Here is a 107,690-nt window from a genome sequence, read left to right on the forward strand (position 1 = left end):
CCACTCCAGTGGCGCGTCTTCTCTTCTTGAACGCGCCACTGGAGTGGCGCGCCCCCAGCAAACCACCCTCTTGTCCCCTCCCGCGCTGCCGCGCAGACTTGCGGCAACGAACGGGAGGAAACGATGCGCATCACCCGCCGCGGCGCGGCCTTGGGGCTCGCCGTCTTGCCGGCCTTCGGCGCGCTCGCCCAGACCCAGGCCCAGGCCGCGTTCCCGAGCAAGCCGCTCACCCTGATCATCCCCTTCCCCGCCGGCGGCCCGGCCGACACGTTCGGGCGACCGCTGGCCAGGGGCATGGGCGAGCGCCTCGGCCAGGCCGTCGTCGTCGACAACAAGAGCGGCGCGGCGGGCGTCACCGGCATCGACTTCGTGGCCAAGGCGGCGACCGACCCGCATGTTCTGGGCCTGCTGAGCGCCAGTGCCGGCGCCATCATGCAGAGCCTGATGCCCAGGATGCCCTACGATCCGGCCAAGGACATCGCGCCGATAACCCTGGTCGTGCGCGTGCAGGAGGTGCTGGTGGTCAGCACCAAACTGGGCATCGACGACTTCAAGGGCTTCGTGGCCTACGCCAAGGCCAATCCCGGCAAGCTGACCTACGGCTCGGCCGGCACCGGCGGCATCACCCATCTCGCCACCGAACTGCTGAAGCGCGAGGCCGGCATCGACCTTTTACACGTGCCCTATCGAGGGGCAGCGCCCGCGACCAACGACCTGATCGCCGGCACGGTGAACTGCGCGCTCTTGGACGTGCCGGTGCTGCTGCCGCACATAAGGTCCGGCGCGGTGAAGGCGCTGGCCGTCAGCTCCGACACACGCGCCAAGCTGCTGCCCGACGTGCCGACCATGGCCGAGCTCGGTCTGCCCAGGGTCAACTCCGACAACTGGTACGCGCTGGTGGCACCGGGCGAAGCGCCGCTCAGCGCGCGGCAGAAGATCCACGAAGCGGCGGTCGCGACCATCCGCTCGAAGGAAGTAGCCGATGCCTATGAAGCGGTCGGCGGCGTCGCGGTCGGCGACACGTCCGCCGAGCTGGCGGCCTACATGCGCGCCGAAGTGACCAAATGGGCCGAGGTCATCAAGGCCGCGAATGTGAAACTCGAATAGCCTATACCGACCGCCTTCTCTCTCCCGAGGACCACGACATGCTCGACGCCGAAGCCCGCACCCTGCTCGACCTGATGGAGGAGGCCACCAAGGCCGGCCGGCCCAAGCTCGAGACGCTGCCGCATGCGGTCGGCCGCGCGGCGGTCGACAAGCTGTCGGAGGACGGCGAGGCCGATCCGCCGCAGGTCGGCGACACGGTCGACGGCGTCTTCGCCGGGCCGGGCGGGCAGATCAAATACCGCCGCTATCTGCCGCTGGGCGTGACGCTCGCCACGACGAAGGGGGCCCTGCCCACGCTCATCTACTATCACGGCGGCGGCTTCGTGATCGGCACCATCGAGACGCACGATTCGACCTGCCGCCGCATCGCCAACAGGAGCCGCTGCCAGGTGATCTCGATCGACTATCGCCTGTCGCCCGAGCATCCCTTCCCCGCGCCGATCGACGACGGCATCGCGACCTTCCGTCATATCCGCGACCATGCCGATACGTTCGGCGCCGACCCGGCGCGCCTCGCGGTCGGCGGCGATTCGGCGGGCGGCGCGGTGGCCGCCGTCGTGTGCCAGGCGCTGCGCGACGCCAAGGAGCCGGGCCCCGCCTTCCAGATGCTGATCTATCCGGCGACCGATTCCAGCAAGGAGAGCGGCTCGCGCAAGTCGTTCGCCGAGGGATACTTCCTCACCAAGGGCCTGATGGACTGGTTCTGGAAGGCCTATGTGCCGGCCGGCACCGACCTCGCCGACCTGCGCCTGTCGCCGCTTCTCGCGAAGGACTTCACCGGACTGCCGCCCGCCTTCGTCCTCACCGCCGGCTACGACCCGCTGCGCGACGAGGGCCGCGCCTATGCCGACCGGCTGATCGACGCCGGCGTGAAGACGACCTACGTCAACTATCCCGGCACCATCCACGGCTTCTTCTCGCTGACGCGCTTCCTGAAGCAGGGCCTCAAGGCGAACGACGAGGCGGCCGCGGTGATGGGCGCGTTCTTCGGGACGTGAGCGCTCCATTGAAAGAGTCATCGCTGGGGGCGCGCGACTCCAGTCGCGCGTCTTCGTTTGTTGCGAGAGATGATCGCGCCACTGGAGTGGCGCGCCCCCAGCTACATGAGTCTGACGAAGCCCACGGGGCGATCGAAGCCTTTGAGGGCGACCTCTTCCTCGCGCTTCGTGACGTCGGCGATCACGCCCTGGACCGCGGGATCGTCGGCCACCGCACGAGACAGCACGATATCGCCGCCCGCGCTCTGGCCCTGCAGCCGCGCGGCCATGTTCACCGTGGAGCCGAAATAGTCGAGCCGGTCGTTCAAGGTCACCACCACGCTCGGGCCCATGTGCACGCCGAGCTTCAAGGTCAATTCCTGGTCGGCGATGCGCGCCTGCATGGCGAGCGCCGCGCGCACCGCGTCGGCGGGATCGCCGAACGAGGCCATCACCGCGTCGCCGATCGTCTTCACCACCGCGCCGTCATGGTCGCGCACGATGGCGGCCAGCAGCGCGAAATGCTCGCGCACGACGTTGTAGGCGGCGCCGTCGCCCATCCGTTCGTAGAGCGCGGTCGAGCCGCGCAGGTCGGAGAAGAGCAGCGCCACCTGGCTCACCCCCGCCTCGTCGCCCGGCCGCAGGGTGGCGGCGGCGAAGAGATCGCGGAAGGCCTGCAGCGAGATCACCTCCGGCGCGGTCAGCGCCTCGCGCGTCCAGGTGCGGTCCTCGATCAGCGCCGCCAGCTCGAAGCCCGCCTCGTTCACGAACTCGATCGTCCCGGCCTCGCCTGACGCAGGCATCGCCTCGACGCCGGTCGCGGTGATGCGCAGGCCGGGGAACGGCGCCCCCGGTCCGGCATGCTCGACATCGACGAACGAACCGGGATGGAGCGTGCGCAGGCGCCAGGCGCCGGCCGGCAGCTCGACCGCCACGCGCCGCCGCTCGCCGGACGCTAGCAGAAGCTGGACCGCGACATGCGGCGTCGCCATCGGGCCGCTCAAACAGAACCCGCCCTCCATCAGCGGCCGCACCGAGGGCGCCGGCGCAAAGGTGAGTTCGACGTTCTTCTCGAAGTCGCGGTCGTAATCGATGTTGCAGGAGGGGCAGTGCGCGCCGCGCGGCAGCTCCGACAAAGCCGAGGCCGAGAGCTTCGGCCCGCGGCAGTTGGTGCAGAGCAGGTCCCAGCTCATGGTCAGAAGGCCGGCGCGCACGCCCGCGAGGCAGGCTTCGATGGCGGCGCGCGGCGCCACGCGAAGCTGGCGCGCCAGCCGCTTGGGCTTCATGTGGGCGAGGTCGCCGGCCATGCCACCCGCCACCGTACCGGCCAGCGGCCGGCCGAGCCCGTTGCCGTAGGGGCTGCGGTCGATCTCGGCGGCGGCCGCCAGCGCCCGCTCGCGCCCGCCCGGCGGCAGCTCGGGCGGCGGCAGCTCGAACGGCGTCTCGCGCTCGCCGCGCAGATGCGCCACCGCCTCGACGATGCGCTTGCCCACCGCGGCGCCCGCCTGCTCGGCCAGGCGCCTGCCGAACAGCCGGCCGGTGAGCGTGAGCGGCTCCCATTCGAGCGCGTAGCTCACCACCGAGCCGCCCTTGCCGTCGGAGGCGAGATCGAACACCGGCCCGAAGCGGCGGAACGGCCCCTTGGAGAAGACCCGCGACACGTTGAAATGCCGGCCCAGCACCCACTCGTAGGGCTTCTCCTCCCATTCGAGCGTGAACCCCGCCGCCTTGCCCCGGCCGCGGCGCAGCACCGTGCCGTTGGGCTGCGGCGTCTCCTCCAGCGCATAGGCCGGCAACCCCATCGCCTCGTTGAACCGGGCCGTGTCGGCCAGCACCGGCCACAGCACGGCGGGCGGCAGGTCGAAGCTCCAGGTCCAGGTGCGGCGCGAGAGGGGCGGCATGGGGGTGGTACTGTAGCACGCGGGCGGATGGACAGGCGTGGGGGATCGCGGGTGGGTGAGGTCAAGGCTGCAACCAAATTGACGGATCCGAAAGCTATGTCCACTGTGTCTATTACGGTGCCGCCAAATGGCGCTTCAAGCATGTCTAGGGCTCCAATGACGGCATCCAGTCGCCCATTCTTAGCGCTCTATGTGGTATGGCATCCGAAATTTGCCGAAGGCAAGATCGCGGCAAAGAAGCTCTACGACCACTACAGACGAGAGCTATACGAAAATGTTGCCGGTGGAACTGGGCTTAGCGTTCAATATCGCTCAGCTCCAGGTCCGACATCAGCCGCCCCTCTGGAGATCGACTTTGGCGAAAGCGAAACCACAGCCGTGGTACTGCTTTTCGATGAGAACTTTGCCGCAGACGCCGACTATGTTTCCTGGGCCACTCGCCTCCTAGCAAGCGCCGACACTGCAGCCCTTGGCGCGCGAGTACTGCCAGTCGCCTTTGATGGGGCGCTTACTCGCGTAGGACTTATAGAGCAGGCGGTCCGATGGGATAAATGGACCGACATGTCATCAGAAAGTAGATATCAGCGACTAACGACCGATCTAACTTATCAATTCTGCCGAATGCTCCGGTTGTACTTAGAGAAGCTGAAGCGTCCACTCGAGGATGACGAGGCTCTTATGCAGTACCTTAAGAAGGTTCAGATATTTCTAAGTCATTCGAAGCGTGACGCTGATGGCGAGCGGATTGCCAAGCTAGTAAGAGGGGCACTTCTAGAAGAGAATGGACTAGCTACTTTCTTCGACGTTTATGACATCCCTACCGGCGTACGATTTGACACCGTTATTTTGAGTATGGTGCGAGTTAGCGCGGTTGTAGCGATACACACTGACAGCTTCTCTTCTCGCGAGTGGTGCCGGCGAGAAATTATCGAAGCCAAACGCGCGAATGTCCCACTAGTTGTTGCGAACTGTATTGCCGACACCGACGAGCGCGGATTTCCGTATATGGGAAACGTTCCCGTCGTGCGGATGGATCCCGGCTCGGTCAACCGCATAGATCGGGTAGTTGGCAGATTGCTAGATGAGGTCCTTAAGGATTTCCTCTGGCGCTGCAGAGTAGCGCTGATTGGCCTCGCCTCAAGTGGTGATACTATTTTTCTTCCGAGACCACCCGAGCTAATATCACTTTCGGCAATAAACCCAACCGCCGATGCTACGACTACTCTTGTCTATCCAGACCCGCCGCTGGGAGCTGAAGAGCAACGGCTCTTTGAAACCATCGCACCCAATGCAAGACTTAAAAGTCTAACTGAGTGGGTGGCAGAACAGACGGCCAAACCATGACTTACCAAGAACCACTGAGCAACAAGGCAGTCGCGATCTCCATATCTGAAAGTTCCGATATGGCCAGTCTTGGGCTCGCAGAAGAGCATCTGCGTGACGCAATGGCGGAGATAGCTCGCCATTTACTCGCGATGGGCGCTCAGTTGATCTATGGGGGCGACCTTCGTGCGCACGGGTTTACCGACTTATTGTTCGAACTCGTTACCCGACATCGGCGGGACGCTGACATCGGCGACCCACGAACTGGCGTCGTAAGCTATCTGGCTTGGCCCAACTACGCTGGACAATCTCTAAAAGAAGTAAAATCCCTGTCAGACGAACTCGCAGGTATTGCCGAGTTTCGCTTCCTAGACAAACAGGGCCGCGAGACATCACTTGAATCCATAAGCGAGCAGCGTCAATCAGGCATAACAAACGATGAATGGGCCACGGCACTCACCTCTATGAGAAGGAGGATAACCGATGCAAGCAACGCCCGGATAATCTTAGGTGGCCGTGTGAAGGGATATAAGGGCCGGATGCCGGGAGTAGCGGAAGAAGCGTTGCAAAGCCTCGTCGACAAGAGACCGCTTTTTCTAATGGCGGGATTTGGTGGCTGTGCTCGCGATATTGCGAATGACATCGGATTCGACACGAAGCCTAGCGCTGCTTACGTAGAGTGGTCCGATCGGAAAGCATTCAAGTCCTTTGGGACTGCTGCGCTAAACAACGGCCTGAATCACAGCGAAAATGCTTCACTTGTTCGGACTCCGCACATCGATGAGGCGATTGGACTAATACTTCGAGGATTGCTTCGGTTGACCGCTAGATAGCTGGTATTCTGCCTCCAAGAGCATGTAGCCCCTTCAAACATAAGTTGCATCAGGGTCGCAACCCGAAAATTGATCGCAAGTAGATAAACTTTAACATTTAGACACGCCACAATTGCACGCGCCCAGATGACATTGTAGCATTGCGGATGCAAATCCCGCGGGAGCCCGCAGTGCCGCGAAACAGGCTACGACTTGATCAGTACCAAGACTTGGCGATCACCGCCGATCAAACGCCTAATGAACCGCTAGCTTTCCATCTCTTGGGCCTTTTTGGCGAGGCAGGCAGTCTCCTAAGCGTTGCGAAAAAAAAGCAACGCGATAGCAGATCATATATTGGCTACACGCCTCACGTAGTTGAAGAATTGGGCGATGTCCTTTGGTATTTTGCAGTCGTCGCAAAACGAGGCAACATTCGACTATCTGAAATCGCCCGTAATCTTAACAGCGATCATTCCACTTGGTCTAACAGTGGCAGCGCCGCTCTCGGGTTCGAGGTATTGCAAGGCGACTCGTCAAGAACGTCACCCCGGCTAAAACCTACCCGTGCCTTCGAAAAAACACTGCTTCACTTAGCCGGCGACGTCGGAGCCGTCCTTGCAGAACACAAAAACGGGCACCTCTCAAACAATCGAGACGCACTGAAGGGCGCTCTCATCAGAGTAATGCGCAGCCTAGTTACGGCAGCGAATGAGTCTGGCGTAACATTAGAACAAGCTGCTCAATCCAACCTCATCAAGATATTTGACCGATGGCCTCTTAGAAGGGCCTATCCTGATTCTTTCGATACGCTGCGCAAAATCCCCTTGCATGAGCGACTACCTCAGAAGCTGACGATAGATATCATCGAACGCAACATTGACGGCCGCCGCTTTGTCTTTCAGCAGTACCGCGGAGTAAATATTGGAGATCGTCTTACAGATAACGCTGCCGAGAGAGACGACTACAGATTCCACGACGTTTTTCACTATGCCAACTGCGCGGTCTTAACTTGGTCTCCCGTCGTAAGATCGCTCCTGCATCTCAAAAGAAAAAGCAAATCGCAGATTGACGAGGTAGAGGATGGCGCCCGAGCAAATCTCACAGAGGAAGGGATCTCCGCTTGGATATTCAAACAAGCTCAGGAGTTGAGTTTCTTTGCCGGAGTTAAGCGCGGCCAATTGTCATTCGACATTCTCAAGACGATACGCCAATTCGTTAAGGGATATGAACCTTACAATTGCCCCTTGTGGCTATGGGAGGACGCGATACTCCAAGGCTACAGCGCGTTTCGCTTCCTAAAGCAGCATCGCCGAGGAAGAGTGCATATCGATATGACGAAGAGAAGGTTAATTGTGGAGAACTTGCCGAAGTGACGCCACGCACATTTGTTGCAGCATTGGCAAGCATGAGCCTGCCATCTGTCTTCAATCCATATGCAGACCTCTGCGCAACATATGATTTGTTAGAGGCTCCTAGAATTCGAAAAGAGAACTTGCAGGTATTGCTCGAAGCAGTACTTGCAAGCGAAGCTCGATCTATTTGGGTAGGGCGAGACTTGGGGCACCGCGGGGGAAGACGGACCGGCATCCCTCTGACGGATGAATTTCAGATGCCAACAGCTGCTCGCTTGTTTGGAAATGTGAAATTCGATCGAGCAACTCAGGGCCCCCCAATGAAGGAGCAAACGGCATCTGTGATTTGGGGGGCGTTAGCCAACGCTCGTTCACTTCCTATGCTCTGGAACGTATTTCCGTTCCACCCTCACGAGGAAGGAACATCCCTGTCAAATCGTGCCCATACTAGACAAGAAAGAGACACAACGTTCGCGATCCTGGAAAGCCTTGTACAAATGACTTGCCCCACTCGGTTGGTCGCAATAGGTCGCGACGCACAACTCGCGCTTGAGCACATTGGCGTTCCAGTAATCCCCCTCCGTCATCCAAGCTATGGCGGGAAAAGGGATTTCCTTAGGGGTGTTTATGAATTGGATGGAATTAACCGCGGCAATCCTGCGCCAGACCTATTTGACAAAAAATAGGTTCTCGAAGCTGGCAAACTCATGCTCCTAGTTTGCCCAAAGCAATTATGGTGTCCTACGCCAGTCAAGAGGCTCTGCCATAAACCCATTGCCCCCCAGGCTTCGCACCCATTCGAGAAATTTGTCGAGCATCTCCTCTGGAAAGTTCGATCGATGGGCTCTCTTGGCACAAATATCGTATCCACCCCAGTTGCGGAATTTCTCGGGGATTTTGGGCCCCGACCCTCCCCAGTAAACGAACTCTTGGGCAACCAACACTCTATTTGTCTGGGTATCATTTTGGATGTTTGACGGATTGGGGCGACCGTCGGGGAAACTATGGTGAGAGTCCAACTGCTTCCACGGCCTACCTTCTGTGGACCGCGAGTAGATGTTGTCTCCAAATGCCTGCTTTTTGCTGCCTCGCAAGTTTGGCTTCTTCGCCTCAAATCGCCGGTCGGCCCAATACTCTTCAAATGTTGGCGTTTCTTTGACAATCATTGAGAAGACAAGATAGCCAGCACGATTTCGAGCGGCTGTGCCCGTGCCTATCACCCAGTTGCCCGGCTCTGCCAGACGTCTGATCTGCGGCTTGCAGGTTGCTAGCGTGCAGTATCCAAAAAACGGGTTAGGTGCGAACCCGAAATCGCGAGCGACTACGTATGAATACAAGCGCATTTTCAAGCCGCGCAGCTATAGCGCTTAATCGGGCGGGAAACGCGCATCGTTCCGTTTGGATTGTTCCACTGGTTGTATTCACCATTGATTGCTTCAATGATTTTATCGCTGTTCCAGCCGACAACAGCATCCGCATATTTATCCAGCGCCGATGGAATATCACATTCATTCTCGCCATGCGCCCACACGCCGACAATCCGTTTGCCTAACTTAGCAGCGTACTCAATCTCCCAGTTCACCCAATGACTGTCTTTGGTCTTGGGTGTAACGTACACAACAAACGTCCCCGCCCAATTTATCTGCGGCGCCAAGATTTGGGATTTTATATAATCAGGTGACTTAGCTGCATTCTCTTTGCCAGCGTGTATCGATGCGTCGCGAATCCCGACGCCTTTCGAAGAAAGCAGAGACTTAAATTTCTGCAAGCCAGCATCGTCTTCATGTACATGACTTATGAAGACATTTTTCGTCTGTTCAGCCATTGGCTGTTCCCCGGTATTCCCACCCACAAACCACCTACAGGATATCCTATCAGGATAACTGCAACTAATCTAGGAGTTGTACCCGGGGATGCTACCTCTAGTACTATTGTCGCGAATACTAGAACGATCCGGTAGATAGCCGGCTTCCACGGCTCTCTAAGGCAACGTCACCTTCACCAGCTTCCCGCCCCGCACGTCCACCCGCTTCATCATCGAGCCGCCCTCGGCGCGGTCGCCTGGCCCGTCCCACTTCACCGCCGTCGTGACGTACCAGACGCCGTCGGGGACGCGCGGGAAGGAGAAGCTGCCGGAGGCGTCGCAGGTGGTGCGGCGCAGGGTCGAGACGTAGAGCGGGTCGTCGCGGTCGAACTTCACCGGGCCGAGGCTGGAGGCGCGCATGCCCTTCATCTCGTTGCCGAAGATCGCCCGCATGCGGGCGCGGGCATAGGCGCTGTCGGGCACGAGGTTGGCGCCCTGGCCGGCGCAGGTGTGGGTGGTGCCGCCCGCATTCATGCTGGCCGTGCCGCTCACCGTGTTGGCGCCGCTCTTCTTCGACCATTCGACCTCGGCGGCCGGGATCGGCGCCTGCAGCGCGCTGGGCGGCGGCGGCGCGAAGGCCTGGTCGAACTGGGCGCAGCCGGCGGCGGCCAAGGCAGCGGCAAGGGTGGCCGCCAGACCGAGTGTCGGGACGATGGGCTTTGTGATAGACTTCATGGGAGGGGCTGTCTCCGGATCGTTGGGCGGCCGTAACGCGAAAAGGGTAGACGACAACGCGACTTGGCGGCCTGTGTTCCTTTCGTGGTTCGGCTGGCGGGGCTCGCTCCGACCCGGCGCCCCGGCGGTCTCGTCGGGCGGCATAAACGAAATAATCGAAATAAACGAAATAACTGAAACGGAGGGACCCTCCCCTGCGCCGGACCCGATTTTAGGCGAGTCAAGGCTTGTCAAATGCGGAGTTGCGCTACTCCCCCTCATCCTGAGGAGACGCGCCGCTTCACGGCGCTCCTCAGGATGAGGTCGGTGCTTCACCGCTGAGGAGGTCGGCGTGGGCAGGACCACTTGATTCGATCCTGTCCGGAAAGACAGAGTGGTCCTCATGACCCAGGAACGCTTCCCCCTCCCCGCCGGCAGCGCCGACTGCCACGTCCATGTCTACGGTCCCTACGACCGCTTCCCCGCCGTCTCTGGCGGCAAGTTCTCGCCGCTGCAGGCGACGCCGGTCGAGGCGCTGCTGGCGCTGTGGGACCGGATGGGCATCGCGCGTGGCGTGATCGTCCATGCGCTGGCGGCCGGCGGCGACAACGAGGTGACGCTCGACGCGCTGAAGCGCCACCCCGACCGGCTGCGCGGCGTGGCGCTGCTGAAGCCCGAAGTGAGCGAGCGCCGGCTCGACGAGCTGAGCGAGGCGGGCTTCAAGGGCGTGCGCATCAACCTGCTGCGCCAGGACGGCAAGCCGGTCTCCTCGGGCGGCATGAGCCTCGAGGACCTGACGGCGCTGGCGCCGCGCCTGCACGCGCGCGGCTGGCACGTCCAGCTCTGGGTCGAGACCGGCGACCTCGCGGCGCTGGCGCCGACGCTGGAGAAGATGCCGTTCGACTTCGTGATCGACCATATGGGGCGCACCATGGCCGACAAGGGCGTCGACACTCCGGGCTTCCGCGATTTCTGCGAGAAGCTCAAGACCGGCCGCTACTGGTGCAAGCTCTCGGGCGCCGACCGCAACACGCGCCAGGGCGCCGGGCCGGGCGCCGCCTATGACGATACGGCGCCGTTCATGGAGGCGCTGGTCGCCGCCAATCCCGACCGGCTGGTCTGGGGCAGCGACTGGCCGCATGTCGGCCACGACGCAAAGGCGATCCCGCAGGAGCAGGATCTGTTGCGCACCTTCTTCAGGTGCGTGCCGGACGAGGCGGTGCGGAAGAAGATCCTCGTCGACAATCCGAAGACTCTCTACGGCTTCTGAACCTCGCCGGCGGCCAGCACAACGATCTCGCCCTCGTCGAGAGGCCGCCAGGAGCTGGCGGTGACGGGGATGCTGGCGAGCAGCGACATCTCCTGCCCCGCATCGACGGGCGGGAGCGCGACGCCGGCATGCGAGGAGTCCGCGTGCTCTCCCGTGCCGGACGTCGCGGCGCCCCCTTTTTGCGCGCCTTCGGCACGACGCCGATGGCGGAACCACAGGCCGGGGCCGACCGTGCCGTCGGCCTGGCGGCGGCGATGGCCGTGGCCGAACACGAACTCGCCGTCGCTGTAGAGGAAGTTGAAGGTGCCGAGCGGCCGCATCTCGGCGGCGAATTCGGTGATGGTTTCGAGCCGGAGCCCGAGCGGCGGGACGCCGCGATGCCACAGCGGCGCCAGGCGCTCCAGCAGGAGGCAGAAGGCGCTTTCCGAATCGGTCTGGCCGACGGGATGAAAGCGATGCGCCAGGTTCGCGGCGCGGTCGACGACTCCGTCGAGGTCGCCATTGTGCGCGAAGAGATGCGTGCGCCCGCCCAGCTCGCGCACGAAGGGCTGGGTGTTGGACAGGCTGTTGCCGCCCTGCGTGGCGCGGCGGATGTGCGAGACCAGCAGGCGCGTCGGCAGCGTGTGGCGCTCGATGAAGGCGAGCCACGGGCTGTCGTGCGCGGGCTCCGGCTCCTTGTAGAGCCGCACCTCGCGGCCTTCATGGAACGCGACGCCCCAGCCGTCGACATTGCCCGTCGTCGCCGCGCCGTGCGCCGCGAAGCGCCGCAACGAGAAGCTCGCACGCGTGGGCTTGCGGGCGGAGAGGCAGAAGAGTTCGCACATGAGGGTAAAGGTCCTTCGCTGCGCTCAGGATGACAAGGTTGTCGGGGTTGACGCAATGCGCCAATACAAACACCCCATTGTCATCCCGAGCGCAGCGAGGGACCTTTGCTCAGACTCGCAACTCGAAAGGCATCACACGTGACTCACCACGACAACTGGGGCTGGCGCGCCCGCATCGGGCTGTTCATCGTCGGCAGCGAGGCGGTGCCGGAAGCCGAGTGGTGGGCGATGGCGCCGCCGGGCGTGTCGGTGCATGCGGCACGGGTGACGGCGCCGACGCCATGGGCGAAGTGGCGCGAGGGCAAGAGCGGCGTCGATCTCGCCGACGATCTCGCGCGCGGCGCGAAGCAGTTCTCGACCATGAAGCTGCAGGCCGTCGTCTTCGCCCACACGTCGAGCAGCGTCGTGGGCGGCAAGGGCTGGGACGAGGCGACCGTCGACGCGCTCTCTTCCATCGTGCGAAGCGGCATCGCGGGCGACGAGGCGAAGGTCACGACCAACGGGCTCGACACCCTGGCGGCCCTTCGGCACTCGGGCGTGAAGCGGCCGTTCCTCGTCGTGCCGCCCTGGTTTCCCGACGACACGGTGGGCGCGGCGTTGCGGTACTACGGAGATCATGGAATCACGCCCGTGGGACATCTGCGCCTCGATCCCGGCCGCAAATGGCGGGACGTACCGCCGCAGGATCTCTATCCGCAAGGCATGGGCTTCGAGCAGGAGATCGAGCCGCTCTACGCGCAGATCCGCAAGGCCTGTCCGCCCGAGGCCGACGGCGTGCTGATCGGCGGCACCGGGTTCCGCTGCGTCGGCATCATCGAAACACTCGAAACGGACCTCGGCCGTCCGGTGATCAGCGCCAACCAGGCGAGCCTGTGGCACTGCCTGCGCATGACGGGCATCCGCACGCCGATCGAGGGGTATGGTGCGTTGCTTCGCTCCTGACGTCTTTGCTGGGGGCGCGCCACTCCAGTGGCGCGTTCATGACAACAAGACGCGCCACTTAAGCGCGGGGGTTACCCCGCGCGCAGTGGCGCGCCCCCAGCAACAGTTCAAGTCGCCAGCAGGTTCAGCTTCTTCAGCAGCTCCCGCTCCTGCTCCATCGTCCTGGCCATCTCGTCCTTATAGGCAGGACCGTCGAGCAGCAGCAGCGGCTGGTCCATGTTGTCCAGGAACTCGAGGTGCTTGGGCTCGCCGGCGGCCTCGCGGAAGGCGTCGGCGAGGATCTTCACGACGGCGGGGTCCATGCCCTTCGGACCAATGAGACCGCCGGGACTGTCGACCGCGATCTCGAGGCCGAGTTCGCGCACGGTCGGCACCTCGGGGAAGCGCTTGGCGCGGTTCGCCGTGAACACCGCGAGCAGGCGCAGCTTGCCGGACATCACCAAAGGCGCCCAGCCCGAGGATTCCGACGCAAAGTCGATCTCGCCGCCCATCAGCGCGCGCAGGGTGTCGGAGGTGCCGCGATAGGGCGCGTGCGTCCAGGTGAGGCCCTGCTTCAGGCCGAGGCTCTCCATCGCGAGATGCTGCGTCGAGCCGGCGCCCAGGGTGCCCCAGTTCAGCTTGCCGGGATTGGCCTTCGCATAGGCCAGCAGCTCGGGCAGCGTCTTCCACGGCGAGTCGGGGCGCACGACGATGCCCATGACGAAGCCGGTGATCTGCAGGATGTAGGTGAGGTCCTTGATCGGATCGTACTTGAGCGACGCATTCACCATCGGCTGGCGCAGCACGCTCATGTGCATCTGGCTGATCGTGTAGCCGTCGGGCCTGGCGTCCTGCAGCGCCAGCGCGCCCAGCACGCCGGCGGCGCCGCCCTTGTTGTCGACGATGATGGGCTGGCCCAGCTTCTTCGACGCCGACTCCGCGAGGATCCGGAAGCCGGCATCGGCCGGACCGCCCGCGGCCCAGGGGATGATCAGCCGGATGGGACGATCGGGGAACTTCGCTTGCGCGCGCGACGGCGCGGCGGCGGCGAGCGGCAACAGCGCGGCGCCCGCGAGGGCAGCCCTTCGTGTCAGGCGAGTCATCCGTGTTTCCTTCCCTTCCCCAATGACAGGCTACCTGAGCAAGGACCGGGCCGCACAAACGAAATCGGCCGGCATGAGGCCGGCCGATCCGTATTTTCTGAAAGAGAAGATCAGGTCTGCTGGATCGCCGAGAGGATCCAGTTGCCGCCGCGGCTGCGCAGGAAGGTCCAGACTTCCGTCGCCTCGGTGCGGACCTCGGCATTGCCCTCGACGATGCGGCCGTCGGCCGTGCTGCGCATGAGGTCGGTCATGCTGAAGCGCATGGCCACCGTCGCGTACTCCATCGAGCCTTCGCGCCAGGCCTCGGACAGGTCGCCCTGCTCCAGCTTGACCGCGTCGATCTTGTTCTCGACGCCGCGGCTCGCATTGGCCGACAGCTCTTCCGAGAAGTAGCCCAGCATCTCGGGCGTCACCAGGCTGCGCAGCTTGGCGAGGTCGCCGGCACTATAGGCCGCCTGCACGTTGGTCAGCAGCGCCTCGAAGGCGTTGTAGTCGGCTTCGACGATCTCGAGCGGCTGCGTGGCAGCACTCGACGCAGCACCGGCAGCGCCGCCGCCGAACATGCCACCCATCATCGACTGTGTGCCCGGGTTCGAGTTCGTGCGGGCCATCGAGTCGGGGAGAGCCTGCCGAGGCGAGAGCGGATTGTTGCCGCCGGGCGCATTGCCGGCGCCGGCGAAGGCCGCCGCAGGCGCACCGTTGCGCGACTTCCACCAGCGAACAGCGAAGTAGATGATGCCGCCGACCAGCGCGATCTGGAGCAGGAAGCCCAGCATGCCGGCCATGCTGCCGAGACCGGCGCCGAAGCCACCGCCGAAGAGCATGCCGAACAGGCCGGCGCCCAGCATGCCGCCCATCAGGCCCGTCAGGAACGGGTTGCGCTGCATGAAGCCGGGCTTGGCCGCGCCCGCCGCCGCGCCGGCCGGATTGGCCGACGGCGACTGCTGCTGCGGCGTGGTGCTGCGCTCGACCGGCTTGGAGGTCGGGGCGGTCTGGGTCGGGGCCGGCGCCTGGCCGGACTTGCTGCCGCGGCTGCCCGAGCCGCCACCACCGCCCGCCCGCGCGTCGGCGGGCGACGGAGCCAGCGACGGCACCGCGATGATCAGAGCCGCGAGGATCGCGAGCCAACGAAACTTGGTCATGTGGACATCCCTGTTGAACCGGGCCTGTTAAAGCTTATTTGGCCCGGCCCGTTTTGCACACACTATGTTAGTGCGCCGGGCCTGTAATTCAAGGGCGCAACCGGGCCGCCGGAGGCGCCGTTTGAAGGTTCATGCACATGCGGATTCTCGCTTTTGTCGTTGCGCTGTGGCCCGGAATTGCCGCGGCCGAGGGCTGCCTCGACCAAGTGCGGGAGCTGGCCAGGAGCCAGAACATCTCCACCGACCCGCCGACCGCCTCGCCCGACAAGGCGCCGGGCGCGCCGGGCCAGCGGACGGGACCGGGCGTGACCTCGCGCGATCTCGGCCGCTCCGGCGGCGTGATCGAGCCGCCGGCGACGTCGGACCGCTCGGTGATCACGCCGCTCAACACCAGCGACAACCGCATGCCGACCATGCCGGACGTCACGCCGAAGCCGTCGGCGCCAAATACACCGGGCGCCCAGGAACAGGCGAAGAAGGACGATGCGGCCGACCGGACCGCGCTACAGGCCGTATTGGTCGCGGCGCGCGCCGAAGCCGAGCGCGGGCAGGAAGCAAACTGCCTCGACGGGCTCAAAAAGGCCCGGGAGCTCCTCAAGCGCGCGGAAAAGTGAGGCGATCCAGCTCACGTCTTCCAAGTCGACCGGCCCGTATGTGAAGAACAAGCCGGCGCAGGCGATCAACACGGTCGCGGCGATGGCCGCCCGTCTTGCGGTCGGTGCGGGCCGCACCGTCGCGACACGATAGAGAGTCCTCCCGTCACGCAGTTCGACCCGTTGCGCCACACGCCGGCGACGGCGGCGTTCTGGCTCGCGCGGCAGCGGGACTTGGCGTACGGACACTGCATCGGGCGAAGCACGCTTCAGCCAGTCATCCGCCTCTTCCCTTGGCGCAGCAGCAAGCGCGATCAGCGGATCCGTTTCAGCGTCGCTCTTCAAGGCGAAGGCCAGGCGCACCATCGTGAAGAGCAGCCATGCCAGCGCGAGCGGCACCGCTATCCTGAAGACGATGTGTGTGTCCTCCGTCGTCCAGGCCCACACGCTCATCGCGCCGCCAGCGACCGCCATGACGATTCCCGCGCCGAAGACGGCGACGGCGGTGAGCTTGAACAGACGCTGCGACGACATGGGCATCCATAAACTGGCGGTGCTTCAGGGCGTCAATAAGGAAAGGATCGCGACATAGTGGATGGAAGCCGCCAGCAGCACCGACGCATGCCATAGCGCCTGCTGGTACGGCAGGCGGCTCGACAGATGGAAGATCGTGCCCAGCGAATAGACCACGCCGCCTGCGAGAAGCAGCATCAGGCTTTCCCGCTCCACCGATGCCATCAGCTCGTCGACCGCGAACACACCGATCCAGCCCATCAGGAGATAGAGCACCACCGACAGCGATTCGATGCGGCGCGGCTGCAGCAGCTTCGCGGCGATACCGACGCAAGCCGCCGTCCACATCACCAACGTGAGTCCGCTCGACCACGGCTCGCGCAGCTTCAGCAGCGTGAGCGGCGTGTAGGTCCCGGCGATCATGACGAAGATCGCGGCATGATCGAATCGCCGCAGCCAGTCGCGCCGCGGGCTGGCGAGACGGAGATTGTAGGCCGCCGAACAGCCCAGCATCGCCAGCAGCCCGAAGACGTACACGAGAATCGGCCCGAACTGTCCAGGCTTCGATGAGCCGGCGGCGACAATTAGAATCGCAACAGCGCCCACGACACCGAGCACGAGGCCGAGCGCGTGGACGGCCGCGTCGGCGCGCAGATAACGATCGAACTTGAGATACGGCATGCAGATACGATGCGGTCACACGCCGTCTCCCGCAACCCGTTCGGGCCTTCGACGTTACGGCCCGTGCATCCAGGGAGAACGTCCATGAAGCCCGCATCGCTCTTCGGCCTCGCGCTGGGTCTCGGACTTGCGGCAGGCTCCGGCGCCCTCGCCGTGCAGCCCTGGGACGGCACCTATGTCTACGAGCAGGCGCTGGGACCGGGCGCCGGCGGCACGCAGAATTTCGTGAAGCATACGCTGACGATCAGCGGCCCGGACGGCTGCCGCCTCGTGGCGCAGGGCTTCCAGACCGACGAGACGATCCGCTGCAAGGCGATGCCCGACGGCGACCGCCTGCTCGTTTCCTTCGTGAGCTACGGCGACGGCAAGATCGAGAACAAGTACGGCACGAAGCTCTACAGCGTCGACCAGCCGCTGTTCGCGATCGCGAAGGCACCGAACGGCCTCGTCACGACCTGGCAGGGCTATGCCAAGGCCGCCGGCGACGGCGCGACCGGCGCCGCCTTCAAGAAGCAGTAGCCGTCTTGCTCGCTTCGTCAGCGACGCGCGGGCTAGAATGACTCCAACGGAAATCCGGAGGAGACACGCGACATGTCCGACATCGCCTACACGCCGATCCTGCCCGAAGGCTGGCCGCGCCCGCGCGGCTTCTCGCATGCCGTCGTCGCCACGGGCACGAAGAGCGTTCGCATCGCCGGACAGATCGGGCGCGAGCCTGCCCAGGCGCACATTCCCGCCGACGCCGATGCCGGGACGCAATGGCGCATCGCGCTCTCCAACCTCGTGACTGTGCTGAAGGCGGCGGGCGGCGAGCCGCAGCATCTCGTGGCGCTGCGCGCCTACGTGACCGACATCGCGGAGTTCAATGCCGCCGGCGCGGCCGTTGGCGCCGCCTGGGGCGCCACGCTCGGCCGGCACTTCCCGGCGATGACCCTGGTGCAGGTCTCGGCCCTGATCGATCCCCATGCCAAGGTAGAGATCGAGGGTGAGGCGATCCTGCCCTAGGGTCCTTCGTCCGACACCGAACGAACGCCGGCTTGTGCGACGGCGGAAAAGCGGGCATCGGCTGTTCGATCCATGCCGATTTCCAGTCGCTTCGTCGTCACCTCCACGATCCTCCTGCTGGGCGTCGGCCTGCTGACGCTCGTCGGTATCGTCGGGTCGACCATCTGGCTGGGCGAGCGGGCGCGGGTCTATTTCGCCCTCGTCACCGAGGCACGCATCATGCGCACGGCCGCGGTCGAGCTACGCAGCGCGCTGCAGACCGCCGAGTCCAGCCAGCGCGGCTTCCTGGTGAGCGGCAACGAGATCTATCTCGCGCCCTATGACAGCGCCAAGGTCCAGGCCAAGCGTCACGTCGAAACGCTGAAGCAGGCGCTCGCCACCGACGCGGAGGCCGAGCCGATGATGCGACGGCTGGCGTCCGTCGTGGCCGAGAAGATCAAGGAGATGGACGATACGGTCGCGCTGAAGTCGAGCCTGCGCGATGCCGAGGCGCTGGCGCTGCTGCGCACCAATCGCGGCAAGGCGCTGATGGACGAGGCCAACGTCTTCCTCTCGGGCATCGTGCGGACCGCCGAGAGCCGGCTGGCGGAGGGCATCGCCGAGCAGCAGGAAAACGCCGCCCTGCTGCGCTGGGTCTCGATCACCGGCGGCCTCGTCATCATCCTGGTGGTCGCCGGAGTCACCTTCATGGTGCTGCGCTACGCACGCGAGATCGCGCAGGCCCGCGACGAGGTCCGCCGGCTCGCCTCCAGTCTCGAGGATCGCGTGGCGCGCCGCACGAAGGACCTGGCCCTCGCTCGCGACCGCGCCGAGGTCCTGCTGGCCGAGGTCAACCATCGCGTCGCCAACAGCCTGACGCTCGTCGCCTCGCTGGTGAAGCTGCAGGCCAACGCGCTGACCGACCAGGCGGCACGCGCCGCGCTCGACGAGACGCAGGCCCGCATCCTCGCCATCTCGCTGGTCCACAAGCGTCTCTACAGCTCGGGCGACGTTCGCTTCGTGGAGCTCAGCGAGTATTTGGCGAGCCTGGTCGAGCATCTGGAAACATCGATGCGGGCCGAGGGTCATGGCGGTATCTCGCTGCGCCACGAGCTGGAGCCGCTGCAGCTGCGCACCGATGCCAGCGTGAACCTGGGCGTGATCGTCGCGGAATGGGTCACCAACGCCTTCAAGTACGCCTATCCGGACGGTACCGGCGAGGTTCGTATCCGCCTCAGCCGGCTGCCTGACGGGCGAGGCGAACTGATCGTCGAGGATAGCGGCATCGGACGCCAGGAAGGCGGACCAGCCAAGGGAACCGGACTCGGCACGCGCGTGGTGAAGGGCATCGCCCAGAACATGCACGCGGAGGTGCGATACCTGACGCGACAGCCGGGAATGGCCGCTCAACTGATCTTTCCGCTTTCCCCGGACTGACCTACAGTTCCTGAGTCTGGGGGAACAATAGCGACAACATGATCTCGGGGCGAAACCTGCCTGCGATGCTTGTGGCGTGTCTGGCGGCTGGCCTGCTGGCCGGTAGCGTGCCCGCGTTTGCGCAAAGCCCGCCGCCGCCGGGACCGCAAGGCATCGTGGTGCCGACCGTGTTCCCACCGTTCAATGCCAACGCACCCGCCTGCACGCCGCCGCCGGGACTTCGCAAGGTGCTGGGCAGGACAATGAACGCGAGTTCATCCAGGGCGTCGCCCGCGGCCTGGCGCTGGCGGCCCGCGATCGCGGCCTCGACTATCGCATCGCCCTCGCGCGCAACGATGCCGCCCTGATGATCCAGCAGGTCCAGCAGTTCCGCGCCGACGGCATCGGCGCCGTGGTCACCGCGCCTGTCGATCCGGCGTCTCTTGCGCCCAGCCTGCAGCAGCTCATCTGGTCGGGCGCCTATGTCGGCGCCGTGGTGCCGCCGCCTGCGACCGAGATCCTGAACGCGCCGCAGTATCTCACCGGCAAGGTGCTGGGCGATGCGGCGGCCGCGTATATCCGCGATCGCCTGCGCGGCCGCGCCAACGTGGTCCTGCTGACGCACGACAGTCTTCAATTCCTGGCACCGCGCTTCGTGGCGATGCGCGACGCCCTGAAGAACATGCCGGGCGTGACCATCGTCGCCGATCTCTCGCCCCAGACGGTGAACAAGGCCGGCGGCAACGCCGCGATGCGCACCATCCTGCTCGCCCATCCCAATGTCGACGTCGTGCTGGGCGCCGATACGGTCGTGCTGGGCGCGCTCGAAGCGTTGCGGGCGGCCGGCAAGGCGCGGCCCGACCAGTTCCTGGGCGGCATCGACGGCGAGCCCGAGGCGGTCGCCGAGATCAAGAAGGGCGGCCCCTACAAGGCGAGCATCAGCCTCGCCTCCCCGATCTTCGCCTATGCGTTGGGCCAGCACGCCGCCGACTGGCTCGAAGGCAAGAGCATCCCGCAGGCGATGGATATTCTCCCGAGTGCGCTCACGCTGGCCAACATCGCTCAATACGAAGCCGACGTTGCCGATCCCGGCAGCGTCTATCGCGATCCGGCGCGGCGCACGGCCTATCTCAGGATGTACGGCAACATCTGCTACGACACGCGCGACCGTTACGTGAACTTCCCCTGGTCGTCGGAGCGCCGGTAGCGGCCGGCGCTATTTGACGCCGCCCGCCGACAGGCCCTGCACGATCTCCTTCTGGATGATGATCGTGAGCACGATGACCGGCAGCATCACGATGATCGCCGCGGCGGCGAGCGGGCCCCAGGCGAAGCTCTCGAAGGTCAGCATGTTGTAGACCGCGACCGGCATGGTGCGCGTGGTGCGGCCGGCGAAGACGGCGCCGAAGATGAAATTGTTCCACGAGGAGATGAACGCCAGGATCGCTCCGACGACGATGCCCGGCCGGGCGAGCGGCAGCGCGACATAGCGGAAGGCCTGCCACAGCGTGGCGCCATCGATGCGCGCCGCCTCCTCCAGCTCGTGCGGCTGCGTCTCGAAGAAGCCGATCATGATCCAGACCACAATGGGAAGCGTGATCACCATGTGGGTGAGCGCGATCGGCCAGACCGTGCCAATCATGCCCAGCACCTGGAACAGCGTGAAGAGCGGGATCAGGTAGGACAGGCCCGGCGTCATGCGGCTGAGCAGCAGCACCGCCGCCATCTTGTGGGCGCGCGCCTTGGCGATGCCGTAGCCCGCCGGCACGCCCAGCAGCAGCGCAACCAAGGTCGCCGAGCCGGTGACCTGCACCGAGTTCCAGAAGTAGAGGAACATCGGGCTTTCCTCGAACACCTTGGCGAAGTTCTCGAGGGTCGGTTCGGTCGGCCAGAAGACCGGCGGCCAGGCGGTGTTGTCGATGTCGTACTTGAGCGACAGCGACAGCATCCAGAAGAAGACGAACAGGCACGGCGCCAGCAGCACGGCGACCGAGACCGCCAGCGCCACCTTGTCGACGACCTTGCGGATCTTGCGCTTGGTTCGAAGCGTCAGGGCCATCGGGTCAGTTCCACTTGGCCTTCTGGCGCGCCCAGAGAAGGATCAGCGAGAGCGCCACGATGATGCCGAAGAACACCACGACGACGGCCGAGGCCGTGCCGACCTGGTTGTAGGCGAAGGCCTGGGCGTAGAGGTAGACGTTCAGCACCTCCGACGATGTGCCCGGTCCGCCGTTGCAGATCACCCATATGGTCTCGAAGACCTTCAGCGCGTCGATGGTGCGCATGATCAGCGCCACCACGAGGAACGGCAGCACCAGCGGATAGGTGATCTTCCAGAACATCTGCCACTGGCTGGCGCCGTCGATCAGCGCCGCCTCATAGGGCTCGGTCGGCAGCGAGGCGAGGCCGCCCAGGACGATGATCATGACGAAGGGCGTCCACAGCCAGATCTCGACCAGGATCAGGCTCGGGATCACCGTGTTGGGCGAATAGACCCATTCCGAGGGCGGCAGGCCGACCAGGCTCAGGAAGTAATTCAGCACGCCGAGCTGCGGATGGAACATCATGGTCCAGACCAGCGACACCGCCACCGGCGTCGCCATCATCGGCATGATGAACAGAGTGCGGAAGAAGCCGCGTCCGCGGAATTTCTTGTGGAACACCAGCGCGGAGATCGTGCCCAGCACCATCGGCAGCGCGACGGCCAGGATGGTGAAGTAGACCGTGTGGCCGATCGATTCGAGGAAGCGGCGGTTGCTGGCCAGCGCGATGTAGTTGTCGAGGCCGATGAAGACCTGCTTGCTGCCGATGTGCCAGTCGTTGAGGCTCATCCAGATCGTGAAGATCCACGGGAAGATGATCACCGCGGAACTGACGATCAGGGCCGGCCAGATGAAGAGCAGATAGGGACGCAGGCGGCGTTCGCCCGCCGTCCGCGTCCCTGCCGCTATTGTAGACTCTACGCCCGCCAAGGGTCCCTCGCTCCGCTCGGGATAAACGACTTCGTCGTTAACTCGCCTCGCTCTTGTCGAGGACCGGCTTGAACTCGGCCGTGGCGCGCTTCATCTCGGTCGCCGGATCGGCACCGCCCAGCAGGTTGGTCAGCGCCGTGCCGATGACGTCGCGGAACTCGGTCACCGGCACGATCACCGGCAGGCCGGGCATGCTGATCGGCGCGCAGCCCGCCGCGCAGTCGGCCCATTCGCGCGGGATGGTGAGCGTCGACAGGATCGCCGGATCCTTGAGCGGCGCGGTCCGGAACGGGATGCCGCCGCCGACCTGCAGCATGCGGCCGGCCATGGTGCGGCCGGTCATCCACAGCATCGTATAGTAGGCGGCTTCCTTGCGGGCGGCGGCCTTGGGGATCGCCATGCCGCTGCCGAAAGTCACGGAGCCGTGGCCCTTGGGACCCGACGGCGGCAGGCCGTAGCCCACCTTGCCGGCGACGCGACTCTTGGTCTTGTCCTCGACCGGCGCGGCGAAGCCCGTGGCGTCGATCCACATGGCGGCCTTGCCCTGCATGAACAGGCCCTGCGCCTCGTTCCAGTTGAAGCCCGCGATGCCCGCCGGCCCGTAGGACGACAGCAGCTTCTTGTAGTATTCGGCCGAGGCGATGGCGTCGGGCGAATCGGTGATGAGGCGCAGCGGCTTGCCGGTGACCGTCTCCTGGCCCCAGCCCGAGAGGAGCTGCGTCCACAGCACGACATTGGCGTTGCGCACGCCGCGGCCCACGAAGCCCGAGACGCCGGCCGACGGATCGTTGAGGGCCGCGGCGGCGACCATCATCTCGTCGAGCGTCTTGGGGAACTGGACGTTCTTTTTCGCGAACAGCTCCTTGTTGTAATAGACCATGAAGTAGTCGCAGAGGATCGGCAGCGCGTTGATCTTGCCGTCCGACGTGGTGGCGAAGCTCATGCCGAGCTTGGAGATGTCTCCCAGCTCGTACTCGGCCGGCATCATCTGCGGATCCTTGACCCAGTCGGTGAGATCGAGCAGCCAGCCGGCCTTCTCGAACTGGCGCTTCTGGACGTGGAAGGCGAAGTTGAAGAGGTCGAAACTCGGCTTGCCCGAGTTCAGCTCGATTGCCACCTTCTGGCGCGCCTGCTGCTCGGGAATGACCTCGATGCCGAGCTTGATGCCGGTCTGGTCCAGAAATTCCTTCTGGTGCTTCTTCATGAGATCGGCACGCGGGCCGGTCTCCATCAGCACCTCGACCGTCTGGCCCTTGAAGCGCTGCCAGTTGAAGGCGCCGCTCTGGGCATAGGCGGTGACGATATTGAGCATCGGCGCGGCAAGACCGCCCAGGGCAACGCTCTGCAACGCACGGCGACGCGTGATCGAACGAACCATTTGCTTCCTCCAGACGCTTTTCAGTCGCGGGTTTTCCCCTGCGTTGAGCGAAGCCTAGAGGAACACGCACGCGGCGTCATCGGGAGAAAAGCGCTAGGGTGCCGTGCATCGATGCATTGCAGGAGTGGTGAGATGCCGGACCAGAGCGGCTACTGGGATCGCGGCGCCGGCAAGACTTTTACGCATCCGCTGAGCGACGATTTCCTGGCGGCGCTCCGTCCGGGCGATCGGATCCTCGATTATGGCTGCGGCTACGGACGCAGCCTGGCGCAACTCGCGAGCCTTGGTTTCACCAATACGGTCGGCATCGACTTCTCCCGCGAGATGGTGGCGCGCGGCCGGCGCGAACAGCCGGGCCTCGACCTGCGCCACATCGAGCGCCCTTTGCTCGACGAACCGGACGGCAGCTTCGACGCCGTAATGATCCTGGCGGTCCTGACCTGCATCGCTGGCGACGACGAGCAGGCGGCCGTATTGCGGGAGATTCACCGGCTGCTGCGACCCGGCGGCGTCCTGTTCATCAGCGACATGCCGTTGCAGGACGATGATCGCAATCGCGCGCGCTATGCCGAAGGCGCCAGCCTCGGACCTTACGGCACGTTCGATACCGGCGACGGCGGCGTGGTGCGCCATCACGCCGCCGATCACATGCTGGGCTGGCTGTCAGGCTTCGAGCCGATAAGCCAAAAGCGAATCGACCTCACGACGATGCACGGCAATCCGGCAACGGGCGTGCAGCTCGTCGCCCGCAAGGTCTGATCAGAAGCCGCCGCTCAGAAGCCAAACGTGCTGAGCCCGGGATGGTCGTCGGGCCGGCGGCCCAGCGGCCAGTGAAACTTGCGGTCCGTCTCGGCGATCGGATGTTCGTTGATGCTGGCGAGGCGCCGCCTCATCAGCCCGTCGGCGTCGAATTCCCAGTTCTCGTTTCCGTAGGCGCGGAACCAGGTGCCGCTATCGTCGTGGAATTCGTAGGCGAAGCGGACGGCGATGCGATTGCCGGCGAAGGTCCAGAGCTCCTTGATCAGGCGGTAGTCGAGTTCCCGTGCCCACTTGCGCTTGAGGAAGGCCTCGATGGCCTCCCGGCCATTGATGAATTCCGCGCGATTGCGCCACCGACTGTCCGGCGTGTAGGCGAGCGCGACCTTCGCCGGATCGCGGCTGTTCCAGCCATCCTCGGCGAGGCGGACCTTCTCGATGGCTGTCTGCTCGGTGAAGGGCGGCAAAGGCGGACGGGACATCGGAGCCTCCTCTGTGGATCAGATGATCTTGCGCGCGCGCAGGTCCGCGAGCTTGGCCGCATCGTAGCCCAGCTCGCCCAGGATCGCGTCGTTATGCTCGCCCAGCTCCGGCGCGATGCCGGGCTTGGCCGGCGTCTCGGAAAACTGCCACGGCGTGCCGTGCACCTTCAGCTTCTTGCCGAGCTTGGGATACTCGACCTCGGTGACATAGCCGTTGGCCACGACGTCCGGATCGTTCGAGGCTTCGAGCAAGGTGTTGATCGGCGCCGAGACGATGTCGGCGCCGCGCAGCCGGGCGACCCAGTCCTCGCGCGTGCCGGTCGCGAACAGGCCGTCGAGCGTGGCCAGAAGCTTGGTGCGCTTGGCGTCGTTGTCGATGATGATGCCGAGATCGGCGAAGCCCGCTTTCACCAGGTGCTCGTAGAAGCCCAGCGACGACATCGCGTCCTTCCAGTTCTCCGGGCCGACGAGCTGGAAGACCAGCGGCTTGCCGTCGCGGTCGTCGAAGCTCGCGCTGATGCCCGGCCGCTCCCGAGTGCCGGTGATGCGCGCCTGGCCGGTGACCGGATTGCGGTCGCGCCACATTGCCGTCTGAAGCGTCCAGCCCATCAGCCGGATCTGGCCGCCGAGCAGCGACAGGTCGATCTTCTGGCCCACACCCGTTGTGCGCGCATGCGTCAGCGCCGCCAGCGCGCCGCCAAACGTCAGGATCGCGCAGGTCTCGTCGGCCACCGACACGACACCGGTCTTCATCTTCTGGCCCGCAGACGAATATGCCTCGGCGATGCCGCCCAGTGCCTGCGCCATGGAATCGGTACCGGGCAGGTGGGCATGCGGGCCGTTGGGGCCGTAACCCGAGATCGAGACATAGACGAGCTTCGGGTTGACCTTGCGCAGCTCCTCCCAGCCGAAGCCGTTCTTTTCGGCCGCCCCCGGGCGGAAATTCTGGCCGAAGATGTCGGCCTTCGCGACCAGCTTGCGCAGGATCTCCCGCCCTTCCTCGCTCTTGAGGTTGAGGGTGACGCTCTTCACGCCGCGATTGTTGGCCTCGAAGAAGGTGCTGCCCATGCCCGGCAGCACGGTCATGCGGCGCGACGGGTCGCCGCCCTGCGGCGATTCGATCTTGATCACGTCGGCACCGAGATCGGCCATCAGCATCCAGGGCACGGTGCCCGCCTGCGCGGTGGAGCAGGAGACGACCTTGACGCCCTGAAGCGGGCCGTGAGGGACAGACATATGAACCGGGGCTCCTCTGTGAGGGCCCCAAGCTAAAGCAAGATCAGGCTTGCGTCTCCCGCCGCGCCACGTCGCAGAAGCGAACGAGGCGGCTCGACGCTTCGTCCCACAGGGTCAACCGCGGCGCGCCGAGACCCGCGCGCAGGCCGAGGGGCGGAACGGCGCGCACGCTCTGGGCTGCTTCGTGAGCCGCCGGAAGCCGGTAGTTGGGAATGCGCTGATTGAGATGATGGACATGATGGAAGCCGATATTGCCGGTGAACCAGCGCAGGACGAGCGGCAGATCGAACCACGACGATCCGTCCATCGCGGCATCGACATAGCGCCACGCGCCGCGGCCGCTCCACTGCGCGCCGGGGAAGCGATGCTGCAAGGTGAACAGCCACACGCCGAGGATCGACGCGACGACCATGATCGACAAGTGCACCAGCAATACATCGCGCCAGTCCAGCAGCAGGACGAGCATCGCGAACAAGGCAACGAGGCTCGCATTGGTGAGCAGGACCGAGCGGCGCTCGCGCACCCACGCGCGCGGCGTGTCGAACGGCAGGCGGTAGAGCAGCACGAACACCAGGGGCGGCAGAAGGAAGTTGGCGATCAGCGGATGGCGGACAAGCCGGTGAAAGAACCTCTGGCGGCGCGACAGTGCCATATAGGCGCGCACCGTGAGACAAGAGGAATAGATGTCGCTGCCGCGATCACCGCGATCGAGATTGTTCCACTCGGCATGATGCTGAGCGTGCTGGCGACTCCAGCTCGCGAAGGGCGTGAAGGTGCACAGGCTGCACAGACGGCCGACGATCACATTCGCGCGGCGCGAGACGAAGTACGAGCCATGGCCGCAATCATGCTGGACGATGAAGACCCGCACCATGAACGCCCCCGTGGGTATGGCGAGCGCGAGGGCCAGCCACGGGGAAATGCCACAAGCGGCGTACATCGCTGCGCAGCCTGCCAGGAAGGGCCCGAATGACGTTGCGAGCTGCCAGAGGCTCTGCCGCACGCAAGGGCGCGCGTGCAAAGCGGCGGCAGCGCGCAGCTCGGCATCGACGGAATTGGCGGTAGAGTGAGGTTGCATGAATACCTCCGTCGTCCGCCCACGGGGCGGCGACCAAGTTATATTTGGTCCTTGATAGTGTCCGAACAAAGGACCATATGAGCCTCGTCGATACACGGACATCTGATTTGGTCCGCGCCCGCAGGCAATGTTCCAGCGGCCCGCTCCACGACACTTGATCCCGAAAGCCAGTGCAATTTCGACAGGCTCCAGCGTGTTTCCGCATGTTCAAATGCGGAGACGGCGTACGGTCCTGCATATCCAGATATCAGCAAAGGGGTCTCCCATGACAACGACGGGAACCGTGAAGTGGTTTAACATTCAAAAGGGCTTCGGCTTCATTCAGCCGGACAATGGCGGCGCCGACGCCTTCGTGCACATCAGCGCGGTCGAGCGCGCCGGCATGAGCATGCTGAGCGAGGGCCAGAAGCTCGAGTTCGAACTCGTTGCCGATCGCAAGAGCGGCAAGCTTGCGGCGGAAAACCTCAAGGTCGCAGCGTAACCCGCGCCGCCGGCAACGGCGGTAGCCCTCCTTTCCTGCGTGCCACCACGGATGTACTGGGGCGTGCGGACGGGAGCGGCAAGGCGAACAGGGCCCCGTACCCGGAAAGGTGCGGGGCCTTTCGTTTGGGCGCTCGTGGTCTCTCCGGCTAATTTGCCTTGAAGACCTTCGTCATCGCCGACATCAGGTCCTTCGGCCCCTTGTCCATCAACATCGCCTTCGGCAGTTCGTCGAAGCGCTGGCGTCCGCTGTCCGTAAGGCACGGACCGTCCTTGCTGTCCTTGATCAGGCGCAGATTGCGCAGCCGGGTCAGGTCCTGGGCACGCATTGCCCGCACATCCGACTGGCCGAAAGCGACCCGCCGCAAGGTGACCTCCTCTTCCGGAGTCAGCACGGCGATAGGGGTACGCGGCGGTTCGGCTTTACGTTGAACGGTCATGTCGCATCCTCGTCTGGCGCTTCGATGCATCGTCGGATGCTTTCGGAATTTGGAGGCGCCGACGCAGACGTCGCCGAATACCCTTCATAGATGGGCGCTTGAGGGGTCGGCGGCAAGCATTCATTCCCCGCGGGGCGGAGGACAGCTAGGGCGCGGAAAGCATTTCCTGGGTAAGACCCGCGCAGGGCACGTCCTTGGCGTTGCCGAAGACGGGCGTCGGAATGGGAATGACCCGGCCGAGCGAAATCTGCGGCGTGCGTAACTTGCCCTCGATCATCACCGCCCCGTGCAGGTCGAGCAGATCGAAGCTCTTGGGATCGGCATCGATCTCGGCCTTCAGGGCCTGGCTCTTGAGCGAGAGCTGTCCCTTCACGTGCAGGACCGATTTCTGGGTGTCGAGCAGGGTGCGGTCGAACACGACGTTACCCTGCTGGAAGTTGAGACGGCCCACCGCGCACTTGATGGGGATACGGTTGTCGCCGGTCACATAGATCACCAGCGCATCGAAGATCTGCAGGCCGGCGAGGCTCACCATCAGGCTGCTGACCGACCCGCCGCCCAGCGCGAAAGCCATGTAGCCGTTTGCCGAACCCATGACGTGGGCAAGCGAGCGGCCATTGCCCGCGAGAGACACGCGTCCCTGGATCTTGCCCTGCGTGGCGTCGAAGTAGCGCGATTCGCGGAAGAAGTTCTTCAACTCGATATCGGTCGCCCTGAGGTTGGCCTTCACCTTGGGATCGTCGGTGCGCGCGTCGATGCCGAGTTCGCCGGCAATTGCGCCGCCTCCAACGACCGACAAAGTGAGCGGCTTGACCGTCGCATTGCCATCCTGAATCAGGACACGGAACGCGAGCGCCTGCACCGGCAGCCAAGGCGGCGCGATCACCCGCTTGGCGTCGAGCGTCACGTCCATGTTCATGGCGCGCATCTTCTCGACGTGCAGCGGCACGTTGGGGAAGAGATCGCCGGTCGCCTCGAGCTGCGCCTGCGTCTGGGCCTGCTTGGCCGAGACGTTGGTCTTGCGGGCCGGCGTCGCGCCGACCAGCGGCGCCAGATCCTCGAAGACGAGCTTCTGCGACACGAGCTTGGCGGTCAGGAACTGCGGCTTCTTGCGCTCGTCGATGATGACTTCGCCGGTCAAGTCGCTCTCGCCGACCCGCCACTTGGATTGCACGAACTTCCAAAGGCCCGGGTCGCGGTCGAGCTTGCCGGTGATCGTGTAGGGCGGCGTCGGCGGGCCCGGGATGCCGAGCAGCGGATAGATCTCCGACAGGTTGGGACCGGAGAGGGTGAGATCGACATTGGCGCCGGTCCACTGGAAGGGATCCTGCACGGTTCCCTTCGCCTTCAACTTGGTGCCGCCGAAGCTCACGTTGAGGTCGAGCGGATAAGGCTGCTCGGTGTCGCGCAGCATCAGCACCGAACCGCCGATGAACTTCACTTCGAGTGGTTGGCCTTCGAGCTTGCCCTTGAGCAGCAGTTGGGCCTCGTCCTCCGCCTTGCCGGTCGCGGTCGAGACCGTGCCGTCCAGTTCCAGTTTGCGCTTTGGGATCGCGGTAGCCCAGCTTGCCTTCCGTGATCTCCAGCTTGCCGATCACCGGCGCGTCGAACCGGTTGTCAGGCTCCAGCGCCTTGGCCGTGCCGGTCACGACCGGCGTTTCGTCCATGCTCCAGTTGAGCTGTTCCTTGTCGCCCGTCTCGACCTGGACCTCGGGCTTGCGCAGCACAAGCCGTGGCAGGACGAGGTTGCCGCCCAGCAGCGGCCACAGGCGGATGTCGAAATCGACCTGCTCGACCTTGAGCATGTAAGGCGCCTTGCCCCACTTGGCATTGGCGACCTCAATGCCCTCCAGCTTGACGTTGGCGGTCCAGCCCCAGTCGACGGCGACCTTGGCAATCTGCGTCTTGCGCCCTGTGAAATCGCTGGCCCGGCTTTCGAGCTGGCCGCGGAGATAGTCCGAGGTCGCAACGAAATAGACCGCCCCGGCGGCGATCACCACGAGGCCGAACAGGATGCCGGCCATCCAGGCCAGGATTTTGGCCGCACGTCTCATGAAACCGAAACGAGCCGCCCCTGCCCCGGTTGCAGAACGATTCAACAGTGGAAACGGGTAGACGCCCTGACTAGGGTCTGCCCATCAGGGGAGTTGCATAGGGAGTGGTTTCAATGCGGTATGGACTTTGGAGCGCGGCAGCGGCCGTCGTGGCGCTCGGGTTGAGCGCGACGTCGGCGCAGGCCCAGTATGGCGACGGCGCCATCAAGATCGGTGTGCTGAACGACCGGTCCGGCACCTATGCCGACCTGTCGGGCCAGGGCTCGGTCTGGGCGGCCCGCAAGGCCGTCGAGGATTTCTGCAAGGCCAACAAGTGCCACGACAAGATCGAGATCCTGGCCGCCGACCATCAGAACAAGCCCGACGTCGGCGCCAACGTGGCGCGCCAGTGGTTCGACGTAGACAAAGTCGACGCGATCGTCGACGTGCCGACCTCGTCGGTCGCGCTGGCCGTCCACAAGATCGCGCAGGAGAAGAACAAGGTCCTGCTGGTTTCGGGCGGCGCCTCGTCCGACCTCACCGGCAAGGACTGCACGCCCAACACGATCCACTGGACCTACGACACCTGGTCGCTGGCCAACGGAACCGGCCAGGCCATCGTGAAGACGGGCGGCGACAGCTGGTTCTTCCTGACGGCCGACTACGCCTTCGGTCATGCGCTCGAGCGCGACACCGAGGCGGTCGTCGTCAAGAACGGCGGCAAGGTGGTGGGCAAGGTGCGCCATCCCTTCCCGACCTCGGACTTCTCCTCGTTCCTGCTGCAGGCGCAGGCCTCGAAGGCCAAGATCATCGGCCTGGCCAATGCCGGCGCCGACACGACCAACGCCATCAAGCAGGCGGCCGAGTTCGGCATCGTTTCGGCCGGCCAGAACCTCGCGGGCCTGCTGGTCTTCATCACCGACGTGCACGCGCTCGGCCTGAAGGCGGCGCAGGGCCTGATCTTCACCGAGGCCTGGTACTGGGACGGCAACGACGCCAACCGCGCCTTCGCCAAGGAGTTCGCCGCGGCCAACAAGGGCAACATGCCGACCATGGTCCAGGCGGGCGTCTATTCCGCGGTCATGCACTACCTCAAGGCCGTGCATGAGCTGAAGGCCGAGACCGACGGCGCCGCCGTGGTCGCGAAGATGAAGGAACTGCCGACCGACGACGTGCTGTTCGGCAAGGGCAGCGTCCGCGCCGACGGCCGCAAGATCCACGACATGTATCTCTTCGAGGTGAAGAAGCCGGCGGAGAGCAAGGGCCCGTGGGACTACTACAAGCAGCGCGCCGTCATCCCGGCGGCCGAGGCCTTCCGTCCGACCGCGGACGGTGGCTGCCCGCTGGTGAAGAAGTAAGCTCAGATTGGAAACGACGGGAGGCGGTTCATCCGCCTCCCGTTTTTCTTTGCCCGCGCGGCACCAGCCGCGACTGCCAGAAGCACAGCAAGGGCGTGACGCAGAGCTCCATCGCGAGCGCTCCGGCCACGGACGGCGACAACGGATCGCCCATCATCACCCCCAGCAGGCGACAGAAGCCGCCAATGACAACCACCGCCGTCAGCACGCGGATGCACGTCGTCCGCCGCTCGATGTCGGGGATCGCAGCCCAGAAGGCGAGCCCGATGGCGAGTAGCAAGCCCGACAGATAGCGGCCATGGTTCAGCAGCGACCCCACGGAACCTGCGAACGGGTGAAACACGCCCCACAGGCCGGCGGCGACCGGCACGATCCCGGCCACGGCAAAGCTCGCCTGTGCGGCGCGCTTCCCGGCGACCGAAGCGGCATTCATTCCAGCCCATCCCTTCCCGGCATCAGGCCGGTTCCTTCTCCATACGAAGGAGCCGGCCCGTCCGATCAGTGGGCTTTAGTCGCCCGCGGCGATGTTCTTTTCCTTGGCGATGCCGGCAAACGTGTCGACCGTGGTGTCGAAGAGCTTGCCGAATTCCTTGCCGTCGAGGCCGACGGGATCGAAGCCGAGTTCGGCCAGGCGATCGGAGACCGCCTTGTCCTTCAGCACGGTCGCGAGCGCGGCGTGAATGCGCGCCTGCGCGGTAGCCGGCGTTCCCTTGGGCGCCAGCAATCCCTGCCAGGTCTCCTGCGCGAAGCCCGGCGCAATGGTTTCGCCGGCGGTGGGGACGTTCGGGAAGGACGGGAACCGTTTCGCGCTGGTCACGGCGAGCGCCACGAGCTGGCCCGCGCGCGCCTGCTGGGCACCGGCGGCGAAAGTGACGACGACGGCGTCGATGTTGCCCGCGATCAGGTCCTGCAGGGCCGGCCCGCCGCCGCGATAGGGCACATGAGTCACGCGCAGATTGTCCGCGGCCCGCATCAGCAATTCGCTGGTGAGATGCTGGCTGCTGCCGAGGCCGGGCACGCCGACATTCAGCTTGCCCGGATTGGCCTTGGCCGCCGCGGCGAAGTCCTGCGCCGTGGCCAAGCCGGAGCGCGGATGGGTGAACAGGCCCTGCGGGCCCGAGATCGCCAGCGAGACCGGCGCGAAGGACGGATAGAGCGGCGGCGAGCCCGGAAGCGGCAACGCCTCGGTCGCCGCGAACGTGTCGTTGACCAGCGCGAAGGTGTAGCCGTCCGGCTGGGCGCGCGAGGCGGCGAGCGTGCCGACGCGGCCTGAGCTGCCGCCGATATTCTCGACGATGACGGTCTGGCCGAGCTGGGCGCCGAGCGGCGCCTGGATCACGCGCGCGAAGAGGTCGACGCCGCCGCCCGGCGGCCAGGGCACGACGATCTTCACGGATTTATTGGGATAGGCGTCCTGGGCGCGCACGACAAAAGGCGCCGCAACGGTGGCACCGGCGAGGCCGGCGATCAGGGTACGTCGTTTAAGCATGACTTCTCCGTTCGCCGCTGCGGGAAGCAGGGCGCTGGGTTCGACGAATTGTTGGAATTCAGTGGGCGTCGCGCGTCAGTGCCAACACCGGCAGATCAATGGAGAGAGGATCATGCCCCGAGGGTGACGGTGACGCGTTGCAGGGTCAATGAAACGGGTTCATCGATTGGTGTGCGCCTGCGAACAAATCGTTCTGCGCACCCGCCGATCTGCAGAAATTGTTGCGGCTGCGAACGCCTGCTCTCGCTATCGAACGTCCGGCGCTTTCAGGAAGCCTTCGAAGGCTTCCTTGTAGTCGGGATGCCAGCGCGACAGGGCCGGCCGGTTCTCGACGATGTCGCGCGCGGCCCACAGGATGCGGCGATTGTCGGTGTCGCGCGTGACCTCATTGTCCGGGCAGAGGATGTAGAAGTCGCCCTTCGCCATGCCCTCGACGAGCATGTCGATCACCTGATCGGGCGTCCATGCACCGGCCGGCTTCTCGGTGCGGCCGCGGCTGGTCATGCCGGTGAAGGTCGAACCCGGGATCAGGAGATGCGCGGAGATCAGCGCGCCGGACTCGTTGCGCAGACTGTGGGCCAGCGCTTCGGTCACCACCTTCACGCCGGCCTTGCTGACATTGTAGGCGGTGTCGCCGGGCGGACAGGTGATGCCCTGCTTCGAGCCGGTGTTGACGATGGCGCCGGAAGTCTTCTGCGCCAGCATCGCCGGCGCGAAGGTCTGCACGCCGTTGATGACACCCCAGAGATTGACCTCGAGCACCTTCCGCCAGCGATCGATGTTGTCCCACGGACCGCCGCCCGGCGCGGTTCCCGCATTGTTCATCAATACGGCTACTTCGCCGAACGCGGCGTAGGCGCGATCCTTGAGCGCCTGCACCTGCGCGAGATCGCTGACATCGGTCGGCACCGCGAGGACGGAGTCCCGTCCCTGCGGCGCAACGGCGGCAACCTCAGCGACCGCCGTCTCCAGTCTTTCAGCCGAGAGATCGGCCAGACAAACCTTCATGCCCATCGCCGCGAAGCGGCGGGCGGCCGCGAGGCCGATGCCGCTCGATCCTCCGGTGATGACGGCGACGCGACCGGCGGCGAGTGCGGGATGGGTCGTCATGTTGCCTAGTCCGCCAGTTCGGTGCGGCCCAGCACCACGTCTTCGTAGACGTGCAGCGACGGCAGACCGCCGGTGTGGATGAACAGCACCTTGGCGCCCGGCTTGAAATGGCCCTGGCGCGCGAGGCCGATCAGGCCGGCCATGATCTTTCCGGTATAGACCGGGTCGAGCAGGATGCCCTCGGTGCGCGCCAGCATCTGCACCGCCTCGACCATCTTCTTATTGGGCACCGAGTATTTCGGCTGCCAGTAGCCGCCGAAGCTCTTTACCGCCGAGGCCGGCACCTTGATGCCGAGGCCCAGCAGGTCGATGACCGCCTGCGCTTCCTTGAGCACCAGCGGCTCCTGGTCGGCCGGATCGCGGCTGACGCCGACGCCGATCAGCGGCACCTTGATGTTGTTGCCGAGGAAGCCCGCGACCATGCCGCCATGCGTGCCCGAGCTGCCCGAACCGACCACCACCGCGTCGGGCGAAAAGCCCATGTCCATCCACTGAACCTGCATCTCCTGCACGCAGGCCACATAACCCAGGCCGCCAACGGCGTTGGAGCCGCCGCCGGGAATCACATAGGCTTTGCGGCCGAGCGAGGCCACTTCCTGGGCGACCCTGGACATGGCCTCGCCCATATTAGTGCCGCCGGGAACGACCGTGATCGCCTCGACGCCCATCAGCTCGAACATGAAGTTGTTGCCGCCGGCCTCCTTCTTGTAGGAGCCGGGAACGCGCTCCTCGATCACGAAGCGGCACTTCAGACCTTCCTTGACCGCCGCCGAGAGCGTGATGCGGCAATGGTTGGACTGCGGCGCGCCGCAGGTGACGAGCGTGTCGCAGCCCTGGGCGATCGCATCGCCCGCCAGGAACTCGAGCTTGCGCGTCTTGTTGCCGCCGGGAAACAGACCCAGCATGTCGTCGCGCTTGATCCAGACCTCGGGACCGACGCCGCCGGGGCAGCTGGCGGCGAGCGCCTTGGTGAAGTGCGGCAGGTGTTCGATGGGCGTGGGCGCGTTGGTGTAGATGCGACGCGGAAAACGAGACAGGTCCATTCAATCAGCTCCAGGTAGAAATACGCGCCCTCGCCCGCCGGTGCGGACGAAGTCCTCAGGTCACTCCGTGATGACGCCGCAGGCGATGCGGTCGCCGGCGTTGCCGGTCGGATCGGTTTTGTAGTCGTCGACGCCGGCATGGATGATCAGCGCCGAACCGTCCGCATCGAACAACGAATTGGGCTGGCCCTTGGCCAGCGAGACCATGTGATTGGCGATCTCGATCGTCAGCTCGCCGTTGGCCGGGATGTGCAGGTTGGGCATGTCGCCGGCATGCGAGCCTTCGGCGGCTTCCATGCCGTGCTTCTTCGAGGCCGGGTTGAAATGCCCGCCGGCGCTGGTGAACGGCGCCTCGCACTTGCCGACCGCATGGATGTGGAACGCATGCTCACCCGGAACGGCGCCCTTCAGTGCCATCTTGAGCAGCACGCCGTGCGGCGTCTGGATGAGCTGGACGGTGCCGACATCCTTGCCGGTGGCATCCTTCAGCGACGCCTTCGCGGTTGGACTCTGGGCCTGGGCGGAAAAGGAGAAGGCGGCGATTCCGGCTGCAGCCATCAGGCCGCACATCACTCGGGCGATACGCATCGGTTCCTCCGTTGTTGGGTTAGGGGGCGCTACCCTACTCCAGGACCTTCGGCGGCCGGTAGAGCGGAAAGCCATTGAAGGGTTTCGATTTCTTGTGATCGGGCACCTGGTAGAAGGTCGATTTGCCATAGTTGTGCAATCCGCCGTCGACCCGCAGCGTGGCGCCGCTGATGTAGGCGGCGGCATCGCTCAGCAGATAGACGATGGCCGCCGCGATCTCGGACTCGGTGCCGTGACGCTTGGCGGGAATACGGTCCTTCACCGAACGCAGCACCTCGTGCGCACGCTCGGGATAGCGGTCTAAGCCCGACGAGGCGATGAAGCCCGGAATGACGGAGTTCACGCGGACGCCGGAATGCGCCCATTCGACCGAGGCGCTGTAGGTGAAGTTGGTCTGGCCGGCACGCGCGGCACCGTTATGGGCCATGCCGGGATTCCCCAGTTCGAAATCGGAGCCGACATTCACGATGACACCGCCCTGCGCCTCCATCGACGCCAGATAGACCGTCTTGGAGACGAGGAACGTCGCGGTCATGTTGTTGGCGACGACGGCGTTCCAGCCATTCAGCGAGATGTCCTTGAGCGGCGCGGGAAACTGGCCGCCGGCATTGTTCACCAGCCCGTCGATACGGCCGCCGCTCCAGCCCATCACACCGGCGATGGCTTCCTTCACCTCGTCCTCGCGGCGCAGGTCGGCCGGGAAGATGAAGGTGTCGGGATCGCCCAGCTCCTCCTTCACCCTCTCGAGCTTTTCCATCGTGCGCCCGACAAGGGCCACGCGCGCGCCCAGCGACTTCAGCTCGTGGGCAGTGCAGCGGCCGAGGCCGGAACCGCCGCCGGTGACGATGACGGTCTTGCCGTCGAACAGGCCGGGCTTGAATACCGAATCGTAACGCACGCTGCCGGTCATTCGACTACTCGACCTTGATGTTGGCGGCCTTCACGACTTCGGCCCATTTGGTCATCTCAGCGCGCAGAAAGGCGGCGAGTTCATCGGGCGTCGAGCCGATCGCATCGGCACCGAGATCGGCGAACTTCGCCTTCATCTCCTCGGTCCGCATGATCTTCGCGATCTCCGTATGCAGGCGCGCGATCACCGCCGGTGGCGTGCCGGCCGGCGCGATCAGGGCGTTCCATTCCGAGATCTCGCAGTTGGGCACGCCGGCTTCCGTGAGAGTCGGCACCTCGGGCGCGGCCGGCGAGCGCGCCGCGCTGGTGACGGCGAGCGGCCGCACGCGACCGCCGCGCGCCTGCGGCAGCGCCGCGCTCATGTTGCCGAAATAGAAGGGCACATGGCCCGCCGCCACGTCGGCCACCGCCAACGCACCGCCCTTGTAGGGCACATGCTGGATGTCGGTGCCGGTGCGCATCTTGAACAGCTCGGCCGCGAGATGCTGGGCGCTGCCATTACCCGACGAGGCATAGGAGAGCTTGCCGGGCTCGGCCTTGGCCAGCGCCAGCAGGTCCGCCACGGTCTTCGCCGGGTGCGAGGGCGTGATGACCATCAGCTCCGGCACCGTCACCAGGAGCGAGATCGGTGCGAAATCCTCGGGCGTGCGGAACGGCATCTTCGGGAACAGCGCCGGGTTCACCGCATGGGCAAAAGCCCCGATCAGCAAGGTGTGACCGTCGGGCGTCGCCTTGGCCACGATCTCGTCGCCGATCATGCCGCCGGCGCCGGGCTTGTTCTCGATGACGATCGTCTGGCCCAGCGCCTCCTGCAGCTTGGGCGCGATCAGCCGCGCCGTCGTGTCGGCGCCGCCGCCGGCCGAATAGGGCACGATCAGCCGCACCGGCTTGGAGGGATAGGCCTGCGCCCGCGCCAGTCTTGGAGCAAGCCCGGGCGCCAGGGTCAGGGCTGCCGCCGCGCCCAGCGTGCGCCGCCGTGAAATCTTCATGTCTTCCTCCCGCATTTCTTGTCGGGGAGACTACCCCTCGCGGGCACGCAGCGCGAGGCGGCCGAGATGGCGCTGCAGCACCCGCATCAACGCGAATCCCGCCTGCAGGGTGACGCCGAAGCAGAGGATGCCGATAGCGAACAGGACCATCTTGTCGCCCAGGGTCGGCATCAGCTCGGCCTCGCGCAGGATGACCGCGATGCCCTCGGGAACGCCGATCGCGGCGCCGGCGCTCGACGACATGACCAGCACGAAGAAGGCGCGGGTCACGTTGGGCAGGAAGAGCAGCGCGCCGAGCGGCGAGCCGTCGCGCAGCTGGCGCAGCGCCTCGCGGCCATTGTCGGCGACATAGGCCGCGGCATAGGGCACCAGCGACAGCGCCACCGTCATGATCCCCGACGGTGCGACATGGACACCGTACAGGGTCGCGTCGGACGGGATGATGTTCAGCAGGAAGAACATGACGACGAAGGTCGGTGCCGCGCGCATCAGGCCGATCAGTGTCGTGGCGACCGCGCCGCGCACGCCGCCTGCCAGCTTCGCCAGGGTGAGCAGCCCGCCGACGGCGAGGCCGATCAGCAGCGCGATGGCCGCGATCTCGAAGTTGACCGCCATGCCCGCGAGGAGCTGCGGCACGAAGTCCGGCGATATCCTGGTCATGCCGTCACCATCTGCCGGCGTTCGAGCCAGACCCGCAGCCTGTCGCAGAGCCAGACCACGACGATCACCACGCAGACATAGAAGACCAGCAGCAGCGAATAGGTCGTGGCCCGGCCGCTGGCGAAGGAGGTGATGTCGGTGAGCGCACTCAGAAGCTCCGGCGCGCCGATGAAGCTGGCGATCGGCGTGCCCTTGGCGGCGTTAACGAGGAAGGAGACGATCTGTGTCGCCGAGCGACTGACCGCACGGCCGTACAGTTCGACGGTGGGTGCAGGCGGCCCTCCCCTTTCGGTCCGCAAGGTGTGCATCGCCTCGGCGATGGCCTGACCGGCGTTGGCGCCGTTCATCAGGCCCAGCGCCACGATGGCCGCACCGATCGCAACCGCCGAAGAGTAAGGAAAGAGCGCCAGCGCCACGGCGGCGGAGATGACGAGCGTCAGCACGACCGGCGAGGATTGCAGGACGATGGTGAAGGCGCGGGCGGGCCAGCGCAGCAGGAACGAGTGCGAGCTTTGCAGCGCGCCCAGTATCAGGGCGAACAGCAGGGTCGCCACGAGCGCGCCTGCAACCAGAACCAGCGAGTTGATGATGCCGGCCCTGAACAATTGCCAGGCCGGCATGGTCTTGAACATCGGCAATTGAATGGCAATGCCGGTATTCTTCTCGAGCCAGGTCTCGAAGGCCGTCACCTCGCCGGCAAAGGGCGTCGGCGCCAGCACCGCGCTCAACGCCGGCAGGACGCAGGCGGGATTGGCGGTGCCGGTGTCGGTGTTGCAGTCGGGCCGGTTCCAGACCGCGTGCTGGCGTTCGAGGAACCCCAGGCCGATGCGATTCTGTTTCGCGATGTCGAGAAAGATCCCGTCGCGATGGAAGATCTGGCTGGTCAGGTCGAGCGCCCGGGCGAGCTTGTCGCTGCCGCTCAGCGCCACCGCCATGCCCCAGGGAAGCTGCGCGAAGCCGAACTTCTTGTCGTAGGCTCGCGCGAAAGCGGGTTCGGTGAAGTAGAAATCGAAGAAGCTGTCGTCCTGCGCCGCCAGCACGCAGGTCTCCTCGCGCAATTTGTCCGGCAGCACGCCGGCCTCGTCGAACAGCATCAGGCGGGCATTGTGCGAGACGATCTGGGCGTTGGAGCCATTGCCGATGGTGACGCAGATCGTGCGGCTGGCGACATCGGGCCAGTCCCGGATCGCGAGCCCCTTTGGCCCGACGATGATCGTTTCCGACTGATAATAGTGCGGCCGGATGAAGCGAACCTGGGTGTCGCGCTGGGTATTGTGGCCCATGGTCGCGATGGTGAGGTCGATCTTGTCGTCGGCGAGCAGCGGGATACGGCTGGCGGCGTTGACCCGCGTGAACACCGGCTCGACGCCGAAATGCTTTGCCAGCTCGCGCGCCACGTCGACATCGTAGCCGGACCGGACATTGCCCTCGCGGGTGCCGAACAGCGGATAATATTCGCGCACGCCGATGCGGAACTTGCCGTCGCAGAAGAGGCGCACCAGCCGGTCGAGACCGGGCTGCGCACAGGCGCCCGGCACAGAAGCGGCCGCCTTCGCCTCGTCGATCAGCTTTGCCAGCGCCGCATCGGGCGTCTCGGCGCGCGCCGGCAGGCTCGCCAAGGCGATAAGCCAAGCCAGGACGACAAAAAGAACGCGCCGCATCGCCATGTCAGCCGTGTGTCCCGGCGGCGGCAATCTCGACGATGTGCATGTCGGCGAAGACATGCGGGCCGTAGCGATGGATCGACCGGCCCTCTTCCGCCTTCAGGATGGAGGGTGTCATGAGGTCGACCTTCTCGTTGGCGACATGGACCAGCACCGTCCTCACGATATGCATCGCGAGCCCATGCCGGCGAAGAATCTGGCGCGACCGCTCGACGTCGATGAAAGCGTTGTGCGTGATGAGGGCGCGACCGTTGGCCGTGAAATGGTCCGGCAGTCCCTCGAGGAAGGGATCGAGCAGCTCGCGACCGTCGATGCCGCCCGAACTCCAGGTCGACAGCCGCCCGGCAACCTCGAAATGGTCCATCGGGAAGTTCGGCAGGTTGGCGACGACGAGGTCGAAGCGCCGTCCCGCCACCGGCTGCCACATGTCGCCCTGATGGATTTCAGCGTTGTGGCCAAGCTCGCCCAACAGCGACTGGCCGGTGACGACGGCATCCTCCTCGATGTCGATCCCGCAAAGCGAGGCCGCGCCAAGGCCGCCCAGCACGGCGAGGATCACGCCGCTGCCGCAGCCGATCTCCAGCACCTGTGCGCCGCACACACGGGAGGGTTCGGCGCGGAGCGCATGGACCAGCGCCGCCGTATATTCGCTCGGACGCAACGTCGCGATCGCCGGCGAGGACTTGCGGGCATCGAACATCGGTCAGCGCGACATCTGCAACGGCATGAGACGCGACGGATCGATCGTTCCCAGCCGCTTGGCCATGGTGCGCGCGACGGGATCGTCGGGATACTCCGCCGCGATCTCCTGATAGCGCGACAGCGCCAGGGCATAATCCTCGGCGACCAGCGCATTGTAGGCCGCACGGGTGAGCTTGCAGAGGCGAACCGTCGCCTCGTCCGGTTCGAAGTCGGGCCCGATCCCATAGGCACCAACCAGCTCGTAGATCGGCACCTTTGACCGGCGGCCCTTCACGGTGACGTCGTCGACCGGCCGCACGCACAGCCGCTCGCCCGCCTCCTTGAAGACGGCGTGGCTGATGCAGATGCCCGTGCCGTATTCCTTGTTGATGCCTTCGAGGCGTGCCGCGATGTTCACACCGTCGCCCATGACGGTGTAGCTCATGCGCTCCTTCGAGCCGATATTGCCCACCAGCACGGCGTCGCTGTGGATGCCCATGCGGACGTTCAATGGCTTCTTGCCGGCCGCCTCCCAACCCGCGTTCAGTTCCTTCATGCCCTCGCGGATGCGCAGCGCCGCAAAGCAGGACCTCTGCGCATGGTCTTCGAGCAGCGCCGGCGCGCCCCAGAAGGCCATGACGCCGTCGCCGATGAACTTGTCGATCGTGCCGTGCTCCATGTTGACCGCATGGGTCACGACGCCGAGATAGGCCGACACGTGCGCCAGCAACTCCTGCGTGGGCACTTCCTCCGACATGGTGGAGAAGGCTTCGAGGTCGGAGAAGAAGATCGTGAGGAATCGGCTGTGGCCGCCGAGCACCAGCTTCTGGTCCGAATCGAGGAGCTGGCGCACGAGACCCACGGGCACGAAAGCGGCGAACGACTTCACCGCGGCGTCCAGGGTGTCGATGGCGCGGGACAGAACGGCGACTTCGCGGATCGGCGACTGCAACGGCGGCAGGTTGTCGCCCTCGAGATCCTGGATCTTCGTCACCTTGAGCGCGAGCTTCTCCAGCGGCGCGGAGACGACGCTGGAGAGGAAATAGATGATGCAGATCTGCAGCAGGATGGCGATCGCGCCGAACAGCGCCAGCCGCTTGTTCTGTTCGTCGAAGGCGCTGGTGAAATCGGCCAGCGGGGTGATGACGAAGAGCTGCCACTTCTTGCCGAAATGGGGCGGCAGGGTCGTCAGGCTGGCAATGTAGTGCTTGCCGTGATGTTCGAAGGAGAAGGTCCTCTCATTGTCGCGCGGCCGGAAGCTGAAGGCGATCGCCGGCAGGTCGTTGCCGAGCGACGTGATGTGCTGCAGCTCGACCCTTCCATTGTAGCTGCTGTAGGTCTTGGCACGCTCCGAATTGGCGATGACCCGACCCTGATGGTCGAGAAGATAGGACAGCGTGCCGGTGCTGATCTTCCGTTCGGCGAGATAGTTGGAAAGCCCGTCGAGCGTGATGTCGGCAGCGGCGACCCCACGCAGCATTCCATCGGCGTAAAAAGGCGCGCCGACGGTGAAGCCGACGAGTCCCAGTGTCGCGAAGACGTCGACGTCGCTGACCGAGAGCTCGCCGGTCTCCTGCGCGGTGCGATACCATAGGCGCGCGCGCGGGTCGTAGGACGTGGTCTGCTCGGAGATACCGAGCTCGTTGCGATCCTTGTCCAGGAACAGGTAGTGGTCGACAGGCGCCGAGTCGCGATGCCGCGTGATCCACCGGTCGGCCCAGCGCGTCCCAACCGGCGGCAGCTTGCCCTGGATCTCGACGGCAGGATCGATCTGCCGGGCCTGGCGGAACGAACCGTCGCTCAGGCCGACATACATGCTGATGATGCGATCGCTATGCTGGAGGATGCTGAAGAGATAGGTCAGCGAACGGCTTTCCCCGAAGAAATCCGGTTGCTCCGAGCCGATCGCGGCGGTGCTGCGCACCAGCGATTTTATGGGATCGAAAAGGTGCTGGATGTTTTCGATGGCCTCGACGCCGAACCGGCCGACCAGTTCTTCGGCGTTGCTGCGTGCGATCTTCTCGTTCGAGACATAGTTCACCGCGACGATGGCAAAGAAGACCGGCACCGTCAGCAGGACGAACAGTGTCAGGATGCTGGGACGCAGCCGCAGGTTTTTTGCGGAGAGGCTTGGCATTGCGTGGAAAGGAACGTCCCGAGGGCGGTAGAGTATTATAAATGAAGGGAGATTCAGCGTCCACGCTCTCCCCGGCCGCCCTCGGAAGCGGTTTTTAGAGCGGCGGTCGCTTCAGATGCCAGTCGGTCTGCTGTTGATAGGCATGCCCGGCTGCCAGGATCGGTCCCTCATCGAACGCTTTTGCCACGATCTGGAAACCCACCGGCACACCGTCGGCCGACAGGCCGCCCGGCAGGGTGAGCGTCGGATGGCCGCTGAGATCGAACGGCGCGGTGTAGCGCAGTCGTGCTGCGACGGTTTCGGGATCGCGTCCCGCCGCCAGCAGCGCCTCGGTCGCCCACACGGCCTTGCCCATCACCGGCATCAGGAGAAGGTCGACCGATGCCAGCAGGCGATTGAGCTCGCCGGTGAGCGCGGCGCGGCGGAGCTGCATCTTCGCAAGCTCCATCGCGGAAAGGCGCCTTCCGTGATCGAGCAGGCCGGAGAGCACGGGACCATACTCCGACGCTCGCGACGGATAGGTGTCTTCGTGCGCCACGGCCGCCTCGATCCCGCAGAGGGGCACCCAATCGCGGGCGCCCTGGTCGAAACCGTCGGGCAATTTCACATCGACGATGGCGGCGCCCGCCTTCTGCAGCGCCTCGACCGCGCCGGCCAGGGCACGCTGCGCGTCTTCGTCGAGACCATGCATGTTGGTGGCGAGGCCGATGCGCTTGCCGCGTACGCCCTGGTCGATTGCGCCGGTATAGTCGGGCACCGGAAGGCCGACCGAGGTCGGATCCTCCGGATCGGCGCCCGCGATCACGCCGAGCACGATCGCGGCATCGAGGGCGCTGCGGGCCATCGGGCCGATATGGTCGAGCGACTCGGCGAGCGGAAAGACGCCGGCGCGGCTCACCCGTCCCCAGGTCGGCTTCAGGCCCGACAGACCGTTCATGGTCGAGGGAAAGCGGATCGAGCCGCCGGTGTCGGAACCCAGCGAGGCAAAGCAGAGCCCGGCCGCCGTGGCGGCTCCCGAACCTGAGGACGAGGAGCCCGTCCAGTAGGCGGCGTTCCATGGATTGAGTGGCGCGGGAATCTTCGGATGATGGGCGCCGTACGCGCCCTCGGTCATCTGCAGCTTGCCGAGGATCACCGCCCCGGCCGCTTTCAGGCGGGTGACGACGGTCGCGTCCCGCGACGGGACGTTGCCGCGATGGATGTCCATGCCGGCCGCCGTCGCGATGCCCTCGGTATTGCAGAGATCCTTCACCGCGATCGGCACGCCATGGAGCGGCCCGCGGGACGTACCTGCCGCCGTCTCGGCATCGAGGTGCGCCGCATCGGCCAGGGCGCGGTCGGCGGTCAGGGTCGCGTAACTCTTGAGTTGGGGATCGACCTTGCCGATGCGGTCGAGCATCGCTCCGGTCAGTTCGACGGACGACAGCTTGCGCGCCTTCAGGCGCCGCGCGACCTCGTCGAGCGACAGATAGTGCAGGTCGGATGGCATGCGGACTCCCTCACAGCGATTTGTCCATGACCTGGATATGTTCGCCGCGATAGTCGCGCTGCTCAAGCGCTCTCCAGCCCAGACCCGCATAGAGCGAGGCGGCGGAGTGCGTGAAAAGATAGAGGCGGTCGTAACCGATACGCCGCGCGGCATCCTCGACGGTGCGGACCAGCGCCGACGCGACGCCCTTCTTGCGGTGTTCCTGGGGAACGTAGACGCTCGCGAGCCAGGGATTGCGCGGATCGCCTTCGAGATCGTCGAAGATCAGCGAGGCCGTGCCGACGATGCCATCGTCGTCACCGATTGCGACAAAGACGATGGGCGCGCGATCGACATTCATCGAGCCCTGGATCTCGGCCCGACGGAGATCGAGCGTCTGGCCGGGATTGAAGTGTCCCCACTCGTCGAAGCCCCAGACGGAGACCTTCTCGGCCAGGTCGGGACGTTCGACGAGGGGAACGATTCTCATGTCTTTTAGTCAGCCGCCTTGAGGTTGACCGCAGCCGAGCGGCCGCGCTCGGTGGCGATCTCGTAGCCGATCTTCTGGCCCTCGTTGAGGCCGTTCATGCCCGAGCGCTCGACGGCGCTGATATGGACGAACACGTCCTTGCCGCCGTCATCCGGCTGGATGAACCCGAATCCCTTGGTTCCATTGAACCACTTGACGGTGCCTGTAGCCATGTCTCTCTCCTGGGCAGTTTAACGAGCAAGCAAATGCGCGCTGGCGGAGCGCTCGATGCTACCGCCTTCGACAACCGGGAATTTGGGTGAAAGCTCGGGGGAAAGTCCGTGACCGCTGTGGGCTGGGCTGCCAAAGCATGGCCAAGTTCGTGAGTCGTAGGCTCGCATATGAGAGACGTAACGCAGCACCATCAAAATGGCTGCGTCCGCTCCTTCACATTGTTGCGCCGATTTTCCATGGCTCGAACTCGTCGTCCCCGATGCCCAGTAGTTCAGATTTAGTTTTGTGACCCGACGCCGTGGCAAGAATAAGGTCGAAGATCCGCCGGCCGTTCTCCTGAATCGTTTCCTCTCCATCGACGATCGTTCCGCAATTGATGTCCATGTCGTCAGTCATGCGTTTATAAAGAGAGGTATTCGTCGCAAGCTTGAGTGACGGCGTCGGCTTGCAGCCGAAAACACTGCCGCGGCCCGTCGTGAAGCACAGGACATTGGCACCGCCCGCGACCTGGCCTGTCGCCGATACCGGGTCGTAGCCCGGCGAATCCATATAGACGAAGCCCTTGGCGGTGATCGGCTCGGCATATTTGTAGACGTCGACGAGATTCGTCGTACCGCCCTTTGCGACCGCGCCCAGGGACTTTTCGAGAATGGTCGTGAGGCCGCCCGCCTTGTTGCCGGGCGACGGGTTGTTGTTCATCTCGCCGCCGGTACGGGCGCAATGGTCTTCCCACCAGCGGATGCGCTCGACGATCTTCTCGCCGACTTCCCGGCTGGCGGCGCGGCGCGTCAGGAGATGTTCCGCACCGTAGATTTCCGGCGTCTCCGACAGGACCGCCGTGCCGCCGTTGCGCACCAGCAGGTCGACCGCCGCACCGAGCGCGGGATTGGCCGAGATGCCGGAATAGCCGTCCGAGCCGCCGCATTGCAGGGCGAGAATGAGTTCGCTGGCGGGAATCGCCTCGCGCTGCACGTCGTTCGCGTCGGGCAGGATCTCCTTCAGGAAATCGACGGCGCGCAGCACGGTCTTCGAGACACCGCCCTCGTCCTGGATGGCCATCGGAATGAGCTTCGGCCCTTCCTTGAGTCCCTCCGCATTCATCAGCCCGGAGATCTGGTTGGTTTCGCAGCCAAGACCGAGCACCACCACCGCGGCCATGTTGGGATGCCTGGTGTAGCCCGCCAGCGTGCGGCGCAGCACGTCCATCTCGAGGCCCGACGCGGCCATGCCGCAGCCGCCGCCATGCGTCAGCGGCACGACGCCGTCGATGTTGGGGAACTGCGCCAGCAACGGCTCGAGCCGCGAAGCGATCATGCGGCTGGTCGCGGCCGAGCAGTTCACGGTCGTGACGATGCCGACATAATTGCGCGTCGCGGCGCGGCCATCGGCGCGGCGATAGCCCTGGAAGGCGGCGGCCGGTGCGATGAAATCCGTCGGATGGGCGTCTGCGCAGAAGGCATAGTCACGCTCGAAGTCGCCCATGACGCAGTTATGCGTATGGACATGGGTGCCCGGACCGAGATCCTCGGTCGCGAAGCCGATGATCTGGTTGTACTTGCGCAGCGGCTCTCCCGTCTTCACCGCCCTTGTGAGAATCTTGTGACCGGGCGGCACGCGCGTCGCTGTGGCGACCTCTCCTTCGACCTTCGTGCCGGGCAGGATGTCCATGCGCGCCACGACGACGTTGTCGGCGGGGTGCAGGCGAATGGTGAGCGGGGCCGTCATTGTTGTTTCCTCCTGGGTCGTCGTCCCCGGGCGATACTCTCCGGGGCGACATTCCTCAGCAGACCTTAGTACGCCGCCAGCCCGCGGCAACTGCTTCCTGCTCGCTGCAGAACCAGCGCTCGCCGCGTTTGGGATCGATGTTGGTCGCGTTGTAGTAGCGGCAGCCCGGCGGATGATAGATGCGCTCGCCCTTGCTGCTGACGTTTCCCTTGATCAGGCACTGCTGCTGGCTGGGCGCCTGCGCGCCGGCAGATGCCGCGTCGAGACCGAGCGCCAGCAAAACGATGGCACTACGCAGGGCGCTGCGAACAGAAAGTATCGATCATTGCGAGGGGCACGGCGCTTCCTCTCGGGGTTGCCTTGCACGATAGCAAAAGAAAACGGGGCGCCGAAGCGCCCCGAATTCCGTTGCTTCCGACCGACCTACTGGTGGCGGCGGTTGTTGTTGATCGGGTCGACGGCATTGGGGACACCGTCGTGGTCCTTGTCGCCCCAGGCCTGATTGGGGCGGTTGTCGTAGCGGTCGACGCGATTGGGGATACCGTCGCCGTCCTTGTCCCAGCGACTGGCCTGGTAACGCCACTGCTCGCGGCCATTGTCCACATAGCGCTCCCAGCGATCGGGAACATAGCGATAGCCCGCGCGCTCCGCCTGCCAGGTGCCCGCCGTCCACTGGTACTGGTTGTTCACCAGCCTGTACTGGCCCGGCGCCCAGACATAGCCCGGACGCGGCGCCGGCACGACCTCATAGGGCGGTGGCGGCGGCGCCGAGCCGAAGGTGACCGTCACCTGCGCGTCGGCAGGCTGGAACGGCGCGGTGGCGAGTGTCGCGGTAGCGAGAGTGGCAGCCGCGGCAAGAGTCGTAAGAGCGATTCGCTTCAACATGACCTTCTCCGTTTCTGCGCGGCATCGCCCGCGCCATGAGGGGTATTACGCGGCTGGCGATCGGGCCGTTGCCTTTACACTCGGGGAATTCCGGCGCGCATTCGGCCGCTTTTCGGACACGCAAAGAAAACGGGGCGCCGAAGCGCCCCGCTCTTATCTCTATCGAAGATTGGCCGAGCTTAGCCCCAGCCCGGGTTCCAGCCCGGGCTCCAACCCTGCCCCCAACCCGGGGCCGGGCGCTGGTTCATCCAGCGACCGTCGACCCAGACCTGACGCCCGTGATGCCAAGTCCAATAACCCGGCGCCCAGACTCGCTGCACCGGCGGCGCGTAGTAACGCGGTGGCGGCGGCGCGTAATAACGCGGCTGCGGCGGCGGGCCGATATAGACGCCGAACGACTGGGCGGCTGCCGGTGTGACGGCCGCGGTTGCCAGCGCCGCCGTCGTGAAAGTGGCGGCGGCGGCGAGTGCGGTGAGAGCGATACGCTTCATCATGTCTTGCCTCCGTTCTGCGCGGCAGCAACGCCGCGTCATACAGAGATACGCGTCGGCGCCCCTGAACGTGGCTGTCTCACCTATGGAATTAGCGCACCGATTCGGCCGCTTTTCCGCCGCCGTCAGGTTCCGCCCAGAAGCAAAAGAATGACGCCGGCGACGCTGACGACGATGCCGAACAAACCGATCGCGTGAAGCTGTTCGCCGCGCAGGAAGATCCAGCTCATGACGACGCCCATCAGCGGGAAGAGCGCGACCAAAGGCGCAACGACGGTGATGGAGCCCAGCCCCAGCGCCGCATAAAGAAGGAACGTGGCGCTGCCATTGGCGAAACCGACACCCAGGAACCACAGCACGCCGCTGCGGATCGCCGGTCCTTCGCGCAACGCGCGACGCCCGACCAGCGACAGGATCACCACGGTCGAGAGCGCATAACCGATGGCGGCGGCCGCCAGCGGCTCGGGCCACAAAGCGAGTCCCGTCTTGATCGCCGGCTGGATGGCGCCGCGCACCAGGGCCGCCGCGAGCGGCAGGCCCAGCACCCAGACCGACCAGTGCCGGCCGCCGGTGCCGCCGCGCAGCGCCAGCAGGGCCACGCCGCCCACCACCATCGCCAGGCCGGCCAGTTGCAGCAGGCCGAGATGCTCGCCGAGGAACAGCACCGCGCCCAGCACGGCGAAGATCGGCGTCACGTTGCCGACCGCGCCGGCCACCGCCGGTCCCAGCCGCTCGTTCGAGCGGACCGAGAGGATCGACACCACCACCGGGAAGATGCAGCCGACGCCGGCGAAGATCAGCGCCGCGTCGAGATTGAAGGTGCTCCAGTCGACGAACACGATGGCCGCCAGCCAGGCCACGATCAGTGCGCCGCCGATGGAATAGAGCGGGGAGCGCCAAGACGGCATCGTCCGCAGCCCGAACTGGGTCAGGATCAGCGCCAGGGCGAAGCAGAATGCCGCACCCAAAGCCAGCAGGGTGGGGGCAAGGTTGGCCGCGCCGCTCATCGTCTGCTATGTCCGCGCGCTTCGAGGGACGACGAGGATAGAATGGACACGCTCACCTACTGGAACGGCACCTGGCACGAAGGCAACCCGGCGATCCTGGGCCCGCGCGACCACGCCTTCTGGCTGGGCTCCATGGTATTCGACGGCGGGCGGGCGTTCGAGGGCTGCGGCCCCGACCTCGACCTCCATGCGGAACGCGTCGTGCGTTCCGCGCGCGCCATCGGCCTGAATCCGAGCAAGACGCCGGAAGAGATCCTGAAGCTGATGCACGAGAGCGTGCGCCGCTTCGGCCCCAAGGCCGAGCTCTACGTCCGGCCGATGTTCTGGGCGGGCAAGGGCGGCGCCGGCCCCATCTCGGTCGACCCCGATTCCGCGCAGTTCCTGCTCTGCACCTATATCTCGCCGATGCGCGCCGGCTCGCCCCTGACCCTGGGTCTCTGCCGGTCCATCCGCCGGCCCGCGCCCGAGACCGCACCGACCGACGCCAAGGCGAGCTGCCTCTATCCCAACTCCTCGCGCGGCGTGGCGGAAATGCTGAAGCGCGGCTTCAACAACGGCGTCGTGCTCGACCCGCTCGGCAATGTTGCAGAGACCTGCAGCTCCAACATCTTCCTCGCCCGCAACGGCGTGGTCGCAACGCCGGTGCCGAACGGCAGCTTCCTGGCCGGCATCACGCGGCTGCGCACGGTGAGGCTGCTGCGCTCGGCCGGCATCACGGTCGAGGAGCGCACGATCGCCCCGGCCGAGCTCGAAGACGCCGACGAGATCTTCACCACCGGCAATGCCGGCAAGGTGCAGCCGGTCAGCCGCTACGAGAGCCGCGACCTGCAGCCCGGCCCGATCGCCGCGCGCGCCCACGACCTCTACATGGCCTACGCGCGCACCCAGCGGATCATCTGACGCCCGAAAGCCCGCGGCTGCGCTTGCGGGACAAGCGCGAATCGATACTGTCCCGTCATGACTTCAACCGAGCGTGACACGACCTTTCTTGCCGGCGGCGGTGAGATGGGCGCGCTCATGCGGGCCCATGATTGGCAGGCCACGGCGCTCGGAGATCCCGCCGACTGGCCGCAATCCTTGCGGACCGCCGTCCGGCTGCTGCTGAACTGCGGCCACCCGATGTACATCTGGTGGGGACCCGATCTTCTCTGCTTCTACAACGATGCCTACCGGCTCTCGATCGGCCCGGAGCGCCATCCCGCGTCGCTCGGCCAACCGGGCCGGCAGGTCTGGGACGAGATCTGGCCCATCATCGGGCCGCAGATCGACCAGGTGATGGGAGGCCGCGGCGCCACCTGGAACGAGAATCACCTCGTGCCGATCACGCGCAACGGCCGCCGCGAGGACGTCTACTGGACTTACAGCTACAGCCCGATCGACGATGCGGATGCCCCGCATGGCGTCGGCGGCGTGCTGGTCGTGTGCAGCGAGACCACACAGAAGGTGCTGACCGAAAAACGCCTGATGGCCGAGGTCGAGCGCCAGCGCCGCATGTTCCAGAAGGCACCGGGCTTCATTGCCGTCCTGACCGGCCCCGAGCATGTCTATGAATATGTGAACGAAGCCTATGTCACGCTCGCCGGCCAGCGCGACTTCATCGGTCGCAGCGTGCGCGAGGTGCTGCCGGAGATCGACGGCCAGGGCTACTATGAACTTCTCGACCATGTTTACCGCACGGGCGAGCGCTACATCGCCCGCGCCCTGCCCGTCAGCCTCGGGCACGAACATCGGACACACTATGTCGACTTCGTCTACGAACCGATGCTCGACGAAGCCGGCGCCGTCCACGGCGTTTTCGTCGGCGGCCATGACATCACCGCCCACAAGGACGCCGAGTCGCAGTCCCTCCTCAACGAGGAGTCGCTCAGGCTGACCACCGAGGCGGCGGAGATCGGCACCTGGGATGTCGATCTGGTCGCCAACAGATTGACCTGGTCGCCGCGCACCAAGGCGATGTTCGGCTTCTCACCGGACGCGATCTGCAGCCTCGACGATTTCTACGCGGGCCTCCATCCCGAGGATCGCGACGCGACGACCCGGGCTTTCGCAGCGGCCCTCGATCCCGCCGTCCGCGCGACCTACGACGTCCAGTACCGCACCGTCGGTCATGACGACGGCGTCGTCCGCTGGGTGGCGGCCAAGGGCAAGGGCCTGTTCGACGACAATGGCCGGTGTTATCGCGCGGTCGGCACCGCCATCGACATCAGCGCACGCAAGCTTGCAGACGCGCGGCACGCCTTCATGCTCGAGCTCAGCGACGTGCTGCGCGGCAACGATACCGACAAGGCCTTGAACGAGGACTGCGCCCTGATGGGGCGTTTCTTCGGCGTGAGCCGCGTGGGCTACGGTCATCTCGATCCGGTCGAGGATGTGTTCGACTACTCCGTGTGCTGGACCGACGGTCGCGCCCAGCCGCTGCTCGGCCGCGTCCCCGCCCATGCCTTCGGCATCAAGATCGTGAACAAGCTCGGCGCCGGCGAGACCGTCGTGGTGGGTGACCTCCAGACCGATCCGCTGAGCGACGAGGAGGAAACACGCGCCACCGCGCGTGCCGTCGACACGCGCGCCATCCTGGTCGTGCCCTTCGTGCGCGCCGGCCGCCTGCGCACCATCGTCTATCTCAACGACCGGCCGGTGCGGCACTGGCAGCCCGGCGAGGTCGCCTTCATGGAGGAGGTCGCCGAGCGCACGCGCCAGGTGATCGAGCGTGGCGAGGCCGAGGCGGCCCTGCGTGCACTGAACGCCACGCTCGAAGCGAGGGTCGAGGCGCGCACCGCCGAACTGCGCGCCACCGAGGACGCGCTGCGCCAGGCGCAGAAGATGGAGGCGATCGGCCAGCTCACCGGCGGCATCGCGCACGATTTCAACAACCTGCTGCAAGGCATCACCGGCAGCCTCGACCTGGTGCAACGGCGCATCGGCCAGGGCCGGCTGGGCGACCTCGACCGGTTCATCACCGGAGCGATGACCTCGGCCAACCGCGCCGCCGCCCTCACCCACCGGCTGCTGGCCTTCTCGCGCCGACAGCCGCTCGACCCGCGCCCCGTGCGCGTCAATCCCCTGGTCGGTTCGATGGAGGAGCTGCTGCGGCGGACCCTGGGCGAAAGGATCGACCTCGAGTTGAAGCTGGCGGAAGGACTCTGGCTGACGCGCTGCGACGCCAACCAGCTCGAATCCGCAATCCTGAACCTTGCCATCAATGCGCGCGACGCCATGCCCGAAGGCGGTCAGCTCGTGATCGAGACCCATAACAGGAAAGTCGACGAGGCCGCCGCCTCCCTGCATGCCGACAGATCGGCGGGCGACTATGTCTGCGTCTCGGTCACCGACAGCGGCACCGGCATGGATGCCGGGACGATCGCGCGCGCCTTCGAACCCTTCTTCACGACCAAGCCGATGGGCCAGGGCACCGGCCTCGGCCTGTCCATGATCTATGGATTCGCGCGCCAGTCCGACGGCTATGCCGAGATCGGCAGCAGCCCCGGCCATGGCACGACGGTGCATCTCTGCCTGCCACGCTTCGAAGGAGAAGCCGACGTGGACGCCGACGCCGATGTGGCCGAAGCCGCTTCCGCCGAAACCGGCGAGACCGTGCTGGTGATCGAGGACGAGCCGGTGGTGCGCGGTCTTGTCGTCGAGGTACTGGGCGACCTCGGATACCGCACCATCGAGGCGGTCGACGGGCCGCAGGGACTGGAGATCGTGCAATCGGCGCGGCGGATCGACCTGCTGATCACCGACGTCGGCCTGCCCGGGCTGAACGGCCGCCAGGTCGCGGACGCCGCCCGTATGCTGCGCCCCGACCTCAAGGTGCTGTTCATGACGGGCTACGCGGAGAACGCAGCCCTTGCCGCCGGCTCGCTCGACGCACGAATGGCGATCATCACCAAGCCTTTCGTCATGGAAGCGCTGGCCACGCGGGTGCGCGAGATCATCGAGGCAAAGTAGAAAGCGCCTTGCCGCGATCGCGGGGGATGAAGCTTGCCTCCCAAGGCGCCAGGAAGCACATAGTTCGCTTCCGGCAAATAGAATGGATCAGCCCCAGATGTCTTCCTTCGAGCTCCCTCTCGCCCGGTTCCTGGCGCGCTGCCATGCGGAGTACTCGAAGGACGATGCCGGCGAGGTCGCGTCCTACATTCCGGAACTCTCGCTCGCCGATCCCGCTCATTTCGGCATCGCTGCCACGACCGTCGACGGGTTCGTCTACGAGATCGGCGACAGCACCGTCGAATTCACCATCCAGTCGATCTCGAAGGCCTTCGTCTTCGCCCTCGCCCTGGAAACGGTCGGCGCCGAGCGCGTCGAGGCGGTGGTGGGTGTCGAGCCGAGTGGCGATTCGTTCAACTCCATCCGGCTGGGGGCGGACAACCGGCCGTTCAATCCGATGGTCAATTCGGGCGCGATCGCCTGCATCGGCCTGCTTTGCGAGAGCGAGGCCGACGGGGCGTTCGAGCGACTGCAGGACGCGCTCAGCCGCTTCGCCGGACGCCGCCTCGAAGTCGACGAGCCCACCTTCCGCTCGGAGCGCGAGAGCGGCGACCGCAACCGCGCCATCGCCTATCTGCTGCGCAACCACGGTGTCCTGCAGGGCGACGTCGACAAGGTGCTCAACGTCTATTTCCGCCAGTGCGCGCTCCGCGTCTCGGCGCGCGACCTGTCCGTCATGGCGGCGACGCTCGCCCACAAGGGCCGCAATCCGCTGACCGGCGAGCAGGTCGTCTCGTCCTACGCCGTGGCCCGCACGCTCTCGGTCATGACCAGCGCGGGCATGTACGATTCGGCGGGCCGCTGGGTCTACCGCGTCGGCATCCCGGCCAAGAGCGGCGTCGGCGGCGGCATCCTGGCCTCGCTGCCCTCCCAACTCGGTCTCGGCACCTACTCGCCGCGCATCGACGACCAGGGAAACAGCGTCCGCGGCCTGCGCACCTGTGAGGCGCTGTCGGCCCATTTCGGCCTGCACATGCTCAACAGGGTCGGCGATGTCCGTACGTGTATTGCAGCCAGCTACGATGTCGGCAGCGTCTCGTCGCGCCGCAGCCGGCAGCCCCGCGAACAGGCCATCCTCGAGGCGCATCACGCCGAAGGCGCCATCCTCGAACTCACCGGCGCGCTGAGCTTCGCCAACGTCGAATATGTGTCGCGGCGCATCCACGGCCTTCGCCCGGCCGTCAAGCATCTCATCCTCGACTTCCGCCGCGTGCCGTCGGTCAGCGAGTCGGCCCTGCGCCTGCTGGCCGACATCCTCGACGATCTCGTGCGCGCCGGCGCCGACGTGGTCTTCAGCGGCATTCCCCGGGGAACGCCGGTCGAGCAGTCGCTTTCGGCCTGGCTGCCCGAGCGGCCCGGCATGCGCAGCATCGCGCTGCTGGACGAAGCCATCGAATGGGCCGAGGACCGCATCATCCAGAACCAGACCGGCTGCCTCGACCTTGGACAACCGGTCGATCTTGCCGAGCAGGCGCTGGTGGCCGGCCTGGAAACGGACGAATTGTCGGCCCTCGCCGGTCTGATGGAGCGGCGCGAGTACCGGACGGGTGATCGCCTGATCTCGGCCGGCGAGCCGGCATCGTCCCTGATGTTCGTCGTGAGCGGCGTCGTCAGTGTCCGGCTGCAGAGCGGCGTCCGGCTGGCCACCCTGTCGGCGGGCATGGCCGTCGGCGAGATGGCCTTGCTGGAGACCAGCCGGTCGGCCGATGTCTGGGCCGACACGCATGTCGCCTGCCTCGAATTGTCCCTCGATGCCTTCAATGGTTTCCGCAACAGCCATCCGCGCGCCGGCGAGAAGATCATGGCCAACCTCGCCCGCCTGCTCGCCAAGCGCCTGATCGTCGCCAACCACAAGATCGAGGTCCTGGCGTCCTATTAGAGCAGTGTGACGAACTGGGTGATGGCGCCCTGGCTGCGCGTTGGGGCTTTGCGCGGTCGATGCGGGGCGATTCCGGGGACCGCTCCCCCCGTTTCATTTGTTTCGTTTATTTCGTTTATTTCGTTTGGAGTCGGCCACGCAACGGAATCATGAGGATCTCAGCGCCGCCGTTTCCGCCTTGATGCGAACCCACATCATCGCGGCGTTGAGGGCCGTGAAGATCAGTCCATAGGACAGCAGGCCGAAGACCAGCGGCAGGACGAGGAATTCGCCCGCGACCACCCAGTAGTTGGGATGGGACACGAAGCGATAGGGACCGCGGCGCACCAGCGGCGCGCCCGGCAGCACGATGATGCGTGTCGTCCAGCGCCCGCCCAGGGAGGCGATCACCCAGACCCGCGCCAGCTGCAGGACGACGAAGAGGGCGAGCCAGAAGAGATTGATGTCCTGTCCCTGCGGCGCGCGATGGACCGCGACGTACCAGAGGCCGAGCAGCCAGGCCGCGTGCATCGCCACGATCAGCGGGTAATGGGCGGCACCGATCTCGTACGCGCCCTGCGCCAGCAGGCGGCCGGTATTGCGTCGGGCCAGCACGAGTTCGCCGAGACGCTGCGCCGTGACGAGCGTCAGGATGAGGATGGCCCAGTTCATGGCCGCAGGCTCAAGCGGCGCGGGCCAGCGACAGGCAGCTGCAGGTGAAGCCCGGCCCCAGCGCCGTCAGCACCGTGCGCTTGGGCAAGCCGGCTGCCATCAGCCGTTCGAGCACGAACAGCACCGTCGGCGCCGACATGTTGCCGTACTGGCGCAGCACGTCGCGTTCATGATCGAGCGTGCCCTGGTCGAGACGCAACGTCGTTTCCAGCGCCGTGATCACCTTGGCGCCGCCGGGATGGCAGGCGAAGCGATCGACCGACGCGCGCGCCACGCCGAGGCGCGACAGGATGCTCTCGACCGCGGGCCCGACCTCCTGCTCGGCGAAGGGCGGGATCGAGCGATCGAAGATGACGCCGAGGCCGGTCGGATCGACCTTCCAGCCCATGATGTCGAGCGTGTCGGGCCACCGATGCTCGCCCGCGCCTTCGACAAGCGCGAGCCCTTGGTCATCCCTGCCAGCGCGCACCACGCAGGCCGCCGCGCCGTCGCCGAACAGGGCGGTCGCCACCATGTTGGCCGGCGTCAGCTGGTCCATGCGGAAGGCGGCCGTGCAGATCTCGATGGCGACCAGCAGTACGGTCGAACCGGGCCGCGCCGCAGCGAGACGGCTGGCGATCGCCAGGCCCGAGACGCCGCCCGCGCATCCCAGGCCGAACACCGGCACGCGTTCGACATCGGCACGAAAGCCCATGCGCCCGGCAACACGCGCTTCGAGGCTCGGCGTCGCAACGCCTGTCGAGGAAATGGTGACGATCGTGTCGACATCGGACGCGGCGCAGCCCGCCGCTGCGAGTGCACGCGTCGCGGCGTCGACGAACAGCTCCTGCGCCCCTTCGAGATAGGCGGCGTTCCGCTCGGGCCAGCCCAGGACGGAAAGATACCAGTCGAGCGGCTTCACCGTGTGGCGCGATTCGATGCCGGAGGTCGTGAAGACCGGCGCCATGCGCTCGAAGGCGGCATAGCGATGGGCGAACACCCGGCGCGCCGCTTCGGCCGCATCGGCCTGCAGGAGCCGATAGGGCGGCAAGGCGTGAGCAACGGACAGAAGGGCGATCGGCTGGGGCAAATGGTGATCCTTTGACCGCCATAACCGCCTTTGGCCCCGACACGTTCAAGTCACGTTTTTCTGACGGGGTTCCTGCACGAGCAGCGAAAGATCATTCGCATCGAGATACGCGCAGAAGTGCTGCAAATGAAGTTGCCGAGAAAAACTTTCCTCGGCATAAGGCGGCGGTCTGTTCGGGGGCGAACCAGTCCTTGCGTACCGGAGCCGAACATCCCGTGCGATGAGATGGGGGAGAATTTGATGCACGCCGATCGTCGTTCGACACTGAAGCTGCTCGGAGGCGCCGCGCTGACGGCGGCCGCCCTGCCCGTCCTGCCGTTCTCGGCGATGGCGCAGGAAGACCTTTTCGTCTCGTCGACCTACCAGAACTTCAAGCGCGGCACGATCCACAGCCTCGATGCGAAGACACGCGGTTTCGTCATCATCTGGGAAGATCTCGGCCGGGTGAAGATGAAGGCGGCCGACCTGGTCACCAACTACGATTCGCTCCGGGTCGGCCAGATCGTCGACGTGCAGTGGTACGACTATGTCGACTTCCTGATCGCCCCGACCACGCCCGCCGTGACGGCGCGCGCCAAGGCGATGATGGAGCAGGGCGCCCGCATCGAGGGCATCCCCGGCGCGCGCGAGCGCATCCGCCTGTGGTCGATGAGCGGCATGTGCACGAAGGTCGATCTCCCGACCAGCACCGTGTTCCTGATCAACGCCTCGGGCGGCGAGCCCGACAAGCCCTCGCCCGACAGCGGCGAGGTCATCCAGATGCCGCAGATCGTCTCGGCGGCCGGCAAGGCCGCTCTTCAGACGATCAAGCCGGGCACGCAGATCACGACCGTGTACAGCGTGCAGACCGCGCTGAAGGTCACGATCATCCGCTAAGCGTTTCCGCATATCTCGACGACGACGCCGGGGCCGAGAGGTCCCGGCGTTTTCGTGTCGGCGCCTCTCTTCATTTCACGACGACAGCTTGAACCCCTCATAGCCGTTCGCGGCGATCTCCTCGCATTTCTGGCGGTACTTCGGGGCGCCGCCGGCATAGGCCATGAAGGTGCGCTTGAGGCGGCCGGGGACGTTCTTGTTCACGCCGGTCATCCAGGAATCGACCTTGGTGAGCAGCAGGCGCGATCCGGTGTCGTAGACATGGGCGGTCCACGCCGTCTCGGCCTCTTGCGTCGCTTCGATGCGGGTGAGGCCCTTGTCGCGCATGTAGCCCAAAAGGTCGGACACGAACTCGACATTCTGCTCGATACAGCGCGGCAGGTTGCAGAAGGTCGCCGCATTGTGCGGTCCCACCAGGGTCAGCATGTTGGGGAAGCCGGTGACGTTCAGGCCGAGATAGGTATGCGGTCCGTCGGCCCACTTGTCGCGCAGCTTCTCGCCATTGCGGCCCTGGAAGTCGATGCGGTCGAAGGCGCCGGTGATGGCGTCGAAGCCGGTCGCGTAGATGATCATGTCGAACGCGTAGTCGACGCCGCCGACCCGGAGGCCGGTCTCTGTGATGCGCTCGATCGGCGTCTCGCGGATGTCGACCAGCTTCACGTTGGGCTGGTTGTAGACCTCGAAGTAGCCGCTCTCGAGCGGGACGCGGCGGGTGCCGTATCCGTGGTTGGTCGGGATCAGTCTGTCGGCGATCTTCGGGTCGTTCACGCGCGCGCGGATCTTCCTGATCACGAATTCGGTCAGCGCATCGTTGGCCGCCTGGTCCATCAGCACGTCGCGGAAATTGCCCTGCCAGAAGGCGAAGCCCGGCATGGCATAGAGCTTCTCGAAAAAGGCCTCGCGCTCCTCCGGCGTCACGTCGGTCGAATGGCGCGGGTCGGCTGTGTGGACGAAGCAGCCCCAGTTCTCGCGGCACTGCGCGAAGATCCTGTCGTAGCGCGAGCGGATGTCGGCCATCGTCTCGGGCTCGATCTTCGAGTTGCGCAGCGGCGTGCACCAGTTGGGCGTGCGCTGGAACACGGTGAGCTCGCCCACCGTCTTGGCGATCTCGGTGATGGCTTGCACGCCCGACGCGCCGGTGCCGATCACCGCGACCTTCTTGCCCTCGAAGCTCACCGGATGGTGTGGCCACAGGCCGGTGTGCCAGGACTCGCCCTTGAAATCCTCGATGCCGGGGATGGTCGGCATGGTGGGGGACGACAGCGGCCCGATCGCGGTGATGAGGAAGCGCGCGCTGGCGCGGCCGCCGCTCTCGAAGGTGACTTCCCATTCGTTGGCGGCGTCGTCCCAGTGCGCAGCCTTCACGCGGGTGTTGAAGGTGATGTCGCGGCGCAGGTCGAACTTGTCGGCCAGGAACTCGCAGTAGCGCAGGTTCTCGGGCTGGCCGGAGAAATGCTCCTTCCAGTCCCATTCCTTCAGCACCTCGGGCGAGAAGGAGAAGCCGTAGGTCCAGCTCTCCGAATCGAAGCGTGCGCCGGGATAGCGGTTCCAGTACCAGGTGCCGCCGACCCCGCCGCCCGCCTCGTAGACGTGCGACTTGAAGCCCATCTGGCGCAACTTCAGGAGCTGGTACATGCCCGACAGGCCGGCGCCGATCACGATGGCGTCCCACCTCTCAACCGTGTCCGGGGTCTCGCGCGTCCGTGCCGCTCCAACCGCGATGCTCATGACGTCCCTCACCTGACTTTGAGCAGCAGTATAGCGCGGCCGGCGGCAATTCGACGATGCGCAGTGCGAGATCGAAGGTCGCTAGCGCAGGTGCTTCGGGGAGCCGTACAGGTTGGCGAGCCGGGCGATCAGGAAGGCGACGTACATCACGCCCAGCACCTGCTCGAGCACGATCAGCGCCCGCGCCATCGGCGTCGCTGGCGTGATCTCGCCGAAGCCGGTCGAGGTCAGGACGGTGAAAGAGAAGTACATCAGGTCGGACCAGTTCAATTTCCCGTCCGGGCCGTGTGCGATGGCGGCCGTGAAGGCGTTGGGTTCAAAGACCTGCAGGAAGCCGAAGAGACTCGCAAAGGACAGTGCGATCAGGATGTAGGCGGCCACGGCGCCGAACACCTTGTCGGTGGTGATCGGGCGACGGTCGAGCACGTATCGCAGCAGGGCGATGGTGACGGCGCCGACGAAGATCGCCGTCGCTCCCAGTGCGATGGGGCGCAGGCCGCGATATCCCATCCGATCGGCAATCAGGGCATCGATGGTGATGAACGCGAACACCGCCAATCCCCAGAGATGCGGCCGTTGGAGGCGAAGAGCCCAGACCGCCAGGATCAGGACCGTGAACAGGGCAATGCCCAGCATCGAGCCGCCGATCGCCGAGCCGGCCAGCAGCGGATTGAGCAGGATGAAGAAGCAGAGAACGCCTACCAGGGCGCTGCAGCGATTGCGGCGCACATAGGCGATGCGGCGCAGCATGCGGTGTCGGGTCATTGTTCAGCGATGGGCCCCCGCCCCCGTTTTCCCCAGCCTCAGGCAGACAGACTGCAAAACGCAGCAACCAAAGGCAAATGGCCGGCGTTCCTCTGGCAGATGGAGGGTTTTAGTCATGTTCCGCCGGGTTTTAGCGTCCCTCGGGCTTCTCGTCCTGGTCCTGACGGCCTGCGACCAGCAGGTCCTGATCGCTGGTCCCTCGTCGGATCCAGGCCACTATGAGGTCGTGGGGCTGGTGGCCGAATGATGGTGGGGACCTAGCCCCGCCATAGCGCCCACAGGACGCCGACCACCAGTCCCAGTACCAACAGGCCGACACAGGCCATCACTGCGATTTGCGCCCGTTTGAAATGATGGCGGCCTTCCGCCGTCATTTCGTGCGGGTGCAGTTTTGTGCCCATCGCGTATTTCGGGACATGGCCCGCCGCATGCGCCTTGCCGTGCACGATCAGGAAGTGGACGAAATGCCAGAGCGCGCCCAGCGCCGCGAAGATGCCCAGCAGCCAGAACGGCGCGAAGAGCATCCAGATTTCCACGTCGGTATCCAAGAGATCTCCCTGATGTTGCCCCTCTCTTAGGCCGGATCGGCTAGCGGGCAAACCACGGATTGAACGGTGACCGACGCCACCGCCGGTCGTCGAACAGGGTCAGGAAAAGCTGCGCGAACATCGGGCCGAGCCGCGGATCGTCGGGACCGGTGGCCTGCGTCCAAGCGGTCGTCTGCGATAAAGCGAGATCGTTGCGGCAGTAGATGCCGAACACGTAGACGCGCCCCGGCGTCGGCGGCTTCAGGAAATACTGGCCGGTGCACACGCGCGCCGCCGTCAGGTCGTTGGCCGGATCGAACACCAGCACGAGGCGATAGTCGGGACGCAGCTCCTCCGGCGGCGACTGATAGGTGAAGGTGAGCGCCGGTCGGGGCTTGTTGGCCTGCATCACCGGCAGCAGCCGTTGCTTCACCTCTTCGATGGGCCATTGCGGAAACGGATTGCCCGCCACGATCGCCCGGAAGTAACGACCGTCGGTCGCCGCCCAGAATTCGGAGAAGTCGTATTCCGGCGCGTAGTCGAAGCCGCCCACGGTCTGCGCCCGAGCCGCTGAAAGGGCCGGCACGACCGTGGCCAAGATCACCAGGAGGACACACCGCAGAAGGGCCATTTATGGGAACTTTGCAGGAATAAGAGGCGTTTACTGGCGCCAAATTGGAGAACACATGAAGAAAGTCGTGGCCGTTTCCCTCCTGGCCCTCAGCCTTGCCGCCTGCGGCGATACATGGGGCCAGCGGGCCGTGACGGGCGGCGGTATCGGTGCCGGCACCGGGGCGCTGATCGGCGCCCTTACCCCGATCGGCCTGCTGCCCGGCGCTTTGGTCGGCGGCGCCGTGGGCGCCGGCGTAGGTGCAGCGACGACGCCCCGTCGCTAACGCCTCCTTATTTACAGCCGCGTCAGCGCATGCGGACGCGGCGATGCTCGGCCAGGTTGGCCGGTTCCTCGCCCGTAAGCGCCGCCTTGGCGAGCTTGAAGATCTGTACGGCCTTGTTGGCTTTCACGTCCCAGTATTCGGCCTCGGCAACGAGGACGGCGACCAGCGCCAGGTCGGGATCGTCGACGCCGCCCGGGAACCAAGCCTTCGCGGCCGTGCTCCACAATTCCTGCTTCTTCACCGGATCCTCGACGATGCGCGCAGTGCCGCTCACCGACACGTATTTGTCGGAGTCGGGATCGGCGTAGGCCACGTTCACGTCGGGCGCCGCCGTCAAATCGGCCACCGGCTGGCCCGAACGCGACATGAAGAACCAGATGACGCCGCCATGGTCGGCCTCGCCGTTCTGCGTCGTCATCGGTCTCGCATAGAGACGGCCGTCGGCGCCCCGCACGGTCAGCATGCCGAACCTTATGTCCTTGATCATGTCCCAGAGTTTGCTGGTGTCGACGGTCTGCGCGGTCATGACGGGTCCTCCTCTCTCTTAAGGGGTTCGCGACACAACGACCGCAAGGGACGCCAGTTCCGCACAGACCGTGAAGGCTCTAGGCTGGTCCCATGAAAATCTGCCTCTACGGCGCCGGCTCGATCGGCGGAATCATCGGCGCCCACCTCGCGCGCGTGAAAGGCGTCGAGGTGAGCCTGATCGCGCGCGGCGCTCATCTCGACGCGCTCCGCAAGAAAGGCCTGCGGCTGATCTCGCCACACGAGGATTTCACGGTGAAGGTGAACGCGACCGACGATCCGGCACAGCTCGGGCCGCAGGATGTCGTGTTCATCACCCTGAAGACGCACCAGTATCTCACCGTGCTCGACAAGGTCGCGCCGTTGCTGGGGCCGAAGACGGCGCTGATCCCGCCGACCACCGGCGCGCCCTACTGGTTCTTCCACAAACTGGACGGCCCGTTCGAGGGCAGCCGGTTGAAGCGCATGGACCCAGGCGGCAGGCAATGGTCGATGTTCGGGCCCGAGCGCGCGCTGGGCTGCGCCTATTGGGCGGGCGGCGTCGTGCCCGAACCCGGCGTGGCGCATCTCGAGAACGAGGTCTGCTACCTGCCGCTGGGCGAGCCCGACGGTTCGAACTCACCGCGCGTGACGGCGCTCAGTGCCGCGATGAACGAAGCGGGCCTCAAGGCGCCGGTGAAGTCCGACATCCGCGCCGAGATCTGGACCAAGATGATCAACAGCCTCACCTGGAACCCGATCGCCGTGCTGACGCTGGCCGACAATGGCGGGATCGGGAAAAGCGCCGGCGCCGTCGAGATCGCGCGGCGCATGATGACCGAGGCCGAGGCCGTCGCCGCGAAGTTCGGCGCGACCATGGCGACGCCGATGGAAAAGCGCATCGAGTTCACCGTCGGGCTGGGTGACCACAAGATGTCGATGCTGACCGACCTCCAGTCCGGCAAGCCGCTCGAGATCGACGCGCTCGCCGATTCGATCGCCGACCTCAGCGAGCTGGCGGGCGTCGCGACACCGACCATCGACATGATGCTGGCACTGCTGAAGTTGCGGGCGGCGTCCTCATAGGAGCGCGCAACTCCAGTTGCGCTCATGATCATGAAGCGCCACTTCAGCGCGGAGGTTACTCCGCGCGCAGTGGCGCGCTCCGTTGCTACCAGCTTTCCTTCCACGGCCTCAGATCCATCTCGAAGGTCCAGGCGCTGCGCTTCTGGCGATGGAGCTGCCAGTAAGTCTCGGCGATGTCGTCGGGATTGAGGATGGCGTCCGGACCGGCATTGTAGCGGTCGGGGAAGTTGGCCTTGATCCATTCGGTGTCGATGGCACCGTCGACGATGACATGCGCCACATGGATGTTCTGCGGCCCGAGCTCGCGCGCCATCGATTGCGCCAAGGCCCGCACCGCATGCTTGCCGCCGGCGAAGGCCGAGAAGCCGCGGCCGCCGCGCACCGATGCCGTGGCGCCGGTGAAGATCATGGTGCCCTGCCCGCGCGGCACCATCGCCTTGGCCGCCTCGCGCGCCGTCAGAAAGCCGGCGAAGGCCGTCATCTCCCAGACCTTGCGATAGACACGCGGAGTCGTGTCGCGGATGTCGAAGCGCACGTTGCCGCCGATGTTGAAGACGAAGACCTCGATCTCGCCGATCTCGGTCTCGATCTCGCGGAACAGCCGCTCGACCTCGGCCTCGTCGCGGGCGTCGGAGCCGAAGGGATGGACCCGGCCACCCTCCTCGACGATGCGCGCCACGAGGGATTGAAGCTTGTCGGCGCTGCGGCGCGTGACGACGGCGGTGTAGCCCTCGCGCGCGAAGCGGCGGGCGATCGCGCCGCCCGTCGCATCGCCGGCCCCGATCACGACGCAGACCTTGTCCTTGGCCATGGCGTTTCTCCTTTGCCGGCCAATCTGTCGACCGGGATCGGGCGGCTCAAGGGAGATTAAGTCATGGCTGGCTGAGCTTGGGCCTCCTGAGCTTGCAGCGCACGCGCCTTGCGTAGCTCAGCCGCCGTGAGGCCTGTCCCGTCGGGGCGCCAGCCCGGTGCGCCGAACAGGTACATCCAGACCTCGCGGGCCGACCGCGCCGAGGCGAGGTCCTTCACAAGGCCGATCCATGGGCCGACGTTGAGCACCAGCGGATTGCGCGACGAGATTGTGGGCGAGACCAGGCCGAAGTCGCACTTCACCTCGTCGCGCTCGGCGACATAGGTGCCGAACAGCCGGTCGAACACGATCAGCACGCCGCCATAGTTGGCGTCGAGATACTCCGGGTTCCGCGCGTGGTGGACGCGATGGGCGGACGGCGTGTTGAGGACATATTCCAGCCAGCCCAGCTTGGGGATCCAGTCGGCATGGATCCAGAACTGGTAGAGCAGGTTCAGGAACAGGGCCGTCAGCACGGTCTGCGGCGTGAAGCCCAGCAGCACCAGCGGCGCGAAGAAGAGCGACGTGCCGGTGAAGCGGCCGATCCAGCCCAGCCGGTAGGCCATGGCGAAGTTGAACTGGTTGGGCGAGTGATGGACCGAGTGCGAGGACCAGAACCAGCGCACCGTGTGGCTGGCGCGATGGAACCAGTAATAGAAGAATTCCAGCCCGACGAAGAGCAGCAGCATCGACCAGACGCTGTCGAGCGACTGGGTGAAGAGGCGGTACTCGTAGATCCAGTCGAGCCAGGGCGCGGCCAGCGTATAGGGAATGAAGGCCAGCAGGCGGCGGCCCGCGAAGTCGCCCAGCGAGCAGGCCCACGACTTCCAGTCATAGGCCTCGGCGCGCGTGCGCGATTGCCAGAGGCCTTCGATCAGCGCCGCCGCCATCACCAGCGGCAGGATGACGAGATAGAGGGTGGCGAGTGACTGCACGACGGTCTCCTTTGCCTTTGCCGCCATCGAATATATGAGCGATGCTCATATTTACTTACTCGCCTTCCTCCGACCGGTGCTGCCATGCCCGCCCGCCGCCAACCCGTTGAATTGAAACGCAGAAAGCCTCGCCAGGCGCGCGCCACCGAGACCGTCGGCTCGATCGTCGAGGCGGCGGCTCAGATTCTGGAAAAGGGCGGGCTGGCCGGCTTCACCACCAACGCCGTGGCGGAGCGGGCGGGCGTCAGCATCGGCACGCTCTACCAGTACTTCGCCGACAAGAACGCGCTCTTGATGGCGCTGGCCCGCAAGGAGATGGAAGCCGCCCTCGGCGAGGTCGCGCGCGCCTTGCACGGCGGGGGCGATCCCTCGATCCCGGGACGCGTGCGCGCCATGGTGCGGGCGATCATCCACGCCTTTCGCGGCCGCCAGCGCGCGCGCAAGGCCGTGATCCAGGCGATCCTCTCCCAGGAAGGCGGGATCGCGCTGATGGCGCCGGTTGCGGATTTCATTGCGCGGGCCGGCGAGACGGTCGGGCGCGGGCCGAACTCGCTGCTGGGGCCGCTCACTGCTGAGCAGGTCTTCGTGGTGTCGCGCAGCCTGATGGGCGTCGTCCGCGCCGCGGTGCTGGAGGAGCAGCCCTTCCTCGCCAGCCGCAGCTTCGAGGACGAGATCGTGCGGATGATCGTCGCCTATCTCGGCGCGATCAGCCCTGCGGCAGCGGCACGTTGAGCAGCACGCCGAACTCGCGCGCGAGATCGCAGCTCACGCGGGCATGCACCTTGCCCTGCTTGTCGAAGAAGCGGCCGGACTCGTTCACCGGGAACACACCCTCGTGCCAGATGCCGGGATGGATGTAGATGCCGACGCTGCCGTCCGACCAGAAGGCCTTGAAGCTCTCCGGCTCGAGATCGTCGCCCGGCAGCGCCACCGGCACGACGAACGGCTTGCCGTCGAGCGGCCAGAAGAGCTGGCCGCCGTCGGGGTGATAGTTGCAATGCCACAGCAGCACGCGGCCCTTGCTGAGCTTCACGCCGGGCCGCACCGTCTCCGGCAGGTCGCGGAAGCCGATGACATAGTGGCCGCCGACCGCCTCGTTGCGCCCGATCAGCTCGTTGTCGCGCCATTCGCAGGCGAAGATTCCCTCGGTCGTGCCGCCCTCGATACCGGTGCCGGCGTCGAGCTTGCGCGAGCCGTTGAGCGGCCACGGCACGATCTCGATCTTCTGCTTCTTCGGGTCGCGGACGACTTCGCCATAGCCCTTGATCGTCTCGCGGTTGGCGCGGATCAGCGGTACGTCGAGCAGCCTCAGCCCTGCGGGAATGTCCGGATTGAGATAGTCGAAAACGACACCATCGCTCATATCGCCAACCCTACGCAGCCTTGCCCAGATCCTCGCCAGCCAGCGCGCGTTCGATCAGCTTCACGACATTGTCGCGGCCGTAGAGCTTGATGAAGGCGCCCATGCGCGGCCCCTGCTCGCTGCCGAGCAGCACCTCGTAGAGCGTCTTGAACCACTGCCGCAGCTCTTCCTTGGCGAAGTGGCGCTTGCCGGCCTCGTAGACCTCGTCCTGGATGACCTCGGCCGTCGCGTCCTCGGGCGTCCGGCGCAGCGTCTCGAGCAGGTCCTGCAGCGCCGGGCGTTCGCGGTCGCTGGGCAGGCGGAACTTCTTCGAGGACTTCACGAAGTCCTGGTAATAGGCGACCGCACCGGCCAGCAGCCGGTCGAGATAGGGCGCGTTCTCCGGCGTGGCGCCCGGCACATAGCGGCGCAGATACTGCCAGAGGACGTCCTTGTCCTCGGTGTTGGCGACGCCCGCGAGGTTCAGCAGCATGCCGAAGGTGACGCCGGCCGCGGAGTTGGCGGGCGCCGTGCCGTCATGGATGTGCCAGGCGGGATTCTCCAGCGCGCGCGCCGGCTCTTCCTTGGGCAGCTTCTCGACCAGCGAGAGATAATCGTCGATGGCGCGCGGGATCACGTCGAAGTGGAGCCGCTTCGCGCGCCGCGGCTGCTGGTGCATGTAGAGGGACAGCGATTCGGGCGAGGCGTAGCGCAGCCATTCCTCGACCGAGAGGCCGTTGCCCTTCGACTTGGAGATCTTCTTGCCCTCCTCGTCGAGGAAGAGCTCGTAGTTGAAGCCCTCCGGCGGCTTGCCGCCCAGGATGCGCACGATCTTGGCGGAGAGTTCGGCCGACGGGATCAGGTCCTTGCCGTACATCTCGTAGTCGACGTCGAGCGCGAACCAGCGGCCGGCCCAGTCGGCCTTCCACTGCAGCTTGACGTTGCCGCCGGTGACCGGCGTCTCGACCATCGAGCCGTCCTCGTCACGATAGACGATGGTGCCGGCATCGGCGTCGGTCCTGATCACCGGCACCTGCAGCACGCGGCCGGTCTTGGGCGAGATCGGCAGGAAGATCGAGTAGGTCGCGCGGCGCTCCTCGCCCAGCGTCGGAAGCATCACCGACTGCACCTCGTCGTAGTGGCGCAGCATGGCGAGCAGCATCGTGTCGAAGCGGCCGGACTTGTACCAATCGGTCGCCGACTGGAACTCGTACTCGAAGCCGAAGGAATCGAGGAAGGCGCGCAGGCGAGCGTTGTTCGCGGCACCAAAACTCGGATGCTCGTTGCTGAACGGATCAGGCACCGAGGTCAGCGGCTTGCCGAGATGGGCGGCCAGCATCTCCTTGTTCGGCACGTTGTCCGGCACCTTGCGCAGGCCGTCCATGTCGTCGGAGAAGCAGAACAGTCGCGCCGGCACGTCGGACAGGCGGCGGAAGGCCTGGCGCACCATCGTCGTGCGCACCACTTCGCCGAACGTGCCGATATGCGGCAGGCCCGACGGTCCATAGCCGGTCTCGAACAGCACATAGCCTTTCGCCGGCGCTTTGCCGCCGGTGCGGGCGACGAGCTTGCGGGCTTCTTCAAACGGCCACGCGCGTGCGGCCTCGGCAAGGGTGCGATCGATCTGGGACATGGATCATTCAAACTAGGTGCGAGGGGCATTTGCGTCAATTGCAGCAACAGCCCAAAGTGCCGCGCCTCAATGAACAAACGCGCCCTCCTGCTCAGTCTCGGCGGCCTGCTGGCGATGGCCGCGGCCATGGGAGTCGGACGTTTCGTCTATACGCCGATCCTGCCGCCGATGGTCGAGGCGCTTCCTCTCACCAAGGCGCAGGCCGGCCTGATCGCCTCTGCAAATTTCCTGGGCTACCTCGCCGGCGCGATCCTGGCCGCGGTGCGCCTGCCGGGCTCGCGCCGCTTCTGGCTGCTGGTTTCGCTCGCGGTCACTGCGATTTGCCTTCTGGGCATGGGCCTCACGAACGCGATGCCGGCCTTTCTCGGCCTGCGGTTCGTCGCGGGCGCGGCCAGCGCCTTCGCGCTGATCTTCAGCTCGGCGCTCGTGATCGACCGGCTGACCGCAACCGGCAACGGCGCCCTCTCGGCTGTGCATTTCGCAGGCGTCGGTACCGGCATCGCCGTTTCCGCGGCGATCGTGGCGGTGCTGCTTCACGCCGGCGCTGCCTGGACGACGCTGTGGTTCGCAAGTGCCGTCATCGCAGGTGCCGCGAGTCTCGTTGTCGTGTCGCTGGTACCGCCTGACGAGAGGATTGCTCAGTCCGCACAAACTGCCGGCGGCACGGGCCTGTCGGCGGACTTCGTCGCCCTGCTCCTCGCCTACGGCCTGTTCGGCTTCGGCTACGTCATCACCGCGACCTTCATCGTCGACATGGTGCGCGGCACGCCGACGCTCGCCCATCTCGAACCCTATGTCTGGGTCCTGTTCGGCCTGAGCGCGGTGCCGTCGGTCGCCTTGTGGACGGGCCTCGGCCGGCGTTGGGGTGTTCTGCGCCTCTACGCGGTGGCCTGCGTGGTGGAGGCGGCCGGAGTCGCGACCAGCGCGCTGTGGCTCCATCCGGCCAGCATCGTGATCTCGGCGGTGTTCGTCGGCGGCACCTTCATGGGGCTGACCGCGCTCGGCCTCGTGGCGACCCGATCGGGTGGCGGCGATCCGCGCGGGCGCATCGCCCTGATGACGGCGTCCTTCGGCTTCGGGCAGATCCTGGGCCCGGCCTTCGCCGGCTATGTCTACGACGCGACCGGGAGTCTCGCGATGCCGTTGCTGGTCGCCGTGGCCACCCTCGTGCTGGCGGCCATCCTGTCGCTGGTGGCCGACGCCAAGCGCCGCGCGCTCAGCCCTTCCACGTGAAGGGGAAGAGCTGCTGGCGCACGAAACCGGTCGGCATGTAATCGCCCAGCACGCCGTACTTGCCGGGGAAGCGCCGGTCGGACTTCACTGCCGTGCCGAAGATGTAATCGATGAAGGCGAAGTGGGCGGCGTAGTTGCGGTCGATCGCCTCGCGCTCGGAGCTGTGATGCCAGTGATGGAAGTCCGGCGTCACGATCAGCCACTTCAGCGGCGCCTTGCCGAAGATCGCCGGTAGCCGGACATTGGCGTGGTTGAACACCGCTTGGAAACCGACGATCACGATATAGACGTCGGTGACCGCCTGGCTGAAGCCCAGCACGTAGAGCACGCCCAGGATCGACACGCGCGTCGTCAACAGCTCGAAGAGATGCAGCCGCGAGCCCGCCATCCAGTCCATGTATTCGGCGCTGTGATGCACGGCATGGAAGCGCCACAGGAACGGGATCTCGTGATAGGCGCGATGCGTCCAGTACTGGACCAGGTCGGCGACCAGCAGCACGAGGAAGAGCGCCGCGAAGAACGGCAGGCCGCCGACCCACTTTTGCAGCGGCGCCCAGACCAGCCAGCCGAACAGGCTATGGATGGCGAAGTTCACGATCAGCAGCGCCAGCCCGACCAGCAGGTGATTGACGATGAAATGCGTGAAGTCGGTCTGCCATCCCGGCCGGAACACCGGCTGGTCGCGGTGCAACGGCACGAGTTTCTCGATCAGGATGAAGATCAGGCTCGAGCCCAGCAGGTCGAGGATGAACCAGTCGAGGCCGATATAGGGCGTGTTGTCGGGAAAGTCGGACACCGGCACGCGATGGCCGCCCATCGCCGCGGCCAACAGGATCAGGGCCAGCGCCGTGCCGTTCAGCCAGCGATTGCGGCGCTGGACCAGGTTGGCGATCGCCATGCCGCCCGCGATCACCATGCCGACCAGCAGCACCTGCCGCAGCAGGCCGACATCGTACTTCTTGCGCAGGTCCGGCGTGGTCAAATACTCGGGGAAGTGAAAGGCCAGCACCGCCAGCACGGCGAGGCCACCCAGGGTGAGCGCGATGATGCCGGTGATCTTGCCCTTGCCCACGGGGAGGGCGCCGGACTGGTGAAACACGGCGGTGGTCTTCTTGACGACGGGCGGTGGTTTCATGGTGGCTGATTTTAAAGGCAACCGACGGTCGCTGCATCGGCCATTTGGGGTGTGCTATTCAGCGTCCCGTGACGATTCCCGCGACCTCCTCCTGGCCGGCCCTGGTCGCGACCGCCCGCGGCGCGCTGTGGCGCGCGCCTGACGGAACGCTGGAGCGTCTGACGGGCGCCAACGCGGGCCGCCGTGCGGTGGGCAACCTGCCATTGGTCTGCCATGCGCCCGCGGTGGCGGCGCGGCTGGGACTGGAAGACCTTCCGGCGCTCGACCTGCTGCAATTGTTCGCTTTCGTGCGGCCGGCGCACTTCTGCCTGCCGACGGTGCGCGGCCTCTGCGAGACACTCGACCTGCCGGTACCGGCCACGCCGGAGGAAGAGGTCACGGCCCTGCCCCAGATCGCCCGAGCCCTGCTCGACGAACTCGACGACATGGCAGCCCTCGCCTCGCCCGAGATGAAGGAGACGGCGCTCGTCATGGCGCGCGGGCAATGGACCTGGGGCGATCCGGTGTTGGCCGCGCTCGGCCTCGACCAGGGGGCCAAGAAGGCGCGCCCGGGCGCCGGTCTCGATGTCTGGAAGAGCCTGCCCGTCTGGGAGGAGCCGCCGCCCGCCCCGCCGCCCGGCAGCCAGCCGGTCGAGCCGCGCGAGGCGCGGCTGCGGCTGGCTCAGCTCGTCTCCGCCGGTGCCAATATCGCCGAGGCGCGGCCGACCCAGAGCGACTATGCCTCCGCCGCCAGCGAGGCCTTCGCGCCGCGCGAGGAAGAGGACAAGCCGCATGTCGTGCTGGTCGAGGCCGGTACCGGCGTCGGCAAGACCCTGGGGTATGTCGCACCGGCCAGCCTGTGGGCCGAGAAGAACGGCGCGCCTGTCTGGATCTCGACCTACACGCGCAACCTGCAGCGCCAGATCGACAACGAGCTCGACCGGCTGCATCGCGACTCCGCCGAGAAGCGCCGCCGCGTCGTCATCCGCAAGGGCCGCGAGAACTATCTCTGCCTGCTGAACTTCCAGGAGGCGGTGATGCGCACCGGCCTGGTGCCCGAGAACGCGGTGGGCCTCGGCCTGCTGGCGCGCTGGGCGCTCGCCAGCCGCGACGGCGACATGATCGGCGGCGACTTGCCCGCCTGGCTGCTCGACCTGGTGGGCCGCAGCCGCGTGCAACGTCTCGCCGACCGGCGCGGCGAGTGCATCTACTCGGCCTGCGAGCACTATCGGAAGTGCTTCGTCGAACGCACGATCCGCCGCGCGCGCCAGGCCGACATCGTCATCGCCAACCATGCGCTGGTGATGATCCAGGCGGCGATGGGCGGGCTCGACGACGGCACGCGGCCGCTGCGCTACGTGTTCGACGAAGGCCATCACCTGTTCGACGCCGCCGACGGCGCGTTCGGCGCGCATCTGAGCGGCGTCGAGGCGTCGGACCTGCGTCGCTGGCTGCTCGGTGCCGAGGGACGGCGCGGCAGCCGTGCGCGCGGACTCGAACGCCGCCTGAGCGATCTCATCGGCGAAGACGTCGAGGCGCAGAACGCCTTGCGCCGCCTGCTCGACCTCGCCCAGCAGCTCCCCTCGCCCAACTGGCAGACGCGGCTGGCCGACGGCACGGTACTGGGCCCCACCGAGGAATTCCTCGCGCTGGTGCGCCAGCAGGTGCGCGCGCGCTCGGCCAGCGACGACCAGGGCTTCGGCCTGGAATGCGACGTGCGACCGCTCAATCCCGGCCTGATCGAAGCCGCCGACCAGCTCGCCGAGGCGCTGGAGAAGATGCTGCAGCCGGTGCGCCGGCTGCGCCAGGCGCTGCGCGCCAAGCTCGAAGGCGAAGCCGACAAGCTCGATTCCGGCCAGCGCTCGCGCATCGAAGGCGTGGCGCGGTCGCTCACCAACCGCTGCGAACTGACGCTCGAATCCTGGCGCGCCATGCTGCGCGGCCTGCACAACGATCCCGATCCCGCCTTCGTCGACTGGTTCGCGGTCGAGCGCGTTCAGCAGCGCGAATACGATGTCGGCATGTACCGCCACTATCTCGATCCGGCCGAGCCGTTCGTGAATTCGGTGATCCGGCCCGCGCACGGCGCGGTGATCACTTCGGCGACCCTGCGCGATTCGCTGGGCGTGCCGCAGGCCGCCAACGACGAGGACGTCGCCACCCAGGCCGACTGGACGGTGGCCGAGGCGCGCACCGGCACGCGCCATCTGGCGGCGCCGGCGATGCGCGCAGCGATGGCGTCGCCGTTCAACTATGCGAACGCGACCAAGGTGCTGATCGTCAAAGACGTGAAGCGCGACGATGCCGACCAGGTCGCGGCAGCCTATCGCGAGCTGTTCCTGGCGGCGGGCGGCGGCGCACTCGGTCTCTTCACCGCGATCGGCCGGCTGCGCGCCGTGCACCAGCGCATCGCGCCGGCGCTCGAAGAGGCCGGACTGCCGCTCTACGCCCAGCATGTCGGCGGCATGGATGCCGCGACCCTCGTCGATATCTTCCGCGCCGAGGAGCATTCCTGCCTGCTCGGCACCGATGCCGTGCGCGACGGCGTCGACGTGCCGGGACGCTCGCTGCGCCTGATCGTGTTCGATCGCGTACCCTGGCCGCGCCCCGACATTCTTCACCGCGCGCGCAAGGCGCACTGGAAGGCGGCCGGCGCGGGCGCCAACGGATACGACGACATGCTGGCGCGGCTGCGGTTGAAACAGGCCTATGGACGCCTGATCCGTCGCGCCGACGATCGCGGCGTCTTCGTGATGCTCGATTCGCGCCTGCCCAGTCGGTTGCTCAGCGCCTTTCCGCAAGGTGTGACGGTCGAGCGCACTGGCCTTGCCGATGCGGTGGCCGAAACGAGGCGATTTCTGGAAAGTTGAGATCGCGGCAACGATCGGTCCGAGAGGCAGTTTCTCCTTCACCAAACCATAAGGAGGAACTCATGAAGAAGCTCATTGCGATTTCGGCCGCGGCCCTGCTCATCGGCGGCACGGCGATGGCCCAGAGCGGCGGCTCGTCGGGCGGTAGCGCGGGTGGGAGTGCCGGAGCGAGCGGCGGCGCGTCGGCTGGCGGCGCCACGAGCGGCGGCGCCTCGATCGGCGGCGGCGCGACGACGACGGCGCCCAGCGGCACGACCGGTATGGGCGCCGGCACCAGCGGCACCGTGAATACCAACCCGGGCGGCGCCTCCGTGGGCGCTGGCGTGGGCGCGACCGGCAGCGGCACGGCGCCCGCTCCGGGCGGCAGCACCAGCTCGATGGGCGTCGGTGCGGGGACGACGGGTGGCGGTTCGGTGAACCAGGGCCTGGCCCCGGCTCCGTCGGGCTCGGGGACGACCCGCTAGTCCGTTTCGATTATTTCGTCTGCTTCGATTATTTCGTTTGCAAAGGCCCGCTCCAATCCCGGAGCGGGCCGTTTGTCTTGGCGGCGTTAGAAGCGCGAACCGAAGCGGACGGAGGCACGCATGGGCCGGTCGCCGACATTGGGCGTCGACACGACCTTCGCCAACTCCACCTCACCGCTCCATTGTTCCCAGATCCTGGCCCGGATGCCTGCACCCACCGACGTGCCCTGCGGAAAGTAGGGCGGATTGAGCGGGCTGACCGACGAGAGCCAGCCATGGTCTGCGAAGACATAGAGCTGGGGCTCCAGATATTTCTTCGGCACGGGAATCCAGTCCGGATTGTATCGCAGCTCCGCCAGGACGGCGGCGCCGCGATCGCCGACGGATTCGGCGACGGTGAACGCGCGTCCATAGTCGCGCCCGCCATAGGCGAACACTTCCGACGCGGGCACCGTCCCAGTGGTCATCTGCCCGCTGGCGCGGATCAACGCGGAGAAGTTCGTCCAGAACGGCTGCACGCGCTCGATCGAGAGGTTGAGCTTGGCAAAGGACGGCGAGCCGCCGAACCGGCCGTTGGCTTCCGCTCCCGCGACGGGAAGACCGACACTGCCGAGCACGGTGCCCGTCCAGAAGCCGCCCAGTTTATCGGTATACGCGCCGAACAGGCCGGTGCGCGCGACCCGTAGCGAATCGCCCGGAATGCCGATGCCAAGAAAAGTGTAATCGACGTCGATCACGTCGAGCATCGCCATGCCCATCATCGTCCACTTCAGGCCACGCACGAACGGATGGGAGTATTGGACGCGCCCCAGAAAAGAGCGGCCGAGGAAATCCACGGTCTGGCCGTTGATCATCGTGAGCGGTCGCTGCCAGACCGCCTGCCCCAGGAAGCTGAGGCGTCCGCCATTATCGCCGATCGGCACGCCGTAGCGCGCGTCGAACATCTGCAGGCGATTCCACGGCAGCGCCGACAGGTAGCGCAGTTCGAGCGCGTCGCCGCCGAACAGCAGCGAGCGACCGACCCCGCCGACGCGAAAGTTGACCGAGACGTCGGGGATCGTCTGGAAGCTGTCGAACTGTGCGATCGGCGAGAAGCGCTCGAAGGTGCCGTTGACGACCAGCACGACCTTGTCGCCCCCTGCCGCATCCGGCTTGGCGCTGGCCTGGATCGCCACGCCCGGCAGGTCGGCGGAGAGGAGCAGCCTTCGCTCGAGATCGGCCCGTCGCAGCGGCTTGCGGCCGATCAGGGGGCTGAGGAGTTCGCGAATATGCGCGCGAAGCTTTTCCGACTTGATGCCGTCGCCGAAATCGACGGCCGAGATCGAGCCTTCGACGACGATGATCCTGAGCTTGCCGCTGTCGAGATCCTGCTGGGGCAGTACGACGCTGTAGAACACGTAGCCGCCCTGCTCGTAGAGCGCGGTCACGCGATTGACGGCCGCGACCACCTCCGAAAAGGCGACGCGCCGATTCAAAACCGGCGCAAACAGCGGCTGCACGGCAATGGCATTGAAGGCCGTCATCCCTTCGATCTGGATGTCGCTGAAGAGGACGTCCTTGTTCGCCAGTTCGGGAGGAACGGCGAGGCCGGCGCCGCCGGGAACGGCGATGTCGGGCTTGGGACGTCGGGGGGCTGCCGGATCGGACTCCAGCACCTCACGTCCGATGACGGAAGGGGCCGGAGGCAGCGATGGCGGAGGGGCTGAGACCGTCTGCGCTTGGAGAGTTGCTGCATTGAGCAGCAACGCCCCCAGGACGCTGACGGCCACCCGCCAGGGAAGGCCGTCGGACACGTTCTACGGCGGTCAGCGCAGCAGGCCGCCTGTGTTACCGAGCGTATTGCCCAGCGTGTTGTTCACGCTGCCGGTCACGTTGCGCAGCACGCCGGTGTTCTGGGGCGAACCACTGCCGTCCAGGGAGGTCGTCGTGGACAGCAAGGGGCCGCCGGTCACGCCTTGAGGCAGGACCTGGGTGCTGCCAACGGCCGCTCCGACGGTCGTGCCGGTGCCGTTCACGAGGGTCGTCGTGCCATCCCCGTTGGTGGTGATGCCAGCGGCATTGGTCGCGTTCGTAGCGGGCGATAGCAGCCCGCTCACGCCGGCCGCGGCACCATCGGTGGTGACGACAGGGCCTCCGGCAAGCGGTGGAACACCAAGGCTGGTGGTGTTGCTCGCCGGAAGAACACTCAAACCGGCGACCGAGGTGCCGGCGGTTCCCCTGGCTCCCGCGGAGCCTGCAGCGCCTGCCCCTCCGGAAGCGCCCGTCGACCCGGTGCTCGTGTTGGAGCTGGAACTGAACGGCGTGCCCGGACCACCGGAATCGGAGCATCCGACCGTCAGGACTGCAGCGAGACAAACCAATGAGATATTGATGCGATTGCAAGTTTGCATGATGACCTCCTCTTGGCGGCAGTTCGGAAGAAGCAGTACGGCAGGTGGTGCAGTGATACCGCCAATGCACCGCAAGAGGCGGGGTTGCACCTGTCACAACATGTTCTCTTTGGAAGACTCACAACCGGGGAGATTCGGCATCGGACGGCCATCCACCCCAAGAGGTGCTGCATGGCTGAGTTCGTTCGCGCATGACTATTCGAGGTTGGGAAGGCCTACCTGCGCGCAAAGATGAGGCCGTGACAAAAGGCGAAACCAAAGCGCACACGTGCCGGACTGCTTCTGATACAAACGCCTGACATGAAACGACTTTTCCAGTCCGAGCCCCCAAGACATGCGACTTTCGGCTAAGCTCCTGATCACTGCCGCGGCTGTCATTGCCGGCGGCGCCGGCCTCTATGCCTTCGCCTACCACCTCTACCCGCCACCCTCGGTGCGCGATCGGCGGGCAGCGACTCCGGCGCCCGCCGCGGCCTCTCCCGCGCCGTCCGGCCCGTCGGTGGCCCAGCTCTATGACGAGTGCGTGCGCGGCGCCTGGCCGACGGTGAAGGACGCGGACGTACGCGCCGCCGCCTGCTCGAAAGCGCTTCAGACCCGCCAGCTCAAGCCGGCCGAGATCGCACTCGCCCGCCTGACGCGCGGCATCGCCCGCACCGCTTTGGGCGACAGGGTGCTGGCCGCCGAGGATTATTCGGAAGCGCTGAAGCACTATGACGGCGCCATCGATCCGAAGAATCCCGATGCGCTGAATCTCTACCGCCGCGCCACCTCGCTGCATGCGATGGGCGAGACCGATCGCGCCCTCTCCGACTACAACGACGCGATCCGCGTCGATCCGAACAACTCGCTCGCGTTCCTGGGCCGCGGCGTGCTGCTGGCGACCCGCAAGCGCTCCTACAATCGTGCCATCGAGGACTTCGACAAGGTGCTGGCGCTGCAGCCGGACAATGTCGATGCCCTGATCGCGCGCGGCAACGCCTACAGCCAGCTCGGCGACAATGGCCGCGCGCTGGCCGACCTCGACCGCGCCATTCAGCTCGCGCCCGACAATGCCCAGGCCTATGTGATCCGCGGCCTCGCCAACAACCGGCGCGGCCAGAAGCAGTTCGCCATGCAGGACTACGAGACGGCGCTGCAGCGCGCGCCGCGCTACCCGCAGGCGCTGGCCAATCGCGCCGCCCTTCTCTCGGAGGACGGCAAGTACGACCAGGCGATCGGCGACCTCGACGAGGCGATCAAGGCCGATCCCGACAATCCCGTCGCCTACTACAATCGCGGCTATGCCCACTTCGCCAAGCACGAGTACGACAAGGCGCTGGCCGACTACGACGCGGCCATCAGGCTCGAGCCCGGGATGGGGCTCGCCTACAACAACCGCTGCCTCCTCCGCGCCATCACCGGCAAGGATCTGGTCGCGGGCCTGCAGGATTGCGACACGGCGCAGAAGCTGATGCCGCTCAACATCGACGTTCGCATCACGCGCGGCTTCATCGACCTGAAGCTGGGCGACCCCCGTCTCGCGGTGAAGGAATACAACGACGCGCTCGACATCGATCCCAATCGACCGCTGGCGCTTTACGGCCGCGGCATCGCGCGCATCATGATCGGCGAGACCCGCGAGGGCGAAGGCGACAAGGCGGCCGCTCTCACCCTCGATCCCGAGGTCGCCGACCAGTTCGCGGTCTATGGATTGAAGTAGCCGAGCAGCAGGGCGCTTCATGGGAGCGCGCCACTGGAGTGGCGCGCTCCCATGAGCCCCTCAGTAGCCCGCGGTACGGTCGACCACTTCCTTGAGGGGCTCGCCGTCGAGGAAGCGCTTCAGGTTCTCGACGAACAGCCGCGACACGAAGCGGTCGCGCTGCGGATGCGGTCCGCCGATATGCGGCAGCACGATGATGCCCGGTGCCGTCCAGAACGGATTGTCGGCCGGCAACGGCTCCTGCCGGAAGACGTCGAGCAGTGCGCCGGCGATCTTCTTGTCCCTGGTCGCGGCCATGAGATCGGCATCGTTGACGATCTGGCCGCGGCCGAAGTTCAGCAGCCAGGCCGAGGGCTTCATCTTCGCCAGCCGCTTCGCGTCGATGAAGTTCTCGGTGTCCGGCGTTGCCGGCAACAGCAGCAGCACGAAGTCGGACTGCGCCAGCACCTCGTCGGTCTGTTCCGGCGCCAGCACCTCGGCCACGTTCGGGATGCGCGTCGGCCGGCGCTTGGTACCGATCACATGCATGCCGAGCGCGACGGCGATGCGCGCCACCTCCTGGCCGATCGCGCCCAGGCCCAGGATGCCGAGCGTCTTGCCCGTCAGCGGCTGGGCCACCGTATGGACCCACTTGCTCTGCTTCTGGTTTTCCGCGACCTGCGCGTAGGGCTTGGCGACATGGAACAGCGCACCGATGATGTTCTCCGGCATCGATTCGGTGTGCGTGCCGCGCGCGCAGGTGAGCGTGAGGCCTGACGGCAGGTCGGGCAGCGCCAGCCAGTTGTCGACGCCGGCGCTCATCGCCTGTGCCCAGCGCAGCCTGGGCATGGTGGGCAACAGGCCTGTCGGCACTGCGCCCGCCATCATCGCCTCGGTGCGCGCGAGTTGCTCGGCCGATGGCTTCTCCTTGCGCGGCAGCGTGTCGACGGCGACCCGGTCGGCGAGGCCCGCCGCCTGGATCGCATCGAGATAAGCCGCCGAAGAGTCCGTCCAGAGCAGGACGTGAGCGCGGTTGGTGGAGGTCATCGACGGAAGCTCCTCAAGGAATGCGGTGCGGGATCAGGGCGCAATTCTTGGGCCAGCACCCGCCTGAAAGCCAGAAAAACCGGGCCTATCCGCTTCACATGAAAGGAAAAGGCCGGCGCAATGGCCGGCCTTGCCCTCGGGCGTTGCCGCTCGACGTTGGCTCAGAGCCCCTGCCCGCCCGCGACCGCGATGGACTGGCCGGTCACCCAGGAGGCGAACGGCGAGGCAAGGAACAGCGCAACGTTCGCCACTTCCTCGGCATGGCCCATGCGGCCGAACGGGATCGAGGCCAGCGTGCCGTTGTAGAGCGCGGGATTGTCGGTCTTGCGCTTGTCCCAGACGCCGCCGGGAAACTCGATCGAGCCCGGCGCGATGCAATTCACGCGGATGCGGTCCTTGGCATACATCGCCGCCTGGGTGACCGTGTAATGGATCACCGCCGCCTTGATGGCGCCGTAGGGCGGCTGGCGCGCCGCCGGATGCAGGGCCGAGATCGAGGAGATGTTGATCACGTTGCCTTGCGACTTCTTCAGTTCCGGCAGGGCCTCCTGCGTCGCATGCACGATGGAGAGCATGTCGACCGCGAGATTGCTGGTCCAACCCTTGTCGTCGTCCGAGGAGCCGAAGGCCGAGGCATTGTTGATCAGGACGTCGACGCCGCCGAGAGCCTCGATCGCCTCGCGGACATAGCCGCGCACGGCATCGCCGCGCGCCAGGTCGGCGCTGGCGGTGTGAGTCTTGTGGCCGTGCCTGGCGAGTTCGGCGCGGGTTTCCTCGAGCGTCTTGGGATCGCGCGCGCAGATCGAGACGTCGCCGCCGCACGCCGCGAAGCCCATGGCGATGGCCTTGCCGATGCCCCGGCTGCCCCCGCAAACGATCGCCTTCTTCCCCGTGAAATCCAGTTTCATCGCATCACTCTCCTTTTGCGGCCGCCACCGTGGCGGCCGCTGTCCGTCAAATCAAGCACACGACAATCAATACGAAATCGTCGTGGAGAATACCCGCATCCGCAGCCATCATGCGATGCAGGCGCCGACAAAGGCGTGACACGGGAGATCGAGCAGGGTGCGGATGCTTGGGACGCTTCTGGCGTCGGTGGTACTACCCTCGTTGCCTGTTGCCAGTGCGCTGGCCGCCAATGATCCGGTCACCGGCGTCGACGTCATCATCCGCAGCAAGGCTGACGGCCGCGTCATCATCGAAACCGTCACCGATACTCGCGGCACTTTCCTGGTGAAGGAGATCCGTCCGGGTCTCTACAGCATCGAGGCGGGAGCCAAGCTTCCCCTGGCGCTGCTGAAGCGCAGCGGCGGCTGGAACATTGCGCTGATCCCCGTCGCCGCCAAGGCAGCCAAGCCGCAAAAGCATCGCGCAAAGCCGACGACCAAGGGCATGCAGGTCGACATCACCGTGCCCGAGGGCACGACGATCTCCTACACGGTGATCGTCACCGACTAGCCCATCGCCGTATTGAACAGCGGAACGACTCCGCTAGACTGCCTCCCAATCAAGAAAACATTGGAGGCTACGTTCAAGATGACCAAAGTCATGATTCCGCGCCGGCGTGCGCTTCTTCTGTCCGGCGGCGCACTCGCCGCCCCGATGATCGCGTCGGGCGTTGCCCGCGCCCAGAGCGACTGGCCCAACCGGCCGGTGAAATACATCGTGGTGTTTCCCGCCGGCGGCCCGACCGACACGCTGTCGCGCATCGTCTGCCAGGAACTCTCCGAACTCACGGGCCAGCAGTTCATCATCGAGAACCGCGCCGGCTCCGGCGGCAATATCGGCGCCGACGCCATCGCCAAGTCGGCGCCCGACGGCTACACGATCGGCCTCTACACGATCGCCGCGCACGCCATCGCGCCGACGCTCTACACCAAGCTGCCGTTCGATGCGGGCAAGGACTTCACCGGTGTCGCCATGCTGTGGGCCGTGCCCAACATGCTGATGACGCGGCTCGACTTCCCGGCCAACACGATCCCCGAACTGATCGCGCTGGCGAAGGCCAATCCGGGCAAATATTCCTTCGCCTCGTCGGGCGCCGGCACCAGCCCGCATCTCACCGGCGAGATGTTCAAGCAGATGGCCGGGGTCAACCTGCTGCATGTCCCCTACAAGGGCAGCGCGCCGGCGCATCAAGACATCCTCGCGGGCCAGGTCGACATGATGTTCGACAATATCCCCGGCCCGCTCGGCCTGATGAAGGGCGGCAAGGTGAAGGGCTTCGCGGTGACCTCGAAGGAGCGTCATCCCGCGGTGCCCGACAAGCCGACCTTCGCGGAATTCCTGCCGGGCTTCGAGATCACCTCGTGGGGCGGCGTCTGCGCGCCGGCCGGCGTGCCGCCGGCCATGGTCGAGAAGCTCTCGGCGCTCACCAAACAGGCGCTGCAGAAGCCCAGCGTGAAGGCCGCCTTCGACCAGCAGGGCGCCACCCAGATCTGGATGACGCCGACCGACACCGCCGCCTTCCGCGCCGCCGAGGAAAAGAAGCTCGCGCCCGTCATCAAGGCGTCGGGCGCCAAGGTCGAGTAGCGGCTCGCACCGTCACTGTAGCTCTCCCCCTCCGGCCTGCGGCCACCTCCCCCGTATGACGGGGGAGGCAAGTTCAATTTCAAACATCTCCCCCGTCAAACGGGGGAGGCCGGGAGGGGGAAAGCAACGGACGAGGTCCGAGCCAGCGCGTTTGCTCACTCGACCTCATGCGCTACGCTGACCACGCATGAAAAAGAAAGTCCTGGTCGCCGGGGCCACGGGTCTCGTCGGCTATGCCGCCATGAAACACTTCGCCACCGTCGAGGGCTGCGAGGTGATCGCCGTGTCGCGGCGCCGGCCGGACGAGACCTATGGCGCGCGCTGGCTGCCGCTCGATCTCACCGACACGTCGGCCTGCGAGACGCTGGCATCCGAACTGGCGGGCGTCACGCACCTTGCCTATGCCGCGCTCTACGAGCGGCCCGGGCTGGTCGCGGGATGGCAGGAAGACGAGCAGATCCGCACCAACGACCTGATGCTGCGCAACCTGATGGCGCCGCTCGAACGCGCGGCGCCCGGGTTGCGGCACGTGGCACTTCTGCAGGGCACCAAGGCCTATGGCGTGCATGTCCGCCCGCTCACCGTGCCGGCGCGCGAGAACCGCTCGGAGATGCACGAGCAGCCCAACTTCTACTGGAACCAGGAGCGTTTCCTGCGCCAAAGCCAGACCGGCAAGGGCTGGAGCTGGTCGATCCTGCGGCCCGTCCTGATCGTGGGCGATTCGGTCGGCAGCGCCATGAACGTGATCCCCGCGCTCGGCGTCTATGCCGCCTTCATGCGCCGGGCCGGCAAGACGGTGCTCGACTATCCGGGCGGCGTCGGTCGCGTGGCGCAGGCGGTCGATGCCGATCTGCTGGCCCGCGCCATCGCCTGGTCGGGCGAGGCGGCGACCGCGCGCAACGAGATCTTCAACGTCACCAACGGCGATGTCTTCGTGTGGCCTAATGTCTGGCCCGCCATCGCCGAGGCGCTGGGCTTCGCCCCGGGCGCCCACGTGCCCCTGTCGCTCGACCGCGAGATCCGGCCCCGCGAGGGCGAATGGGCCGAGATCCGCGCCGCCTACAGGCTGAAATCCGGCACGCTGCGGGAGTTCGTCGGCCTGTCGTTCGAATATGCCGACTACACGATGGGCTTCGGGCGCACGGAGCCGGGTCCGGCGGCGCTCGTGTCGACCATCAAGCTGATGCAGGCCGGCTTCACCGAGGTGATGGACACCGAGGCAATGTTCCGGAAATGCTTCGCGGCGATGCAGGAAAAGGGGCTGCTGCCGCGTCCCTGAAGGCTCACTTGATGAAGTAGCCTGCCTGTCGTGAAATTGTCATATGCGCCCCTCACTTTCCCGGCCACTTTGAAGCGCGATGGAGGGCTTGGGCATGCAAAGCGAACTGGACGACAAGGCGCTGGAAGATCGCGTCCGCCGGGAATTGGCCGACAGCATCGACGAGGATCTCGAGCTCGAACTGGGCGACGAAATGCTAGCCCGCCTGCCCGAGCATGGCGACGGCGACCTGCCGCAGAACGACGGCATCGACCGCAAATTCTATTTCACCGAGCTGCTGCGGCTGCAGCGCGAGCTGATCAAGCTGCAGGACTGGGTGATCAGCCAGAAGCTCAAGGTCGTCGTCCTGTTCGAGGGTCGCGATGCCGCCGGCAAGGGCGGCGTGATCAAGCGCGTGACACAGCGGCTGAACCCGCGCGTCTGCCGCACCGTCGCCCTGTCGGCGCCGTCCGAGCGCGAACGCACCCAGTGGTATTTCCAGCGCTATATCAGCCACCTGCCGGCGGCCGGTGAAATCGTGCTGTTCGACCGCAGCTGGTACAATCGCGCCGGCGTCGAGCGGGTCATGGGCTTCTGCAAGGAAAGCGACGTCAAGGACTTCTTCGACACGGTGCCCGAATTCGAGCGCATGCTCGTGCGGTCCGGTATCATCCTGGTCAAATACTGGTTCTCGATCACCGACCAGGAGCAGAACATGCGGTTCCTGATGCGCATCCACGATCCGATGAAGCAGTGGAAGCTCTCCCCCATGGACCTGGAGTCCCGGCGGCGCTGGGAGGAATACACCAAGGCCAAGGAAGAGATGCTGGCCCGCACGCACATCCCGGAGGCGCCGTGGTGGGTGGTCGAGGGCAACAACAAGCGCCGCGCGCGCCTCAATTGCATCCACCACCTCTTGCAGCAAGTGCCGTATAAAGACGTCGAACACCAGCCGATCGTCCTGCCGCAGCGCGAGCACAAGCCCGACTATGCGCGCACGCCGGTCGCTCCCGAACTCTACGTACCGGCGGTCTACTGATGGATTTCTTCAGGCGCTTCACTTTCCTCATCTGCGCTCCGGCCTTCGATGCCGACGATCTCGAAGGCCACAGGCTCGGCGAGATCACGGTCTCGATCGAGCGGATGGGCTTCCAGGTCGTGCGGGCCCGCCGGGTCGAAGATGCCGAGATGGTGGTGCAGACCGATGCCGCCATCGGCTGCATGGTCGTGGACTGGGGCAAGAAGGGCCTGGACGGCAAGGCCGCCGCGATGATCAACATGATGCGGCGGCGCGGGCTGGAGATGCCCATCGTCATCCTGGTGCGCCGCAAGCGGCTGGAGGACATCCCGGTCGAGGTGATGGACTATATCGACGGCTACATCTTCCTGTCGGAGGAGACGCCTGAGTTCATCGCCAAGAACCTGGTCAGCCGGCTGAAGCAGTATGCCGAGACGCTGAAGACGCCGTTCTTCGGCGAGCTGGTCGACTATGCCGAGGAAGGCAACCAGCTCTGGACCTGCCCCGGCCACAATGGCGGCATCTTTTATAACCGCAGCCCGATCGGCCGGATATTCGTCGAGCATCTGGGCGAGGCGGTGTTCCGCGACGACCTCGACAATTCGGTGCTCGACCTCGGCGACCTGCTGGTCCACGAGGGTCCGGCGCTGAAGGCGCAGAAGGAAGCGGCCGTCATCTTCGGGGCGGAGAAGACCTACTTCGTGCTGAACGGCACCTCGTCCTCCAACAAGATCGTGCTGCAGGCGCTGGTCGCGGAAGGCGACCTCGTCCTGTTCGACCGCAACAACCACAAGGCCGCGCATCACGGTGCGCTGTTCCTGGGCAACGGCATCCCGATCTATCTCGAGACCGACCGCAATCCGCACGGGATGATCGGGCCGATCTACCACGAGGCACTCGACGAGACCGCGATCCGCGAGAAGATCCGCACCAATCCGCTGGTCCAGGACAAGGAAGCGTGGAAGCGCAAGCGGCCGTTCCGCGTCGCCGTCATCGAGCAGTGCACCTACGACGGCACGATCAACGACGCGCGCCTGATCGTCGAGAAGATCGGCCATCTCTGCGACTACATCCTGTTCGACGAGGCCTGGGCGGGCTTCATGAAGTTCCATCCACTCTATGCCGGCCGCTTCGCCATGGGCCTCAGCGACCTCGGCCCCGAGAGCCCCGGCATCATCGCCACGCAGTCGGCGCACAAGCAGCTCGCGAGCTTCAGCCAGGCCTCGCAGATCCACGTCCGGGATCGCCACATCAAGGGCCAGCAGCGGCGCATCGAGCATCGCCGCTTCAACGAATTCTTCATGCTGCACGCCTCGACCTCGCCCTTCTATCCGATCTTCGCCTCGCTCGATGTCGGCGCGCAGATGATGAAGGGGCGTTCGGGCGAAGTGCTGTGGGACGACACGATCCGGCTCGGCATCGAGATCCGCAAGAAGATGCGCGCCATCCGCCGCGAGTTCGAGGACAAGGAACGCGACTTCGCGCGCCGCTGGTTCTTCGAGCCCTTCATCCCCAACCGCGTCACGGTCGGCGGCCGCGAGCAGGCCTGGGAGGATGTCCCGACCGACGACCTCGCCGTCGACGCGCGCTACTGGGAGCTGGCGCCCGGCACGCGCTGGCACGGCTTCCAGCACGTGGCACCTGGCTATGCGATCACCGACCCCAACAAGCTGATGGTGTTGACGCCGGGCTTCGACCGCGAGACCGGCCGCTATGCCGGCCACGGCATCCCCGCCCCCGTGGTGGCGCAGTATCTGCGCGAGAACCAGGTCGTGCCGGAGAAGAACGACCTCAATTCGCTGCTCTTTCTGATGACGCCGGGTGTCGAGTCGAGCAAGGCCGGCACCTTGCTCAGCGCGCTCGTCACCTTCAAGCGGCTGCACGACGAGAACGCGAAGCTCGAGGACGTGATCAGCGAGTTCGTGCGCCGGCGGCCGGCGCGCTATGCCGGCATGCGCCTGCGCGACCTCTGCGCCGAGATGCATGCCTTCTTCCGCGAAAGCAACGTCAGCCTGCTGCAGCGCGCGCAGTTCATGCCCGAGCACCTGCCGGAGCCCGCCATGGCGCCGCACGAGGCGGTCCGCCAGCTGGTGCGCAACAATGTCGACTATGTCCCCATCGCCGAGGCGGCGGGACGCATCGCCACCACCATGTTCGTGGTCTATCCGCCCGGCATCGCCAGCATCGTGCCCGGCGAGCGGCTCGACGAGCGGGCCAAGCCGATGCTCGACTACCTGCTGATGTTCGAGAAGTCGGCCAACCTGTTCCCCGGCTTCGACGTCGAGATCCAGGGCATCTATCGCGAGATCGACAAGGACGGGCGCGTGCGCTTCTACACCTACGTGGTGCGCGAGTAGACGATCTCGACCGGCGGCGTGCTGGAGCCCGCGCCGATGGCGCGCTGCATCAGGACGCTGTCGGCCCACTTGCCGTACTTGAAGCCGACGCCTTCCAGCAGGCCGGCGCGGCGAAAGCCATGTGTTTCGTGCAGGCTGAGTGACGCGACATTGTCGGCGTCGATATAGGCGAACATCTGGCGATAGCCCGCGCCGGCGCAGGCCTCGATCAGCGCCGGCAGGAGCAGGCGGCCGATCCCGGTGGAGACATGATCGGGATGGACGTAGATCGAATGCTTGACCGCATAGCGATAGGCGGGACGCTTGCGAAACGGCACCGCGTAGGCATAGCCCACGACCACACCGTCGCGCTCGGCCGCGAGATGCGGGAGGCGCCGCCGCAGCATGTTCTTGCGCCGCCGCTTGATGTCGTCGGCCTGGGTCGGCTCGATATCGATGTCGCCCAATCCATGCGTGATGTGGTGCGTGTAGATCGCAATCATGGCCGGCACGTCGTTTTCGGTCGACGGCCGCACCACGACCGCGCCCCGCGGCTTGTCGAGCACGGACTCGCTCGTCGCTGACATCACCCGATCCTCCTCCTGAGATGCCCGGATCAAACACGCCTCCATGACCGTTTCATGTCAGCAAAAAAATGAGGGCCCGGAGAGTTGTTACACTCTCCAGGCCCCCAGACGCCCCCTCTAAACTCGCTGGCCGCCGCGGCGATGGTCTCGAACCGCGTCATTCCATGCGCGCGAAGATACGGGCCGGCTCGGGTCCGGCACAGGGGGCGCTTGGTATCAATTGTTGGGTTGGGTCGGATCGACATTCCGCAGACAGGGCCGCCGCTCGGGCGAATTGACATATCGGTAAATATCGATATAATCGGGATATGGATTTGCTCGAGATATTCAAAGCCCTCTCAAACCGTACCCGGCTTGAAATCCTGAAGGGTTTGAAGGATCCCGCGAAGAACTTCCCGCCGCAGGATGAAGGTGACGTTCTGACGGTAGGAGTCTGCGTCAGCAGTATTCAGGAAGGAGTCGGACTGTCGCAGTCGACGGTGTCCGACTATCTCGCGACGCTGCAACGAGCAGGCCTGGTCGAAGTCAGGCGCATCGGTCAGTGGACCTACTACAAACGGAACGAAGCAACCATCAGTGCTCTCGCCAAGATCATCGGCAAGGAACTGTAAGTTTTTGCCTCGTAACATCGATAATTCTCGATATTCCTTTTTAACGAAGCGAGGAAGTGCCATGAAAGCGTTGAGGCTCAAATCGTTTGGCGGCCTGGAAGCGTTCGAACTTTGCGACGTGCCCAAGCCTGTGCCGGACACGGGACAAGTCCTGGTCCGGGTGCAGGCCACCTCGATCAATCCGCTGGATTACCAGGTCCGGCGTGGCGACTATTCCGAGCTGGTGCCACTACCGGCCATTACTGGACACGACGTATCCGGCGTTGTCGAAGCGGTCGGGCCGGGTGTGACGGCTTTCTCTCCGGGAGACGAAGTCTGGTACACGCCGCAGATATTCGGCGGGCCGGGAAGTTATGCCGAGTACCACGTCGCTGCCGAAGGAATTGTCGGGAAGAAGCCTCCCTCGCTGAGCCATCTCGAGGCCGCAAGCCTGACCCTGGTTGGCGGGACGGTGTGGGAAGCATTGGTCGTGCGGGCGGCGCTACGCGTGGGCGAAAGCATTCTGGTGCATGGCGGCGCGGGCGGGGTCGGCCATGTGGCGATCCAACTCGCAAGATCCATGGGAGCAAGAGTGTTCACGACCGTGCGTGAAGCAAACTTCGAGTTCGCCCGAAGTTTGGGTGCGGACATTGTGATCGACTACGCAAACGAGGATTATGTCGACGCGGTCATGCGGGAAACGGGTGGCCGTGGTGTCGATGTCGTGTTCGACACGATTGGCGGCAACACATTGTCGCGCAGCCCCGACGCGCTCGCACAGCTGGGCCGCGTCGTCACGATCGTGGACATTGCCCAGCCGCAAAACCTCGTTCAGGCCTGGGGCAAGAACGCGAGTTATCACTTCGTCTTCACGAGACAAAACCGTGGCAAGCTCGATGAGTTGAGCGCATTGGTGGAGCGCGGTCAGTTGCGGCCGCACGTGGGCGCTATCTACCCGCTTGCCGACATTCCGCTCGCCCATGCCCGGCTGGAGACCCCCAACAACGGTTTGCGAGGAAAAATCGCGATAGCCGTCGGGCCTTCGGCTCATCTCGCAAGGGCGGACTTTCCGGAGAAACTTGCCCGCACGTGATCGGCCAGATCGCGCGCGGCGGGACCGAGGCCCGGCGGCGCATAGAGGTTGATGCGGAATTCGGGCAGCGACGGCAGCTTGGCCTCGCGGCCCAGGATCACGAAGCGCTCGGGCACCGAGGAGCGCAGCAATGGCGCCACCGCGAGGCCCGCTTCCAGCACGGCATAGACCGGCTCCAGCCGGCTCACTTCGCAGACCGCGCGCCAGTCGCGCCGCGCCTTGCCCAGCGCCTCGACGGCGACGGGGCGGAACACGCAGGTCGGTGCCCCCAACGAGACCGGCAGCGGGTCCTTGAGATGGGCATCGCCGTCGGCCGCGCCGACCCAGACCAGTCGGTCGGTGCGCAGGGTCTCGCCGTGGCGACCGCACTCGGTCTCGGTCGTCATGGCGAGATCGACGCCGCCCGACTTCAGCTCCTCGCGGATCACCCGTGAATCCTCGCAGACCAGGCTGACCCGCACCCTCGGCTGCGCCTTGGCGAAGCGCCGCAGGATCGCCGGCACGAAGCTGCCGATGATGTCGTAGGGCACGCCGAAACGGACCTCGCCCTCGAATTGCGGCGCGCGCATCGACGACCAGACCTCGTCGTTCATCGCCACCAGGCGCCGCGCCTGTTCGAGCAGCCGCTCGCCCGCCGGCGCCAGCGCGAGCCCGCGGCCCTGGCGCATGAACAGGCGGCAGTCGAGCGCCTCCTCCAGCCGCTTGATCTGCTGGCTGGCGGCGGCCTGGCTCATACCGAGTGCCGCTGCCGCGCGCGTGACGCCGCCCGCTTCGACGACGGTGAGGAAGGCGCGCACCAGCGCCAGATCGAGATCCTTGCGCATGGACTATATATAATCATTTCCGAACGATCTTATCCAAAACATTCGTTTTTGTTATTTATCGGCCGGCCGTACCGTGGCGCCATGACCACGAAGATCACGACCACGAAGATTTCAGGCCTCTGGCTGCCGCTCATCACGCCGTTCAAGGACGGCGCCATCGACTTTGCGAGCTACGACCGGCTGGTGAATCACTACATCGCCAAGGGCGTCGACGGGCTGCTGCCGCTCGGCACGACCGGTGAATCGCCGGCGCTCGATGAGGACGAGATCGCCGCCGTGATCGAACGCACGCTGGCCGTTGCCGACGGCCGCGTGCCGGTGTTCGCGGGCGTCGGCGGCAACGCCACGGCCAAGGTCGAGAAGGAGTTGAAGCGGCTGCGCCACCTGCCGATCGCCGGCATCCTGTCGGTCTGCCCCTACTACAACCGGCCGAGCCAGGACGGGCTGATCGCGCACTTCCGGCGCATCGCCGCGGCCACCGACCGCGACGTCGTGATCTACAACATCCCCTATCGCACGGCCGTGAATCTCTCCAACGACTCGCTGCTCGAGCTGGCCGAGGCGCCGAACATCGTGGGCGTGAAGGACAGTTCCGGCAGCGTCGAGCAGTCGCTCGAACTGCTGCGCCGCAAGCCGTCCGACTTCGCCGTGCTGACCGGCGAGGATGCGCTGTTCTTCACCATGCGCGCCAACGGCGCCGAAGGCGGCATCCTGGCGGCAAGCCATCTGATGACCGAGGGCTTCGTCGAGGTCGAGCGCTGCTTCAGGGCCAACGACCTCGTGGGCGCGCGCAAGGCCTGGGCACCGCTCGCCGGCTTCGTGCCGATGCTGTTCGCCGAAGCCAACCCGATGCCGATCAAGCATCTCCTGTGGCGGCAGGGGCTGATCGCCTCACCGGAATGCCGGCTGCCGCTCACGAAAATCTCCGACGGGCTGGCCCGTCGCCTTGACGCCGTCTTCGCCGAGAAGAAGGCGGCCGAATAGACTCATTGGAGCGCGCAACTCCAGTTGCGCTCATGTCTTTCTGATCGATGAAGCTTGAGCGCAACTGGAGTTGCGCGCTCCAATGCCAGGCTTCGTAACCTAACGGCGGCTGCGCAGGAGATCGCGGATCTCGGTCAGCAGCTCCTGCTCCTTGGTCGGCGGCGCGGGCGGGGGCGGCGCGGCCTCCTCCTGCTTGATCACGCGGTTCATGCCCTTGATCACCAGGAACAGCACCCAGGCGATGATGAGGAAGTTCACCGTCACCGTGAGGAAGGTGCCGTAGCCCAGCGTGGCTCCGGCCTTCTTGGCGGCATCGTAGGTGGAGGCCTGGCTGGCGGCCGGCGTAAGGCCGATGAAGTAGTTGGTGAAGTCGAGGCCGCCGGCGATGCGGCCGATGATCGGCATGATGATGTCGCCGACCAGCGAGTCGATGATCTTGCTGAAGGCGGCGCCGATGATCACGCCGATGGCGAGATCCACGACGTTGCCACGCATCGCGAACTTCTTGAATTCCTGAAGCATGGGTCTTCTCCCCTTGTTGTCGTCAGGTTACGCGCAGCCACACAAGCAAAGCAGAAACGGTGACCACCGAGAAGGCCGTCGACAGCAGAACGGAGGCCGTGTTCTGCTCGACCGACACGTCGAACTGCTTGGCGAGCACGAAGGCATTGGCGGCGGTCGGCAGCGAGGCCATCAGCAGCGCCACCTTGCCCGCAATCGAATCGATCGGCACGAAGAAAGGCAGGATCAGCAGCGCCGCCAGCGGCTGCAGCAGGAGCTTGATCAGGGTGGCGAGCCCCGCCTCGGCAAGGCCGCTCTTGATCGACTTGTCCGACAGGAAGAGCCCGATGGCGAACAGCGCGCAGGGCGCCGCGGCGGCCCCCATGAGATCGAGCCATTTCTCGACCGGGACCGGAATCGGCACGCCGATCCACGAAGCCACGATGCCGAGCGCGATCGAGACCGGCAGCGGATTGCGTGCCACGTTGAAGGCGGCGCGCAGGAAGGTGCGCACCGGGCCGTGGCCCGCCGCGACCTCGAGTTCGATCAGCATGACGCCGAACACCATCGAGACCACGGCCGTCACGATCACCGTGAGCATGGCCGGCGGCAGGCCCTGCTCGCCGAAGGCCGCCAGGCAGAGCGGCACGCCCATGTAGCCGACATTGCCCCAGGAGGCGGCGATGCCCTGCAGGCTCATGGCCGCGAGCCCGCCTCGCGAAACCAGCCGCGTGGTGATCATGCCCACGACGAAGGTCGCGACCACGGCGATGCCGAAGCCCGCCATCAGGCTGGGATCGAGCACGGCGGCCACCGGCGTGCGCGCCAAGGTCCCGAAGAACAGGACCGGCAGGGCGAAGTAGCTCACGAAGGCGTTGAGCGCCGTGGTCGCCTCGGGCCCCAGGATGCGCCAGCGGCCGGCCAGGAAGCCCGCCAGGATGACACCGAAGATCGGGAAGGCGACGTTCAGAATAGCCTGCACGGGTCGTCCGATTGCAGTTGCACTAACCCATTAAGAATTTGACATAAACGGTACAAATCCCATAGCATTTTAGCATATATCGAGGCCGCACCCGTCCCCTCACCGCAAGCGGCCCGGGAGATAATCATGCGTCTATTGATCGCCAGCATGGCCGCCCTGGCTGCGGTCGCGTTCGCCGCCCCGTCCTTCGCGCAGGACGAGACGATGCCTGCCCCCACCCCGTCGACGACCGCCAAGCCGAAGGCCGCCTCCGCAGCCTCCTGCAACAAGATCAAGAGCAGCTCGCAGCGCAGCGCCTGCCTGAAGAAGGTCCAGGTCGCCAAGGCGCAGCCGTCGAAGAAGACGAAGAAGACCACCACCACCCCGGCCGCGCCGAAGTCGCCCGACGTCGGCCAGCTGAGCCCGCCGGCCAGCACGCCGGCGCCGACGACGGCCAACCCGTCTTCCGGCCCGGTCAGCGTTCCGCCGCTGCCGTCGAAGACGATCTAGTTTCGATTTGAGTTAGCGCGCCTCCCCCGGGAACCGCGCTAGTCTCCGCTCTCCCTGAAGCCGGGAGAGCGACATGGCCCATTCGGCCAATCTGATTTCGACCGACGACCTCGCCCGCCAGCTCGGCGCGCCGGCGCTTCGCGTCTTCGACTGCACCACCTACCTGAAGCCCGGACCCGACGGCCGCTACATCGCCGAAAGCGGCCGCGCCAACTACGACAAGGGCCACATCCCGGGCGCGGCCTATCTCGACCTGCAGGCCGATCTTTCCGACAAAAGCTCGACGCTGCGCTTCACCCTGCCGTCGCTCGAAGAGCTTACGAAGGCCTTCGCGGCCAAGGGCGTGGGCCACGGCACATTCGTCGTCCTCTACAGCCATGCCTCGCCGGTCTGGGCGAGCCGCATCTGGTGGATGCTGCGCGCCGTCGGCTTCGACGAGGTGGCGATCCTCGACGGCGGCCTCGACAAGTGGAAGGCCGAAGGCCGCCCGCTCTCGACCGAGCCCGCCACCCATCCGCCGGCGACGCTGTCGCTGCGCGGCCGGCCCGAGATCTTCGTCGACAAGGACGCGATCAAGGGCGCGATCGGCGATGCCTCGACCCTGACCCTCAATGCGCTCAGCCACGACCAGCACTCTGGCGCCGGCGGCGTGGTCTACGGACGGGCGGGACGCATTGCCGGCTCGTCCTGCGTGCCGGCGGCCAGCCTGTTCGGACCGGACAAGGCGCTGAAGCCGATCGCCGACCTGCGTGCCGCCTTCGAGGGCGTCGGCGCGGCGCCCGACAAGCGCGTGCTGGTCTATTGCGGCGGCGGCATAGCCGCCACGCTCGACGCTTTCGTGCTCACGGCGCTCTTGGGTCACAGGAACGTCTCGGTGTACGACAATTCCATGCAGGAATGGGCCAACGATCCGGCCCTGCCCATGGAAACAGGCTGACGAGGGAGGAAAACGTGACGGCCTACATAATCGTCGAGATCGACACCAAGGACGAAGAGCTGATGGCGGAGTACCGCAAGCACACGCCGGGCCTCGTCTCCAAGTTCGGCGGCAAGTTCATCGTGCGCGGCGGCCACTGCACCAGCCTCGAAGGCGGCTGGACACCGGCGCGCGTCGTGGTGCTGGAATTCCCCGACCGCGCCAAGGCCGAGCGCTTCTATCATTCGGAAGAGTACGCACCGGTTCTCGCGATGCGGCTGAAGGCCGGCCATTCGAAGGCAATCCTGATCGACGGCCATCATGGTTGAGGCACGGGGGGCTGAGGCGGCCGCTTACAGGGCGGTCGGCACGCTCTACAATGCGCTGATGACGGCGCTGGTCCTCGGCCTCGTCTCGCGGCGCGGCAGCGATACGGCGCGCGAGTACATCTTCCGCCACTTCCGCAAGCAGCATCTGGAGAAGTTCAAACCGGGCCTGCAGAAGCTCGGCCTCGCGGGCGAGAAGGACGCGCCGGCCTGCGCGCTCTATCATTATCATTCCAACGCGCTGGGCGGCGTGAAGACCGGCTATCTTCGCGAGAGCGACAGCAAGGCCTGGGTGCGCTATCCGCCGCCGCGCTGGATCTGGAAGGGCACCGCCATCGCCGCCGTGCCGCACGAAGTGTCGGCGGCCTTCCTGCACGGCTGGCACGGCCATAACGGCATCTCGCTGAACAATCCGGGCCTCGGCTTCGTCTGCACCGGCATGACGGTCGACGGCAAGCCCGGCCTCGAAGGCTACTATTACGATTACGGCCGTCCCCTGAAGGAGGAGGAGCGCGTGCGCTTCGCCTACGACGAGGAGATGCCGCGCATCGACTGGAAGACGCAGCCGAAGCTCGAGACCGCGAACTGGCCCGAGGAGCGCCGCCTGCGCACCTTCCGCTCCTACGCGATGGGCTATGTGCAGACCATGCTGCCGGTGCTGCAGGACCTGCTCGGGCCGAAGGACGCGCAGACCGAGATGGGCCGCGTGGCGCGCCTGGTCGGGCTGCAGTTCCACGAGGAGACGGCGCGCGACCTCGACCTGCCGACCGACGTCGAGACCGGCGACCTCGAGAGCGCCCGCCTGTTCGCCCGCTGGCTGGCCGCGATCCTCGCCGCCGAGGGCGAAGAGGTGGTCACCGAGGAAAAGGACGGCGCGGTCACCGTGCGCATGGACGGCTGGAAGCTCGCCCGCGAGCTTCAGCTCGCCGCTCCGCTGGCCGGCTTCGACGCCTGGAACGAACTGTGGCTCGGCGCCGCCGCGGCGCACGACCGATTCCTGAAGGTCGAGACGAGCCGCAGCTACGGCGACAAAGGCTGGCAGGCAGCCTGGCGGATCGCGCCGAGATAGCCCGCCGGCAACACGCGCCCGGCGACCCGCTCGCCGAGCACCGTGAGTTCGATCCAGCTCGCTTCGTGATGTTCATGGCTGAGGGCAATCGTGCCCTCCGCTTCGAGCGCGCAGGCATAGGCCACGATGCGCACGACGCGCTGCGGCAGCACTTCGAACAGATGCTCGTCGACAAGCGCACCGACCGCGACCGCCAGCCCCGTCTCCTCGCGCATCTCGCGGATCAGCGCCGCGCGATGATCCTCGCCCGGATCGGGCCGGCCACCCGGCAGATCCCACTCGTTCCGTTCGTTGAGCAACAACAGGACGCGGCCGTCGTGGATCAGCACGCCCTTCACGGACACGGGGTAGGAAGCGCTACCGGTCAATAAGGCTGCCCTCTGAGCCAACGACGATACGTCAGAGCGCGCGCCGCCGCTTGATCGCGTCCGCACCGCGCAGGCGCATCGATTCTGTCAGTGCCCATGCCCGGTTGAATCCGGGCGAACTCGCAGTCCTTGCCCTGCTCCCAGGCTTCGTGCGCCTGCTTCAAAGCAGGAACGACAGGCTCGTATTCGACGCCGGTCTGTACTTTGCTCTCCTCCGCATCATGCTTCGTGTAACGGGCAATCAGAGCCGCAAACGCATCCTGCGTGAGCTTGAACCAGATCTCGGCCTCCGCGGAGGCGCAGAACATTCGTTTATGGGGCTGATAGGTGTCTTCGGTACTGATCATGCAGTTTCGCGTTTCTATGCCGATGCACTGGTGAGTGATGTCCGTGCCGGTTTGAAGCAGAGACGCTTCGGCCGCCTCGATACAGCTCACGATCGACGTCTCGCTGGCCTTGTAGTCTTGAGCCTCGCGAGCGTTGGCGGGCAACGCGAGCAACACACCAGCAGCCACCCAGAGCCATCGCATGTCTTCAGCCCTCCCGCTGGCTGGAACTATACAACCTCCCAAAAGAAAAGGCCGGGGATCGCTCCCCGGCCTTTCCGCATTTCTTCGAGAAGAATGGACTTTAGAAGTCCATGCCGCCCATGCCGCCGTCGCCACCCGGCGGCATCATCGGGGCCTTCTTCTCCGGCTTCTCGGCGATCATGGCTTCCGTCGTGACCAGCAGGCCGGCCACCGAGGCGGCGTCCTGCAGGGCGGTACGGACGACCTTGACCGGATCGATGATGCCGGACTTGATCATGTCGACATAGTCGCCCTTCTGGGCGTCGAAGCCGAAGTTCGAGTCCTTCTGCTCGAGCATCTTGCCCGCAACGACGGCGCCGTCGTAGCCGGCGTTCTCGGCGATCTGGCGGACGGGCGCCTGCAGCGCACGACGCACGATCTCGATGCCGACCTTCTGGTCGTCGTTGCCGGTACGGATCTTGTCCAGCGCGCGGATCGCGTAGAGCAGGGCCGAACCGCCGCCGGCGACGACACCCTCTTCCACCGCAGCCTTGGTGGCGTGCATGGCGTCGTCAACGCGGTCCTTCTTCTCCTTCACTTCGACTTCGGTGGCGCCGCCGACCTTGATGATCGCAACACCGCCGGCGAGCTTGGCCAGGCGCTCCTGGAGCTTCTCGCGGTCGTAGTCCGAGGTGGTCTCCTCGATCTGCGCGCGGATCTGGCTGATGCGGGCCTGGAGGTCCGCCTTCTTGCCCGAGCCGTCGACGATCGTGGTGTTTTCCTTCTCGACCAGGACCTTCTTGGCCTTGCCGAGCATGTCGAGCGTGACGTTCTCGAGCTTGATGCCGAGGTCCTCGGAGATCAGCTGACCGCCGGTCAGGATCGCCATGTCCTCGAGCATCGCCTTGCGACGGTCACCGAAGCCCGGCGCCTTGACGGCGGCGATCTTCAGGCCACCACGCAGCTTGTTCACGACCAGGGTCGCCAGGGCCTCGCCCTCGACGTCCTCGGCGATGATCAGCAGCGGCTTGCCCGACTGAACGACGGCCTCGAGCACCGGCAGCATCGCCTGCAGGCCCGACAGCTTCTTCTCGAACAGCAGGATGTACGGCGAGTCGAGCTCGGCGATCATCTTGTCGGCGTTGGTGATGAAGTACGGCGAGAGATAGCCGCGGTCGAACTGCATGCCCTCGACGACGTCCAGCTCGGTGTCCAGGCTCTTGGCCTCTTCCACCGTGATGACGCCCTCGTTGCCGACCTTCTTCATGGCTTCGGCGATCATCTTGCCGATCGACTTGTCGCCGTTGGCCGAGATGGTGCCGACCTGAGCGACTTCGTCCGTGCCCGTGATCTTCTTGGCGCGCGCCTTGATGTCCTCGACGGCCGCCTCGACCGCGAGGTCGATGCCGCGCTTGAGGTCCATCGGGTTCATGCCGGCCGCGACCGACTTCACGCCTTCGCGCACGATCGCCTGGGCGAGAACGGTCGCCGTCGTCGTGCCGTCGCCGGCGATGTCGTTGGTCTTCGAGGCCACTTCGCGCACCATCTGGGCGCCCATGTTCTCGAACTTGTCGGCGAGCTCGATCTCCTTGGCGACGGTGACGCCGTCCTTGGTGATGCGCGGCGCGCCGAACGACTTGTCGATGACGACGTTACGGCCCTTGGGGCCGAGTGTGACCTTCACCGCGTCGGCGAGAATGTCGACGCCGCGCAGCATGCGCTGGCGGGCGTCGGCGCTAAAGCGGACTTCCTTGGCTGCCATTTTCTATTCCTCTCGAATGTTGTGATTGATTCGGATGATGGGAGGCGGCGCCTTAGGCGGCCTTCTTCATCGAGGCGGAGCCTTCGATGATGCCCATGATGTCGGATTCCTTCATGATCAGGAGATCCTGGCCGTCGATCTTGATCTCGGTGCCCGACCACTTGCCGAACAGGACGCGGTCGCCCTTCTTGACGTCGAGCTCGACCAGGTTGCCCTTCTCGTCGCGGGCGCCCGGACCGACGGCGACGATCTCGCCTTCCATCGGCTTTTCCTTGGCCGTGTCGGGAATGATGATCCCGCCCTTGGTCTTGCCTTCTTCCTCGACGCGCTTGACCACGACTCGGTCGTGAAGCGGACGGAACTTCATGGTTCTTCCTCCAGTGATCGATTGACCTGCACGACCGGACGGCCGCGGCGAATGGATTGCTGTCAGCACTCACACGGGGTGAGTGCCAATGGCGCACGGGATTTAGGGTTGTAGGCAGCCTGAGTCAAGGCAGCCTGCAAAAGGTTCCGAAAGTAGGTTCGCACTAGCAGCAATCGACCACGAGTGCTGCTAACTCTTTGATCTGGAACGATTTTTGCTGATTTCCCGGCAAGGGTGCGTGACTATTCCTACAGGCGCACCGTGTCAAGGAGAGCCTAAATGGATCGCAGTTTTGTTGCGCAGCTCAATAACTATCGCATCACGACCGCTGAAATCCTCTACTGGATGCCCGATCACAAGCACGTCCTGCAGAGCTTCCTCTGGCAGAATCTCGATCTGGCCCCTCGTTTCCCCGCCCTGACGAAGTTTCTCGATTTCTGGGACCGCAATCTCGACGGCAAGCTGCACAAGGTGACCGTCGCCAACACGCAGCTCATCAAGCCGGCCGAATTCACATTCGCATCAGGTCTTTATCAGCTTCATTGACGGGCAGCCGCTGGCGGTCTCCGCTGGCGGGATGAAACGGAGAAACGCTCTCGCCCTGCTGGGCACCCTGCCGCTTGCGTCGGCGGTCCCTTCCCTGGTCCGCGCGCAGGACACCAACTGGCCGACCAAACCGGTGCGCGTCGTCGTGCCGTTCGGGCCCGGCGGCTCGGGCGACATCGTCTCGCGCATCGTCGCCCACGAGGTCGAGAAGATGGCGGGGCAGACCTTCATCATCGACAACAAGCCCGGCGCGACGGCGATGATCGGCACGGCGATCGTCAAGAACGCGCCGGCCGACGGCTATACGCTGCTGCACGGCTCGACCTCGAGCCTCGCGGCCAATCCCAGCCTCTACAAGCAGATGACCTACGATCCCGACGACTTCACCACGGTCGCGGTCGACGGCACGATCCCGGGCTTCATGCTGGTGGCGAAGGACGCGCCGTACAAATCGGTGAAGGAATTCGTCGCTTGGGCCAAGGCGCAGCGGGAGCCGGTCTTCTCGGGCTTCGGCAACACCTCCTCGCGCGTGCCCTCGGCGCTGTTCGCCGAGCGCAGCGGCGTGAAGTTCGAGGAGGTCGCCTACAAGGATGCGGTGCCCGCGATCCAGGACCTGATCGGCGGACGCATCCACGTCACCTTCCCCGACATCGTCATCGGCGAGAGCTATGTGCGCTCGGGCCAGGTGCGCGCCCTTGCCGTGACATCGGCGCAGCGCGCGCCGCAATATCCCGATCTCGAGGCGATCGCCGAGACCTATCCCGACTTCGAGGCGATCGCGTTCCTGTCGTTCACGGTGCGCAAGGAAGTGCCGGTCGAGATCCAGCGCAAGCTCGCCGGCTGGGTGATGGCCGCGCTGCACAAGCCCGAGGTGCACAAGCGCCTGATCGAGATCGGCATCACGCCGCCGCCGCCCGACTGGGACATCGCCCGGGCCGACGCCTTCGTGAAGCGCGAACGCGAGCTTTGGACGAAGTACATCAAGCTCGCGAAGATCGAACCGCAGTAAGCTGGGGGCGCGCCACTCCAGTGGCGCGATCGTGCCTCCAGAAATGACGCGTCACTGGAGTGACGCGCCCCCAGCGGCCACATACTCATCCACTGTCCGCTCGACCAGCTCGGCGACCGACGGCACGTCGGCGACACCCGAAACGGAGTGGCCGGCACTCCAGATGTCCTTCCAGCGCTTGGCGTCGGGCCGGTCGCGCTCGGCGGCGTTGATGTCCTTGGCGATGTCGATGCTGCCGCGCACCGGCAGATTGTCTGGATCGAGACCGGCTGCGGCGATCGACGGCCGCAGCATGTTGGTCTCAAGCCCGGTGAAGGCGCGCGTCAGCAGCACGTCGTCGAGCCGGCTCGACACCAGCATCTGCTTGTAGGCGTCCTTGGCCAGGCTCTCGCGTGTCGCGATGAACTTGGTGCCCATGTAGGCGAGGTCGCAACCCAGGACTTCGGCCGCCGCAACCGCATGACCGTCGGCCATGCCGCCCGCCATCACGACGATCCCGTCCCAGAACTTCCGCACCGCCCGCACGAAGGCGAAGGGATTGACCCATCCGGTCTGTCCGCCCGCGCCGGCCGTGAGCAACACCAGCCCGTCGACACCTGCCGCGACCGCCTTCTCGGCGTGACGCACCGAGGCCACGTCGGCCAGCACGAGGCAGCCCGCATCCTTCAACGGTTTCATCACGGGCTCGGGCGAGCCGACCGAGGTGATGACGATCTCGGCCTTGTGACGCAGCACGGCCGCGAGATCGTCGGGCACGCGCGGGTTGGAGCGATGCACGATCAGGTTGGGGCACCAGGGCGCCGGTGCACGTCCTTCCGTATCGGCAGCGCGCTTTGCATCTTCGACCATGCCCGCCAGCCAGACGTCGAGCTCCTCGACGGTGCGGCAGTTGGCGGTCGGGAACGAGCCGATGACACCGGCGCGACAGGCCGCCGTCACTAGGGCAGGACCGGAGACCAGGAACATCGGCGCCGCGATCAGCGGCAGGCGAAGACGATCACGAAGGGAGGCGGGCAAGGACATGGCGCGAGCTTAGCTCAGCGCGGGACGGCGTGAACCACCGTCGAAGGATCGCGGTCGGACCGCCCCGCCGATGCGGGACGGTCCGGGATCGCGAATATCAGGCCGCGGCCGAAAGGCCTTCCTGCTCAAGCACGCGCTGCACGGCCGGGCGGGCCTTCATGCGCTCGTAGTGAGCGGCGACGTTCTTTGGCAGCGGCATCTTCATGCGGCCGGCCGCCCAGAAGGAGACGTAGAAGAGCGCGGCATCGGCCACCGAGAACTTGCCGGCCAGGTACTCCTTGCCTTCGAGCGCCTTGTCCATCAGCGCCAGGCCCTTCTCCATGATCTCCTTGCCGCGCGCCTTGACCTTGTCGTGGTCGGCGTCGGTGTAGGAGAAGTTGGCCGGACGGAACATGCGGCTGAAGCCCTGCATGTGCATGGTCGACACGGCATAATCCATCGCCTCAAGGGCGCGCGCCTCGCCGTCGGCGTCGGACGGCAGCAGGCCGGCTTCGGGGTTCTTGCGGGCGAGCCACACGGCGATCGCGGGGAACTCGGTCAGCACGTCGCCGCCGTCGCGCACCAGGGTCGGCACCTTCGACTTCGGGTTGAGCGCCACGAACTCCGGCCCGTACTGCTCCTGCTTGGCGCCGTCGACCTTGTGCAGGTCGTAGGGCTTGCCGATTTCCTCCAGCAGCACATGGATGCCGATCGAGCAGGCGCCGGGCATGTAATAGAGCTTCATGATTCTCTCCCTAAAGTAGATGTCTGGTGGGGACGTCCCACGCTAGCATCGGGACCTTATGGGGGGAAATGACAATGACAAGTAATGGAACGAGTAACGGCCTGCGTGCGCTGGTCGGCACCGAGCCCACGAAGATCGGCACCTTCCTGTTCGAGTTCGCCACGCCGGGAATCGGCCAGATCCTGAAGGCGGCGGGCGCCGAATTCGCCGTGCTGGACATGGAACATACCGGTTTCGGCTTCGATACCGTCCGCCAGGTCGTGCGTTACATGCAGGCTGCAAACCTGCCGCTGGTCGTGCGCGTGCCCTCGCAATCGCGTCATCACATCTCCCGCGCGCTCGACACCGGCGCCGACGGCGTGATGGTGCCGATCGTGTCGTCGGTCGAGCAGGCCAAGGCGGTGCTCGACGCCGCCAAGTACTGGCCCGACGGCACGCGCGGCGTGGCGCTGGGGCTCGCGCACGAGCGCTTCGCCATGCGCTCCGAGCCATTGCTGCCGCGCTTCGCCGAACAGAATGCGCGCACCGCCATCATCCTGCAGGTCGAGGATCCGCGCGGCGCCGCCGCGGCCGACGAGATCGCGGCGATGCCCGGCGTCGACATGCTGTGGCTCGGCCACAACGACATGACCGTCGCCATGGGCGAGCCCGGCGCCTTCGATCATCCCGACTTCCTCACCGCCGAGCAGGCGACGATCGCGGCGGCGAAGAAGCACGGCAAGTCGGCCGGCCGCCTCGCCGTCGACGCCAAGCAGGCCGCCCACTTCGTGAAGCTCGGCTACGACTTCGTCTCGATCGCGGGCGACGTGTGGTTGCTGCAGCAGGCTTTCGCCGCGGGCGTTAAGACCATTCGCAACGCCTCATAATCATTGGAGCGCGCCACTCCAGTGGCGCTTCATGAGCTTGAGCGCCACTGGATTGGCGCGCTCCAATGGGACGGCTCGTTAGCTCCTGATCCTGACCGGCAGCGAGCGGATGCCGCGGATGAAATTGGAGTAGAGGCGCACCGGCGGGCCCTCGACCTCGATCTGGAGGTCGCGCTTCAGGAGTTCCTCCCAGAGGATCCTGATCTGCATCTCGGCCAGCCGGTCGCCGACGCAGCGATGGATGCCGGCGCCGAAGGAAAGATGCTGGCGCGCCTTCGGCCGGCCGACGAGGAAGCGTTCGGGCTCGTCGATCGCCGTCTCGTCGCGATTGCCCGAGACGTACCACATCACCACCTTGTCGCCGGCACCGATCTGCTTGCCGCCCAGCTCGCACTCCGTGCGCGCAGTGCGCCGCATGTGGATCACCGGTGTGGCCCAACGGATCGTCTCCGACACCAGGCTCGGCATCAGCGACGCATCGGCTTTCACCTTCTCGACCTCCTGCGGATTGTCGAGCATCGCCATCAGGCCGGCACTCATCGAATTGCGCGTCGTGTCGTTGCCGCCGACGATCAGCAGCGCGAAGTTCCCGATGAACTCGCGCGTCGGCATGTTCTTCGTCGCCTCGCTGTGCGCCATCATCGAGATCAGGTCGAAGGTCGGCGGCCGCGCCGCGCGCTCCTGCCAGAGTGCCGCCATGGTCTCGGCCATGTGACGCAGCTCGGCCATCCGCGCCTCGTTGGTCTTCACGACCGCGTCGTCGGCCTCGATGTTGCAGATCGCGACGTCGGACCAGTGGGTCAGCTTGCGCCGGTCCTCCTGCGGGAAGTCGAACAGGGTCGCCAGCATCATGGCGGTGAGTTCGGTCGAGACCCGGTCGGCCCAGTCGAAGGTTTCTCCGCGCGGCAGGCCGTCCAGGACGTCGGCGGTACGCCGGCGGATCAGCCCTTCCATGTTGGCCAGGTTGGACGGGGCCACGATCGGCGCCACGGTCTTGCGCTGGGCGGTGTGGCGCGGCGGGTCCATGCGGATGAAGTTGGGCAGCTCCTCGCCCTGGGGCTGGTCGGTGATCTGGATGCCGCCCAGCTCGGAGGCCGAGGAGAAGGTCGCCGGATCGAGTTCGACTTTAGTAATGTCGGCATAGCGCGTGACCGACCAGTAAGGGCCGAACGGGCTCTCCGGATGCCAATGGACCGGGTCCTCCCGCCTCAGCCGGGCAAAATGCGGCTCCCAGCTGTCCTCGCGATAAAGCCGCGGCTGGCTGACATCGGCATGGTCTTCGGCAGGTTTTTGTGCCGGTTTTTGCATGGGGACCCTCCCTATCCCCAAGGCCGCCCGGAGGGTCGTCCCAAGTCAAGCGCTTTCGTCGCAACGGTGCCTTATTTGGCTCGTTGACAGCGCGAAGGGCGAAGCGCAAACCCTCGCCGCGCCGCCGTCCGAGGCGGCGTTTGTGATCATGGCACCAGCCGAAACCAGCCAATCCTCGTCTCCCGAAGCCGCCGCCACCAGCAGCCAGCACGCCCCCCATCCGGCGGGTGCCGCCCTGGTACTTGGTGCGCTGGGCGTCGTCTTCGGCGATATCGGCACCAGCCCGCTCTATGCGCTGCGCGAGACCTTCGTGCACGGCAGCGGGATGGCGCCGACGCGCGAGCATGTGCTGGGCGTGCTCTCGATGCTGTTCTGGGCGGTCACGCTGACCGTCACCATCAAGTACGTCGTGCTGATCATGCGCGCCGACAACAAGGGCGAAGGCGGCGTGCTGGCGCTCGCGACGCTCGCGACGCGCGGCCTGAACGGCAAGGCAGCGAAGGTTCGCCGCTCCATCGTGGTGCTGGCGGTGATCGGGCTGGCGCTGTTCTACGGCGACGCGATCATCACCCCGGCCGTCTCGGTCATGAGCGCCGTCGAGGGCCTGTCGGCGGCAGCGCCCGCGTTCACGCCCTTCGTGCTGCCGCTGTCGCTGATCATCTTGGTCGGCCTGTTCATGCTGCAATCGCGCGGCACGGCCGATGTCGGCCGGCTGTTCGGGCCGGTGATGCTGGTGTGGTTCGTCGTGCTGGGCGTGCTGGGCGCCTGGCAGGTGGTCAAGAATCCCTCGGTCCTCGCGGCGATCAACCCGCTCCATGCCTATTACCTCGTCACCGACCAGGGCTTCGGCATCTTCTGGGCTTTCGGTTCGATCGTGCTGGCGGTCACCGGCGCCGAGGCGCTCTACGCCGACATGGGCCATTTTGGCCGGAAGCCCATCCGCGCCGCCTGGCTCGGCCTCGTCATGCCGGGCCTGCTGCTGAACTATTTCGGACAGGGCGCACTGATCATCGAGAACCCCGGGCTCGTGCATCAGGTCTTCTTCGAGCTCGTGCCGAAGGACTACATCATCTTCCTGGTCGTGCTCTCGACCCTGGCCGCCGTCATCGCCTCGCAGGCGGTCATCACCGGTGTGTTCTCGCTGACCCGGCAGGCGATCCAGCTCGGCTATTTGCCGCGCATGGAGATCCACCACACGTCCGAGACGGCGATCGGCCAGATCTACATCCCGCGGGTGAACTGGCTCCTGATGTCGGGCGTCGTGGCGCTGGTCGTGGGCTTCGGCTCCTCGGGCGCGCTGGCCGGCGCCTACGGTCTCGCCGTCACCGGCGCCATGCTGGTCGATGCGGCGCTGGCCATGGCGGTTGCGATCCTGGTGTGGAAGTGGTCGTGGCCGCTCGCTGCGGCGGTGTTCGGCTTCCTCGCCATCCCCGACCTCGCCTTCTTCATCGCCAACGCGCTCAAGATCCCCGACGGCGGCTGGCTCCCGCTGATCGTGGCCTCGCTGATCTACTTCACCATCATGACCTGGCGGCGCGGCCGCCGGCTGGTCGCCACGGAGCTGAGCGAAGGCTCCCTGCCGCTCAGGCAGTTCCTCGAGCGCATGGAGCGCGCACCCGACCGCGTCGCCGGCACCGCCGTCTTCCTGACCGCCGATGCGACCCATACACCGGCCGCCTTCCTGCACAATCTCAAGCACAACAAGGTCCTGCACGAGCGCATCATCATCCTGCAGGTCGACACGATGGACGTACCCTTCGTGTCCGACGCCAACCGGGTCGAGGTCGAGCGGCTGGGCAAGGGCTTCCACACGGTGATCGCCCATTACGGCTTCACCGAGCAGCCCGACATTCCCGAGGCGCTGCGCGCCTGCCGCCCGCACGGCATCGCCTACGACGAGATGGAGACCTCGTTCTTCCTCGGTCGCGAGACCCTGGTGCCGTCGCAGCATTCCAAGCTCGGCCGCTGGCGCCGCGACTGGTTCATCTCGCTCTCCCATTCAGCCTCGGCCACCAAGACCTTCTTCCGCATCCCGCCCAACCGCGCTATCGAACTCGGCAACCAGATCCAGATCTGAGGCCGCCCGCCATGCCGCGTTCTCCGCTCGTGCTTCTGCCGGGCCTGCTCAACACGCGCCGCGTCTACGACCCCCAGGTCGAGGCGCTGGCCGATATCGCCGATTTCACCATCCCCGAACTCTGGCACCACGACACGATGGCGGCAATGGCCGAGGCGACGCTCAGCCTGGCGCCGCCGACCTTCGCGCTCTGCGGCTTCTCGATGGGCGGCTACGTCGCCCTGGAGATCTTCCGTCGCGCACCCGAGCGGGTCGAGCGCATCGCCCTGATGGACACGCAGGCCGGCCCCGATTCGCCGGAGACGGCGGCGCGGCGGCGCGGCTTCATCGAGCAGACCCGCATCGGCCGCTTCCATGGCGTGCACCCGACCCTGCTGCCGCAGCTCGTCCATCCCTCGCGGGTCGACGACAAGGAACTCACCCAGGCGCTGCTCGACATGGCGACCGAGATCGGCGGCGACGGCTTCGTGCGCGAGCAGCAGGCGATCCTGGGCCGCGCCGACAGCCGCTCGCTGCTGGTCGAGATCGAAATGCCGGCGGTGGTGATCGTCGGCCGCCAGGACCTGGTCACGCCCTTGGCGCGCGCCCAGGAGATCGCCACCGACATCGCCAATGCCCGCCTCGTGGTGATTGAGGAATGCGGGCACATGACGCCGCTGGAGAGACCGGCCGAGGTCTCGGCCGCCCTGAGGAGATGGTTGACGCAATGAACACGATCTACGCCCGCGAGGACGATCTCGGCGCCGACGAATATATCGACGTGGTCGCCAAGTCGGGCCTGAACCGGCCGATCACCGACCGTCCGCGCATCGAGCAGATGCTGAAGCACGCCAACCTGATCCTGACCGCGCGCCAGGACGGCAGGCTGGTGGGCTTCGCCCGCTCGGTCACCGATTTCTGCTTCTGCTGCTACCTGTCGGACCTCGCGGTCGACAAGGCCTGCCAGGGCCAGGGCATCGGCCGCCGCCTGATCGAGATGACGCGCACGGAAGCGGGTGGCGCCAACACGACCACCCTGCTCCTCTCGGCCCCGACGGCGATGACCTATTACGAAGGCATCAAGATGCCCAAGGCCGACAACTGCTTCCTGTACCGCCGTCAGCAGTAAGAGGCGCTTGGCGCTTCGACTGTGGCTTTCCCCTCCGGCCAAAGGCGCTGTAAACAGCGCCGGGGCCACCTCTCCCGTCAAACGGAGGAGGCTGGGAGGGGGAAGCAACGCGCGAGGTTTCTCGCAAGCCTACTTCAGGACCTGGCCGCGGATCTCGCCGCCCTTGTTCGCATCCGTGTGGATGTTGAAATACCAGCGGCCGGCGATGAGGTCGGCGGCCTGCGCGTCGGTCAGGGTCGCCTCGCCCTTCATCGGGCTAGCAAGGCCGTCCTTCTGCGGGATCACCACGCCGGCATTGGCGCCGGCGGCCGCGGGGCCGTGGAAATGCGCCGCCGTCGGCGGGCCGCTCAGGTCGGCATAGGTCACCGACCAGGTGAGCTTCTTGGTGGCCGTGTCGTAGCTCGCGGTGAGGGCGCCCGTGCCCTTGGTCGTGACCGGCGGCACCTGGCTCGCGCCGTTCAGCGTGGCCTTGTAGGTCTGCGTCTCGGCGAAGGCCGGGGCGGCGGACAGCGCGGCAACGGCGGCGAGGCTGAGAAGGCTCCTGCGGAAAATCTTGGTCATGAACGTCCCTCCGGTGAAGCCGGCCGAATCACCAGACACCGCGCGGCCGGCGAGCGCGGGCCGGCATCATCGCGGCAACGGGTTCCACCGCGATGACACGATGATGTGAACGTCAGGGGCCGCGTTGGGCTGCCAGCGCCCGCTGCAATTGGGCGTCGAAGCCCCTCAGCGTCTGCATGAACGGGCCGGCCATCGTGTCCTGCAACTGGAGCTGGACCTGGATCTGCGAGCCCGAGCGCAGCTGCTGCAGCAGCTCGGCCGACTTGTAGTCGTCGAACTGGCAGATGCCCTGGCCGCAGATGCTGGTCGAGATGAACGGGTTGGAATCGACCTGGACGCTGGCCCGCACGCCCTGGCCGTCGCCGACCACGGAGATCTTGTTGTAGGCCGCCGAGTAGCGCATCACGAGGAACTGGCCGAGCAGGCTGTTGCCGTCGATCGTCGCCTGCACGCCGCAATCCTTGCCGCCGTCCATGGTGCAGCTCGTCACCCACTTGTCGGGCGGCTGGTCCTGCGCGGCGGCAGGCTGGGAAAAGGCCAATGCGGCGGCCGCAAATCCGGCGGCCATCGTTACGGATCGCATCATCTTTCGCCTTGCTCCCGCGTTTGCCAACATTCCAAGGGCCACCTATGTAGCCGTCAACGATCACGCTGACAAAGGAACCCTTCGCATGTCCGAGAGCCTGAAACTGGTCGCTTTCTGCGGCAGCCTGCGCAAGGCGTCGTTCAACCGCCTCGCGCTGCAGGCCTTCGTCGAGCGGCTGCCGGCCGGCGCGTCCTGCCAGATGATCGAGATCGGCGACTGGCCGCTCTACGACGCCGACATCCAGGCCAAGGGATTCCCCGACAAGGTGCAGGCCGCACAGAAGGCCATGCTGGAGGCCGACGGCCTCGTGCTGGTGAGTCCCGAATACAATTACGGCATCTCGGGCGTGCTGAAGAACGCCATCGACTGGCTGTCGCGCATGACGCCGCAACCCTTCGCCGCCAAGCCGGTCGCGCTGTTCGGCGCCTCGATGGGCGTGCTCGGCACGGCGCGCGCGCAGTACCAGCTGCGCCAGACGCTGGTGTTCCTCGACGGCCGCCCGGTCAACAAGCCCGAAGTCATGATCGCCCAGGCGCAGAACAGGTTCGCCGACGGCAAGCTCACCGACGAAGCGACGGGCAAGCTGCTCGCCGACCTCGGCGCGGCACTGGCGCTGGGGGGGGGGGGGGGGAAGGGGGGGGAGGCCGT

General features: G+C 65.8%; 111 protein-coding genes and 1 pseudogene. 46 read left to right on the top strand and 66 right to left on the bottom strand.

The window, feature by feature from the left end; all coding sequences use genetic code 11:
- The first annotated feature begins 123 nt into the window (after positions 1-123).
- Positions 124-1,107 carry a Bug family tripartite tricarboxylate transporter substrate binding protein gene (locus tag AC1ROX_RS27205; RefSeq protein ID WP_493131206.1) on the top strand — a complete coding sequence of 328 codons (984 nt, stop codon included), beginning with the start codon at positions 124-126 and terminating at the stop codon, positions 1,105-1,107.
- 38 nt (positions 1,108-1,145) lie between these two features.
- Complete coding sequence (locus AC1ROX_RS27210; RefSeq protein ID WP_493131208.1) at positions 1,146-2,105, top strand: alpha/beta hydrolase; 960 nt, start codon at positions 1,146-1,148, stop codon at positions 2,103-2,105.
- A gap of 101 nt (positions 2,106-2,206) precedes the next feature.
- On the opposite strand, the gene AC1ROX_RS27215 is transcribed toward AC1ROX_RS27210, so the two are convergent.
- Positions 2,207-3,985 (bottom strand): adenylate/guanylate cyclase domain-containing protein, encoded by a 1,779-nt coding sequence (locus AC1ROX_RS27215; RefSeq protein WP_493131210.1) that lies wholly within the window; start codon positions 3,983-3,985, stop codon positions 2,207-2,209.
- Between the two features lie 156 nt (positions 3,986-4,141).
- Between AC1ROX_RS27215 and AC1ROX_RS27220 the strand changes: the two genes are divergently transcribed.
- From AC1ROX_RS27220 to AC1ROX_RS27230, 3 genes are all read left to right on the top strand, one after another.
- Entirely contained in the window at positions 4,142-5,329 is a 1,188-nt protein-coding gene (locus AC1ROX_RS27220) for a toll/interleukin-1 receptor domain-containing protein (RefSeq protein WP_493131212.1), read from the top strand.
- Entirely contained in the window at positions 5,326-6,141 is an 816-nt protein-coding gene (locus tag AC1ROX_RS27225; protein WP_493131214.1) for a hypothetical protein, read from the top strand. The genes AC1ROX_RS27220 and AC1ROX_RS27225 overlap by 4 nt, the downstream gene beginning before the upstream one ends.
- A 209-nt stretch (positions 6,142-6,350) precedes the next feature.
- Positions 6,351-7,493 (top strand): nucleoside triphosphate pyrophosphohydrolase family protein, encoded by a 1,143-nt coding sequence (locus AC1ROX_RS27230; RefSeq protein WP_493131216.1) that lies wholly within the window; start codon positions 6,351-6,353, stop codon positions 7,491-7,493.
- Between the two features lie 710 nt (positions 7,494-8,203).
- Here AC1ROX_RS27230 and AC1ROX_RS27235 read toward each other — a convergent pair.
- The 3 genes from AC1ROX_RS27235 to AC1ROX_RS27245 form a co-directional block, all read right to left on the bottom strand.
- Positions 8,204-8,815, bottom strand: a complete 612-nt coding sequence (locus AC1ROX_RS27235) for an Nmad2 family putative nucleotide modification protein (protein ID WP_493131420.1) — start codon at positions 8,813-8,815, stop codon at positions 8,204-8,206.
- 2 nt (positions 8,816-8,817) lie between these two features.
- Positions 8,818-9,297, bottom strand: a complete 480-nt coding sequence (locus AC1ROX_RS27240) for a TIR domain-containing protein (RefSeq protein WP_493131218.1) — start codon at positions 9,295-9,297, stop codon at positions 8,818-8,820.
- 156 nt (positions 9,298-9,453) lie between these two features.
- Entirely contained in the window at positions 9,454-10,011 is a 558-nt protein-coding gene (locus AC1ROX_RS27245) for a hypothetical protein (protein WP_493131220.1), read from the bottom strand.
- Between the two features lie 382 nt (positions 10,012-10,393).
- Between AC1ROX_RS27245 and AC1ROX_RS27250 the strand changes: the two genes are divergently transcribed.
- Positions 10,394-11,260: an amidohydrolase family protein gene (locus AC1ROX_RS27250; RefSeq protein ID WP_493131222.1), complete on the top strand. Its 867-nt coding sequence runs from the start codon at positions 10,394-10,396 to the stop codon at positions 11,258-11,260.
- Here the strand turns inward: AC1ROX_RS27250 and AC1ROX_RS27255 are convergent.
- Positions 11,248-12,084 (bottom strand): class II glutamine amidotransferase, encoded by an 837-nt coding sequence (locus AC1ROX_RS27255; RefSeq protein WP_493131224.1) that lies wholly within the window; start codon positions 12,082-12,084, stop codon positions 11,248-11,250. The two genes, AC1ROX_RS27250 and AC1ROX_RS27255, sit on opposite strands and share 13 nt — an antisense overlap.
- A gap of 138 nt (positions 12,085-12,222) precedes the next feature.
- Here AC1ROX_RS27255 and AC1ROX_RS27260 point away from each other — a divergent pair, with 138 nt between their 5' ends.
- Positions 12,223-13,026 carry a maleate cis-trans isomerase family protein gene (locus tag AC1ROX_RS27260; RefSeq protein ID WP_493131226.1) on the top strand — a complete coding sequence of 268 codons (804 nt, stop codon included), beginning with the start codon at positions 12,223-12,225 and terminating at the stop codon, positions 13,024-13,026.
- Positions 13,027-13,133: 107 nt separating this feature from the next.
- Here AC1ROX_RS27260 and AC1ROX_RS27265 read toward each other — a convergent pair whose 3' ends face one another.
- Together AC1ROX_RS27265 and AC1ROX_RS27270 are read right to left on the bottom strand one after the other, a co-directional pair.
- Positions 13,134-14,108, bottom strand: a complete 975-nt coding sequence (locus tag AC1ROX_RS27265) for a tripartite tricarboxylate transporter substrate binding protein (RefSeq protein ID WP_493131229.1) — start codon at positions 14,106-14,108, stop codon at positions 13,134-13,136.
- A gap of 110 nt (positions 14,109-14,218) precedes the next feature.
- Positions 14,219-15,250: a Tim44 domain-containing protein gene (locus AC1ROX_RS27270; RefSeq protein ID WP_493131231.1), complete on the bottom strand. Its 1,032-nt coding sequence runs from the start codon at positions 15,248-15,250 to the stop codon at positions 14,219-14,221.
- A gap of 137 nt (positions 15,251-15,387) precedes the next feature.
- Between AC1ROX_RS27270 and AC1ROX_RS27275 the strand changes: the two genes are divergently transcribed.
- Entirely contained in the window at positions 15,388-15,864 is a 477-nt protein-coding gene (locus AC1ROX_RS27275) for a hypothetical protein (protein WP_493131233.1), read from the top strand.
- Here the strand turns inward: AC1ROX_RS27275 and AC1ROX_RS27280 are convergent.
- Positions 15,754-16,377, bottom strand: a complete 624-nt coding sequence (locus AC1ROX_RS27280) for a hypothetical protein (protein WP_493131235.1) — start codon at positions 16,375-16,377, stop codon at positions 15,754-15,756. The genes AC1ROX_RS27275 and AC1ROX_RS27280 overlap by 111 nt on opposite strands.
- 24 nt (positions 16,378-16,401) lie before the next feature.
- On the bottom strand, positions 16,402-17,037 hold the full coding sequence (gene trhA, locus AC1ROX_RS27285; protein WP_493131237.1) for a PAQR family membrane homeostasis protein TrhA: 636 nt from the start codon (positions 17,035-17,037) through the stop codon (positions 16,402-16,404).
- Positions 17,038-17,121: 84 nt separating this feature from the next.
- On the opposite strand from trhA, the gene AC1ROX_RS27290 reads away from it, so the two are divergent.
- The 4 genes from AC1ROX_RS27290 (at position 17,122) to AC1ROX_RS27305 (ending at position 20,644) form a co-directional block, all read left to right on the top strand.
- Entirely contained in the window at positions 17,122-17,556 is a 435-nt protein-coding gene (locus AC1ROX_RS27290; protein ID WP_493131239.1) for a DUF5991 domain-containing protein, read from the top strand.
- A gap of 72 nt (positions 17,557-17,628) precedes the next feature.
- Positions 17,629-18,042, top strand: a complete 414-nt coding sequence (locus AC1ROX_RS27295; RefSeq protein ID WP_493131241.1) for a RidA family protein — start codon at positions 17,629-17,631, stop codon at positions 18,040-18,042.
- Positions 18,043-18,114: 72 nt separating this feature from the next.
- The gene (locus AC1ROX_RS27300; RefSeq protein WP_493131244.1) at positions 18,115-19,458 is read left to right on the top strand and encodes a sensor histidine kinase; all 1,344 of its coding nucleotides are present in this window, start codon (positions 18,115-18,117) and stop codon (positions 19,456-19,458) included.
- 283 nt (positions 19,459-19,741) lie between these two features.
- Complete coding sequence (locus AC1ROX_RS27305) at positions 19,742-20,644, top strand: sugar ABC transporter substrate-binding protein (protein WP_493131422.1); 903 nt, start codon at positions 19,742-19,744, stop codon at positions 20,642-20,644.
- A gap of 9 nt (positions 20,645-20,653) precedes the next feature.
- Here the strand turns inward: AC1ROX_RS27305 and AC1ROX_RS27310 are convergent, their stop codons facing one another.
- From AC1ROX_RS27310 to AC1ROX_RS27320, 3 genes are read right to left on the bottom strand one after another with little or no spacing between them, the layout of a single operon-like run.
- The gene (locus tag AC1ROX_RS27310) at positions 20,654-21,496 is read right to left on the bottom strand and encodes a carbohydrate ABC transporter permease (RefSeq protein ID WP_493131246.1); all 843 of its coding nucleotides are present in this window, start codon (positions 21,494-21,496) and stop codon (positions 20,654-20,656) included.
- 4 nt (positions 21,497-21,500) lie between these two features.
- Positions 21,501-22,409 carry a carbohydrate ABC transporter permease gene (locus AC1ROX_RS27315; RefSeq protein ID WP_493131248.1) on the bottom strand — a complete coding sequence of 303 codons (909 nt, stop codon included), beginning with the start codon at positions 22,407-22,409 and terminating at the stop codon, positions 21,501-21,503.
- A 37-nt stretch (positions 22,410-22,446) separates the two neighbouring features.
- On the bottom strand, positions 22,447-23,787 hold the full coding sequence (locus AC1ROX_RS27320) for an ABC transporter substrate-binding protein (protein ID WP_493131250.1): 1,341 nt from the start codon (positions 23,785-23,787) through the stop codon (positions 22,447-22,449).
- 132 nt (positions 23,788-23,919) lie between these two features.
- On the opposite strand from AC1ROX_RS27320, the gene AC1ROX_RS27325 reads away from it, so the two are divergent.
- On the top strand, positions 23,920-24,546 hold the full coding sequence (locus AC1ROX_RS27325; RefSeq protein WP_493131252.1) for a class I SAM-dependent methyltransferase: 627 nt from the start codon (positions 23,920-23,922) through the stop codon (positions 24,544-24,546).
- A 14-nt stretch (positions 24,547-24,560) separates the two neighbouring features.
- Here the strand turns inward: AC1ROX_RS27325 and AC1ROX_RS27330 are convergent, their stop codons facing one another.
- From AC1ROX_RS27330 to AC1ROX_RS27340, 3 genes are read right to left on the bottom strand one after another with little or no spacing between them, the layout of a single operon-like run.
- Positions 24,561-25,025 carry a nuclear transport factor 2 family protein gene (locus tag AC1ROX_RS27330; RefSeq protein WP_493131254.1) on the bottom strand — a complete coding sequence of 155 codons (465 nt, stop codon included), beginning with the start codon at positions 25,023-25,025 and terminating at the stop codon, positions 24,561-24,563.
- Positions 25,026-25,043: 18 nt separating this feature from the next.
- Complete coding sequence (locus AC1ROX_RS27335; protein ID WP_493131256.1) at positions 25,044-26,261, bottom strand: CaiB/BaiF CoA transferase family protein; 1,218 nt, start codon at positions 26,259-26,261, stop codon at positions 25,044-25,046.
- Between the two features lie 43 nt (positions 26,262-26,304).
- A complete protein-coding gene (locus AC1ROX_RS27340; RefSeq protein WP_493131258.1) occupies positions 26,305-27,339 on the bottom strand; it encodes a fatty acid desaturase family protein in 1,035 nt (344 codons plus the stop codon).
- Between the two features lie 265 nt (positions 27,340-27,604).
- On the opposite strand from AC1ROX_RS27340, the gene AC1ROX_RS27345 reads away from it, so the two are divergent.
- Positions 27,605-27,820, top strand: coding sequence for a cold-shock protein (locus AC1ROX_RS27345; protein ID WP_493131260.1), 216 nt, complete (start codon positions 27,605-27,607; stop codon positions 27,818-27,820).
- A gap of 148 nt (positions 27,821-27,968) precedes the next feature.
- On the opposite strand, the gene AC1ROX_RS27350 is transcribed toward AC1ROX_RS27345, so the two are convergent.
- The 3 genes and pseudogenes from AC1ROX_RS27350 to AC1ROX_RS27360 form a co-directional block, all read right to left on the bottom strand.
- The gene (locus AC1ROX_RS27350) at positions 27,969-28,259 is read right to left on the bottom strand and encodes a hypothetical protein (RefSeq protein ID WP_493131262.1); all 291 of its coding nucleotides are present in this window, start codon (positions 28,257-28,259) and stop codon (positions 27,969-27,971) included.
- Positions 28,260-28,404: 145 nt separating this feature from the next.
- Entirely contained in the window at positions 28,405-29,700 is a 1,296-nt protein-coding gene (locus AC1ROX_RS27355) for an AsmA family protein (RefSeq protein WP_493131264.1), read from the bottom strand.
- A 283-nt stretch (positions 29,701-29,983) separates the two neighbouring features.
- Positions 29,984-30,313, bottom strand: a pseudogene (locus AC1ROX_RS27360) (AsmA family protein); the annotation flags it as partial.
- 113 nt (positions 30,314-30,426) lie between these two features.
- Here AC1ROX_RS27360 and AC1ROX_RS27365 point away from each other — a divergent pair.
- Positions 30,427-31,650, top strand: coding sequence for an ABC transporter substrate-binding protein (locus tag AC1ROX_RS27365; protein ID WP_493131266.1), 1,224 nt, complete (start codon positions 30,427-30,429; stop codon positions 31,648-31,650).
- Positions 31,651-31,678: 28 nt separating this feature from the next.
- Here AC1ROX_RS27365 and AC1ROX_RS27370 read toward each other — a convergent pair whose 3' ends face one another.
- The 19 genes from AC1ROX_RS27370 to AC1ROX_RS27460 all read right to left on the bottom strand — a co-directional run bounded on the left by AC1ROX_RS27370 (position 31,679) and on the right by AC1ROX_RS27460 (position 49,199).
- Positions 31,679-32,083 (bottom strand): DUF4345 domain-containing protein, encoded by a 405-nt coding sequence (locus AC1ROX_RS27370; RefSeq protein ID WP_493131268.1) that lies wholly within the window; start codon positions 32,081-32,083, stop codon positions 31,679-31,681.
- 75 nt (positions 32,084-32,158) lie between these two features.
- Positions 32,159-33,139 (bottom strand): Bug family tripartite tricarboxylate transporter substrate binding protein, encoded by a 981-nt coding sequence (locus AC1ROX_RS27375; RefSeq protein ID WP_493131270.1) that lies wholly within the window; start codon positions 33,137-33,139, stop codon positions 32,159-32,161.
- Positions 33,140-33,385: 246 nt separating this feature from the next.
- Complete coding sequence (locus AC1ROX_RS27380; RefSeq protein WP_493131272.1) at positions 33,386-34,249, bottom strand: SDR family NAD(P)-dependent oxidoreductase; 864 nt, start codon at positions 34,247-34,249, stop codon at positions 33,386-33,388.
- Between the two features lie 5 nt (positions 34,250-34,254).
- The gene (locus tag AC1ROX_RS27385; RefSeq protein WP_493131274.1) at positions 34,255-35,292 is read right to left on the bottom strand and encodes a D-cysteine desulfhydrase family protein; all 1,038 of its coding nucleotides are present in this window, start codon (positions 35,290-35,292) and stop codon (positions 34,255-34,257) included.
- A gap of 60 nt (positions 35,293-35,352) precedes the next feature.
- Complete coding sequence (locus tag AC1ROX_RS27390; RefSeq protein WP_493131276.1) at positions 35,353-35,880, bottom strand: superoxide dismutase family protein; 528 nt, start codon at positions 35,878-35,880, stop codon at positions 35,353-35,355.
- Positions 35,881-35,914: 34 nt separating this feature from the next.
- Entirely contained in the window at positions 35,915-36,790 is an 876-nt protein-coding gene (locus AC1ROX_RS27395; protein ID WP_493131278.1) for an SDR family oxidoreductase, read from the bottom strand.
- A 4-nt stretch (positions 36,791-36,794) separates the two neighbouring features.
- Positions 36,795-37,778, bottom strand: a complete 984-nt coding sequence (locus tag AC1ROX_RS27400; RefSeq protein ID WP_493131280.1) for a tripartite tricarboxylate transporter substrate binding protein — start codon at positions 37,776-37,778, stop codon at positions 36,795-36,797.
- A gap of 30 nt (positions 37,779-37,808) precedes the next feature.
- Positions 37,809-38,438, bottom strand: coding sequence for an ABC transporter permease (locus AC1ROX_RS27405; protein WP_493131281.1), 630 nt, complete (start codon positions 38,436-38,438; stop codon positions 37,809-37,811).
- Positions 38,435-40,057 carry a transporter substrate-binding domain-containing protein gene (locus AC1ROX_RS27410; protein ID WP_493131283.1) on the bottom strand — a complete coding sequence of 541 codons (1,623 nt, stop codon included), beginning with the start codon at positions 40,055-40,057 and terminating at the stop codon, positions 38,435-38,437. The genes AC1ROX_RS27405 and AC1ROX_RS27410 overlap by 4 nt, the downstream gene beginning before the upstream one ends.
- A gap of 49 nt (positions 40,058-40,106) precedes the next feature.
- Positions 40,107-40,802, bottom strand: a complete 696-nt coding sequence (locus tag AC1ROX_RS27415; RefSeq protein WP_493131285.1) for a methyltransferase domain-containing protein — start codon at positions 40,800-40,802, stop codon at positions 40,107-40,109.
- 3 nt (positions 40,803-40,805) lie between these two features.
- Entirely contained in the window at positions 40,806-42,920 is a 2,115-nt protein-coding gene (locus AC1ROX_RS27420; RefSeq protein ID WP_493131287.1) for an adenylate/guanylate cyclase domain-containing protein, read from the bottom strand.
- A 94-nt stretch (positions 42,921-43,014) separates the two neighbouring features.
- Positions 43,015-44,409 carry an amidase gene (locus AC1ROX_RS27425; RefSeq protein ID WP_493131289.1) on the bottom strand — a complete coding sequence of 465 codons (1,395 nt, stop codon included), beginning with the start codon at positions 44,407-44,409 and terminating at the stop codon, positions 43,015-43,017.
- A 10-nt stretch (positions 44,410-44,419) separates the two neighbouring features.
- Positions 44,420-44,878 (bottom strand): GNAT family N-acetyltransferase, encoded by a 459-nt coding sequence (locus AC1ROX_RS27430; protein WP_493131291.1) that lies wholly within the window; start codon positions 44,876-44,878, stop codon positions 44,420-44,422.
- A 5-nt stretch (positions 44,879-44,883) separates the two neighbouring features.
- Positions 44,884-45,090, bottom strand: coding sequence for a cold-shock protein (locus AC1ROX_RS27435; protein WP_493131293.1), 207 nt, complete (start codon positions 45,088-45,090; stop codon positions 44,884-44,886).
- 214 nt (positions 45,091-45,304) lie between these two features.
- On the bottom strand, positions 45,305-46,816 hold the full coding sequence (locus AC1ROX_RS27440; protein WP_493131295.1) for a UxaA family hydrolase: 1,512 nt from the start codon (positions 46,814-46,816) through the stop codon (positions 45,305-45,307).
- Between the two features lie 55 nt (positions 46,817-46,871).
- Positions 46,872-47,096 (bottom strand): sunset domain-containing protein, encoded by a 225-nt coding sequence (locus tag AC1ROX_RS27445; protein WP_493131297.1) that lies wholly within the window; start codon positions 47,094-47,096, stop codon positions 46,872-46,874.
- 143 nt (positions 47,097-47,239) lie between these two features.
- Positions 47,240-47,701 (bottom strand): hypothetical protein, encoded by a 462-nt coding sequence (locus AC1ROX_RS27450; RefSeq protein ID WP_493131299.1) that lies wholly within the window; start codon positions 47,699-47,701, stop codon positions 47,240-47,242.
- Positions 47,702-47,880: 179 nt separating this feature from the next.
- Positions 47,881-48,195: a hypothetical protein gene (locus tag AC1ROX_RS27455; RefSeq protein WP_493131301.1), complete on the bottom strand. Its 315-nt coding sequence runs from the start codon at positions 48,193-48,195 to the stop codon at positions 47,881-47,883.
- Between the two features lie 122 nt (positions 48,196-48,317).
- The gene (locus tag AC1ROX_RS27460) at positions 48,318-49,199 is read right to left on the bottom strand and encodes an EamA family transporter (RefSeq protein WP_493131302.1); all 882 of its coding nucleotides are present in this window, start codon (positions 49,197-49,199) and stop codon (positions 48,318-48,320) included.
- A gap of 42 nt (positions 49,200-49,241) precedes the next feature.
- Between AC1ROX_RS27460 and AC1ROX_RS27465 the strand changes: the two genes are divergently transcribed.
- From AC1ROX_RS27465 to glsA, 3 genes are all read left to right on the top strand, one after another.
- Complete coding sequence (locus tag AC1ROX_RS27465) at positions 49,242-50,099, top strand: branched-chain amino acid aminotransferase (protein WP_493131304.1); 858 nt, start codon at positions 49,242-49,244, stop codon at positions 50,097-50,099.
- Positions 50,100-50,156: 57 nt separating this feature from the next.
- Positions 50,157-53,147 (top strand): PAS domain-containing protein, encoded by a 2,991-nt coding sequence (locus AC1ROX_RS27470; protein WP_493131306.1) that lies wholly within the window; start codon positions 50,157-50,159, stop codon positions 53,145-53,147.
- Positions 53,148-53,244: 97 nt separating this feature from the next.
- Positions 53,245-55,065 carry a glutaminase A gene (gene glsA / locus AC1ROX_RS27475; RefSeq protein WP_493131308.1) on the top strand — a complete coding sequence of 607 codons (1,821 nt, stop codon included), beginning with the start codon at positions 53,245-53,247 and terminating at the stop codon, positions 55,063-55,065.
- Between the two features lie 147 nt (positions 55,066-55,212).
- Here glsA and AC1ROX_RS27480 read toward each other — a convergent pair whose 3' ends face one another.
- Both AC1ROX_RS27480 and AC1ROX_RS27485 read right to left on the bottom strand, forming a co-directional pair.
- Positions 55,213-55,716: an isoprenylcysteine carboxyl methyltransferase family protein gene (locus tag AC1ROX_RS27480; protein ID WP_493131310.1), complete on the bottom strand. Its 504-nt coding sequence runs from the start codon at positions 55,714-55,716 to the stop codon at positions 55,213-55,215.
- A gap of 10 nt (positions 55,717-55,726) precedes the next feature.
- Positions 55,727-56,785 carry a type III polyketide synthase gene (locus tag AC1ROX_RS27485; protein WP_493131312.1) on the bottom strand — a complete coding sequence of 353 codons (1,059 nt, stop codon included), beginning with the start codon at positions 56,783-56,785 and terminating at the stop codon, positions 55,727-55,729.
- Between the two features lie 240 nt (positions 56,786-57,025).
- On the opposite strand from AC1ROX_RS27485, the gene AC1ROX_RS27490 reads away from it, so the two are divergent.
- A complete protein-coding gene (locus AC1ROX_RS27490; protein ID WP_493131314.1) occupies positions 57,026-57,661 on the top strand; it encodes a hypothetical protein in 636 nt (211 codons plus the stop codon).
- Between the two features lie 75 nt (positions 57,662-57,736).
- On the opposite strand, the gene AC1ROX_RS27495 is transcribed toward AC1ROX_RS27490, so the two are convergent.
- The gene (locus AC1ROX_RS27495) at positions 57,737-59,389 is read right to left on the bottom strand and encodes a flavin-containing monooxygenase (RefSeq protein WP_493131316.1); all 1,653 of its coding nucleotides are present in this window, start codon (positions 59,387-59,389) and stop codon (positions 57,737-57,739) included.
- An 81-nt stretch (positions 59,390-59,470) separates the two neighbouring features.
- Positions 59,471-60,154, bottom strand: a complete 684-nt coding sequence (locus AC1ROX_RS27500; RefSeq protein ID WP_493131318.1) for a potassium channel family protein — start codon at positions 60,152-60,154, stop codon at positions 59,471-59,473.
- A 115-nt stretch (positions 60,155-60,269) separates the two neighbouring features.
- On the opposite strand from AC1ROX_RS27500, the gene AC1ROX_RS27505 reads away from it, so the two are divergent.
- Positions 60,270-60,401 carry a hypothetical protein gene (locus AC1ROX_RS27505; RefSeq protein WP_493131320.1) on the top strand — a complete coding sequence of 44 codons (132 nt, stop codon included), beginning with the start codon at positions 60,270-60,272 and terminating at the stop codon, positions 60,399-60,401.
- 10 nt (positions 60,402-60,411) lie between these two features.
- Here AC1ROX_RS27505 and AC1ROX_RS27510 read toward each other — a convergent pair whose 3' ends face one another.
- A complete protein-coding gene (locus AC1ROX_RS27510) occupies positions 60,412-60,702 on the bottom strand; it encodes a hypothetical protein (RefSeq protein WP_493131322.1) in 291 nt (96 codons plus the stop codon).
- Between the two features lie 40 nt (positions 60,703-60,742).
- Positions 60,743-61,285 (bottom strand): hypothetical protein, encoded by a 543-nt coding sequence (locus AC1ROX_RS27515; protein ID WP_493131324.1) that lies wholly within the window; start codon positions 61,283-61,285, stop codon positions 60,743-60,745.
- Positions 61,286-61,367: 82 nt separating this feature from the next.
- Here AC1ROX_RS27515 and AC1ROX_RS27520 point away from each other — a divergent pair, with 82 nt between their 5' ends.
- Positions 61,368-61,577 carry a YMGG-like glycine zipper-containing protein gene (locus tag AC1ROX_RS27520; protein WP_493131326.1) on the top strand — a complete coding sequence of 70 codons (210 nt, stop codon included), beginning with the start codon at positions 61,368-61,370 and terminating at the stop codon, positions 61,575-61,577.
- Positions 61,578-61,599: 22 nt separating this feature from the next.
- Here the strand turns inward: AC1ROX_RS27520 and AC1ROX_RS27525 are convergent, their stop codons facing one another.
- Positions 61,600-62,103 (bottom strand): pyridoxamine 5'-phosphate oxidase family protein, encoded by a 504-nt coding sequence (locus AC1ROX_RS27525; RefSeq protein WP_493131328.1) that lies wholly within the window; start codon positions 62,101-62,103, stop codon positions 61,600-61,602.
- Between the two features lie 92 nt (positions 62,104-62,195).
- On the opposite strand from AC1ROX_RS27525, the gene AC1ROX_RS27530 reads away from it, so the two are divergent.
- The gene (locus AC1ROX_RS27530; protein ID WP_493131330.1) at positions 62,196-63,167 is read left to right on the top strand and encodes a ketopantoate reductase family protein; all 972 of its coding nucleotides are present in this window, start codon (positions 62,196-62,198) and stop codon (positions 63,165-63,167) included.
- Positions 63,168-63,252: 85 nt separating this feature from the next.
- On the opposite strand, the gene AC1ROX_RS27535 is transcribed toward AC1ROX_RS27530, so the two are convergent.
- Positions 63,253-63,978 carry an SDR family oxidoreductase gene (locus AC1ROX_RS27535; protein ID WP_493131332.1) on the bottom strand — a complete coding sequence of 242 codons (726 nt, stop codon included), beginning with the start codon at positions 63,976-63,978 and terminating at the stop codon, positions 63,253-63,255.
- A gap of 56 nt (positions 63,979-64,034) precedes the next feature.
- Positions 64,035-64,952 (bottom strand): sterol desaturase family protein, encoded by a 918-nt coding sequence (locus tag AC1ROX_RS27540; RefSeq protein WP_493131334.1) that lies wholly within the window; start codon positions 64,950-64,952, stop codon positions 64,035-64,037.
- Positions 64,953-65,063: 111 nt separating this feature from the next.
- On the opposite strand from AC1ROX_RS27540, the gene AC1ROX_RS27545 reads away from it, so the two are divergent.
- Positions 65,064-65,684 (top strand): TetR/AcrR family transcriptional regulator, encoded by a 621-nt coding sequence (locus AC1ROX_RS27545; protein WP_493131336.1) that lies wholly within the window; start codon positions 65,064-65,066, stop codon positions 65,682-65,684.
- Here the strand turns inward: AC1ROX_RS27545 and AC1ROX_RS27550 are convergent.
- Both AC1ROX_RS27550 and AC1ROX_RS27555 read right to left on the bottom strand, forming a co-directional pair.
- A complete protein-coding gene (locus AC1ROX_RS27550; protein WP_493131338.1) occupies positions 65,659-66,315 on the bottom strand; it encodes an ureidoglycolate lyase in 657 nt (218 codons plus the stop codon). The two genes, AC1ROX_RS27545 and AC1ROX_RS27550, sit on opposite strands and share 26 nt — an antisense overlap.
- A gap of 10 nt (positions 66,316-66,325) precedes the next feature.
- The gene (locus AC1ROX_RS27555; RefSeq protein ID WP_493131340.1) at positions 66,326-67,927 is read right to left on the bottom strand and encodes a lysine--tRNA ligase; all 1,602 of its coding nucleotides are present in this window, start codon (positions 67,925-67,927) and stop codon (positions 66,326-66,328) included.
- A gap of 69 nt (positions 67,928-67,996) precedes the next feature.
- On the opposite strand from AC1ROX_RS27555, the gene AC1ROX_RS27560 reads away from it, so the two are divergent.
- On the top strand, positions 67,997-69,160 hold the full coding sequence (locus AC1ROX_RS27560) for a YbfB/YjiJ family MFS transporter (RefSeq protein ID WP_493131342.1): 1,164 nt from the start codon (positions 67,997-67,999) through the stop codon (positions 69,158-69,160).
- On the opposite strand, the gene AC1ROX_RS27565 is transcribed toward AC1ROX_RS27560, so the two are convergent.
- The gene (locus AC1ROX_RS27565) at positions 69,144-70,295 is read right to left on the bottom strand and encodes a sterol desaturase family protein (RefSeq protein WP_493131344.1); all 1,152 of its coding nucleotides are present in this window, start codon (positions 70,293-70,295) and stop codon (positions 69,144-69,146) included. The genes AC1ROX_RS27560 and AC1ROX_RS27565 overlap by 17 nt on opposite strands.
- Before the next feature lie 68 nt (positions 70,296-70,363).
- On the opposite strand from AC1ROX_RS27565, the gene AC1ROX_RS27570 reads away from it, so the two are divergent.
- Together AC1ROX_RS27570 and AC1ROX_RS27575 are read left to right on the top strand one after the other, a co-directional pair.
- Entirely contained in the window at positions 70,364-73,144 is a 2,781-nt protein-coding gene (locus tag AC1ROX_RS27570; RefSeq protein ID WP_493131346.1) for an ATP-dependent DNA helicase, read from the top strand.
- A gap of 62 nt (positions 73,145-73,206) precedes the next feature.
- On the top strand, positions 73,207-73,608 hold the full coding sequence (locus AC1ROX_RS27575; protein WP_493131348.1) for a hypothetical protein: 402 nt from the start codon (positions 73,207-73,209) through the stop codon (positions 73,606-73,608).
- A gap of 86 nt (positions 73,609-73,694) precedes the next feature.
- Here the strand turns inward: AC1ROX_RS27575 and AC1ROX_RS27580 are convergent, their stop codons facing one another.
- Together AC1ROX_RS27580 and AC1ROX_RS27585 are read right to left on the bottom strand one after the other, a co-directional pair.
- The gene (locus AC1ROX_RS27580) at positions 73,695-75,263 is read right to left on the bottom strand and encodes a ShlB/FhaC/HecB family hemolysin secretion/activation protein (RefSeq protein ID WP_493131350.1); all 1,569 of its coding nucleotides are present in this window, start codon (positions 75,261-75,263) and stop codon (positions 73,695-73,697) included.
- Positions 75,264-75,413: 150 nt separating this feature from the next.
- Complete coding sequence (locus AC1ROX_RS27585; protein ID WP_493131352.1) at positions 75,414-75,704, bottom strand: hypothetical protein; 291 nt, start codon at positions 75,702-75,704, stop codon at positions 75,414-75,416.
- A gap of 628 nt (positions 75,705-76,332) precedes the next feature.
- Between AC1ROX_RS27585 and AC1ROX_RS27590 the strand changes: the two genes are divergently transcribed.
- Positions 76,333-77,697 (top strand): tetratricopeptide repeat protein, encoded by a 1,365-nt coding sequence (locus tag AC1ROX_RS27590; protein ID WP_493131354.1) that lies wholly within the window; start codon positions 76,333-76,335, stop codon positions 77,695-77,697.
- 60 nt (positions 77,698-77,757) lie between these two features.
- Here AC1ROX_RS27590 and AC1ROX_RS27595 read toward each other — a convergent pair whose 3' ends face one another.
- Together AC1ROX_RS27595 and AC1ROX_RS27600 are read right to left on the bottom strand one after the other, a co-directional pair.
- The gene (locus tag AC1ROX_RS27595; protein WP_493131356.1) at positions 77,758-78,723 is read right to left on the bottom strand and encodes a D-2-hydroxyacid dehydrogenase; all 966 of its coding nucleotides are present in this window, start codon (positions 78,721-78,723) and stop codon (positions 77,758-77,760) included.
- A gap of 161 nt (positions 78,724-78,884) precedes the next feature.
- Complete coding sequence (locus AC1ROX_RS27600) at positions 78,885-79,631, bottom strand: SDR family NAD(P)-dependent oxidoreductase (RefSeq protein ID WP_493131358.1); 747 nt, start codon at positions 79,629-79,631, stop codon at positions 78,885-78,887.
- 163 nt (positions 79,632-79,794) lie between these two features.
- Here AC1ROX_RS27600 and AC1ROX_RS27605 point away from each other — a divergent pair, with 163 nt between their 5' ends.
- The 5 genes from AC1ROX_RS27605 (at position 79,795) to AC1ROX_RS27625 (ending at position 85,888) form a co-directional block, all read left to right on the top strand.
- The gene (locus AC1ROX_RS27605) at positions 79,795-80,181 is read left to right on the top strand and encodes a hypothetical protein (RefSeq protein ID WP_493131360.1); all 387 of its coding nucleotides are present in this window, start codon (positions 79,795-79,797) and stop codon (positions 80,179-80,181) included.
- A gap of 78 nt (positions 80,182-80,259) precedes the next feature.
- Positions 80,260-81,255, top strand: coding sequence for a Bug family tripartite tricarboxylate transporter substrate binding protein (locus tag AC1ROX_RS27610; protein WP_493131362.1), 996 nt, complete (start codon positions 80,260-80,262; stop codon positions 81,253-81,255).
- Between the two features lie 187 nt (positions 81,256-81,442).
- Positions 81,443-82,534, top strand: coding sequence for an NAD-dependent epimerase/dehydratase family protein (locus tag AC1ROX_RS27615; protein ID WP_493131364.1), 1,092 nt, complete (start codon positions 81,443-81,445; stop codon positions 82,532-82,534).
- A gap of 94 nt (positions 82,535-82,628) precedes the next feature.
- Complete coding sequence (ppk2, locus tag AC1ROX_RS27620; RefSeq protein WP_493131366.1) at positions 82,629-83,552, top strand: polyphosphate kinase 2; 924 nt, start codon at positions 82,629-82,631, stop codon at positions 83,550-83,552.
- Complete coding sequence (locus AC1ROX_RS27625; RefSeq protein ID WP_493131368.1) at positions 83,552-85,888, top strand: Orn/Lys/Arg family decarboxylase; 2,337 nt, start codon at positions 83,552-83,554, stop codon at positions 85,886-85,888. Before ppk2 ends, AC1ROX_RS27625 begins: the two co-directional genes overlap by 1 nt.
- Here the strand turns inward: AC1ROX_RS27625 and AC1ROX_RS27630 are convergent.
- Positions 85,870-86,454, bottom strand: coding sequence for a GNAT family N-acetyltransferase (locus AC1ROX_RS27630; protein ID WP_493131369.1), 585 nt, complete (start codon positions 86,452-86,454; stop codon positions 85,870-85,872). The genes AC1ROX_RS27625 and AC1ROX_RS27630 overlap by 19 nt on opposite strands.
- Positions 86,455-86,762: 308 nt before the next feature.
- Between AC1ROX_RS27630 and AC1ROX_RS27635 the strand changes: the two genes are divergently transcribed.
- The gene (locus AC1ROX_RS27635; protein WP_493131370.1) at positions 86,763-87,065 is read left to right on the top strand and encodes an ArsR/SmtB family transcription factor; all 303 of its coding nucleotides are present in this window, start codon (positions 86,763-86,765) and stop codon (positions 87,063-87,065) included.
- A 61-nt stretch (positions 87,066-87,126) separates the two neighbouring features.
- Positions 87,127-88,137, top strand: coding sequence for a zinc-dependent alcohol dehydrogenase family protein (locus AC1ROX_RS27640; RefSeq protein ID WP_493131371.1), 1,011 nt, complete (start codon positions 87,127-87,129; stop codon positions 88,135-88,137).
- Here the strand turns inward: AC1ROX_RS27640 and AC1ROX_RS27645 are convergent.
- On the bottom strand, positions 88,092-88,961 hold the full coding sequence (locus AC1ROX_RS27645) for a LysR family transcriptional regulator (RefSeq protein WP_493131372.1): 870 nt from the start codon (positions 88,959-88,961) through the stop codon (positions 88,092-88,094). The genes AC1ROX_RS27640 and AC1ROX_RS27645 overlap by 46 nt on opposite strands.
- 81 nt (positions 88,962-89,042) lie before the next feature.
- Here AC1ROX_RS27645 and dapA point away from each other — a divergent pair, with 81 nt between their 5' ends.
- A complete protein-coding gene (dapA, locus tag AC1ROX_RS27650; RefSeq protein ID WP_493131374.1) occupies positions 89,043-89,945 on the top strand; it encodes a 4-hydroxy-tetrahydrodipicolinate synthase in 903 nt (300 codons plus the stop codon).
- A 99-nt stretch (positions 89,946-90,044) separates the two neighbouring features.
- On the opposite strand, the gene mscL is transcribed toward dapA, so the two are convergent.
- Together mscL and AC1ROX_RS27660 are read right to left on the bottom strand one after the other, a co-directional pair.
- On the bottom strand, positions 90,045-90,467 hold the full coding sequence (mscL, locus tag AC1ROX_RS27655) for a large conductance mechanosensitive channel protein MscL (protein WP_493131376.1): 423 nt from the start codon (positions 90,465-90,467) through the stop codon (positions 90,045-90,047).
- A gap of 22 nt (positions 90,468-90,489) precedes the next feature.
- Positions 90,490-91,428, bottom strand: coding sequence for an AEC family transporter (locus AC1ROX_RS27660; RefSeq protein ID WP_493131378.1), 939 nt, complete (start codon positions 91,426-91,428; stop codon positions 90,490-90,492).
- A gap of 126 nt (positions 91,429-91,554) precedes the next feature.
- Between AC1ROX_RS27660 and AC1ROX_RS27665 the strand changes: the two genes are divergently transcribed.
- From AC1ROX_RS27665 to AC1ROX_RS27680, 4 genes are all read left to right on the top strand, one after another.
- Positions 91,555-91,917 (top strand): hypothetical protein, encoded by a 363-nt coding sequence (locus AC1ROX_RS27665; protein ID WP_493131380.1) that lies wholly within the window; start codon positions 91,555-91,557, stop codon positions 91,915-91,917.
- A gap of 73 nt (positions 91,918-91,990) precedes the next feature.
- Positions 91,991-92,854: a sulfurtransferase gene (locus AC1ROX_RS27670; protein ID WP_493131382.1), complete on the top strand. Its 864-nt coding sequence runs from the start codon at positions 91,991-91,993 to the stop codon at positions 92,852-92,854.
- 14 nt (positions 92,855-92,868) lie between these two features.
- Complete coding sequence (locus AC1ROX_RS27675) at positions 92,869-93,162, top strand: DUF1330 domain-containing protein (RefSeq protein WP_493131384.1); 294 nt, start codon at positions 92,869-92,871, stop codon at positions 93,160-93,162.
- Positions 93,155-94,228: a hypothetical protein gene (locus AC1ROX_RS27680; protein WP_493131386.1), complete on the top strand. Its 1,074-nt coding sequence runs from the start codon at positions 93,155-93,157 to the stop codon at positions 94,226-94,228. Before AC1ROX_RS27675 ends, AC1ROX_RS27680 begins: the two co-directional genes overlap by 8 nt.
- On the opposite strand, the gene AC1ROX_RS27685 is transcribed toward AC1ROX_RS27680, so the two are convergent.
- From AC1ROX_RS27685 to groES, 4 genes are all read right to left on the bottom strand, one after another.
- Entirely contained in the window at positions 94,180-94,596 is a 417-nt protein-coding gene (locus AC1ROX_RS27685; protein WP_493131388.1) for an NUDIX hydrolase, read from the bottom strand. The two genes, AC1ROX_RS27680 and AC1ROX_RS27685, sit on opposite strands and share 49 nt — an antisense overlap.
- Entirely contained in the window at positions 94,593-95,126 is a 534-nt protein-coding gene (locus AC1ROX_RS27690; protein WP_493131390.1) for a hypothetical protein, read from the bottom strand. Before AC1ROX_RS27690 ends, AC1ROX_RS27685 begins: the two co-directional genes overlap by 4 nt.
- Positions 95,127-95,226: 100 nt before the next feature.
- Positions 95,227-96,867 carry a chaperonin GroEL gene (gene groL, locus AC1ROX_RS27695; protein ID WP_493131392.1) on the bottom strand — a complete coding sequence of 547 codons (1,641 nt, stop codon included), beginning with the start codon at positions 96,865-96,867 and terminating at the stop codon, positions 95,227-95,229.
- A 52-nt stretch (positions 96,868-96,919) separates the two neighbouring features.
- Entirely contained in the window at positions 96,920-97,234 is a 315-nt protein-coding gene (gene groES / locus AC1ROX_RS27700; RefSeq protein ID WP_493131394.1) for a co-chaperone GroES, read from the bottom strand.
- 279 nt (positions 97,235-97,513) lie between these two features.
- Between groES and AC1ROX_RS27705 the strand changes: the two genes are divergently transcribed.
- The gene (locus AC1ROX_RS27705; protein ID WP_493131396.1) at positions 97,514-97,780 is read left to right on the top strand and encodes an usg protein; all 267 of its coding nucleotides are present in this window, start codon (positions 97,514-97,516) and stop codon (positions 97,778-97,780) included.
- A 31-nt stretch (positions 97,781-97,811) separates the two neighbouring features.
- Positions 97,812-98,789 carry a Bug family tripartite tricarboxylate transporter substrate binding protein gene (locus tag AC1ROX_RS27710; protein WP_493131398.1) on the top strand — a complete coding sequence of 326 codons (978 nt, stop codon included), beginning with the start codon at positions 97,812-97,814 and terminating at the stop codon, positions 98,787-98,789.
- Positions 98,790-98,840: 51 nt separating this feature from the next.
- Here the strand turns inward: AC1ROX_RS27710 and AC1ROX_RS27715 are convergent, their stop codons facing one another.
- Entirely contained in the window at positions 98,841-99,812 is a 972-nt protein-coding gene (locus AC1ROX_RS27715) for an NAD(P)H-dependent flavin oxidoreductase (RefSeq protein ID WP_493131400.1), read from the bottom strand.
- A gap of 97 nt (positions 99,813-99,909) precedes the next feature.
- Positions 99,910-100,536 (bottom strand): glutathione S-transferase family protein, encoded by a 627-nt coding sequence (locus AC1ROX_RS27720; protein WP_493131402.1) that lies wholly within the window; start codon positions 100,534-100,536, stop codon positions 99,910-99,912.
- Between the two features lie 74 nt (positions 100,537-100,610).
- On the opposite strand from AC1ROX_RS27720, the gene AC1ROX_RS27725 reads away from it, so the two are divergent.
- Complete coding sequence (locus tag AC1ROX_RS27725) at positions 100,611-101,402, top strand: HpcH/HpaI aldolase family protein (protein WP_493131404.1); 792 nt, start codon at positions 100,611-100,613, stop codon at positions 101,400-101,402.
- 78 nt (positions 101,403-101,480) lie between these two features.
- On the opposite strand, the gene AC1ROX_RS27730 is transcribed toward AC1ROX_RS27725, so the two are convergent.
- The gene (locus AC1ROX_RS27730; RefSeq protein ID WP_493131406.1) at positions 101,481-102,710 is read right to left on the bottom strand and encodes a cytochrome P450; all 1,230 of its coding nucleotides are present in this window, start codon (positions 102,708-102,710) and stop codon (positions 101,481-101,483) included.
- A 148-nt stretch (positions 102,711-102,858) separates the two neighbouring features.
- Between AC1ROX_RS27730 and AC1ROX_RS27735 the strand changes: the two genes are divergently transcribed.
- From AC1ROX_RS27735 to AC1ROX_RS27745, 3 genes are read left to right on the top strand one after another with little or no spacing between them, the layout of a single operon-like run.
- The gene (locus tag AC1ROX_RS27735) at positions 102,859-104,787 is read left to right on the top strand and encodes a potassium transporter Kup (protein WP_493131408.1); all 1,929 of its coding nucleotides are present in this window, start codon (positions 102,859-102,861) and stop codon (positions 104,785-104,787) included.
- A gap of 11 nt (positions 104,788-104,798) precedes the next feature.
- Positions 104,799-105,497, top strand: coding sequence for an alpha/beta fold hydrolase (locus AC1ROX_RS27740; RefSeq protein ID WP_493131410.1), 699 nt, complete (start codon positions 104,799-104,801; stop codon positions 105,495-105,497).
- The gene (locus tag AC1ROX_RS27745; RefSeq protein WP_493131412.1) at positions 105,494-105,895 is read left to right on the top strand and encodes a GNAT family N-acetyltransferase; all 402 of its coding nucleotides are present in this window, start codon (positions 105,494-105,496) and stop codon (positions 105,893-105,895) included. Before AC1ROX_RS27740 ends, AC1ROX_RS27745 begins: the two co-directional genes overlap by 4 nt.
- A gap of 129 nt (positions 105,896-106,024) precedes the next feature.
- Here AC1ROX_RS27745 and AC1ROX_RS27750 read toward each other — a convergent pair whose 3' ends face one another.
- Together AC1ROX_RS27750 and AC1ROX_RS27755 are read right to left on the bottom strand one after the other, a co-directional pair.
- Positions 106,025-106,456, bottom strand: a complete 432-nt coding sequence (locus tag AC1ROX_RS27750; protein ID WP_493131414.1) for a CHRD domain-containing protein — start codon at positions 106,454-106,456, stop codon at positions 106,025-106,027.
- Between the two features lie 112 nt (positions 106,457-106,568).
- A complete protein-coding gene (locus AC1ROX_RS27755) occupies positions 106,569-107,042 on the bottom strand; it encodes a hypothetical protein (protein WP_493131416.1) in 474 nt (157 codons plus the stop codon).
- A gap of 85 nt (positions 107,043-107,127) precedes the next feature.
- Between AC1ROX_RS27755 and AC1ROX_RS27760 the strand changes: the two genes are divergently transcribed.
- Positions 107,128-107,690 (top strand): NADPH-dependent FMN reductase (locus AC1ROX_RS27760; protein ID WP_493131418.1); only part of this gene is annotated, 563 nt, incomplete at its 3' end.

The organism is Reyranella sp. GW821-FHT14A01, assembly GCF_058803965.1.

Excerpts from the sequence above, each read along its gene's own strand:
- AC1ROX_RS27205 (WP_493131206.1), top strand. The coding sequence starts at position 124 with ATGCGCATCACCCGCCGCGGCGCGGCCTTGGGGCTCGCCGTCTTGCCG.
- AC1ROX_RS27210 (WP_493131208.1), top strand. The coding sequence starts at position 1,146 with ATGCTCGACGCCGAAGCCCGCACCCTGCTCGACCTGATGGAGGAGGCC.
- AC1ROX_RS27215 (WP_493131210.1), bottom strand. The coding sequence starts at position 3,985 with ATGCCGCCCCTCTCGCGCCGCACCTGGACCTGGAGCTTCGACCTGCCG.
- AC1ROX_RS27220 (WP_493131212.1), top strand. The coding sequence starts at position 4,142 with ATGACGGCATCCAGTCGCCCATTCTTAGCGCTCTATGTGGTATGGCAT.
- AC1ROX_RS27225 (WP_493131214.1), top strand. The coding sequence starts at position 5,326 with ATGACTTACCAAGAACCACTGAGCAACAAGGCAGTCGCGATCTCCATA.
- AC1ROX_RS27235 (WP_493131420.1), bottom strand. The coding sequence starts at position 8,815 with ATGCGCTTGTATTCATACGTAGTCGCTCGCGATTTCGGGTTCGCACCT.
- AC1ROX_RS27240 (WP_493131218.1), bottom strand. The coding sequence starts at position 9,297 with ATGGCTGAACAGACGAAAAATGTCTTCATAAGTCATGTACATGAAGAC.
- AC1ROX_RS27245 (WP_493131220.1), bottom strand. The coding sequence starts at position 10,011 with ATGAAGTCTATCACAAAGCCCATCGTCCCGACACTCGGTCTGGCGGCC.
- AC1ROX_RS27250 (WP_493131222.1), top strand. The coding sequence starts at position 10,394 with ATGACCCAGGAACGCTTCCCCCTCCCCGCCGGCAGCGCCGACTGCCAC.
- AC1ROX_RS27255 (WP_493131224.1), bottom strand. The coding sequence starts at position 12,084 with ATGTGCGAACTCTTCTGCCTCTCCGCCCGCAAGCCCACGCGTGCGAGC.
- AC1ROX_RS27265 (WP_493131229.1), bottom strand. The coding sequence starts at position 14,108 with ATGACTCGCCTGACACGAAGGGCTGCCCTCGCGGGCGCCGCGCTGTTG.
- AC1ROX_RS27270 (WP_493131231.1), bottom strand. The coding sequence starts at position 15,250 with ATGACCAAGTTTCGTTGGCTCGCGATCCTCGCGGCTCTGATCATCGCG.
- AC1ROX_RS27275 (WP_493131233.1), top strand. The coding sequence starts at position 15,388 with ATGCGGATTCTCGCTTTTGTCGTTGCGCTGTGGCCCGGAATTGCCGCG.
- AC1ROX_RS27280 (WP_493131235.1), bottom strand. The coding sequence starts at position 16,377 with ATGTCGTCGCAGCGTCTGTTCAAGCTCACCGCCGTCGCCGTCTTCGGC.
- trhA (WP_493131237.1), bottom strand. The coding sequence starts at position 17,037 with ATGCCGTATCTCAAGTTCGATCGTTATCTGCGCGCCGACGCGGCCGTC.
- AC1ROX_RS27290 (WP_493131239.1), top strand. The coding sequence starts at position 17,122 with ATGAAGCCCGCATCGCTCTTCGGCCTCGCGCTGGGTCTCGGACTTGCG.
- AC1ROX_RS27295 (WP_493131241.1), top strand. The coding sequence starts at position 17,629 with ATGTCCGACATCGCCTACACGCCGATCCTGCCCGAAGGCTGGCCGCGC.
- AC1ROX_RS27300 (WP_493131244.1), top strand. The coding sequence starts at position 18,115 with ATGCCGATTTCCAGTCGCTTCGTCGTCACCTCCACGATCCTCCTGCTG.
- AC1ROX_RS27310 (WP_493131246.1), bottom strand. The coding sequence starts at position 21,496 with ATGGCCCTGACGCTTCGAACCAAGCGCAAGATCCGCAAGGTCGTCGAC.
- AC1ROX_RS27320 (WP_493131250.1), bottom strand. The coding sequence starts at position 23,787 with ATGGTTCGTTCGATCACGCGTCGCCGTGCGTTGCAGAGCGTTGCCCTG.
- AC1ROX_RS27325 (WP_493131252.1), top strand. The coding sequence starts at position 23,920 with ATGCCGGACCAGAGCGGCTACTGGGATCGCGGCGCCGGCAAGACTTTT.
- AC1ROX_RS27330 (WP_493131254.1), bottom strand. The coding sequence starts at position 25,025 with ATGTCCCGTCCGCCTTTGCCGCCCTTCACCGAGCAGACAGCCATCGAG.
- AC1ROX_RS27335 (WP_493131256.1), bottom strand. The coding sequence starts at position 26,261 with ATGTCTGTCCCTCACGGCCCGCTTCAGGGCGTCAAGGTCGTCTCCTGC.
- AC1ROX_RS27340 (WP_493131258.1), bottom strand. The coding sequence starts at position 27,339 with ATGCAACCTCACTCTACCGCCAATTCCGTCGATGCCGAGCTGCGCGCT.
- AC1ROX_RS27345 (WP_493131260.1), top strand. The coding sequence starts at position 27,605 with ATGACAACGACGGGAACCGTGAAGTGGTTTAACATTCAAAAGGGCTTC.
- AC1ROX_RS27350 (WP_493131262.1), bottom strand. The coding sequence starts at position 28,259 with ATGACCGTTCAACGTAAAGCCGAACCGCCGCGTACCCCTATCGCCGTG.
- AC1ROX_RS27365 (WP_493131266.1), top strand. The coding sequence starts at position 30,427 with ATGCGGTATGGACTTTGGAGCGCGGCAGCGGCCGTCGTGGCGCTCGGG.
- AC1ROX_RS27370 (WP_493131268.1), bottom strand. The coding sequence starts at position 32,083 with ATGAATGCCGCTTCGGTCGCCGGGAAGCGCGCCGCACAGGCGAGCTTT.
- AC1ROX_RS27375 (WP_493131270.1), bottom strand. The coding sequence starts at position 33,139 with ATGCTTAAACGACGTACCCTGATCGCCGGCCTCGCCGGTGCCACCGTT.
- AC1ROX_RS27380 (WP_493131272.1), bottom strand. The coding sequence starts at position 34,249 with ATGACGACCCATCCCGCACTCGCCGCCGGTCGCGTCGCCGTCATCACC.
- AC1ROX_RS27385 (WP_493131274.1), bottom strand. The coding sequence starts at position 35,292 with ATGGACCTGTCTCGTTTTCCGCGTCGCATCTACACCAACGCGCCCACG.
- AC1ROX_RS27390 (WP_493131276.1), bottom strand. The coding sequence starts at position 35,880 with ATGCGTATCGCCCGAGTGATGTGCGGCCTGATGGCTGCAGCCGGAATC.
- AC1ROX_RS27395 (WP_493131278.1), bottom strand. The coding sequence starts at position 36,790 with ATGACCGGCAGCGTGCGTTACGATTCGGTATTCAAGCCCGGCCTGTTC.
- AC1ROX_RS27400 (WP_493131280.1), bottom strand. The coding sequence starts at position 37,778 with ATGAAGATTTCACGGCGGCGCACGCTGGGCGCGGCGGCAGCCCTGACC.
- AC1ROX_RS27405 (WP_493131281.1), bottom strand. The coding sequence starts at position 38,438 with ATGACCAGGATATCGCCGGACTTCGTGCCGCAGCTCCTCGCGGGCATG.
- AC1ROX_RS27415 (WP_493131285.1), bottom strand. The coding sequence starts at position 40,802 with ATGTTCGATGCCCGCAAGTCCTCGCCGGCGATCGCGACGTTGCGTCCG.
- AC1ROX_RS27420 (WP_493131287.1), bottom strand. The coding sequence starts at position 42,920 with ATGCCAAGCCTCTCCGCAAAAAACCTGCGGCTGCGTCCCAGCATCCTG.
- AC1ROX_RS27425 (WP_493131289.1), bottom strand. The coding sequence starts at position 44,409 with ATGCCATCCGACCTGCACTATCTGTCGCTCGACGAGGTCGCGCGGCGC.
- AC1ROX_RS27430 (WP_493131291.1), bottom strand. The coding sequence starts at position 44,878 with ATGAGAATCGTTCCCCTCGTCGAACGTCCCGACCTGGCCGAGAAGGTC.
- AC1ROX_RS27435 (WP_493131293.1), bottom strand. The coding sequence starts at position 45,090 with ATGGCTACAGGCACCGTCAAGTGGTTCAATGGAACCAAGGGATTCGGG.
- AC1ROX_RS27440 (WP_493131295.1), bottom strand. The coding sequence starts at position 46,816 with ATGACGGCCCCGCTCACCATTCGCCTGCACCCCGCCGACAACGTCGTC.
- AC1ROX_RS27450 (WP_493131299.1), bottom strand. The coding sequence starts at position 47,701 with ATGTTGAAGCGAATCGCTCTTACGACTCTTGCCGCGGCTGCCACTCTC.
- AC1ROX_RS27455 (WP_493131301.1), bottom strand. The coding sequence starts at position 48,195 with ATGATGAAGCGTATCGCTCTCACCGCACTCGCCGCCGCCGCCACTTTC.
- AC1ROX_RS27460 (WP_493131302.1), bottom strand. The coding sequence starts at position 49,199 with ATGAGCGGCGCGGCCAACCTTGCCCCCACCCTGCTGGCTTTGGGTGCG.
- AC1ROX_RS27465 (WP_493131304.1), top strand. The coding sequence starts at position 49,242 with ATGGACACGCTCACCTACTGGAACGGCACCTGGCACGAAGGCAACCCG.
- AC1ROX_RS27470 (WP_493131306.1), top strand. The coding sequence starts at position 50,157 with ATGACTTCAACCGAGCGTGACACGACCTTTCTTGCCGGCGGCGGTGAG.
- glsA (WP_493131308.1), top strand. The coding sequence starts at position 53,245 with ATGTCTTCCTTCGAGCTCCCTCTCGCCCGGTTCCTGGCGCGCTGCCAT.
- AC1ROX_RS27480 (WP_493131310.1), bottom strand. The coding sequence starts at position 55,716 with ATGAACTGGGCCATCCTCATCCTGACGCTCGTCACGGCGCAGCGTCTC.
- AC1ROX_RS27490 (WP_493131314.1), top strand. The coding sequence starts at position 57,026 with ATGCACGCCGATCGTCGTTCGACACTGAAGCTGCTCGGAGGCGCCGCG.
- AC1ROX_RS27495 (WP_493131316.1), bottom strand. The coding sequence starts at position 59,389 with ATGAGCATCGCGGTTGGAGCGGCACGGACGCGCGAGACCCCGGACACG.
- AC1ROX_RS27500 (WP_493131318.1), bottom strand. The coding sequence starts at position 60,154 with ATGACCCGACACCGCATGCTGCGCCGCATCGCCTATGTGCGCCGCAAT.
- AC1ROX_RS27505 (WP_493131320.1), top strand. The coding sequence starts at position 60,270 with ATGTTCCGCCGGGTTTTAGCGTCCCTCGGGCTTCTCGTCCTGGTCCTG.
- AC1ROX_RS27520 (WP_493131326.1), top strand. The coding sequence starts at position 61,368 with ATGAAGAAAGTCGTGGCCGTTTCCCTCCTGGCCCTCAGCCTTGCCGCC.
- AC1ROX_RS27525 (WP_493131328.1), bottom strand. The coding sequence starts at position 62,103 with ATGACCGCGCAGACCGTCGACACCAGCAAACTCTGGGACATGATCAAG.
- AC1ROX_RS27530 (WP_493131330.1), top strand. The coding sequence starts at position 62,196 with ATGAAAATCTGCCTCTACGGCGCCGGCTCGATCGGCGGAATCATCGGC.
- AC1ROX_RS27535 (WP_493131332.1), bottom strand. The coding sequence starts at position 63,978 with ATGGCCAAGGACAAGGTCTGCGTCGTGATCGGGGCCGGCGATGCGACG.
- AC1ROX_RS27550 (WP_493131338.1), bottom strand. The coding sequence starts at position 66,315 with ATGAGCGATGGTGTCGTTTTCGACTATCTCAATCCGGACATTCCCGCA.
- AC1ROX_RS27555 (WP_493131340.1), bottom strand. The coding sequence starts at position 67,927 with ATGTCCCAGATCGATCGCACCCTTGCCGAGGCCGCACGCGCGTGGCCG.
- AC1ROX_RS27560 (WP_493131342.1), top strand. The coding sequence starts at position 67,997 with ATGAACAAACGCGCCCTCCTGCTCAGTCTCGGCGGCCTGCTGGCGATG.
- AC1ROX_RS27565 (WP_493131344.1), bottom strand. The coding sequence starts at position 70,295 with ATGAAACCACCGCCCGTCGTCAAGAAGACCACCGCCGTGTTTCACCAG.
- AC1ROX_RS27575 (WP_493131348.1), top strand. The coding sequence starts at position 73,207 with ATGAAGAAGCTCATTGCGATTTCGGCCGCGGCCCTGCTCATCGGCGGC.
- AC1ROX_RS27590 (WP_493131354.1), top strand. The coding sequence starts at position 76,333 with ATGCGACTTTCGGCTAAGCTCCTGATCACTGCCGCGGCTGTCATTGCC.
- AC1ROX_RS27595 (WP_493131356.1), bottom strand. The coding sequence starts at position 78,723 with ATGACCTCCACCAACCGCGCTCACGTCCTGCTCTGGACGGACTCTTCG.
- AC1ROX_RS27600 (WP_493131358.1), bottom strand. The coding sequence starts at position 79,631 with ATGAAACTGGATTTCACGGGGAAGAAGGCGATCGTTTGCGGGGGCAGC.
- AC1ROX_RS27605 (WP_493131360.1), top strand. The coding sequence starts at position 79,795 with ATGCTTGGGACGCTTCTGGCGTCGGTGGTACTACCCTCGTTGCCTGTT.
- AC1ROX_RS27610 (WP_493131362.1), top strand. The coding sequence starts at position 80,260 with ATGACCAAAGTCATGATTCCGCGCCGGCGTGCGCTTCTTCTGTCCGGC.
- AC1ROX_RS27615 (WP_493131364.1), top strand. The coding sequence starts at position 81,443 with ATGAAAAAGAAAGTCCTGGTCGCCGGGGCCACGGGTCTCGTCGGCTAT.
- ppk2 (WP_493131366.1), top strand. The coding sequence starts at position 82,629 with ATGCAAAGCGAACTGGACGACAAGGCGCTGGAAGATCGCGTCCGCCGG.
- AC1ROX_RS27625 (WP_493131368.1), top strand. The coding sequence starts at position 83,552 with ATGGATTTCTTCAGGCGCTTCACTTTCCTCATCTGCGCTCCGGCCTTC.
- AC1ROX_RS27630 (WP_493131369.1), bottom strand. The coding sequence starts at position 86,454 with ATGTCAGCGACGAGCGAGTCCGTGCTCGACAAGCCGCGGGGCGCGGTC.
- AC1ROX_RS27635 (WP_493131370.1), top strand. The coding sequence starts at position 86,763 with ATGGATTTGCTCGAGATATTCAAAGCCCTCTCAAACCGTACCCGGCTT.
- AC1ROX_RS27640 (WP_493131371.1), top strand. The coding sequence starts at position 87,127 with ATGAAAGCGTTGAGGCTCAAATCGTTTGGCGGCCTGGAAGCGTTCGAA.
- AC1ROX_RS27645 (WP_493131372.1), bottom strand. The coding sequence starts at position 88,961 with ATGCGCAAGGATCTCGATCTGGCGCTGGTGCGCGCCTTCCTCACCGTC.
- dapA (WP_493131374.1), top strand. The coding sequence starts at position 89,043 with ATGACCACGAAGATCACGACCACGAAGATTTCAGGCCTCTGGCTGCCG.
- mscL (WP_493131376.1), bottom strand. The coding sequence starts at position 90,467 with ATGCTTCAGGAATTCAAGAAGTTCGCGATGCGTGGCAACGTCGTGGAT.
- AC1ROX_RS27665 (WP_493131380.1), top strand. The coding sequence starts at position 91,555 with ATGCGTCTATTGATCGCCAGCATGGCCGCCCTGGCTGCGGTCGCGTTC.
- AC1ROX_RS27670 (WP_493131382.1), top strand. The coding sequence starts at position 91,991 with ATGGCCCATTCGGCCAATCTGATTTCGACCGACGACCTCGCCCGCCAG.
- AC1ROX_RS27680 (WP_493131386.1), top strand. The coding sequence starts at position 93,155 with ATGGTTGAGGCACGGGGGGCTGAGGCGGCCGCTTACAGGGCGGTCGGC.
- AC1ROX_RS27690 (WP_493131390.1), bottom strand. The coding sequence starts at position 95,126 with ATGCGATGGCTCTGGGTGGCTGCTGGTGTGTTGCTCGCGTTGCCCGCC.
- groL (WP_493131392.1), bottom strand. The coding sequence starts at position 96,867 with ATGGCAGCCAAGGAAGTCCGCTTTAGCGCCGACGCCCGCCAGCGCATG.
- groES (WP_493131394.1), bottom strand. The coding sequence starts at position 97,234 with ATGAAGTTCCGTCCGCTTCACGACCGAGTCGTGGTCAAGCGCGTCGAG.
- AC1ROX_RS27705 (WP_493131396.1), top strand. The coding sequence starts at position 97,514 with ATGGATCGCAGTTTTGTTGCGCAGCTCAATAACTATCGCATCACGACC.
- AC1ROX_RS27710 (WP_493131398.1), top strand. The coding sequence starts at position 97,812 with ATGAAACGGAGAAACGCTCTCGCCCTGCTGGGCACCCTGCCGCTTGCG.
- AC1ROX_RS27715 (WP_493131400.1), bottom strand. The coding sequence starts at position 99,812 with ATGTCCTTGCCCGCCTCCCTTCGTGATCGTCTTCGCCTGCCGCTGATC.
- AC1ROX_RS27720 (WP_493131402.1), bottom strand. The coding sequence starts at position 100,536 with ATGAAGCTCTATTACATGCCCGGCGCCTGCTCGATCGGCATCCATGTG.
- AC1ROX_RS27725 (WP_493131404.1), top strand. The coding sequence starts at position 100,611 with ATGACAAGTAATGGAACGAGTAACGGCCTGCGTGCGCTGGTCGGCACC.
- AC1ROX_RS27730 (WP_493131406.1), bottom strand. The coding sequence starts at position 102,710 with ATGCAAAAACCGGCACAAAAACCTGCCGAAGACCATGCCGATGTCAGC.
- AC1ROX_RS27735 (WP_493131408.1), top strand. The coding sequence starts at position 102,859 with ATGGCACCAGCCGAAACCAGCCAATCCTCGTCTCCCGAAGCCGCCGCC.
- AC1ROX_RS27740 (WP_493131410.1), top strand. The coding sequence starts at position 104,799 with ATGCCGCGTTCTCCGCTCGTGCTTCTGCCGGGCCTGCTCAACACGCGC.
- AC1ROX_RS27745 (WP_493131412.1), top strand. The coding sequence starts at position 105,494 with ATGAACACGATCTACGCCCGCGAGGACGATCTCGGCGCCGACGAATAT.
- AC1ROX_RS27750 (WP_493131414.1), bottom strand. The coding sequence starts at position 106,456 with ATGACCAAGATTTTCCGCAGGAGCCTTCTCAGCCTCGCCGCCGTTGCC.
- AC1ROX_RS27755 (WP_493131416.1), bottom strand. The coding sequence starts at position 107,042 with ATGATGCGATCCGTAACGATGGCCGCCGGATTTGCGGCCGCCGCATTG.